This is a genomic window from Solibacillus sp. FSL K6-1554, assembly GCF_038005185.1.
Taxonomy (GTDB): domain Bacteria; phylum Bacillota; class Bacilli; order Bacillales_A; family Planococcaceae; genus Solibacillus; species Solibacillus silvestris.
In genome coordinates, this window is the sequence record NZ_JBBOSS010000001.1 from 2,588,846 (window position 1) to 2,704,188 (window position 115,343).

At 39.5% G+C, this 115,343-nt stretch carries 113 protein-coding genes and 2 other annotated features (2 of these 115 running past the window's edge); of the genes, 17 read left to right on the plus strand and 96 right to left on the minus strand.

The features are described 5' to 3' along the window. Nucleotides 1-168 carry the 5' end (the start) of a stage II sporulation protein P gene (gene spoIIP, locus MHB58_RS12895; RefSeq protein ID WP_014823375.1) on the minus strand. It extends 654 nt beyond the left edge of the window, so 168 of the gene's 822 nt are visible here — the first part of the coding sequence; it begins with the start codon at nt 166-168; the stop codon falls past the left edge of the window. A gap of 84 nt (nt 169-252) precedes the next feature. Further along, nucleotides 253-1,287, minus strand: coding sequence for a GPR endopeptidase (gene gpr, locus MHB58_RS12900; protein WP_008407612.1), 1,035 nt, complete (start codon nt 1,285-1,287; stop codon nt 253-255). 163 nt (nt 1,288-1,450) lie between these two features. Between gpr and rpsT the strand changes: the two genes are divergently transcribed. Beyond that, nucleotides 1,451-1,699 carry a 30S ribosomal protein S20 gene (gene rpsT, locus MHB58_RS12905; protein WP_008407613.1) on the plus strand — a complete coding sequence of 83 codons (249 nt, stop codon included), beginning with the start codon at nt 1,451-1,453 and terminating at the stop codon, nt 1,697-1,699. A 73-nt stretch (nt 1,700-1,772) separates the two neighbouring features. Here rpsT and holA read toward each other — a convergent pair whose 3' ends face one another. Next, nucleotides 1,773-2,783 (minus strand): DNA polymerase III subunit delta, encoded by a 1,011-nt coding sequence (gene holA, locus MHB58_RS12910; protein ID WP_065215631.1) that lies wholly within the window; start codon nt 2,781-2,783, stop codon nt 1,773-1,775. 242 nt (nt 2,784-3,025) lie between these two features. On the opposite strand from holA, the gene MHB58_RS12915 reads away from it, so the two are divergent. Continuing rightward, nucleotides 3,026-3,199: a YqzM family protein gene (locus MHB58_RS12915; protein WP_008407615.1), complete on the plus strand. Its 174-nt coding sequence runs from the start codon at nt 3,026-3,028 to the stop codon at nt 3,197-3,199. A gap of 52 nt (nt 3,200-3,251) precedes the next feature. Here MHB58_RS12915 and MHB58_RS12920 read toward each other — a convergent pair whose 3' ends face one another. From MHB58_RS12920 to MHB58_RS12975, 12 genes are all read right to left on the minus strand, one after another. Further along, nucleotides 3,252-5,570, minus strand: coding sequence for a DNA internalization-related competence protein ComEC/Rec2 (locus tag MHB58_RS12920; RefSeq protein WP_340735375.1), 2,319 nt, complete (start codon nt 5,568-5,570; stop codon nt 3,252-3,254). Continuing rightward, complete coding sequence (locus MHB58_RS12925) at nt 5,539-6,114, minus strand: ComE operon protein 2 (RefSeq protein ID WP_008407617.1); 576 nt, start codon at nt 6,112-6,114, stop codon at nt 5,539-5,541. The genes MHB58_RS12920 and MHB58_RS12925 overlap by 32 nt, the downstream gene beginning before the upstream one ends. A 413-nt stretch (nt 6,115-6,527) precedes the next feature. Next, the gene (locus tag MHB58_RS12930) at nt 6,528-7,175 is read right to left on the minus strand and encodes a helix-hairpin-helix domain-containing protein (RefSeq protein ID WP_065215629.1); all 648 of its coding nucleotides are present in this window, start codon (nt 7,173-7,175) and stop codon (nt 6,528-6,530) included. Nucleotides 7,176-7,298: 123 nt separating this feature from the next. Beyond that, nucleotides 7,299-8,036 carry a class I SAM-dependent DNA methyltransferase gene (locus tag MHB58_RS12935; protein WP_041865717.1) on the minus strand — a complete coding sequence of 246 codons (738 nt, stop codon included), beginning with the start codon at nt 8,034-8,036 and terminating at the stop codon, nt 7,299-7,301. Continuing rightward, entirely contained in the window at nt 8,029-8,382 is a 354-nt protein-coding gene (gene rsfS, locus MHB58_RS12940) for a ribosome silencing factor (RefSeq protein ID WP_008407622.1), read from the minus strand. Before rsfS ends, MHB58_RS12935 begins: the two co-directional genes overlap by 8 nt. A gap of 6 nt (nt 8,383-8,388) precedes the next feature. Then, nucleotides 8,389-8,949 carry a bis(5'-nucleosyl)-tetraphosphatase (symmetrical) YqeK gene (gene yqeK / locus MHB58_RS12945; RefSeq protein ID WP_340735376.1) on the minus strand — a complete coding sequence of 187 codons (561 nt, stop codon included), beginning with the start codon at nt 8,947-8,949 and terminating at the stop codon, nt 8,389-8,391. Next, nucleotides 8,918-9,511: a nicotinate-nucleotide adenylyltransferase gene (locus tag MHB58_RS12950; protein WP_340735377.1), complete on the minus strand. Its 594-nt coding sequence runs from the start codon at nt 9,509-9,511 to the stop codon at nt 8,918-8,920. The genes yqeK and MHB58_RS12950 overlap by 32 nt, the downstream gene beginning before the upstream one ends. A gap of 11 nt (nt 9,512-9,522) precedes the next feature. Beyond that, complete coding sequence (gene yhbY / locus MHB58_RS12955) at nt 9,523-9,828, minus strand: ribosome assembly RNA-binding protein YhbY (RefSeq protein ID WP_008407625.1); 306 nt, start codon at nt 9,826-9,828, stop codon at nt 9,523-9,525. Beyond that, nucleotides 9,815-10,657, minus strand: a complete 843-nt coding sequence (gene aroE / locus MHB58_RS12960; RefSeq protein WP_340735378.1) for a shikimate dehydrogenase — start codon at nt 10,655-10,657, stop codon at nt 9,815-9,817. The genes yhbY and aroE overlap by 14 nt, the downstream gene beginning before the upstream one ends. A gap of 77 nt (nt 10,658-10,734) precedes the next feature. Beyond that, on the minus strand, nt 10,735-11,838 hold the full coding sequence (gene yqeH / locus MHB58_RS12965; RefSeq protein WP_008407627.1) for a ribosome biogenesis GTPase YqeH: 1,104 nt from the start codon (nt 11,836-11,838) through the stop codon (nt 10,735-10,737). Between the two features lie 56 nt (nt 11,839-11,894). Continuing rightward, nucleotides 11,895-12,410: a YqeG family HAD IIIA-type phosphatase gene (locus MHB58_RS12970; RefSeq protein ID WP_008407628.1), complete on the minus strand. Its 516-nt coding sequence runs from the start codon at nt 12,408-12,410 to the stop codon at nt 11,895-11,897. Between the two features lie 34 nt (nt 12,411-12,444). Next, nucleotides 12,445-13,227 carry a phosphatidylserine decarboxylase gene (locus MHB58_RS12975; RefSeq protein WP_008407630.1) on the minus strand — a complete coding sequence of 261 codons (783 nt, stop codon included), beginning with the start codon at nt 13,225-13,227 and terminating at the stop codon, nt 12,445-12,447. Between the two features lie 167 nt (nt 13,228-13,394). On the opposite strand from MHB58_RS12975, the gene pssA reads away from it, so the two are divergent. Both pssA and sigK read left to right on the plus strand, forming a co-directional pair. After that, nucleotides 13,395-13,934: a CDP-diacylglycerol--serine O-phosphatidyltransferase gene (gene pssA / locus MHB58_RS12980; protein WP_008407632.1), complete on the plus strand. Its 540-nt coding sequence runs from the start codon at nt 13,395-13,397 to the stop codon at nt 13,932-13,934. 85 nt (nt 13,935-14,019) lie between these two features. Beyond that, the gene (gene sigK / locus MHB58_RS12985; protein ID WP_008407633.1) at nt 14,020-14,721 is read left to right on the plus strand and encodes an RNA polymerase sporulation sigma factor SigK; all 702 of its coding nucleotides are present in this window, start codon (nt 14,020-14,022) and stop codon (nt 14,719-14,721) included. A gap of 106 nt (nt 14,722-14,827) precedes the next feature. Here the strand turns inward: sigK and mtnN are convergent, their stop codons facing one another. The 14 genes from mtnN to MHB58_RS13055 all read right to left on the minus strand — a co-directional run bounded on the left by mtnN (nt 14,828) and on the right by MHB58_RS13055 (nt 28,156). Beyond that, a complete protein-coding gene (gene mtnN / locus MHB58_RS12990; RefSeq protein WP_008407635.1) occupies nt 14,828-15,520 on the minus strand; it encodes a 5'-methylthioadenosine/S-adenosylhomocysteine nucleosidase in 693 nt (230 codons plus the stop codon). 38 nt (nt 15,521-15,558) lie between these two features. Next, nucleotides 15,559-16,239, minus strand: a complete 681-nt coding sequence (locus MHB58_RS12995; protein WP_340735379.1) for a YrrS family protein — start codon at nt 16,237-16,239, stop codon at nt 15,559-15,561. A gap of 131 nt (nt 16,240-16,370) precedes the next feature. Continuing rightward, nucleotides 16,371-16,856: a transcription elongation factor GreA gene (gene greA / locus MHB58_RS13000; protein ID WP_008407639.1), complete on the minus strand. Its 486-nt coding sequence runs from the start codon at nt 16,854-16,856 to the stop codon at nt 16,371-16,373. 268 nt (nt 16,857-17,124) lie between these two features. Further along, nucleotides 17,125-17,760, minus strand: a complete 636-nt coding sequence (gene udk / locus MHB58_RS13005; protein ID WP_008407640.1) for a uridine kinase — start codon at nt 17,758-17,760, stop codon at nt 17,125-17,127. Beyond that, nucleotides 17,761-19,038, minus strand: a complete 1,278-nt coding sequence (locus MHB58_RS13010; protein ID WP_065215624.1) for a peptidase U32 family protein — start codon at nt 19,036-19,038, stop codon at nt 17,761-17,763. Nucleotides 19,039-19,057: 19 nt separating this feature from the next. Beyond that, the gene (locus tag MHB58_RS13015; protein WP_340735380.1) at nt 19,058-19,990 is read right to left on the minus strand and encodes a peptidase U32 family protein; all 933 of its coding nucleotides are present in this window, start codon (nt 19,988-19,990) and stop codon (nt 19,058-19,060) included. A 5-nt stretch (nt 19,991-19,995) separates the two neighbouring features. Next, nucleotides 19,996-20,628 carry an O-methyltransferase gene (locus MHB58_RS13020; protein WP_014823364.1) on the minus strand — a complete coding sequence of 211 codons (633 nt, stop codon included), beginning with the start codon at nt 20,626-20,628 and terminating at the stop codon, nt 19,996-19,998. Between the two features lie 216 nt (nt 20,629-20,844). Beyond that, complete coding sequence (mltG, locus tag MHB58_RS13025; RefSeq protein ID WP_008407647.1) at nt 20,845-21,963, minus strand: endolytic transglycosylase MltG; 1,119 nt, start codon at nt 21,961-21,963, stop codon at nt 20,845-20,847. Nucleotides 21,964-22,150: 187 nt separating this feature from the next. Then, nucleotides 22,151-22,663 (minus strand): DUF1292 domain-containing protein, encoded by a 513-nt coding sequence (locus MHB58_RS13030; protein WP_008407650.1) that lies wholly within the window; start codon nt 22,661-22,663, stop codon nt 22,151-22,153. A 73-nt stretch (nt 22,664-22,736) separates the two neighbouring features. Continuing rightward, nucleotides 22,737-23,027 (minus strand): DUF1292 domain-containing protein, encoded by a 291-nt coding sequence (locus tag MHB58_RS13035; protein ID WP_014823362.1) that lies wholly within the window; start codon nt 23,025-23,027, stop codon nt 22,737-22,739. Between the two features lie 107 nt (nt 23,028-23,134). Continuing rightward, the gene (gene ruvX / locus MHB58_RS13040; protein WP_340735381.1) at nt 23,135-23,551 is read right to left on the minus strand and encodes a Holliday junction resolvase RuvX; all 417 of its coding nucleotides are present in this window, start codon (nt 23,549-23,551) and stop codon (nt 23,135-23,137) included. Then, a complete protein-coding gene (locus MHB58_RS13045) occupies nt 23,548-23,820 on the minus strand; it encodes an IreB family regulatory phosphoprotein (RefSeq protein WP_014823361.1) in 273 nt (90 codons plus the stop codon). The genes ruvX and MHB58_RS13045 overlap by 4 nt, the downstream gene beginning before the upstream one ends. A gap of 117 nt (nt 23,821-23,937) precedes the next feature. Continuing rightward, nucleotides 23,938-26,610 (minus strand): alanine--tRNA ligase, encoded by a 2,673-nt coding sequence (gene alaS / locus MHB58_RS13050; protein ID WP_340735382.1) that lies wholly within the window; start codon nt 26,608-26,610, stop codon nt 23,938-23,940. Between the two features lie 397 nt (nt 26,611-27,007). Then, nucleotides 27,008-28,156 carry an MFS transporter gene (locus MHB58_RS13055; RefSeq protein WP_008407659.1) on the minus strand — a complete coding sequence of 383 codons (1,149 nt, stop codon included), beginning with the start codon at nt 28,154-28,156 and terminating at the stop codon, nt 27,008-27,010. A gap of 104 nt (nt 28,157-28,260) precedes the next feature. On the opposite strand from MHB58_RS13055, the gene yeiL reads away from it, so the two are divergent. Continuing rightward, nucleotides 28,261-28,929 (plus strand): transcriptional regulator YeiL, encoded by a 669-nt coding sequence (yeiL, locus tag MHB58_RS13060; RefSeq protein WP_008407661.1) that lies wholly within the window; start codon nt 28,261-28,263, stop codon nt 28,927-28,929. A 54-nt stretch (nt 28,930-28,983) separates the two neighbouring features. Here the strand turns inward: yeiL and MHB58_RS13065 are convergent, their stop codons facing one another. Together MHB58_RS13065 and recD2 are read right to left on the minus strand one after the other, a co-directional pair. Further along, nucleotides 28,984-30,195 carry a NupC/NupG family nucleoside CNT transporter gene (locus MHB58_RS13065; RefSeq protein WP_340735383.1) on the minus strand — a complete coding sequence of 404 codons (1,212 nt, stop codon included), beginning with the start codon at nt 30,193-30,195 and terminating at the stop codon, nt 28,984-28,986. Between the two features lie 335 nt (nt 30,196-30,530). Further along, nucleotides 30,531-33,026, minus strand: a complete 2,496-nt coding sequence (gene recD2 / locus MHB58_RS13070; RefSeq protein ID WP_061550155.1) for an SF1B family DNA helicase RecD2 — start codon at nt 33,024-33,026, stop codon at nt 30,531-30,533. Between the two features lie 162 nt (nt 33,027-33,188). Between recD2 and hisA the strand changes: the two genes are divergently transcribed. Continuing rightward, nucleotides 33,189-33,950, plus strand: coding sequence for a phosphoribosylformimino-5-aminoimidazole carboxamide ribotide isomerase (gene hisA, locus MHB58_RS13075; protein ID WP_008407668.1), 762 nt, complete (start codon nt 33,189-33,191; stop codon nt 33,948-33,950). 97 nt (nt 33,951-34,047) lie between these two features. Here hisA and MHB58_RS13080 read toward each other — a convergent pair whose 3' ends face one another. The 9 genes from MHB58_RS13080 to MHB58_RS13120 all read right to left on the minus strand — a co-directional run bounded on the left by MHB58_RS13080 (nt 34,048) and on the right by MHB58_RS13120 (nt 44,484). Next, nucleotides 34,048-34,941 carry a manganese catalase family protein gene (locus MHB58_RS13080; protein ID WP_008407669.1) on the minus strand — a complete coding sequence of 298 codons (894 nt, stop codon included), beginning with the start codon at nt 34,939-34,941 and terminating at the stop codon, nt 34,048-34,050. A 65-nt stretch (nt 34,942-35,006) separates the two neighbouring features. Then, nucleotides 35,007-35,213 carry a YuzF family protein gene (locus tag MHB58_RS13085; protein WP_231918654.1) on the minus strand — a complete coding sequence of 69 codons (207 nt, stop codon included), beginning with the start codon at nt 35,211-35,213 and terminating at the stop codon, nt 35,007-35,009. A 70-nt stretch (nt 35,214-35,283) separates the two neighbouring features. Further along, on the minus strand, nt 35,284-35,730 hold the full coding sequence (dtd, locus tag MHB58_RS13090) for a D-aminoacyl-tRNA deacylase (protein WP_008407671.1): 447 nt from the start codon (nt 35,728-35,730) through the stop codon (nt 35,284-35,286). Between the two features lie 22 nt (nt 35,731-35,752). Further along, nucleotides 35,753-37,948 carry a RelA/SpoT family protein gene (locus tag MHB58_RS13095; RefSeq protein ID WP_008407672.1) on the minus strand — a complete coding sequence of 732 codons (2,196 nt, stop codon included), beginning with the start codon at nt 37,946-37,948 and terminating at the stop codon, nt 35,753-35,755. Nucleotides 37,949-38,145: 197 nt separating this feature from the next. Beyond that, a complete protein-coding gene (locus MHB58_RS13100) occupies nt 38,146-38,658 on the minus strand; it encodes an adenine phosphoribosyltransferase (RefSeq protein ID WP_008407673.1) in 513 nt (170 codons plus the stop codon). Nucleotides 38,659-38,674: 16 nt separating this feature from the next. Continuing rightward, on the minus strand, nt 38,675-40,996 hold the full coding sequence (gene recJ, locus MHB58_RS13105) for a single-stranded-DNA-specific exonuclease RecJ (protein ID WP_340735384.1): 2,322 nt from the start codon (nt 40,994-40,996) through the stop codon (nt 38,675-38,677). Nucleotides 40,997-41,214: 218 nt separating this feature from the next. Then, the gene (locus tag MHB58_RS13110; RefSeq protein WP_340735385.1) at nt 41,215-41,580 is read right to left on the minus strand and encodes a LapA family protein; all 366 of its coding nucleotides are present in this window, start codon (nt 41,578-41,580) and stop codon (nt 41,215-41,217) included. A gap of 106 nt (nt 41,581-41,686) precedes the next feature. Continuing rightward, nucleotides 41,687-43,960: a protein translocase subunit SecDF gene (secDF, locus tag MHB58_RS13115; RefSeq protein ID WP_340735386.1), complete on the minus strand. Its 2,274-nt coding sequence runs from the start codon at nt 43,958-43,960 to the stop codon at nt 41,687-41,689. Between the two features lie 215 nt (nt 43,961-44,175). After that, on the minus strand, nt 44,176-44,484 hold the full coding sequence (locus MHB58_RS13120) for a post-transcriptional regulator (protein ID WP_008407679.1): 309 nt from the start codon (nt 44,482-44,484) through the stop codon (nt 44,176-44,178). Nucleotides 44,485-44,616: 132 nt separating this feature from the next. On the opposite strand from MHB58_RS13120, the gene MHB58_RS13125 reads away from it, so the two are divergent. Continuing rightward, complete coding sequence (locus MHB58_RS13125; protein WP_340735387.1) at nt 44,617-46,086, plus strand: putative polysaccharide biosynthesis protein; 1,470 nt, start codon at nt 44,617-44,619, stop codon at nt 46,084-46,086. On the opposite strand, the gene MHB58_RS13130 is transcribed toward MHB58_RS13125, so the two are convergent. The 8 genes from MHB58_RS13130 to MHB58_RS13165 all read right to left on the minus strand — a co-directional run bounded on the left by MHB58_RS13130 (nt 46,066) and on the right by MHB58_RS13165 (nt 53,229). Then, nucleotides 46,066-46,707 carry a DUF421 domain-containing protein gene (locus MHB58_RS13130; RefSeq protein ID WP_014823350.1) on the minus strand — a complete coding sequence of 214 codons (642 nt, stop codon included), beginning with the start codon at nt 46,705-46,707 and terminating at the stop codon, nt 46,066-46,068. The two genes, MHB58_RS13125 and MHB58_RS13130, sit on opposite strands and share 21 nt — an antisense overlap. A gap of 97 nt (nt 46,708-46,804) precedes the next feature. Next, entirely contained in the window at nt 46,805-47,065 is a 261-nt protein-coding gene (yajC, locus tag MHB58_RS13135; RefSeq protein ID WP_014823349.1) for a preprotein translocase subunit YajC, read from the minus strand. 128 nt (nt 47,066-47,193) lie between these two features. After that, nucleotides 47,194-48,351 carry a tRNA guanosine(34) transglycosylase Tgt gene (tgt, locus tag MHB58_RS13140; RefSeq protein ID WP_014823348.1) on the minus strand — a complete coding sequence of 386 codons (1,158 nt, stop codon included), beginning with the start codon at nt 48,349-48,351 and terminating at the stop codon, nt 47,194-47,196. Nucleotides 48,352-48,467: 116 nt separating this feature from the next. Next, nucleotides 48,468-49,505: a tRNA preQ1(34) S-adenosylmethionine ribosyltransferase-isomerase QueA gene (gene queA, locus MHB58_RS13145; protein WP_340735388.1), complete on the minus strand. Its 1,038-nt coding sequence runs from the start codon at nt 49,503-49,505 to the stop codon at nt 48,468-48,470. Between the two features lie 15 nt (nt 49,506-49,520). Continuing rightward, nucleotides 49,521-50,525 (minus strand): Holliday junction branch migration DNA helicase RuvB, encoded by a 1,005-nt coding sequence (gene ruvB, locus MHB58_RS13150; RefSeq protein ID WP_340735389.1) that lies wholly within the window; start codon nt 50,523-50,525, stop codon nt 49,521-49,523. A gap of 15 nt (nt 50,526-50,540) precedes the next feature. Further along, on the minus strand, nt 50,541-51,161 hold the full coding sequence (gene ruvA, locus MHB58_RS13155) for a Holliday junction branch migration protein RuvA (RefSeq protein WP_008405232.1): 621 nt from the start codon (nt 51,159-51,161) through the stop codon (nt 50,541-50,543). A gap of 152 nt (nt 51,162-51,313) precedes the next feature. Beyond that, nucleotides 51,314-52,096 carry a phosphotransferase gene (locus MHB58_RS13160; RefSeq protein ID WP_008405230.1) on the minus strand — a complete coding sequence of 261 codons (783 nt, stop codon included), beginning with the start codon at nt 52,094-52,096 and terminating at the stop codon, nt 51,314-51,316. A gap of 50 nt (nt 52,097-52,146) precedes the next feature. Further along, nucleotides 52,147-53,229: a LysM peptidoglycan-binding domain-containing protein gene (locus MHB58_RS13165; protein WP_340735390.1), complete on the minus strand. Its 1,083-nt coding sequence runs from the start codon at nt 53,227-53,229 to the stop codon at nt 52,147-52,149. Between the two features lie 124 nt (nt 53,230-53,353). Here MHB58_RS13165 and MHB58_RS13170 point away from each other — a divergent pair, with 124 nt between their 5' ends. Continuing rightward, nucleotides 53,354-53,881, plus strand: coding sequence for a transcription repressor NadR (locus tag MHB58_RS13170; protein ID WP_014823343.1), 528 nt, complete (start codon nt 53,354-53,356; stop codon nt 53,879-53,881). A gap of 57 nt (nt 53,882-53,938) precedes the next feature. Here MHB58_RS13170 and MHB58_RS13175 read toward each other — a convergent pair whose 3' ends face one another. The 24 genes from MHB58_RS13175 to MHB58_RS13290 form a co-directional block, all read right to left on the minus strand. Next, nucleotides 53,939-55,225, minus strand: coding sequence for an FtsW/RodA/SpoVE family cell cycle protein (locus MHB58_RS13175; protein ID WP_008405224.1), 1,287 nt, complete (start codon nt 55,223-55,225; stop codon nt 53,939-53,941). Then, nucleotides 55,215-55,610, minus strand: coding sequence for a helix-turn-helix transcriptional regulator (locus MHB58_RS13180; protein WP_340735391.1), 396 nt, complete (start codon nt 55,608-55,610; stop codon nt 55,215-55,217). Before MHB58_RS13180 ends, MHB58_RS13175 begins: the two co-directional genes overlap by 11 nt. After that, entirely contained in the window at nt 55,603-56,148 is a 546-nt protein-coding gene (locus tag MHB58_RS13185; RefSeq protein ID WP_008405221.1) for a sigma-70 family RNA polymerase sigma factor, read from the minus strand. Before MHB58_RS13185 ends, MHB58_RS13180 begins: the two co-directional genes overlap by 8 nt. Nucleotides 56,149-56,550: 402 nt before the next feature. Beyond that, nucleotides 56,551-56,940: a thiol-disulfide oxidoreductase DCC family protein gene (locus tag MHB58_RS13190; RefSeq protein WP_340735392.1), complete on the minus strand. Its 390-nt coding sequence runs from the start codon at nt 56,938-56,940 to the stop codon at nt 56,551-56,553. Between the two features lie 10 nt (nt 56,941-56,950). Further along, nucleotides 56,951-57,823, minus strand: a complete 873-nt coding sequence (gene pheA, locus MHB58_RS13195; protein ID WP_340735393.1) for a prephenate dehydratase — start codon at nt 57,821-57,823, stop codon at nt 56,951-56,953. Between the two features lie 173 nt (nt 57,824-57,996). Continuing rightward, nucleotides 57,997-58,452, minus strand: a complete 456-nt coding sequence (locus MHB58_RS13200; protein WP_008405215.1) for an ACT domain-containing protein — start codon at nt 58,450-58,452, stop codon at nt 57,997-57,999. 17 nt (nt 58,453-58,469) lie between these two features. Further along, the gene (gene obgE / locus MHB58_RS13205; protein ID WP_008405214.1) at nt 58,470-59,759 is read right to left on the minus strand and encodes a GTPase ObgE; all 1,290 of its coding nucleotides are present in this window, start codon (nt 59,757-59,759) and stop codon (nt 58,470-58,472) included. Nucleotides 59,760-59,771: 12 nt separating this feature from the next. Then, nucleotides 59,772-60,287: a Spo0B domain-containing protein gene (locus MHB58_RS13210; protein ID WP_008405211.1), complete on the minus strand. Its 516-nt coding sequence runs from the start codon at nt 60,285-60,287 to the stop codon at nt 59,772-59,774. 188 nt (nt 60,288-60,475) lie between these two features. Next, the gene (gene rpmA / locus MHB58_RS13215) at nt 60,476-60,772 is read right to left on the minus strand and encodes a 50S ribosomal protein L27 (RefSeq protein WP_008405208.1); all 297 of its coding nucleotides are present in this window, start codon (nt 60,770-60,772) and stop codon (nt 60,476-60,478) included. A gap of 13 nt (nt 60,773-60,785) precedes the next feature. After that, on the minus strand, nt 60,786-61,127 hold the full coding sequence (locus MHB58_RS13220; protein ID WP_008405207.1) for a ribosomal-processing cysteine protease Prp: 342 nt from the start codon (nt 61,125-61,127) through the stop codon (nt 60,786-60,788). 16 nt (nt 61,128-61,143) lie between these two features. After that, entirely contained in the window at nt 61,144-61,452 is a 309-nt protein-coding gene (gene rplU, locus MHB58_RS13225) for a 50S ribosomal protein L21 (RefSeq protein ID WP_008405205.1), read from the minus strand. A 14-nt stretch (nt 61,453-61,466) separates the two neighbouring features. Beyond that, nucleotides 61,467-61,544, minus strand: a sequence feature (ribosomal protein L21 leader region). A 45-nt stretch (nt 61,545-61,589) separates the two neighbouring features. After that, nucleotides 61,590-62,201, minus strand: coding sequence for a site-2 protease family protein (locus MHB58_RS13230; protein ID WP_008405204.1), 612 nt, complete (start codon nt 62,199-62,201; stop codon nt 61,590-61,592). Continuing rightward, a complete protein-coding gene (locus tag MHB58_RS13235) occupies nt 62,202-62,741 on the minus strand; it encodes a membrane protein (protein WP_008405203.1) in 540 nt (179 codons plus the stop codon). It abuts the gene before it with no gap. Between the two features lie 119 nt (nt 62,742-62,860). Beyond that, nucleotides 62,861-63,658, minus strand: coding sequence for a septum site-determining protein MinD (gene minD, locus MHB58_RS13240; RefSeq protein WP_039966703.1), 798 nt, complete (start codon nt 63,656-63,658; stop codon nt 62,861-62,863). Between the two features lie 87 nt (nt 63,659-63,745). After that, the gene (locus MHB58_RS13245) at nt 63,746-64,414 is read right to left on the minus strand and encodes a septum site-determining protein MinC (protein ID WP_014823334.1); all 669 of its coding nucleotides are present in this window, start codon (nt 64,412-64,414) and stop codon (nt 63,746-63,748) included. A gap of 91 nt (nt 64,415-64,505) precedes the next feature. After that, nucleotides 64,506-65,024 (minus strand): rod shape-determining protein MreD, encoded by a 519-nt coding sequence (gene mreD, locus MHB58_RS13250; protein WP_008405199.1) that lies wholly within the window; start codon nt 65,022-65,024, stop codon nt 64,506-64,508. Further along, the gene (mreC, locus tag MHB58_RS13255) at nt 65,024-65,941 is read right to left on the minus strand and encodes a rod shape-determining protein MreC (RefSeq protein ID WP_008405198.1); all 918 of its coding nucleotides are present in this window, start codon (nt 65,939-65,941) and stop codon (nt 65,024-65,026) included. Before mreC ends, mreD begins: the two co-directional genes overlap by 1 nt. A 12-nt stretch (nt 65,942-65,953) precedes the next feature. Next, complete coding sequence (locus tag MHB58_RS13260) at nt 65,954-66,970, minus strand: rod shape-determining protein (RefSeq protein WP_008405197.1); 1,017 nt, start codon at nt 66,968-66,970, stop codon at nt 65,954-65,956. Between the two features lie 527 nt (nt 66,971-67,497). Continuing rightward, nucleotides 67,498-68,196, minus strand: a complete 699-nt coding sequence (gene radC / locus MHB58_RS13265) for a RadC family protein (RefSeq protein WP_008405196.1) — start codon at nt 68,194-68,196, stop codon at nt 67,498-67,500. Between the two features lie 11 nt (nt 68,197-68,207). Further along, the gene (locus tag MHB58_RS13270; protein WP_014823332.1) at nt 68,208-68,801 is read right to left on the minus strand and encodes a Maf family protein; all 594 of its coding nucleotides are present in this window, start codon (nt 68,799-68,801) and stop codon (nt 68,208-68,210) included. Nucleotides 68,802-68,906: 105 nt separating this feature from the next. Next, on the minus strand, nt 68,907-69,503 hold the full coding sequence (locus MHB58_RS13275) for a translation initiation factor 2 (RefSeq protein ID WP_340735903.1): 597 nt from the start codon (nt 69,501-69,503) through the stop codon (nt 68,907-68,909). 240 nt (nt 69,504-69,743) lie between these two features. Further along, nucleotides 69,744-70,991: a bifunctional folylpolyglutamate synthase/dihydrofolate synthase gene (locus tag MHB58_RS13280; RefSeq protein WP_340735394.1), complete on the minus strand. Its 1,248-nt coding sequence runs from the start codon at nt 70,989-70,991 to the stop codon at nt 69,744-69,746. After that, the gene (locus MHB58_RS13285) at nt 70,988-72,259 is read right to left on the minus strand and encodes a bifunctional folylpolyglutamate synthase/dihydrofolate synthase (RefSeq protein WP_340735395.1); all 1,272 of its coding nucleotides are present in this window, start codon (nt 72,257-72,259) and stop codon (nt 70,988-70,990) included. Before MHB58_RS13285 ends, MHB58_RS13280 begins: the two co-directional genes overlap by 4 nt. A 94-nt stretch (nt 72,260-72,353) precedes the next feature. Beyond that, on the minus strand, nt 72,354-74,996 hold the full coding sequence (locus MHB58_RS13290) for a valine--tRNA ligase (protein ID WP_340735396.1): 2,643 nt from the start codon (nt 74,994-74,996) through the stop codon (nt 72,354-72,356). Nucleotides 74,997-75,053: 57 nt separating this feature from the next. Further along, nucleotides 75,054-75,420, minus strand: a binding site (T-box leader). A 117-nt stretch (nt 75,421-75,537) separates the two neighbouring features. Between MHB58_RS13290 and MHB58_RS13295 the strand changes: the two genes are divergently transcribed. Beyond that, the gene (locus tag MHB58_RS13295) at nt 75,538-75,729 is read left to right on the plus strand and encodes a hypothetical protein (RefSeq protein ID WP_014823256.1); all 192 of its coding nucleotides are present in this window, start codon (nt 75,538-75,540) and stop codon (nt 75,727-75,729) included. A 43-nt stretch (nt 75,730-75,772) separates the two neighbouring features. On the opposite strand, the gene MHB58_RS13300 is transcribed toward MHB58_RS13295, so the two are convergent. The 16 genes from MHB58_RS13300 to MHB58_RS13375 all read right to left on the minus strand — a co-directional run bounded on the left by MHB58_RS13300 (nt 75,773) and on the right by MHB58_RS13375 (nt 97,057). Next, entirely contained in the window at nt 75,773-76,381 is a 609-nt protein-coding gene (locus tag MHB58_RS13300; protein WP_340735397.1) for an alanine racemase, read from the minus strand. A 55-nt stretch (nt 76,382-76,436) separates the two neighbouring features. Further along, entirely contained in the window at nt 76,437-77,726 is a 1,290-nt protein-coding gene (gene hemL, locus MHB58_RS13305; RefSeq protein WP_340735398.1) for a glutamate-1-semialdehyde 2,1-aminomutase, read from the minus strand. Between the two features lies 1 nt (nt 77,727). Continuing rightward, nucleotides 77,728-78,708: a porphobilinogen synthase gene (gene hemB / locus MHB58_RS13310; protein ID WP_014823255.1), complete on the minus strand. Its 981-nt coding sequence runs from the start codon at nt 78,706-78,708 to the stop codon at nt 77,728-77,730. Further along, entirely contained in the window at nt 78,705-79,448 is a 744-nt protein-coding gene (locus MHB58_RS13315) for a uroporphyrinogen-III synthase (RefSeq protein ID WP_340735399.1), read from the minus strand. Before MHB58_RS13315 ends, hemB begins: the two co-directional genes overlap by 4 nt. After that, nucleotides 79,438-80,370: a hydroxymethylbilane synthase gene (gene hemC, locus MHB58_RS13320; RefSeq protein WP_014823253.1), complete on the minus strand. Its 933-nt coding sequence runs from the start codon at nt 80,368-80,370 to the stop codon at nt 79,438-79,440. The genes MHB58_RS13315 and hemC overlap by 11 nt, the downstream gene beginning before the upstream one ends. A gap of 23 nt (nt 80,371-80,393) precedes the next feature. Next, entirely contained in the window at nt 80,394-81,221 is an 828-nt protein-coding gene (gene ccsA / locus MHB58_RS13325; RefSeq protein WP_008405182.1) for a cytochrome c biogenesis protein CcsA, read from the minus strand. A gap of 139 nt (nt 81,222-81,360) precedes the next feature. After that, a complete protein-coding gene (gene hemA / locus MHB58_RS13330; RefSeq protein WP_008405180.1) occupies nt 81,361-82,716 on the minus strand; it encodes a glutamyl-tRNA reductase in 1,356 nt (451 codons plus the stop codon). A gap of 346 nt (nt 82,717-83,062) precedes the next feature. After that, nucleotides 83,063-86,023, minus strand: a complete 2,961-nt coding sequence (locus tag MHB58_RS13335) for a vWA domain-containing protein (RefSeq protein ID WP_014823252.1) — start codon at nt 86,021-86,023, stop codon at nt 83,063-83,065. Between the two features lie 12 nt (nt 86,024-86,035). Further along, nucleotides 86,036-87,469 carry an S-layer homology domain-containing protein gene (locus MHB58_RS13340; protein WP_340735400.1) on the minus strand — a complete coding sequence of 478 codons (1,434 nt, stop codon included), beginning with the start codon at nt 87,467-87,469 and terminating at the stop codon, nt 86,036-86,038. Between the two features lie 77 nt (nt 87,470-87,546). Continuing rightward, entirely contained in the window at nt 87,547-89,244 is a 1,698-nt protein-coding gene (locus MHB58_RS13345) for a phosphate ABC transporter ATPase (RefSeq protein WP_340735401.1), read from the minus strand. Nucleotides 89,245-89,384: 140 nt separating this feature from the next. Then, on the minus strand, nt 89,385-89,558 hold the full coding sequence (locus tag MHB58_RS13350; RefSeq protein ID WP_340735402.1) for a YjfB family protein: 174 nt from the start codon (nt 89,556-89,558) through the stop codon (nt 89,385-89,387). 123 nt (nt 89,559-89,681) lie between these two features. Further along, nucleotides 89,682-90,263: a ribosome biogenesis GTP-binding protein YihA/YsxC gene (gene yihA, locus MHB58_RS13355; protein ID WP_340735403.1), complete on the minus strand. Its 582-nt coding sequence runs from the start codon at nt 90,261-90,263 to the stop codon at nt 89,682-89,684. Further along, the gene (gene lon, locus MHB58_RS13360) at nt 90,263-92,605 is read right to left on the minus strand and encodes an endopeptidase La (RefSeq protein ID WP_340735404.1); all 2,343 of its coding nucleotides are present in this window, start codon (nt 92,603-92,605) and stop codon (nt 90,263-90,265) included. Before lon ends, yihA begins: the two co-directional genes overlap by 1 nt. A gap of 258 nt (nt 92,606-92,863) precedes the next feature. After that, nucleotides 92,864-94,135, minus strand: a complete 1,272-nt coding sequence (gene clpX / locus MHB58_RS13365) for an ATP-dependent protease ATP-binding subunit ClpX (protein WP_008405169.1) — start codon at nt 94,133-94,135, stop codon at nt 92,864-92,866. A gap of 533 nt (nt 94,136-94,668) precedes the next feature. Next, nucleotides 94,669-95,958 carry a trigger factor gene (tig, locus tag MHB58_RS13370; RefSeq protein WP_008405167.1) on the minus strand — a complete coding sequence of 430 codons (1,290 nt, stop codon included), beginning with the start codon at nt 95,956-95,958 and terminating at the stop codon, nt 94,669-94,671. Nucleotides 95,959-96,067: 109 nt separating this feature from the next. Then, nucleotides 96,068-97,057 carry a DUF3196 family protein gene (locus tag MHB58_RS13375; protein ID WP_014823249.1) on the minus strand — a complete coding sequence of 330 codons (990 nt, stop codon included), beginning with the start codon at nt 97,055-97,057 and terminating at the stop codon, nt 96,068-96,070. 313 nt (nt 97,058-97,370) lie between these two features. Here MHB58_RS13375 and proC point away from each other — a divergent pair, with 313 nt between their 5' ends. From proC to MHB58_RS13395, 4 genes are all read left to right on the plus strand, one after another. Further along, nucleotides 97,371-98,180 (plus strand): pyrroline-5-carboxylate reductase, encoded by an 810-nt coding sequence (gene proC, locus MHB58_RS13380; protein WP_008405162.1) that lies wholly within the window; start codon nt 97,371-97,373, stop codon nt 98,178-98,180. Between the two features lie 201 nt (nt 98,181-98,381). Continuing rightward, entirely contained in the window at nt 98,382-99,611 is a 1,230-nt protein-coding gene (locus MHB58_RS13385; RefSeq protein WP_008405160.1) for a saccharopine dehydrogenase family protein, read from the plus strand. Nucleotides 99,612-99,643: 32 nt separating this feature from the next. Next, nucleotides 99,644-100,804 carry a carboxynorspermidine decarboxylase gene (nspC, locus tag MHB58_RS13390; RefSeq protein WP_173364541.1) on the plus strand — a complete coding sequence of 387 codons (1,161 nt, stop codon included), beginning with the start codon at nt 99,644-99,646 and terminating at the stop codon, nt 100,802-100,804. Nucleotides 100,805-101,021: 217 nt separating this feature from the next. Then, nucleotides 101,022-102,068 carry an LLM class flavin-dependent oxidoreductase gene (locus MHB58_RS13395; protein ID WP_340735405.1) on the plus strand — a complete coding sequence of 349 codons (1,047 nt, stop codon included), beginning with the start codon at nt 101,022-101,024 and terminating at the stop codon, nt 102,066-102,068. A 63-nt stretch (nt 102,069-102,131) separates the two neighbouring features. Here the strand turns inward: MHB58_RS13395 and MHB58_RS13400 are convergent, their stop codons facing one another. Further along, on the minus strand, nt 102,132-103,595 hold the full coding sequence (locus MHB58_RS13400; protein ID WP_340735406.1) for a protein adenylyltransferase SelO: 1,464 nt from the start codon (nt 103,593-103,595) through the stop codon (nt 102,132-102,134). A 180-nt stretch (nt 103,596-103,775) separates the two neighbouring features. Between MHB58_RS13400 and MHB58_RS13405 the strand changes: the two genes are divergently transcribed. Beyond that, complete coding sequence (locus MHB58_RS13405) at nt 103,776-104,366, plus strand: biotin transporter BioY (protein ID WP_340735407.1); 591 nt, start codon at nt 103,776-103,778, stop codon at nt 104,364-104,366. A 107-nt stretch (nt 104,367-104,473) separates the two neighbouring features. After that, entirely contained in the window at nt 104,474-104,923 is a 450-nt protein-coding gene (locus MHB58_RS13410) for a universal stress protein (protein WP_014823245.1), read from the plus strand. A gap of 42 nt (nt 104,924-104,965) precedes the next feature. On the opposite strand, the gene MHB58_RS13415 is transcribed toward MHB58_RS13410, so the two are convergent. The 3 genes from MHB58_RS13415 to MHB58_RS13425 all read right to left on the minus strand — a co-directional run bounded on the left by MHB58_RS13415 (nt 104,966) and on the right by MHB58_RS13425 (nt 109,905). Continuing rightward, on the minus strand, nt 104,966-108,151 hold the full coding sequence (locus tag MHB58_RS13415; protein ID WP_340735408.1) for a DEAD/DEAH box helicase: 3,186 nt from the start codon (nt 108,149-108,151) through the stop codon (nt 104,966-104,968). 174 nt (nt 108,152-108,325) lie between these two features. Continuing rightward, on the minus strand, nt 108,326-109,369 hold the full coding sequence (locus MHB58_RS13420) for an acyl-CoA dehydrogenase family protein (RefSeq protein ID WP_340735409.1): 1,044 nt from the start codon (nt 109,367-109,369) through the stop codon (nt 108,326-108,328). Nucleotides 109,370-109,389: 20 nt separating this feature from the next. Beyond that, nucleotides 109,390-109,905, minus strand: coding sequence for a DUF4242 domain-containing protein (locus MHB58_RS13425; protein ID WP_008405145.1), 516 nt, complete (start codon nt 109,903-109,905; stop codon nt 109,390-109,392). A 161-nt stretch (nt 109,906-110,066) separates the two neighbouring features. Here MHB58_RS13425 and MHB58_RS13430 point away from each other — a divergent pair, with 161 nt between their 5' ends. Further along, a complete protein-coding gene (locus MHB58_RS13430; RefSeq protein ID WP_008405144.1) occupies nt 110,067-110,495 on the plus strand; it encodes a winged helix-turn-helix transcriptional regulator in 429 nt (142 codons plus the stop codon). A 15-nt stretch (nt 110,496-110,510) separates the two neighbouring features. On the opposite strand, the gene MHB58_RS13435 is transcribed toward MHB58_RS13430, so the two are convergent. From MHB58_RS13435 to MHB58_RS13445, 3 genes are read right to left on the minus strand one after another with little or no spacing between them, the layout of a single operon-like run. After that, nucleotides 110,511-111,272: an ABC transporter permease gene (locus tag MHB58_RS13435; RefSeq protein ID WP_340735410.1), complete on the minus strand. Its 762-nt coding sequence runs from the start codon at nt 111,270-111,272 to the stop codon at nt 110,511-110,513. A gap of 19 nt (nt 111,273-111,291) precedes the next feature. Beyond that, nucleotides 111,292-112,233, minus strand: coding sequence for an ABC transporter substrate-binding protein (locus MHB58_RS13440; protein ID WP_340735411.1), 942 nt, complete (start codon nt 112,231-112,233; stop codon nt 111,292-111,294). Between the two features lie 11 nt (nt 112,234-112,244). Then, a complete protein-coding gene (locus MHB58_RS13445) occupies nt 112,245-113,021 on the minus strand; it encodes an ABC transporter ATP-binding protein (protein WP_340735412.1) in 777 nt (258 codons plus the stop codon). 206 nt (nt 113,022-113,227) lie between these two features. Between MHB58_RS13445 and MHB58_RS13450 the strand changes: the two genes are divergently transcribed. Further along, entirely contained in the window at nt 113,228-113,791 is a 564-nt protein-coding gene (locus MHB58_RS13450) for a GNAT family N-acetyltransferase (protein WP_087615888.1), read from the plus strand. 35 nt (nt 113,792-113,826) lie between these two features. Here MHB58_RS13450 and MHB58_RS13455 read toward each other — a convergent pair whose 3' ends face one another. After that, nucleotides 113,827-115,343, minus strand: the 3' portion of a protein-coding gene (locus MHB58_RS13455; protein ID WP_340735413.1) for a carbon starvation CstA family protein. The gene runs 277 nt beyond the window's last position; only the last 1,517 of its 1,794 coding nucleotides appear in the window; its start codon lies off the right edge, out of view; its stop codon occupies nt 113,827-113,829.

The following is a 115,343-nucleotide window of genomic DNA, read 5'->3' on the forward strand; positions in this document are numbered from 1 at the left end:
TACTGTCACAATTGGCTCTGCCGCCGCATAAACAACGTGGGGACGTTCACTTTTACTTTTTTGTGTAGTCATTTCATTATTTGGAAAAGGGAATTGCCCAATAATGATAGGCAGTGAAAATAAAAATAAGAACAATAATGAGAAGCGTTTTAGTTTCCGCAAACACATCACCCTTTCTCCAATACAATATGGGAGAAGAGTAAAACTTAGAACGTATAACTAGCTTTTATTGTTCAGAAAATAAATTGCCGGTTAATTACCGGCTTTTTGTTTTTCTTCAAGCCATTTAAACAAACCTTCGCCTAGTAAAAATGCATATTGACTCAGCCAGAAGTCAACCTCTTTCGGAGTAACCATCAACCGCTCCGGATGGGTACTGAATACTTCTTCAAATAATTGTCGTCGATCTTCTGTCGGCCATGTTGCCCACTGACCGAAAATCGGCTCAACTTTCGTTAAATCGACTTCCTCGTTTACAGGTGTCCAGCTTGTTACTGAGAGCTTGCCTGAAGGTTTGTCTCTTTCCTGTATTTTAGCCGCAATCGACCTGAATGCTACATCTATTGCATCGGCTATTAAAATAGGTGCTTCCACAACTGTCGGAACTCCGATCGCTGTTACCGGTACGCCGAGCATTTCCTTTGAAATTTCCTTGCGATGGTTGCCGACACCTCCACCTGGATGTATGCCGGTATCTGTCAGTTGGATTGTCCGGCATAAGCGGGCACTTCCGCTTGTTGCAAGCGCATCGACGATAATAACAAGTGCAGGTTTAATTTTTTCTGCCAATGCATGAATATAATCGCTCGTCTCAAATCCTGTCTGCCCTGTAACACCTGGTGCATACAAAATAAACTTCGGGGAATCCAGTTCCGATTGTTTTTTATGCATCGCATCGATTGTATAAGGCCCAATCGCATCTGGGGTAATCGTCTTGTTTCCTAAACCGATTACTAGAATTTTTGAATCCGCCGTAATCTTGACATCCTTGTGCAGATCATGCAGGTAATGGATTAAAGATTCCTGCATTTGCTCAAATCCATGTCGGTCTTCCGAAGTTAATGTAGGGATCGACAACGTTATATACGTCCCTTGCTTTTTACTTATTCTTTCTTCCCCAGTAGCATTTACTTCAACTTTTGTGATTTTGACACGATTTTGTTGGGATTCTTCCATGTGAATGCCACGTTCATGTTCCAATGTTTCCTTTTGTTGTTTCGTTTGATGTTGGACAACTTCTGCTGTTTCATCAATTAAATCTGTTCGATTCCAATCAATTTTTTTCATAATGCACCTCCACAATTCAGTTTGTTCAAACTGTCAAGTAAATATTCTTTGCATTTATGTATTGCAATTCTTTCAATCCTTTGGTAGAATGATTTTTGTTGTATTGACACATGAATAAGTGAGAAAATACTCATCTCGTACCTAAATCTAGGAGGTGAAAGAAATGCCAAACATTAAATCTGCTATCAAACGTGTAAAAGTTAACGAAAAAGCTAACGCTGCTAACGCACAAGCAAAATCTGCTATGCGTACTACAGTTAAAAAAGCTGAGCAAGCGATCGCAACAGGTGCTGAAAACACACAAGAATTAGTAGTTGCTGCTTCTAAAGCATTAGATAAAGCTGCTTCTAAAGGTCTTATTCACAAAAACGCGGCTTCTCGTAAAAAGTCTCGTTTAGCGAAAAAAGCTTAATTGTAAACTTATAAAGCCAACTGTGCATCCGCACAGTTGGCTTTTTTCGTTGTTTTCTAGAATATAATAATTTCTATAGTTTCTTCATTAAAAACAGCTCAAGATGACGCTCACGATTTCCGCCTGTTGTTTTCAACTGGAGGTCTACTTCCGCCAGACTATAGAGTGCTTGCAGTAAACGCTGGTCGGATGGTCGGTTTCTTTGACCTGAAATAATCTGCACTCGGTATGGATGAATTTTAAGCTGCTTTGCAATCTGTTGCTGATGGTACCCCTTTTTTTGCAAATAGAAAATATTAGTCATCGTCCGGATATTATTTGCTAAGAGGCCTACAAGTTTGATTGGTTCTTCTTTTTGTCGTAATAGATCATGATATATTTTGAGCGCTTCTTCTTGATTATGCTCCAAATAGGCATTCAGCATTTTAAATGCATCATGCTCAAGCGTTTTTGCTACTAAATCCTCTACAAGCTCACGTGTAATTTCATGATCCTCACCTAAATACAAGGCCATCTTTTCTATTTCCATCTGAAGCTGGAGCATATTGGGACCAACCATTTCAAGAAGCTTACCGACTGCTTCATCTGTAATTGCTTTCCCATGCTGCTGTGCTTCATTTTTTACCCATACATTCAAGTCGTTGTTTTGAGGTGTTTCCGCTATAAGCACTGTACATTTTTCTTTCATAAGCTTCGTTACTTTTTTACGCTCATCCAACTTTTCGTACGGCGCGATAAATACGGTAATGGCTGTATCAGTAGGATGTTGCAGCCAGCTTTCAAGGCGCTTTAAATCATGGTCAATCTTTTCTTTGCCCTTTTCAGTCGCTTTTAAAAATGATGCATTTTTAGCTATTATTAATTTACGTTCCGAAAAAAACGGAATCGTATCCGCTTCATCAATAACATAATCAATCGGCTGTTCATTTAAGTCAAAGGTCATGATTTCCGCTTCTTCATTTTTTTGAAGAGCCGCCTTCAACTGCTTAATTGTTTCATCTACAAAATAGGATTCTTCTCCTACAAGCAAGTAAACCGGTGCGAAATTCCCCTTTTTAAAATCTTGCCATACTTTTGTTATCATACTGGGAACCTCCTTTACTTTCGTAGTTCTAAGTATACCATTTTTTACGTTATTGAGGATGTCCAGTTTCTTATCTCAATATGCCATGAAAAAAATATCCTTTCTATCTCCTCTCAATTAATTTATGGATATTTATTGAAAATCTCAACGATATACTAAACCAATAAAAGGAATAATTAGCATTTCATATAGCATTTTCAGTTAGAATATTCTATAATTATTGAAGATTAGGAGGGATACTTATGGCAGGACATCAAGATCCAAACTATGTAGCTGAAAACCCATTTGAAGGTCGTGGCCGCGCGATGAAAAGCAATGACTTCCCAGATGCCGGTTACGGTTTCGCCATCGGTGGCGGATTCTTCATAGTATTGTTTATTATTGCAATAATCGTAGAAGCAGCTACACGTCTGTAATTCCTTAGTAGTGGAATGATTTCTTATTAACATGAGAAATCATCCCACTTTTTTATTTCCTGAAAAGAGCATTCGATTTTTCTATATATATTTGATTCTCAGAGATGGAGACTTCTACCGTACCATCTAATCCAGTTGTTGCGTATGGGATATTTTTCGCTTCAAACCGATTAACAACATCAATATGCGGATGATTGTATCTGTTATTTTCTCCTGCCATAAACACGGCAAATTTAGGGTTTGTCACTGTGACAAATTCCTCGATGCTAGATGTTTTACTGCCATGATGCCCCCCTTTTAACAAATCGATATTTCGCAATTTCTCGTCATAAAGCTGAATCAGCTCCTTCTCGCCTTCCTGTTCCAAATCCCCTGTAAACAATGCGCGAAATGCATTATGCTTTACGAAAAGAACGAGGGAATCATTATTTCCTTCATATTCAATTTCCAGTGGCCATAAATATTCAAAAGCAGTTTGTCCGATTTGCCACTTATGACCAGCCATTTTCTCGATCAGTTTTGTATTTGTTTTCTCTAGCTCATACAAAAAATCATTCATAACCGGCTTAGCGATCGAGCCTGGTGTCACATGAACCTCCTTTACAAGGATTTCCCGCAACACCTCTTCAGCCCCCTCTACATGATCGGCATCCGCATGCGACAGCACAAATGTGTCGATTGTTTGCATCCCTCGACCTTTCAAATAGGGAACAACAACTTGACGCCCTACTTCATATACGGTTTTGCGCTCCTTCCATTCTTCCTGTTCAAATCGTAATAAGCCCCCTGCATCGATAACGATCACCGATTTTCTGCGTGGTAACTCAATAACAATGCAGTCCCCTTGACCGACATTGACAAAAGCAATTTTCAGATCACTATGCAAAAGTGGTTGTACATGAAATATAAAGGCAGGCAGTATTAAAGCAATGAAGACCTTTTTTAACGGAGCATGCTGATCGAGCAAATAAAAAGCGAAAAAAACAGAACTATATAAAAGGATCAGCCACATAATTGAAGGTTTACCAGGGTTCCACATTTGAACAATCGGCTGCTGAATATAAAGAATGAAATTTGTCAGCGCTGTACGCAAGGGCTCATAAATATAAAACAGGAAGGAGTCAAGCGGGAATGGCAAAAAAGTCAGTACAAGAGCAAATAAATTGATTGGCAAAATAATAAAGGAAAATAGAGGGACGAAAAAAATATTGGCGATAAAAGAGGAAAGGCTGATTTCATAAAAATGGTGTAGTAACAAAGGGTAAACGAGGATTTGACAAACAAAAGTAATATAAAAAGATTGTACCCAAAAATTAGAATAGCGCGCTAAAATACGGCCGGAATATACTAAGCTGTAAGTAGCCAAATACGATAGCTGAAAGCCGACTTGAAAAACTGCACCAGGCTCCAGTAATACAAACATAATAAAGCTAATTGACAGTGCATCATCCATCGGTATTTTCCAGCGAAAATACTGCGCAAGCATGATTAATTCCACGACGCTGACCGCACGCCAGATAGACGGTGCTCCTCCTGCTAAAACTGCATATAACGGCAATAAAATAAGCAGTAAAATTGTAGCGATTTCTCTACGAATCCTCAAGCGAAGCCACAACTGAAAAAACAGGAATGAGACAAGTGCGACATGCAAACCCGAAATCGCGAATAAATGGGTAATCCCAAGCTTTTGATAGGCGCGATTTAATTGGTCATCGACATTTTCCTGGAAACCAATCAATAGAGCTTGTGCCTCTGCTGCAAGCGACGGCGGGAAAGTTTCGACAATGTGGCGCTTTAACTGAAAGCGCTGTTCAAAAATAGGCTGCATGATGGATTTTTTTTGATGGGAATATTGAAGCTGTTGAATTTCGATGATTCCTCTTGCACTTCTGCTTTGCAAATAGCGGGCCATAGAAAAGCCATAGCGGTGTGCAGGGATTGATGGGGATACTTGCTTCCCGGTTACAATAAAACTTGTACCAGCGAGCTGCTGTGCCTCAAAGCGCTGTTTTTCTTTTTCATTTCTCAATTCATAGGTAACATATACTTTCTCACCCGATTCATTAATCATGAATCCTCGCAGCATCACACCATTTATAATGTACTCATCGGTCCATGTCAACAATGCGGGAAGCTCAACCGGCAATGAAAGCTTATTGGCCTCATAGGAGAAATAACTGTAACTCCCAATCCCAACAATTAAAATAAGCAACAGATGAATGTTTAACAGTCGTTTATAATGACTAAATAATAACAAAAAAGCAAGCAGGAAAAGAAGCCTTCCCGATTCAAATGCAGCAAGTGCACTAATACAAATCGACAAGGCGTAAAAAATCCAGTTATGCCTGAATAAGTTTACCAAATAAAGCATGCATCTTCTCCTCTAATGGGAGCAATTGATCGCGGCTTGCGCCTAACTCACGTAGTTTTTCGAGCATTTCAGCGGTTAGTGCGAACTTTTCATCTTGCAGAAAGTCAATTTTTGCTTCATCAAATGGAATATGTGCAACATGGACGTTAGCTTTTTTGAACAATTCCATTGCATAATTATTATTTTTATAATCTTTTGCATAATACACATTTTTAATTCCGGCCTGAATAATTGTCTTCGTACATGGCAGGCATGGGAAATGTGTGACATAAAGATCCGCACCATTTGCTGGCGTACCATATTTTGCACATTGCAGTAATGCATTTGTTTCGGCATGCACTGTGCGGACACAATGGTTGTCCACAACATAGCAACCTTCTTCGATACAGTGTTCGTCACCTGAAATGGATCCATTATATCCGCCGGCAATGATGCGCTTCTCCCGTACAATTGTCGCACCTACTGCAAGACGGCTGCATGTGCTTCTTAATGCGAGTAAATGACTTTGCGCCATAAAAAATTGATCCCAAGTAATTCGCTCCATATGATAACCCCCAAATGTTTTGTCACCTATCAGTTTAAACGTAGTTCCTGTCATTCGCAATGCAGGTTTGTTCAGAAATTTCACTTTATCCCGCATTAACGGGTAGTAATTTATCTGCCTCGAAAGCATAGCGGCAGAGCAAAACTACCCGTAAAAGCCCGATTGGTTCGGACCAACATGATGTTGGTCACACAAGCGTTGTCACAGGACGTGACGGTTTTAGCTTGTGTTCCTTCTAATCCGCGGGGAAAGAACATCCCCACTGAGTGAAGTTTCACTTTATCCCGCATTAACGGGTAGTAATTTATCTGCCTCGAAAGCATAGCGGCAGAGACAAAACTACCCGTAAAAGCCCGATTGGTTCAACTAACACTCCGCGGGGAAAGAACATCCCCACTGAGTGAAGTTTCACTTTATTTTACATCAATTAAGTCCTTTAACTGTTCAAATGTCTTATCACCGATTCCCGTGACATTTTTTAAGTCCTCAATGATTTGAAAATTCCCTTGGTCGGACCGATGCTGAATAATCGCAGCCGCCTTGGCTGGGCCAATTCCTGGCAGCTGAGTCAATTCCCCTTCAGATGCTTTATTTATATTAATTTTCCCGTTGGAACTTCCACTACCGGAACCGGTTGCCGGACTCGCCTGTATTATCTGTTCCATTACCTCTTCAGGTTCTTCCCCTATTTTCGGTATATAGATTACCATTTCATCGTGAAGCTTTTGAGCATGGTTAATGAGCACCGGATTGGCATCGTCCGTGTATCCTCCTGCCGCTTCAACAGCATCGACAATCCGTTGTTCTTCGGATAATGTGTACACACCCGGATATATTACCGCGCCTTTTACATCCACCACTATTGGCTTAGATTCAGTTTCGATTTCCGTTTCCGGTATTGTGGAAGGTTCATCACTTGCAGCAAGTGTCATTTGGTCAATTGTTTCGATCGTAGCACGGTTAGAGGAATCATCAAAGACTAACAAGTAAATTAAAATCGCTGCAACTACTCCGCCCAGTAGGGCAATTTGCTTTTTATACTTCTCCAGAAATGGCTGCAAAATAAAAAACACCCTTTCATAAAGAAGGTTTTATATATGGAGCTTATCTCCACTATACAAATTCCACTTCTTTATGAAAAGGTATTTCAATCAAAACTGCCGAAACTTACTTTTTCGACTATTTTATTTAACCGCACGAATAAAAATTCGTTCGCTTTCATCAGTCGGTTGTGCTGTCGTCCAGTCTGCCGTCACTTCAACATGAGAAAAACCGATTTCTTTCAGCCATTTCACATATTGCCCATATGCAAATGTGCGCTGATAATGTTCCTCGTCAAAACGTTCATACAGTCCGCTTTCTGTTAATACAAAAAACGTCATCTGATGATACACGGAATGCGGTTCTTCACCCGGTTCAGTATGCCAAACATAAGAAATTTCCCCGTCATCAAACGTAAAAGGACCATCCAGAAAAATATCGTCCATCTTAAATAATGAATGTACATCAAAGAATAGCTGTCCGCCTTCACGAAGACTGTCAAATATCCGCTTCAATGTTTCCATTACATTGTGATGCTCTTTTACATAGTTGATCGAGTCAATCGGAATAATGGCAACATCCAAGTCGCTGAAGCCTTCCAGCTCGTCCATTGACATAGCAAAAAGAGGCATTGTAACTTTCTCAGCATCCATACGGGCACTGGCAATGGATAGCATTTCTTCCGATAAATCAATCCCTGATACAGCGTAACCGGCTTTATGCAACATTAATGCAAGTGTTCCTGTACCACAGCCAATATCGAGCAGATTTTTATAGTTCTGTGCAGGTGCATATGTCTGAATCCATTCCACATATTCCGTGTACGGGATATCGGTCATCAATTCATCATAAACTTCTGCAAAACGCTCATAACTATTCATTGTCCATTTGTGGCGCGTCTAGTTGTGGTGCATCTCCCCATAGGCGCTCTAGGTTGTAATAGGCACGCTCATCTTTATGGAAAATATGTGCAACAACATCACCCATATCGACTAAAATCCAGCGTGCTGTGTCAAAGCCTTCAAGCTTACGTACTGTGTAACCCGCTTCTTCTGCTTTTTCTTTAATTTCACGTGCAATTGCCTGTACTTGGCGCTCTGAGCTACCTTCCGCAATGATGAAATAATCAGCTAAAAGTGAAATCCCCTGCATATTCAATGCAACGATATCCTCTCCTCGCTTGTCATCGATTGCTTTGTACGTAATATTTAATAACGTTTCATTCATGTATGTTTATTCCTCTCTTATTAAGCTGTTGTAGCATTCAATTGAAACAGGGTAAATTGCCTGCTGTGACGAAACTAAAAAACTGAGCGTATGGGTTACACATGCCCGGAATGCATCCTCTAAACTGATGTCTGCCAATGCTCTTAGTTCCTCTACACCGAGAAATTTACGATTTGGTTCAATCATATCTGCTACATAAATAATTTTCTCAAAAGTTGTCATATTCGCACGTCCGGTAGTATGGTAACGAATTGCATTTAAAATGGCTTCATCATTAATTTGGAATTCCGTCTCGACAATCCAGGCACCGACCGGACCATGCAATATCTCTGCATCCCAGTCAAGCAGGCGTGCATCCAACTGCTGCTCGGTTACAACTTGCTTCATCCAGGCAACATCCGCATATTTAGCAATATCATGGAAAATTGCCGCAATCTCTGCTTTTTTGGGATTTTCATCGTATTGCTGAGCTAAACGGATCGCTGTTTCCATTACACCAATCGTATGAATATACCGCTTTTCGGGCATTCGCTCTTTAATCGCTGCCAACATCGTTTGACGTTCCATACAAACCTTCCTTTCGAATATACTGTTCAACTGCAGCAGGCAATAAAAACTGTAAAGGTGCCTCTGTTTGCTGTAATCGATTTCGAATATATGTTGAAGAAAGGTCAATTTGCGGAGCTTCCACCATACACACATCGTAGGTTGATTTTGCTTCACTGCCAGGGCGCTTTACTCCAACAAATGTGACAAGTTCCATTAAGTCATCGATACGGTGCCATGTATGCAAAGAATCGATCATGTCCCCGCCGATAATAAAATAAAACTGTGTTTGTGGTTCTCTTTCGCACAATGCTTTCATTGTATCGAATGTATAGGATACCCCTCCGCGCTCAAGTTCATATGTTTCCACATGAAAATATGGAATGTCCTCGATCGCCAGCTCAACCATCCGCAGACGCTGTGCATTTGTTGCCGAGCGGGACAAATCCTTATGAGGCGGTTTTGCATTCGGCATGAAGCGTACTTCCGACAAACCAAGCGCTGCATACACTTCATTGGCCATCATTAAATGTCCGATATGCGGTGGATTAAAGGTTCCGCCAAAAAGACCGACTTTCTTCATTACACTTCACCTTATTTCGTAGCTACTTTAGGTAATACGATTTTTTTATTGTTGCGTGATTCTTTATATAATACAACTGTCAAACCGATCAGTTGAACTAGCTCTGCACGAGTACCGGCAGCCAGTTCTTCCGCCACGACATTTTTGTCTTCTTCACAGTTGTCTAAAATGCGTACTTTAATAAGTTCGCGTGCTTCCAATACATCGCGTAATTGTGCAATCATTGCATCATTTACGCCACCTTTCCCAACTTGGAAAATTGGATCTAAGTGATGTGCCTCAGCACGTAAAAAACGTTTTTGTTTACCTGTTAACATAATTTCCTCCTAATTGCGCCGTTAAACGGGCAATCATTGCATTTGTATTTGGATAATGACCTAACCAGTGTTCGTAGGCTATCGCACCTTGATGCACGAACATGCCTAACCCATTGATAATTATCGCACCTTTTTGCTCAGCCGCTTGCAAAAATGGCGTCATTAATGGATTATACACAATATCTGCAGCAATTGCGCCTGCCGGGAACTTTTCAAGCGAAAATGGTAATGCAAAGTCGCCTGTTGTCATCCCTGCTGGTGTTGTTTGAATAAAAATTTCAAAATTAGCCAGGCTTCGTTCTGCTTCTTGCATAGAAACAGCTTTGCCGGCATGCATGTCGTCAATGATCCGCTGTGCATTTTCAACTGTTCGGTTGGCAATCGTTATATTTTTATAACCTGTAAGCTGTAGAGCAAATGCAATACCACGGGCTGCTCCACCTGCTCCGATTAGTAAAATCGGTGCGTCCCGCTTCATTGTACCGATCGCATGCTCAAGTGATTTTACAAATCCAGGACCATCAGTATTATAGCCTTTTAATTTACCTTCTGCAGTGCGCACGACCGTGTTGACCGCACCCATTTTTTCCGCAAGTTCGTCGAGCTCATCCAGGAACGGAATGATCGTTTGTTTATGCGGAATCGTTACATTCCAGCCGCCTGTCCCTAACAGTTTGAATGATGCAACAGCTTGTTGTAGATGTTCTGGCTTCACGTGTATCGGAATATACGTTGCATCCACATTTCCCTCTTCATACCATGCATTATGCATTTCTGGAGATTTTGACTGTGCAATCGGATCCCCAATAACCGCAAACCACTTTTTCATCGACATTTCCCTCTTTCCTACTACCATTCATTCACTACAAAGTAACACTTGCTCCTACTGATGAAGAGACCGTTCAGTTAAATCAGTGACGGGCGAATGAATACTTCTACGCCTTTTGGTGCGTGTGCTGCTACGACAACATTGGCATGCTGCACAGTAACCCAGCCTAGCCCTGAGATGACTACATCTGTTTTCGGTTCTTTAATCGAAAACTCGTGACGCACTAATGGCGGTAATTGATCGATATGTTTAGATGTTGGTGGTGCAAGTAACTCACCTTTGTGCTCTTCATATAGTTGATCCGCACGTTCCAGCTTCGTACGGTGAATCGGTAAGTCATTTGCCACATGGACAGTAAATGCCGAACGCTCACCTTGAATAAAATCAAAACGGGCAAGAGCACCGATAAATAGGGTTTGTCCAGCATTTTGCTGGTACACTTTTGGTTTAATTTCTTTTTTCGGCATAATATATTTTAATTCGCTTGAATCGATATGGTGTGCCATTTGGTGATGATTAATAATACCAGGTGTATCATATAAAGATGATCCGTCATCTAGCGGAATGCCAATCATATCAAGCGTAGTTCCCGGGAAATGAGAAGTTGTGATAATTTCTCCTTCACCTGTAGCTTGCTTAATAATCCGGTTGATAAACGTCGATTTGCCGACGTTTGTACAACCTACAACATATACATCTTTGCCATTACGGTATTCTTCAATTGCTTCAACGACTTCCTGCATGCCTAATCCTTTATGTGCCGAAACAAGCTTCACATCAACAGGCTTCAAACCAAGCGCTTTTGCTTCACGTTTTAACCAGTTAATTACTTTCTTTTCTTTTACCGATTTAGGTAAAAGGTCTGCTTTATTTGCTACTAAAAGAACGGGATTATTTCCAACGAATCGGTGTAAACCTGGTAGCCAGCTGCCATTAAAATCGAATATATCCACGATTTTTACGATTAGACCTTGCTGTTGTCCAAGGCCGTTTAAAATACGTAAAAAATCATCATCCGTTAAACTAACAGGTTGGATTTCATTATAGTTTTTTAAACGGAAACAACGTTGACAAATAATCATTTCCTTTTCCAGCGAGGATGCAGGTGCATACCCTAATCCATTTTTATCTTCAGTTTGAATCACTGTTCCACAGCCAATACATTGTGGCATTTCATTCATTCACTATTTCCTCCTAACTACTATTGCACATTCATGCAAAAAAACTTGGGTCGTTTTTAGTCTTCCCAAGGATACTTTCCTTTTCGCTTTAAATCGTTATATACACGACGTTCGACGAAGCGGTTAAATTTTGTAACGAGTCCATCAGAGTCAGCAACAGGACGAACTAAAAACGTATAAAGTTTTTGACGTTTTGCACCCATCACATCTGTTAAAAGCTGATCTCCCAGCATCGCAACTTCATGGCGACGTAGACGCAGCTGAACAAGGGCCGCATAATATGCTGCACCTAATGGTTTTTTTGCACGAAAAATAAACGGTATGCCATGCGGTTCTGCAAACTGGCGCACCCGTGCTTCATGGTTGTTTGAGGCAATGATAATTTTTATGCCTGCTTCACGCATCATTTCAAACCATTGTACAAGCTCTTCCGTTGCATCAGCACGGTCCCATTCAACAAGCGTATTATCTAAATCTGTTATGATCCCTTTAATGCCTAAATCCTTTAATTTTTCCGGTGTAATTTCATATACACTGCGAATAAATTCATCTGGTAATAAAAAGTTGTACAAAGCCGTAACCCCTAACTCAAAATTTATTTATTCATTATACCATAGTAGCAAAGGCTTCTCCCATTTTTATCTTCGCCCCATTTGTTACATTCTCCGTAAATTCAATTGTATTTTGCTCGAATAACATTACGACAGTTGAGCCAAAAGCAAAATAGCCAACTTCTTCGCCTTTTTTCCACTGTGTAGATGTGTTCGTAAGTTCGATTGAATTCACAAATGTCGCTCCTACTTTAATGAATGCTGTATAATGATCTTTTTCATAGTTAATTTCGCTAATCATACGATAATTATGACTGATCGGTTTTTTCCCGTATTGTAAGCCCATCTGGTTAACAGGATAAGACTTTTGCCCAAGTATGTATTGTCGCGTAACAACACCATCAATCGGACTATGAATACGGTGATAATCTGCAGGACTCAAGTAAAAAACAATATATTTGCCATTATTATACCTCTTTGCCTGTGTTTCATTTCCCATTAGATCAATTAAAGAATACGGCTTATTTTTCACAGTAAACATTTCCTGATCTTCAATATTGCCGAAAGCTTCTATTTTCGCATCAACAGGACTCGCAAATATATCCGCGCGAACATCTACCGGACGCACTTCTTCTTTCAACTGACGAACAAAAAAATCATGCAGGCTCGTAAATTCTTTTGGGGATTTTGAAACTTCTTGTATGTTAATTCCGTATATTTGACTATAGCTACGAATAAAATTTTTACTTAAACGGGATTGAGCAATCTGTTGTAAAATTTTCGAAGAGATTTTACCATTTGATAGTTCTATCATATTCCGGTATAATTTTTCCTTCATTCTAGGTCCTCCGGTTTTAATTAAGTATTGATAAAGTGAACGGGATAAAAGTAAATTATATAATGACTGGCCATACAAAGATAGGTCTTAATATGAATTAACTATTACCTTTTTTTAATAGAACAAGTATAATAGAATATAGCCGATGTGCAAGGGAGTGTTTTCCAATGTTTCTTCTTCAAAAAGTCGATTCAACATTTAAAAAAATAAAAGCAAATGCTGCTAATATTATTACAATTACAAATATGTCATTTGGTGGGGCTGCAATTATGGCTACATTGAATGAGTATCATAGCTATAGTGTATTATTAATTTTTATCGCTGCTTTTTTAGATCGGTATGATGGTAAAGTTGCCCGTAAATTTAATCAGGAGTCCGAATTGGGAAAACAGCTTGATTCAATGGCAGACATTATTTCCTTCGGTGTAGCACCTGCCCTTTTAATGTATGAAATGGCATTAATGAATGCAGGATTTACAGGAATGATGATGCCCGTGTTATTCATCGCTGCCGGTGCGTTGCGTTTAGCTCGATTCAATGTAATGGATTCAACAGGCTATTTCGTAGGCCTGCCAATTACAGCGGCAGGTACGTTACTAACTATTTCATATTTCTTTACAAATACGTTATCTGAAACATTTTATTTTATTCTTTTTCCGGTATTAGCATTATTAATGGTAAGTACGTTTACATTGAAAAAAGTGTAAGAGCAAAATATCGCTCTTACACTTTTTTTCATTTCTGCGCAAAATTCATCATATACTGTCGAAAAGATGAAAGGATGTTAATTGCTTGAGCGGTTTTGTGACAGCATTGGTTCAACTTTGGCTTGAGCTTCCCGCATTATTAGGCTATTTAAAAGGGCAGACGTTTTATAAACCGTTATCACGCGAGGAAGAAGAGGAAGTCATCAATCGTTTTATAAAGGGGGATGAAAGCGCACGTGTTGAATTAATTGAGCGAAACATGCGTTTAGTTGCACATGTCGTAAAAAAATTCCATCCTTCACACGATTTGCTTGATGATTATATTTCAATTGGCACGATTGGTCTTATGAAAGCCGTGAGCAGCTTCACACCAGAAAAAAAGACACGTCTCGCCACATATGCCGCCCGATGTATCGAAAATGAAATTCTGATGCATCTTCGTGCACAAAAAAAAGTGCAAAAGGATGTCTCGTTATTTGAGCCGATTGGTATCGATAAAGATGGGCAGTCTCTTCAAATCCGTGATTTACTGCAGCTTGACGAACCTTCAACAATCGAAAAAATTGAACGACAGGAAGATTTTGCCCAACTGTATCGCTATTTAGATACATTAGATCCGCGTGAGCTCGAAATTATTTCCTACCGATATGGGCTCCAAAACTTCGACCCGCATACCCAAAAGGAAATTGCTAAAAGACTCAATATTTCACGCAGCTATGTTTCACGCATTGAAAAACGGGCACTTATTAAGCTTTACCAGCAGTTTAAGCACGGAGAGAAAGAATAAGTCTCCTTTGATTTGAAAGGAAGTTTTCAAACAAACATTAAATTAAAACATGATAAAAAAATGCCCAATCTTTTTTGTGATTGGGCATTTATCGTTTTGATCCGAATTATAATTTTGTAATAGCGTTTAATACGATTTCTGTTGAGTGTTTTGCTGCAACAGGTAAAAACTCATCAAATGACATGCTTGATTCTTGTCCTGCAATGTCTGATAGTGCACGAATGACAACAAACGGTGTATTGAATTGATGGCATACTTGCGCTACAGCCGCTGCTTCCATTTCCACGGCTTTCATTGTAGGGAAATCTTTTCGTACTGCTTCAACACGCTCAGGATTGCTCATAAATACATCGCCTGAACAAATTAGCCCTACACTGTAATTATGCTCTCCCACTTCTTTTACTGCCTGTTTTGCGACTTCCATTAAATTTTCGTCCGATTTATATGCTGCCGGCATCCCAGCCATTTGACCGATCTCATAGCCAAAAGCTGTTACATCTACATCATGGTGACGTACTTCATCCGAAATAACAATATCCCCAACTTTTAATGCTGCATCAAAACCGCCTGCAGATCCTGTATTGATGACAACTTTCGGATTAAACTTTTCCAATAGGATTGTAGTAGACATTGCCGCATTCACTTTACCGATACCGCTTTTTAAAAGTACCACTTCCTTGCCTTCATATGTACCTGTTGTGTATTCACTGTTTGCGATTGTTTCCGTTTTCGTATTTTGTAGTGCGCCTCGTAATAATTCTACTTCCTGCTCCATTGCGCCGATTACTGCTATTGTCATTTATTCATTCCTCCAATTAAACTTGCTCACTAAACGCGTTATTGTGAACCTTCCAATGTTGATAAAACTTCCACTTGAATCGGTTTCCAGCCTTCATTGTCGACCCATTCAATACTTACACGGTATTTCTGTTCTTTATCCATCGATGTGACAACGGCAATTGCATTTTCTGCACTACCGTTATTATTCACCCGCAGCACAATACTGTTTTCCTGCTGTAAATCGATGACACTAAATATTGCTTTAAGTTTTTCTTCGTAATCAATATGCCCTTTTTCATATGTCGATACATGTTCACCAGTTTGTGCCGTCGGATAGGCCGGCCAATTCGGATTTGTAATCACTTCTTTTACTGCCGGATCATCGGAAGGACTTACCATATTATCCGATTCAGAAGTCGGCTGTTCCGTTTCATCCGAAGAGTTTTCTTCCTCTTCTGCTTCTTCCGGGACATTTGCTTCTGTTTCATTATCTTCCGTCTCCTGCCCAGCATCATCTTCCGGAACATCTGTAGCTACTTCCGCCGGTGAATCTGGTTGTTCGGCTTCGTTTTTGGGGCTTGGCTCTTGCGTAATAATAAAAATTAATGTTGCCACAATTAATACAGCGACTACGGCGATTAAGTAATTTAACCTTTTATCCGCTTTCTGAAATTTCGTCTGTTTTGATTTTTGTTCAGCATACTGTTGTCGTGTTTGAAATCGTCTTTTTCGTTCCATTTCAATTCCTCCTATGCAAACCTATTTTAGCATTAGAACATCAAAGGTTGCACGGAAATTAAACACTGAAAAGTCTTCCAGTACTTAACAAAAGAAAAGCAGCTAGCAATTTATGCTAACTGCTCCAATAATTATTTTACTTCTAAAATAATAACTTCCATTTCTCCGCCTGGTGTTGTCAGTTTTACAACATCATCCACATGCTTGCCCATCAATGCTTTAGCAATTGGAGAATCATTTGAAATTTTACCTTCCATCGGATCGGCTTCAGCTGAACCAACAATTGTGTATGATTCTTCGAAGTTTGCACGTTTACCGTTGATCAGTTCATCAAATGTAACTGTTTTACCTAAAGAAATTGTATTTGATGTTTCGTCCTCAGTAATAATAACAGCATTACGCAGCATTTGTTCAATCAAAGAAATACGACCTTCCACAAATCCTTGCTCTTCTTTTGCTGAATCGTATTCAGAGTTCTCAGAAAGGTCACCGAAGCTGCGAGCTACTTTAATGCGCTCTACTACTTCCGGACGCTTTACTGTTTTTAATGTGTTTAATTCATCTTCTAATTTTTGTTTTCCATCAAGTGTCATTGGATATTGTTTTTCGTTTGACATTATTCCCACTCCTTAGTATTAACTTGAAAACGTTTACTTTTTGCGTTTTCTATTTCTATTTCTAAAAAAATACGTATAAATTTAAATGTTATTTTCACGTATTTTGTTCATAAATAACAGAAAACCCGACTACTAGTTTACGGTATGTGTAAATCCCTTCTTTTAGAAGAAGTTTACACCGTAATACGGGCAGCCGAATTTTATGATTAATTATTTATGTTGTTCTATCAATTTAAAATGTAATTATTGTAAATACTACATCATCATATTACAAGTTCGATTCAGTTTCAAGAATTGTTTTTATTTTCGTTACCATTAAGTCAATTGCAACGTTATTTTCCCCACCTTCAGGGATGATTACATCTGCATATCGCTTAGTAGGTTCAATAAACATATTGTGCATTGGACGCACTGCAGTTAAATACTGTTCGATTACCGAATCAGCTGTGCGACCGCGTTCTTTAATATCGCGTTGAATGCGTCGGATAATACGTAAATCAGAGTCCGTATCCACAAATAATTTAATATCCATTAAATCACGAAGACGCTCGTCCTCCAGCACTAAAATTCCTTCAACGATGATTACATCTTTTGGTTCCACATGAATGACTTCATCTGAACGTGTATGCTGTACATAATCATAGACCGGTTTTTCCACTGATTCATAGGCAAGTAAACGATGAATATGCTCAATCAGCAAATTATTGTCAAATGCCAACGGATGATCATAGTTCGTTTCCAGACGCTGTTCAAACGTCATATGGCTTTGGTCTTTATAATAATAATCCTGTTCGATTACAACTACTGAATGTTCACGAAAAACATCATATATAGAACGTGTCACGCTAGTTTTACCTGAGCATGAACCACCGGCAATACCGATTACAACTGGACGGTTTGACATTTAATTATTCTCCTTTCGCATCATATCAAAATGTGATAATGAGCGATCAACTTTAAATTTAACGATTTGTAGCGGGTGGCGGGCAACATCTAGTTCATTGCCGTCTTTATCCCAAAGCTGGCCAACCGTCATTTTGAATGTATCCATATTAGGGCCGAAAAATTCAACCGTATCGCCTGTCTTGAAATAGTTACGTTGTTCCAATGTAACCATTTGAGTGTCGGCATCATAATCCATTACAAAACCAGCAAAATCCCACTTCATTTTATGTGAATGGAAACCAAACATTTGTTGCTTATAGCTTGGCTCACCTTCAAAGAATGACGAAGCAGTTGCACGGTTTGCACAGCGCGCCAATTCTTCCAGCCATTCTTTTTCAAATGTAAAGTTTTCCGGGTCTGCACAGTATGCATCAATTACTTTACGATAAACAGAAATAACTGTAGCGATATAGTGAATCGATTTCATACGGCCTTCCACTTTTAATGAGTCAATACCTAACTCAATCATGTGTGGAATGGATTCGATTAATTTCAGGTCTTTCGGGCTCATTGCAAACGGTGCTTCGCCTTCGTTAAACAATGCCACTTCTTCACCGTCATTATTTTCATATAAGTCATAATCCCAACGGCAAGACTGACAGCAGCCGCCACGGTTTGAATCACGTGCCGTCATATGGTTTGAAAGCGTACAGCGCCCTGAATAAGCGATACACATTGCACCGTGCACGAATGCTTCGATTTCAATGTCTACCTCTTCTTTCATTTTACGCATTTCTTCTCCGCCTACTTCACGTGCCAAAACAACACGCTCCAACCCTTCTTCTTTCCAGTACTTTACCGCTTTCCAGTTAGATAAAGACTGTTGTGTAGAAAGGTGGATTTCTAGAGAAGGTGCACATTTTTTACAAGTTTCAATAATTAACGGGTCTGCAACGATAATTCCTTTTACGCCTGCTCCCTCGATTGCTTGCAAATATTCTTCCAGCCCGTCCATGTTTTCATTATGAGCGAAAATATTCGTTGTTACATATACAACGGCACCGTATTTGTTTGCAAATTCAACGCCTTCCTTCATTTCTTCAATCGTGAAGTTCCCTGCGTTTGAACGTAAACCAAATTCCTGGCCACCGATAAATACAGCGTCGGCACCGTAGTGTACGGCTACTTTTAATTTTTCCAGGCTTCCTGCTGGTGCTAAAAGCTCTGGTTTTTTCGTAATTACTGTTTTCCCGTTAATTGTTTCACGGATTCTTTCATTTTGAATTAATTGTAGCATACTGCGTTCGTTCTCCTTCCTAGTAAACTGTTTCCTTGTAGATGAAGCCAGTATCCAGTGGACGTAACGCTGGCTGAATTGCTTCGATTTGCTCAAATAGTTCAGATTTAATGTCATCGTACGCATCTTCACCTTGCTCAAAATACGTATCAATCGCTTGACGGTAAAGTTTTGTAACTGTCACCGTATAATCAAATGTTTGAAGGACACCATCGATTTTAAATGAATCGATGCCCGCTTCAAATAATTCATTTAACTCCTCGATAATGCACATATCATTCGGTGAGAAAATATGTGTGCCATTCATATCCTCATAGATCGGATATTTATTTTTGCGCTCTTTATCGTGAAGGAACATATTTTTGTTTTCTTTTCGATTTTCAATTTCCATCGCTTCGTCACGGTAAAGGAAATAGTTCCCTAAAAGTGCGCGCTTAGATTGGAACATACAAGTCATGCCATGGACTTGCACTTCGATTTCATGCTTTGTATTTTCTTTAATTTCAATAACTTCATCCACTGAAAGTTCACGTGCCAGTACAGCACGCTTACTTCCGCGTTCACCCCAATAGTTCACTTGGAAGAAGTTTGTTGCTGTCGTTTCCGGATTCCAATGTAACGGAATGGTTACATTGTTTTCACGCACAGCGATAATTACGGCTGGGTCTCCGAATAATAATGCATCTACCCCAATACGCTGCATCTCCACTAAATATTCACCCAACGCATCTAAACGATCGTTGTGGAATAAGGCATTGACTGCTACATAAACCTTCTTACCTGCAGCGTGAATCAGCTTTGTTGCTTCTTCCACTTGTGCTACCGTAAAGTCTCCAGCCAAACGTAAGCCAAATTTTTGTTCACCGATCACAAAAGCATCTGCACCTGCCTCAAGCAGTGCTGTAATATGCTCAATGGATTGTGGTGTTACTAATAATTCTGGTTTTTTCACACTAATCACCTCTTCAAACAAATTAACAAACCATCACCGACAGGGAAAAAGGCACTCGAATAATCAGGATGTGCCATAATCCAGTCTGAAAATGTTTTTAAGTTGCGAATCATCGTTCTTTTTCTTCTAGGTACTTCTTTTATATCTAAATCCGATAGTCCGTGCATATACATATTGTCGATGTATAAAACGCCACCCGGTGGAACGAGTGATGCGTATTTTTCGAAAAACTTCATGTATTGCCCTTTTGCCGCATCAATAAAAACAGCATCAAAAGTAGATGGAAGTGTTCCCATGTCTACTTCTAACGCATCGCCCTCAATTACTTGTATGCGGTTTGCCACCTCTGACCTTGCAATGAATTCCTTGGCATACTGAACCCGCGACACATCACGTTCTATCGTCACAATATGACAATTTGGCAGCGCTTGCGCCATTCGTATAGCAGAATAACCAATTGCCGTACCAATTTCCAAAATCGATTTCGGGTTTTGAATGCGTAAAATTTGATTTAGTGACTCAATCCCGGCAAGCTGCATAATCGGGACATGATTCTGTTCTGCGAAGCGTTCCATTTCCATTAGTAATTCATCACGTTCAGGAATGAAGGAAGCAATATAAGCGTCTGATAATTCCATTCGTCATTCTCCCTTTACCTGGTTGTTTGCGCTCATCTTTCATTCACAAGAAAAAAGACGAAACGAAGATGTTTGCGCCTACAAAATTGTTATATAAGGACAAAAAATCACAATTTATAATAGCATGAAAAGAAAAGGAATGCGAACAATTTACTGAATTCCATCGTAAAACGGAAATTTCAAGCCATTCGATTCCTTTTCATCCATTAAACTCTCTTAGCGTAAGTATTTTTCGATGTTCGATAAATGTTCATCATACGTTTTAGCAAAATGATTTATGCCTTCTTTATCTGCCAGGAAGTATAAATAATCCGTTTGTGAAGGGTTCAGTGCCGCTTCAATTGATGTTTTTCCGGCTCCCGCGATTGGTCCAGGCGGTAATCCAACATTTTGATACGTATTATACGGGTTGTCCACTTCCAAATCTTCATACAGCACGCGGTCTTTATGAGAGCCTAATGCATACAGTACGGTTGGGTCTGTCTGTAAAGGCATATCAATTTCTATACGGTTATAGAATACACTTGCAATCGTTTCACGGTCCGTTTGGGCAGTTGCCTCTTCTTCAAGCAGTGATGCAAATGTCAATAGTTCATGAACAGATGTTTCACGTTCTTCCAATACCGGTGTATACTCGGAAACAATCGTATTCATTGCAGTAAGCATTGTATCGATAATTTCCTCGATTGATGGATCTTCCTCAAAGAATGGATATGTTGCCGGATATAAATAACCTTCTAATGGATGACGAATATTTTCCTTTAAAATGGCCTCTGACAATAAATCAGGATACTCAGTGATCAATTGCTCCACATAAGCGGCATCCGTCACTTTTTTCATGAAGTCCTCTGCTTTGTGAGAAGTATTTTTCTGTACAATATCAGCTACTTGCTCTAGCGTTAACCCTTCTGGCACTGTCATTGTAAATACAGGCTCGCGATACACACGACCTGTCTTTAAGCTTTCAATAATTTCGTCGAGTGTCATGGATTTCGTCAAAGCATAACTGCCTGCTTGGAATTCCGATTCATTTTTAAATTTAGTGTAATATTTAAAAATCTGCGCATTCTTTACAATGCCCTTATCTTCTAAAATAGTTGATATTAATGTAATACCTGACCCCATCGGAATTTCGACTTCAACTTTTTCGTTCGATTCCGGGTCCGTTGGTTTCAATGCCGATGTCACATAGCTATATCCTGCTAAACCGACGATGGCGATAATCAGAAGAGCGACAAGCGCGATGATTCCCACAATTTTACGCACCGTTTTAACTTCTCCTTTACGCTCTTTCATTTTATTGAACATTTCTTGCTTTTTATTTTCGTCCAGCACGGGAGCCCCCCCTTTTTCTCTTTCATAATGATACATAAAAATCTCTTTCGACACAATATCGAGCGACGAAAGGTATGCAAATTCTCACTATTTGCGACGTTTTATAATAGAAAATGTTCGTTTTTGTCTAATTTTGAACAATAAAAAAACCTTACCGCCGTATAAATCGTCAGTAAGGTACTTGAAATTAGTTTTGTGCTAATGAATTTAATACTTGCTCTACCATTTCCCACTCTTCGTCTGTTTCGATAGGCAGCAAGTCCGCTACTTCACCGTTGTCGCCAGCGATATAGGCAGAAGCGAATACTTCTTCAAGAACAGGCTCATCGTCTTCCATAATGGCATAGAATAAGTAATTTTTGCCGTTGCTTTCGAAGCGGTGCAAAATTTGGCACATAACTTCTTCATCATCGTCATTCGTGATCGTGAAGTAATTTGTCTGATCTGCGCCAAACTCCGCTAACACCGTATTCATAACCTCTTCGACCATCGCCCATTCGTCATCTGTTTCGATATCCGAAAAGCCGCTCATTTCGCCATTTTCGTCAAGTACATAGCGAAGTGCAGAAATACCGGCTTCTTCATCACCGATTAATGAGAATAACACATAAGAATGCTCTTCTGAATCAAATGTAAAAACAACGCGGCATTGTTGCTCCCCGCCGTCTTCTTTTTGCAATATAAAAATATTTTCTTCCATACTATTTCCTCCCAATGAATGAATAAAACAGAGTAGGCTCAACACCCACTCTGTTTTTATCGTGTCAAATGAATTATTCTTCTTCGCCTAATTCGTCTTCGATTTGGTTTAATACTTCTTCGATTAAATCCCATTCTGCTTCTGTTTCAATCGGCGTTAATTCGCCATCTTCACCGTTTTCAGCAGGAACAAATGCAGAGGCAAAGATTTCAACTGCGCCGTCTTCATCTTCTTCTGCACCTACTAGAGAATATAATACGTATGATTTACCGAACTCTTCTGAATCGAAAGTGTGTAAAATTTCGCAAAGTTGTTCGTTGCCGTTTTCATCGACTACTGTAATGTGATTTTGTTGTTCTGACATGATCGTCACCTCTTCATAATATTTAGGCATTGGTGCCTGTTGCTGCTCAATTCATTATACATAAAGCCTTTTCGGATAAGTACAAAAATGCCTCATATAAAGCAACTTTAGTTTTTACTATCTAAATAACCTTGTAAAATCATGACAGCAGCCATTTTATCAATAACTTGCTTTCGCTTTTTACGGCTTACATCTGCTTCGATCAGCATTCGCTCAGCAGCCATTGTTGTCATACGCTCGTCCCAAAGTTTAACAGGAAAACCAAATGTATCTTCCAGCAACTTTTTATAGCTTTCGGAAGCTTCCCCGCGGGGACCGATTGTATTATTCATGTTTTTTGGGTAGCCTACAACAAATTCTGTTACATTGTGTTCCTTTACAAGCTCATTAATACGTTCAATACCAAATTCGCCTGCCGCTTCATCGATTTTTATCGTTTCGATTCCTTGCGCTGTCCACCTTAGCGCATCGCTAATTGCAACGCCGACTGTTTTCGAGCCGACGTCTAAACCCATAATTCTCATTTATCCGCCTCAGTATTCTTTCTAATATAAAATCTAACGAGTTCCTCTAAAATCTCGTCACGTTCAAGCTTGCGGATTAAATTACGTGCGTCCTGGTGGCGAGGGATGTATGCCGGGTCGCCAGATAATAAATACCCCACAATTTGATTTGTTGGATTATACCCTTTTTCCTCTAAAGCCGTATACACCTTCAGCATCACTTGCTTTACTTCTTGTTCCATGGATTCTTCTGGAAAACTGAATTTCATTGTTTTATCGAAAGAACTCAAGACCAGCACCTCGCTTTCAGCAATAGGGAGATGGAGCACTATCTCCCATCTCCATTTATATCATTATAACTTATTCCTGCAAGCACTTCAAATATGCCAGTAGTAAAATTTAGATGTTTAGAAAGATTTTACATGTTCGTAAACAGCATTCAACGCATCTTCCAATTTAGAAGCATCTTTCGCACCGGCCATCGCCATATCCGGACGACCGCCGCCTTTACCGCCGCAAGCTTCAGCAACTTGCTTCACAATGTTTCCAGCGTGATAGTTTCCACCAACGATATCCTTCGTTACACCCGCGCATAACATGACTTTATCGCCATCGACTGCTCCAAGAACAATTACAGCTGATTCCATTTTTTCTTTTAAATCATCCATCATCTGGCGTAATTGATTATTGTCTTTTGCTTCTACACGAGTTGCAAGTACTGTTACATCACCAATTTTTTGTGCAGCATCTAATACTGCGCCAGCTTGTGCATTTGCGATTTTTTGTGACAATGAATCATTTTCGCGTTGCAGTTCTTTGTAATCTGCTTGAAGTGTTGCAACACGAGTTGCCACGTCTTTTGCATTCGATTTTAAAAGGCCTGCTGCTTCATTTAAAATTGCTTCTTCTTCTTTAATCGCTTCATATGCCGCTTTTCCTGTAACAGCCTCAATTCGGCGTGTACCTGCACCGATTCCGCTTTCGGATACGATTTTGAAAATGCCGATTTCAGATGAACGACTTACATGCAGTCCACCGCAAAGTTCGATCGAATAATCCGAAACAGCTACAACACGGACAACATCCCCATACTTCTCACCGAACAGTGCCATTGCACCCATTGCTTTTGCAGAATCAATATCCATTTCCTGAATCACGACTTCGATATCTTCCCAAATTTTTTCGTTCACTGCACGTTCAACTTGTGCAAGCTCTTCTTTTGTTGCAGCACCAAAGTGAGAGAAGTCAAAGCGCAAACGATCTGGTCCTACATAAGAACCTGCTTGTGCTACATGGTCACCTAATACATCTTTTAATGCACGGTGCATTAAGTGTGTTGCAGTATGGTTTTTAAGGATTAATTTACGTTTTGATTCTTCAACTTTTGCAGTAGCGATATCGCCGACATTCATTTCACCCGATTCCACTACAACTGTGTGTAATGGCTGGCCGTTTGGTGCTTTTTGAACATCTTTTACAATGGCCGTGAATCCGTCTGCTTCAATGATACCTGTATCGGCAATTTGTCCACCCATTTCAGCATAGAACGGTGTTTCAGATAGAATAACCAACGCTTCTTCACCTTCGGAAGCTGTTGAAGTTTCTTGACCGTTAACAACAATTGCAGCAACTTTTGCAGAAGCTTCCAATGCATCATAAATAAATGTAGATTGCTGTGTTAAATTCGACAGAACTTCGTTTTGCACTTGCATTGAATCAACGTCAGCACGTGCATTACGCGCACGTTCACGCTGTTGTTCCATAGAAGCTTCAAAACCTTCTTGGTCAACTGTCATGCCAACTTCTTCTGCGTACTCTTCCGTTAATTCAATCGGGAAACCGAATGTATCATACAAACGGAATGCATCAGCACCCGGGATAACTGTTTCACCTTTAGCTTTTTGGCTTTCTGCAACTTCGTTGAAAATTGCTAATCCGCCATCAAGTGTTTCATGGAAACGCACTTCTTCATTTTTAATCACACGTTGAATAAATGCTTCTTTTTCTTTTACTTGCGGATAAAAATCATGCATAATCTCTCCGACAGTCGGCACTAATTCAAACATAAACGGTTTTTCGATGCCGATTTTTTTCGCATATCGAACAGCACGACGTAATAGACGACGCAATACATAGCCGCGGCCTTCATTTGATGGTAATGCACCATCCCCAATAGCAAATGCTACTGTACGGATATGGTCGGCAATTACTTTAAATGGTGTATTCACATCTTCAGTCGATCCGAAAATTTCTTTTAAATCCACTTCATGCGGACGTTTGTAACTACGGTTTGCGAACGTTTCTGTTTTTTCAATGATTGGCATGAAAAGATCTGTATCAAAGTTTGTTGGTACATTTTGTACAACAGAAACGATACGCTCAAGACCCATACCTGTATCGATGTTTTGCTTTGGAAGTGGCGTATAAGTGCCGTCCGGATTATGGTTGAATTGAGAAAATACTAGGTTCCAAATTTCAAGATAGCGCTCGTTTTCCCCGCCTGTGTACATTTCTTCTTCCGGTGCACCAACGCCGTACTCTTCACCGCGGTCATAGAAAATTTCAGAGTTTGGACCTGATGGACCTTCCCCGATATCCCAAAAGTTGCCTTCCAATCGGATTAAGCGCTCTTTCGGAATTCCGATTTCATTATGCCATACGTCATAAGCTTCCTGATCCTCCGGGTGGATAGTTACCGATAACTTTTCAGGATCGAAGCCCATCCATTTTGGATCCGTTAAAAACTCCCAAGCGTAATGAATTGACTCTTTTTTAAAGTAATCCCCAATAGAGAAGTTCCCTAACATTTCAAAGAATGTGTGGTGGCGCGCTGTTTTCCCTACGTTTTCGATGTCGTTCGTACGAATCGATTTTTGTGCGTTTGTAATGCGCGGGTTATCTGGAATGATACGTCCGTCAAAATACGGCTTTAATGTTGCCACACCTGAGTTGATCCATAAAAGCGATGGGTCATTAATTGGCACTAATGGTGCTGATGGTTCAATATGATGCCCTTTTTCTTTAAAGAAATTCAAATAAAGACGACGAATTTCAGAACCTGTCATAGTTTTTGTTGTCATGATTTTTTCCTCCTAAAATTTATTGAAGTCGATGAATTGTGGTACAGATTAATTACACCTTCACGCATATAAGCGCTTCATTTACCGGAAATTTTTATGTTCCGCAAAATGAAAACAAAAAAAGCCTCCATCCCGGTAAAGGGACGAAGACTATTATCTCGTGGTACCACCCTAATTTATAACGCGCATGCATTATATCTCAAGTGCTTGTAACGTAAGCAAACGGCAGTGGTTAGCTGCACTCTGGAGTAGCTTTCAGTATTTATTCGGGGAGATTTTTTCAGCCGGGAAATCTCTTTCTGTTCACGAAGTCCATACGTACTTGTTCCATCATCGTTTTCATTTTATTATGCTCTTCATTATAAAAAATAGACATCGTGCTGTCAATCGGCATTCCTTAATAATTAAAACGTTTTTTCGTCAGTAAAATTAAAAGGATTGCAGGCACTGTACATATAATCATTCCTAAGAACGCCAAACCTGGCTCAATTTCATAAAGTGCACCACCTAAAAGTGTAAGAATCGCTGCACTTAAACTCATTGCAAGTGCAGAATAAATCCCCTGTGCATTTGGAATTTGCTCTTGCGGTAAAGCTTTGGAAATATAGCGGATAAAGGCATAATGCGCCATCGCAAATGACAGAGCGTGTAGTGCCTGAGATAAGATAAACATCGGCATATTCGGAAATGCGTAAACTAGTATCCAACGAACACTCGAGCCAATTGCAGCAACGAGCATTAACGAAGAAGGCTTCCACTTTGTCAAAAATGTATCTGCCTTATAAAAATAAAGGATTTCAAATATTACTGCGACATTTAAAATCATTCCGATATAAAACGGATTGACATTCAGCTCCTGTAAATAAATATAGCCGTAGTTATAGTACGATGCGTGTGCCCCCTGAAGCAAAATAACAACAAACAATACGATGATGAAGCTTTTTACTTTAAATAGCCCTTTCATTGAGAGCGTTTTTCCATTTTCTTTTACCGGCACTAAACTTAACACTTGAGGTGCAGGCATAAATTGAATGATGAGTAATGCGGCCAATCCTACAATCATCATCCATAAAATCATTTGCTCCCCGTACATCCCGCTAATCATACTAATGATCAATACAGCGACAACAAACCCGAAAGATCCAAATGAACGTGCTTTTCCATAATGGATGGATCCATGTTGCATTAATGTGGAAGCACTGCTCTCAACAGCCGGTAGTAATGCCGGGTAAAAGGCGCTGAACAGCAATGTCATTAAAAACAGGCCGCCAAATGAATTAATCGGTATGTATAGCAGTGTCACAACTAATGAACTTGCAGTAAAAAAGATCAGCACATTTTTGTTGCTCATCACTTTTGAAACAAACGGAAAAATAAACATCGTCGAAAGTGCCCTTGCAACCAGCCCAAAACCCATTATTATGCTCGCTTCCGAAACCGTAAGCTCTTTATCATTAATAAGCCAACCCGTCCAATATGGCAGGAAAATCCCCCACGTAATAAAGAACATAAAGAAATTTTTCGCGAGCCAACGCTGATTATTCATAATCTTCATCCTTTTTTCTAATTTATTAAGTTGAATATTAACATGAGAAATACTACAATAATGTGAGAAATCTCATATTTTATTGGAAGGAGTTGCTCTATAATTTGAGAAAGTTACCAATAGATGAAAGTCTCCCCTATATCGAACAATACCCGATTTCCCAATATTTTTCGTTTGACATTGTCCCATATATCAATGTGTACGAATTCGACAAAGGGGAATTTATTTTCCATGAGCACTCTTTCCCCGACTATTTATATTACATGGTCGAAGGGAAAGCTAAATTATATATTACCCATAAAAACGGGAAAATTTCGCTCATCGATTTTATTACAGCCCCAACGTTTATGGGGGAAATGGAGCTCCTAAACGCCGAACGCTATTCAAAAGGCATTCAAACTTTGTCAAAGTCGGTATGTTTTGCGATTGCGATTCAGGAAGTGAAGGAAAAATTATTGACAGATCCTGTTTTCCTAAAAATGCTCTGTCTATTTTTAAGTCATAAAGCAACAACAGCAACAACAAAATATACGCAAAACCAGGCCTATCCTTTGGAAAACCGGTTAGCTTCATTCATTTTACTATCGTCGGATCAACAATTCTATAAAGAAAAACATACTGAAGTCTGTGATTACTTAGGTGTATCATATCGCCACCTGCTTTTTGTCCTTGCACAATTCAGCGAGGCAGGCTATATTACGAAGCAAAATCGCGGGTATATCCTGACAAATCGTTCCGAACTAGAAAAACTGGCAGCAGAAATTTCGTACTAAAAAAGACTGCGCTAAAAATAATTTTTAGCACAGTCTCTTGAATACTGAATGATATTAAATAAACATACCAGCAATTGCAGCTGATAATAATGATGCCAATGTTCCTGCAGCAACCGCTTTAATCGCAAGCTGTGCAATCATTGGACGTTTATCCGGTGCCATACCACCTAAACCACCGATTAAAATACCCATTGAACTTAAGTTTGCAAAACCACAAAGCGCAAACGAAATAATGATGGCTGTTTTGTCCGATAGCTCGCCGATAACCGGACCGAAGTTAGAGAAGGCAACAAATTCATTTAAAATTAATTTTTGACCGATAAACGAACCTGCACGTACTGCTTCATCCCAAGGTACACCGATTAAAAATGCTAGTGGAGCAAATACATAACCTAAAATACCTTCAAGTGTTACATTTTCAAAACCGAACCATCCTGTGATACCGCCTAAAATACCGTTTAATAAGGCAATTAATGCGATGAAACTTAATAGCATTGCTCCAACATTTACTGCTAATTTCAAACCGTCAGAAGCACCAACAGCCGCTGCATCAATAACGTTTGTCGCTTCAGAATTACGCTCTAATTTAAAGTCATCTTCATTTACTTCTTCTGTTTCAGGAATCATTAACTTTGCCATTACCAATCCTGCTGGTGCAGCCATGAAACTTGCTGCCAATAAGTATTCAAGCGGAACACCTAATAAAGAATATCCGATTAATACTGAACCTGAAACCGATGCAAGTCCACCTGTCATAACCGCGAACATTTGTGATCTTGTCATTTTATTTAAAAATGGACGAATAACAAGCGGGGCTTCAGTTTGTCCAACGAAAATATTAGCAGCAGCATTCACTGATTCTGCTTTTGTCGTACCTAATACTTTTGATAAGAAACCACCGATAATCTTAATGACAAATTGCATAATCCCTAAGTAATAAAGGACAGAGATTAAAGATGAGAAGAAAATAATAATTGTTAATACGCTCATCGCGAATACAAATCCGACATTATCCGGATCTGCTAAACCGCCAAATACAAAGACAATCCCTTCATTGGCATAACTAACCAGCTTCTGTACACCATCAGAAAGTTGCATAAGCTTCTCACGGCCAAAAGACCACTTTAATACGATAAATGCAAAAATCAATTGGACAATTAATCCTGAAATAATAATTCTCCATTGAATTGCTTTACGGTTACTAGATAACCCGATGGCAATCGCTACGACTCCCAGAATACCTATGATTCCCCATACGAAATCCATGTATGTGCACCTTCTCCTTTAGTTTTGAAAACCTTTTCATTTTGTAATAACTGACATCCAACTTCGGACGTCATATAAGTTTTTTTTCATACTAACATACCCATAGAAATAATATTAATTAATAGTTTCTTTTAAAAGTTCTGATTTTTCAGCAAAAAGTTATCATTTTTTTAGTATGTCCCGTTTTGTTTCAAACTTTTATTATATTTTAAAAACATTTTCCCTGTACACGTGAACATAAACTCATCATTTTTTAAAATTTATCCTAGATAGTACTTTTCCATAAATAAAAAAACTAGCCATTCCCATTCAATGATGAACGGAAATGGCTAGTACTATTCTTCGTTGAAATCATACGGCGATATATTTGCCATACCAATTAATGGGTGAATATATGGTGCTGTTTCTGCCGTTAAGTGATTTGGCAGGGATTCCCCGATCTTATGTGAAGCCGAAACATTCAAGAGACCGAGCTGCTCTGATGAAGGAATTTGTTTCACTTCACTTACAGACGCCTTTTTCTCTTCCAACTCCGGTGTCGCTTCCATCTTTTCTTCAGCAACAAATTCTGAATTTAAACGTGCCTTCAATGTTGTTAAGCGTGTTAAATCATCTGTTTTTGCTAAACCGCTCGCCAGTACATCCGGCTCACCACATAATATTAAAAAGTTTTTAGCACGTGTAATACCCGTATACAGTAAATTTCTTCGAAGCATTTTCGAATAGCCGCGAACAATCGGCATAATGACCGTTTGAAATTCAGAGCCTTGCGATTTATGGATCGAACAGCAATAGGCCAATGTAATCTGATTTAAATCAGCACGCTGATATGTTACTTCGATCCCATCATAGCTGACGATAAGCAAATCCTGCTTTTCCACTGTTTCCTTTGCACGGATGATGGAAATTACTTCTCCCATATCCCCGTTGAATACATTATTATCCGGCTGATTCACTAGCTGCAGCACTTTGTCCCCTATACGATAAATCGTATCACCAAAAACAAGTTCTTTTCTCGTCCCATCATTCGGATTGACAAGCTGCTGGATTTCTTTATTTAAATTATCGATGCCTGCAGGTCCTTTGTACATTGGCGCCAATACTTGAATATCTCGAATTGCCTGTCCCTTCGCAAGTGCACCTTTTACAATCTGTGTGACAACACTCGTTACTTGTGCGGCTCCAGCTTGTATAAACGAGCGGTCCGTTGTTTTTGCAGTCAACGTATCCGGAACTTTGCCTTTTTTGATTTGGTGGGCCATCTCGATAATTGTAGAACCTTCCGCTTGACGGTATATATCTGTTAATTCGACAGTCGGAATTTGTTTGGATGCAAGCAAATCCTTTAAGACTTGCCCTGGACCGACAGGCGGTAACTGATCTTGATCCCCTACAAAAACGACTTGAACATCTTCATGCAATGCTTTTAACAGTTGATGTGCCAGCCATGTATCAACCATCGACATCTCATCGATAATAATGAGACGACCTACGACTTCACGCTCTGTTTCTTCATCCTTTTCCTGACCATTAAAGCCTAACAGCCTGTGTATTGTCATAGCAGGTAAGCCAGTCGATTCCGCCAGTCTTTTCGCTGCACGTCCTGTTGGGGCTGCAAGGACAATGGGAAACGGTTCCTCTTTTTCAGCATATGTTTTTGGATTTAATGATAACCCGTGAAGTTCCGCATATACTTCCACCAAACCTCGTACAACGGTTGTTTTTCCCGTGCCGGGTCCTCCTGTTAAAATCATGACGGCAGAATTGATTGCCGTTTCAATCGCCTGTGCCTGTGTTGGCGCATACGTCACATCATATTGTTCTTCAATATCGCCAATTGCTTTTCGGATTTCATCTTTCGTAAAACTTTCAGCTGTTTTGTTTTTTTCTTTCAGTTCATTGATCTTACTTGCAATACCCACTTCACTAAAATAGAGTGACGGTAAGTACATGCGTGTTTCCTCGCCGCAAATTTTCGATTCCTCACGCATATCGATTGCCGCTTTCGAAATCGCTTCATACGGGATTTCGATGCGCTGACTTTGTTCAAGCATATCTTTAACCATTGGAAGTACCATTTCCGCATCCAAATAAACATGTCCTTCTGATAATGCGGCATTTGTCAGTACATGGAAAATGGCAGCCTTTATTCGATCCGGGTGATTTCCCGTAATACCCAGCTTCGCACCAAGTTCATCGGCACGTATAAAACCGACCCCTTCCACTTCCTCGATTAAACGGTAAGGGTTTTCTGTCAGTAACTGAATTGTTTCTTCCCGATAAGCCTGGTAAATTTTCATCCCAAGCTGTGGCCCAAAGCCCCAATCATTCAGCCGCACCATCACCCGTTCCAGTCCAAGGTTTTCCTCGATCGTTTGGCGAATATGTAATTTTTTTTCAGCAGATAACCGGGGAACAGCATCGAGTGCTGACGGATCTTCCAGTATTTTCGTAAGAGCATCCATACCGAGCTTTTCTACAATTGTCTCTGCCGTTTTTCTGCCCACACCTGAAAATAGATCACTTGATAAATAATGGACGATTCCTTGCTCGGTTGTCGGCACTTCTTTTTCAAATGTATCAATTTGAAATTGCATCCCGTATTTCGGATGACTTTTTAACTGCCCTGTAAAGCGGTATTGTTCATCATTGACTAATTGCGGGAAGTAGCCAACAATGATGATTTCTTTTTCGTCATACTGAATGTTTGTTTCTTGAATTTTGACACGAACAATGGAGTACATATTCGTTGCATTATGAAAAATTGTTACAATCGGTCGACCTAAAATAAAGAGCTTATTTACGTCAAACAAATTTAGATTTTCCGCCATTTCCATGCCACGCTTTCTAATAAATTGTAAGCCCATTTTATCATACCGATTAAAGCATGTCCTACAATAATGCAAAGAAGCCATTACGTCTGATTTTTCTATTAATTTAGTACGCTAAAATGTTATGATGATAATAGAATGTTAGAGAAAGTAGTGACGAACATGAATTTTAGACCTTGTATTGACTTACACGATGGAAAAGTAAAGCAAATTGTCGGAAGTACACTTGGCTACGAAAATAAAGAAGTGGTTGAAAATTTCACTTCTGACCAAGGCGCCTCGTATTACGCTTCATTATTTCTGCAAAACAAACTGACGGGCGGACATGTCATCATGCTTGGTCCCGGCAATGAAGAAGCGGCAATTTCTGCTTTACAAACTTACCCGAACGGTCTTCAAATAGGTGGCGGTATTACGGCCGACAATGCACAAAAATATATTGATGCTGGTGCTTCACATGTAATTGTGACATCATATATTTTCCATGACGGCCAGCTTGATATGGACCGGCTGGAACAATTAGTAAAAAAAATCGGTAAAGAAAAACTTGTCCTGGATCTGAGCTGTCGGAAACGTGAGGGTAAATGGTATGTTGTCACTGACAAATGGACAAAATTCAGCGACTTTGAAGTTAATGCGCAGTCAATTAAAGTAATCGAAGAATATTGTGACGAGCTGCTCATCCACGCGGTTGATGTAGAGGGAAAACGCAGTGGCATGCAGGAGGATTTAGTACGTGACTTGGCTGAATGGACATCGATTCCGACAACGTATGCTGGCGGTGTGCGTTCAATTGACGATTTGAAAAAGTTCGAATCACTTTCAAATGGAAAATTGCATGTTACAATCGGCAGCGCCCTTTCTATTTTCGGCGGTGACCTCGACTTCCAAACAGTAGTGAACTATTGCGAAGGTATTGAATAGCCTAAAAAGATAAAGATTTTTCAATGAATACGGTAAGAAACGGATATTTTAAACAGCGAACACCCATCTTTCTCTCAGAGAAAAATGGGTGTTTGTATTACATATTGAACATAAGACGTTTCGCGATCATCTGGAACTCTTCCGGACCGATACCCGGTGCAAACTCTTCCGGCAATTCATCTAAATCCGGCATTTTTGCACCTTTTGGCGTGCCCTCTTCAACAATGAGTGGTGCATTCGTTGTCGGATGTGTCCCTTTCCATATTTTATTAATATCCTGGTAATCCCCTACGTAATTCCACGTAAACAACACATTTCCATAACCACGTTCTTCGTATTTTCTTGCATGGTCAAATACATGATTGTCAAGGCTAGGGATTGGAAGCATCCGAGTTACATCCACACCTGTCGCCATTTCCAGTGCTTTTGCATAGGCAACTACATGTGTCCCGCCACGCACCAGTAAATAGCCGATCATTTCACGGGCTGTCGGATGATCCGTCATCTCATATACCCGCATTTTATGTGTCCGCGCGCCACACTCCAAGAAGAAATTATGCAGTAAATCGAGCACTAAATTCCCGCTCGTAAACACATATTCCCCATTCCATGGCTTACCCATCGAATCAACAGGTAAAGCTGTCTGTGCAGAAGCGATAAAGCTTTGCGTATTGCGCATATTTTTAGCGTTCATCATCGGTGCCAGATTCGGGTTTCCGGAAAACGTCGTATCTTTGCTTAGTAAATTGATTGTCGTCGCTACGAGCTCCACATGTCCAAACTCTTCTGCTGTAATACTCGCAACTAAATCGTAAAATGGTTTTAATTTCTTTTTACCACGGAAATTGAATGACTGATACATATAGTTATTCAAAGTCGACATTTCGCCAAACTTACCGCCTAGTAATTCCTGTACTGCACTTGCAGCATTTGCGTCTCCATATTCAACCTGTGGTAAATCAATAAGTAATCGATTGACGCGTTGAAACAATAAAGCACCCCCTAATTGTCATTGTAAGCTTATGACGATTATGGAGTGCGTAGACCTCATTCATTTTATTTTTTTAAAAACGGCATGATCGAGACTATTTTATCGATACGAATATAGAACGGTGTCTGGCAAACATCAAGCACAATATAGTCCGGACAGATTGCTGCCAATATCCCTTGCTGAACACGATTCCCTTCTTGCTGAACGGCAACCATTTGCCCTAAATAATTTTGGATCGCTTCTAGCCAGTACGCGTTCGGATATGCGTTCATTTGAACCAAAAAATCACTCCTTTGTATGCATACTGTACAATATGCGAAAAAGGAGTGATCCGTTCATCGATTATTTACCTTTAGACTCAATCGTGATTGTTACAGGACCATCATTAATAAGCGCGACATCCATCATTGCACCAAAAATACCTGTTTCAACATGTAAACCATTTGCCTTTAATTGTTCGTTAAATGCTTCCCATAACGGCTTTGCTTGTTCCGGTCTTGCCGCTTCAACAAAACTTGGTCGCTTCCCTTTTCGAGTATCGGCATATAGTGTAAATTGGGAGATTGATAAAATGTCGCCGCCTGCTTCAGCAATGGAACGATTCATCTTGCCGTCCTCATCTTCCCAAATACGCAAGTCGGTAATTTTTTTCGCTACATATGCGATATCCTCTTCTGTATCACTATGTGTAATGCCCACTAGCAGTACATAGCCTTTTTGAATAGCACCTGTTACTTGTCCATCGACTGTAACAGATGCCTGTTTTGAACGTTGTAATATTACGCGCATCTTTTCCCCTACTATCTATTGATTAATTAATTACACGCTGAACCGAATAAATATCCGGTAGCTGTTTAATTTTTTCGACAACACGATGTAGTCCTGAAATATTGGTGATGGCAATCGTTAAATGAATCGTGGCAATTTTTTCACGATCCGCACGGCCTGTAACTGCCAATATATTGGTTTTCGCTTCACTGACAGCATGCATAACATCATTTAAAATTCCTGGACGGTCGAATGCAGAAATCTCGATATCTACTGGGTAGTCTTTCCGGATTTGTGTGCCGTCATTTTCCCATTCCACTTCAATTAGACGCTCCAGGTTTCCATCATCTTGGATGTTCGGACAATCTGCACGGTGTACTGAAACACCACGACCTTTCGTAATAAAGCCGACAATATCATCACCTGGTACCGGAGTACAGCAACGTGATAAACGAATTAATAAATTATCGATTCCTTTAACTATAACACCTGATTCCGTCCGTTTTTTCGGTGTCGGGTTATTCATGCTTTTAACGATTTTTTCGAGCGCTTCTTCCTGTTCACGCTCTTTGCGCATTTTTTCTGCCAGACGATTGACGATCTGCTGAGCCGTTATTCCGCCTACGCCTACAGCTGCATATAAATCATCTTCATGTGTATAGTTGAATTTTTCAATAACCCGTTTAATATTTTCAGTTGTTAAGACTTCCTTCATATCAAACTCCTGAGCCTTAATTTCTTTTTCAACGAGTTCTTTCCCTTTAACAACACTCTCTTCACGCACATGCTTTTTGAAAAATTGCTTAATTTTGTTTTTCGCCTGCGAACTTTGGGCAATCTTGATCCAGTCTCGGCTCGGGCCGAATGATTGTTTCGATGTTAAAACTTCTACAATATCCCCAGTTTTTAAAGGCGTATCAAGCGGTACCATTTTACCGTTTACTTTTGCACCAATTGTTTTATTCCCGACTTCCGAGTGAACGCGGTAAGCAAAGTCGATCGGCACAGAACCGGACGGAAGCTCAATAACGTCCCCTTTTGGCGAGAATACATATACCATGTCCGAGAATAAATCGAATTTCAGCGATTCCATAAATTCTGCTGCATTCGACGATTCATTTTGGAACTCCAGAATTTCACGGAACCAAGTCAGCTTTTGATCAATTGTTTCAGCATTTTGTTCAACGGTTTTGCCTTCTTTATAAGCCCAGTGTGCGGCGATACCAAACTCCGCTATTTTATGCATTTCCTTCGTACGGATCTGCACCTCAAGCGGATCCCCATATGGTCCGATGACAGTTGTATGTAGGGATTGGTAAAGATTTTGCTTTGGCATCGCAATATAATCTTTAAAACGTCCCGGCATTGGCTTCCATAATGTATGGATAATCCCGATTACCGCGTAGCAATCTTTAATACTATCGACTAAAATACGTACAGCCAGTAAATCATAAATTTCATTAAACTGCTTTTTTTGAAGGACCATTTTGCGATATATGCTGTATAAATGTTTCGGACGCCCAAAGATATCCGCTTCAATTTCCACTTCTTTCAGCTGGGAATTGATTTCGTCCATCACGTTATCCAAATAAGCTTCCCGTTCATCACGCTTTTTCTTCATCAAGCTGACGATCCGGTAGTACTGCTGCGGATTTAAATAGCGTAATGCCGTATCCTCCAGCTCCCACTTCACTTTCGAAATTCCTAATCTGTGTGCTAATGGTGCGAAAATTTCAAGTGTTTCCTGTGAAATGCGGCGTTGTTTTTCAGCAGGCAAGTGCTTTAATGTCCGCATATTGTGTAGACGGTCTGCCAGCTTAATTAAAATCACCCGGATATCCTGAGCCATTGCGACGAACATTTTTCGGTGGTTTTCAGCCTGCTGCTCTTCTTTTGACATGTATTTAATTTTCCCAAGCTTCGTTACCCCGTCCACAAGCTTGGCTACTTCTTCACTAAACTCGTTTACTAGATCTTCGCGTGTCACTTCCGTGTCTTCCACGACATCATGCAAAAATCCTGCTGCCACTGTTTCAGGATCCATCTGCAGCTCAGCCAAAATACCCGCCACTTGTACCGGGTGAATAATATATGGTTCTCCTGAGCTGCGGAATTGCTCTTTATGTGCTTCTTTCGCTACCTCATATGCTTTAACAACAAAGGTAACATGTTCTTCGTTCATATAAGATTTGACGAGCTCGAAAACATCTTCGGGCGCCAATATTTGTTCTTTCGCCATTATGAGTCCACCTGTTCTTTCTATTTTCGCTTTAAGTATAAGTTCAATTGTATAAAAGATATCTACTAAATGTAAAGGCACGTGGGCATTTAGTTTTGCAGAAAGTCGAAATTTGTAGAATTATTGAACAGCTTCTAGTATAGAACTCATTGAAAAAAAAACTATCCCGCAAAGTTTTTGCAGGATAGTTCAGTGAATTAATATTGAATTAAAGTTTTAATTGGAATATTGTTGATTTTGTTACGGCCATTCAATTCTGTAAGTTCGATAATGAATGCTGCACCTACTACTTCGCCGCCTAATTGTTCGATTAAGCGAACTGTTGCTTCAACTGTACCGCCTGTTGCAAGCAAATCATCACAGATTAAAACTTTTTGACCAGGCTTCACAGCATCTTTATGCATTGTTAATGTGTCTGTACCATATTCCAATCCATAATCTGCAGAGATGACTTCACGTGGAAGTTTTCCTGGTTTACGAACTGGTGCGAAACCGATTTCCAATGCATAGGCTACAGGACAACCAATAATAAATCCGCGTGCTTCCGGACCTACGATGATTTCAGCGCCAACTTCCTTCGCATATTTTACAATTTCATCAGTCGCATATTTATATGCAGGACCATTATCCATGATTGTTGTAATATCTTTAAAGCTGATGCCCTCTTTCGGCCAATTTTCAACTGTTGTTACGTATTGTTTTAAATCCATTCTTCCTATGTCCTCCTCAAGAACTCAATCGTTCATTAAACCATTGCTTGAGTTCGCTGTATGTGGCATATACCAGCTTTTGCTCAAGTTCGATTTGTTGTGAACGCAATTTATATGACGTTGCTTCGGATAATGCTTTTTTCGGTGCATTTTCGTTTACTGTCGTCAAACCATTCTCTATTGTAACAAATCCTAGCTCAAAAAACACTTTTGTCATAAATTTAATTACTTCTATATTTAGTCCGATATGTTCGGATAATTGTCGAATATGTTCTTTCAAGTTAAAAGCCGGACGTTTTTTCAGGAATCCATAATACCATTTAAAGTGTTCCCTTGTCGGCATACCATTAAAATACGCTGATTGGTCTGTATATAAATGTGCATAGATTCGTTCAATTTGAACGTCTTGCAGTAATTTTTCCAATGCGGCTACATTTTCCGGCAAATCGAGCAATACGATATTTTTGTGCAGTTTATCGGTTTCCGTTTCAATTGTGAAATTAATAATTTCTTTCGGAATTTCCTGTTCAAAGTGAAGTTTTGTCTGTTGGGAAAAAGCAATAAAATCAGTTTTTTCCACATGAATTTTAGCAAGCCAGTTTGCAGTCTTGCTTTTCCCACGGTAATCGTACAGCTGCCATTCATTAACCCGAACATCCTGAATCATGAATTGCGGTTTTTTATTCCCCTGCCATTCATTGATTTGCAAATCACCAACCAATGATAATGCAACACCATATGAAATTTCATCATGTAAAAAACCTTTATTGAACCCAATTGCATCAAGAGTACGATACGGATCTTCCAATTCCATTTTCAGATGATTTTCACCGGAACCGATTTTGCGCATCGATTTTACTTTTACATCCTGAATCCCAAAAACCGGCTTCGGAAATTCTGTACCAAATGGAGCCAATTGTCGCAGTTCTTCAATCGCCTCAACGGTAATTTCACTTAGCTCTATCGGAACATCAATTTGCATGTTTTGCACAAGCTGCTCTTCTGTTAAACAAAGTTTGGCCTGTTCGTTTAACCGGGTACGTAATGATGCCACATGTTCAATCGGTAACGTCATCCCAGCTGCCATTGGATGGCCGCCGAAATGTGGTAAAATATCACGGTTTTTTGCCAACTCATTGAACAGATGGAAGCCTTCAATACTTCTTGCAGAACCCTTTGCAATCCCTTTTTCATGATTAAGGGAAAGAACGATTGTCGGACGGTAATATTTTTCGACTAATCGCGATGCAACGATTCCGACAACACCTGGATTCCAGCCTTCCCCTGCTACGACTAGAACAAGGGAATCTTTTAATGAAGCATCATCTTCAATCATAGCCATTGCTTCATTTGTAATGTCTTCCACAATTTTTTTCCGTTCAGTATTTTTATCATTCAATTGGGTAGCCAGTGTATTTGCCTGAAGCGGGTCTTCGCTCATTAAAAAGTGTACTCCCGGTTCGGCACTGCCTAGTCGTCCGATTGCATTCAGGCGGGGGCCAAAATAAAAGCCAACAGTTTCTTCATTGATGTCTTTCTTGTTTGCCCCTGATGCATCGCAAATGGCCTTTACCCAAGGATTTGGAGACTGCTTTAACGCCTGTAGACCGCGCTGTACTAAATAGCGATTTTCGCCAACGAGCGGCACTAAATCGGCAATCGTCCCCACTGCCACATATTCAAATAGATGATCAGGCAACTCGCCGTACAATGCATGTGCCAATTTAAAGGCTACCCCTACCCCTGCGAGTTCTCCAAACGGATAATGACCTTCTGGCACACGCGGATGGATGATGACGTTGGCATCCGGTAAAATATTACCCGCTTCATGGTGATCGGTAATAATCACATCCATACCAAGCTCTCTTGCCATTTTTACTTGTTCAATCCCGCTTATCCCATTATCGACCGTAATAATTAAATTTACGCCATCTTCATAAGCTTTTTTGAAAAGTTCTTCATTCGGTCCATATCCATGAATAAACCGATCCGGAATGACAAAACTGACATCTGCCCCCAGATCAAGTAAAGCATTTAGCAGCACAGTTGTACTTGTAATACCGTCCGCGTCGTAATCACCATATACCAGAATCTTTTCTCCATTATCCAATGCCTGTTCAATGCGCATAACTGCGTCTTCCATTCCAGCCATTAAATATGGATCATGATACTGGGTTTCATCAATTTTCAGTAATGGTTTTGCCTCTTCTATCGATGCGCAACCACGTGCAATTAAAATTTTTGCTGCAATCGTTGAAATATTCAGCTGTTCACTGAATTGTTTTACTAGCTGCTCATCTTGCTTTGTTATTGTCCATACTTTTTGTGACTGTATCATATATATTCACTTCCTCACGCAGTTCATTATAACGGAAATCTATCATGTTTCCCAAAGTTTCTTCTGATATTACCAGAAATATTGATACGGAAATTTAATAAGTCTGCTAGTTAAAATGACCATACGTTTTCTTAAATGAATCTATTAAACAATAAAAAAGCTATTTGGAACGATGTTCACGTTTCAAATAGCTTCTAAAAATCAGCATCACATATTATCTACTCTTTCTGAATTTTATCGCCGCCCGAAATTTCTTCGGTTATAAATTTGGAAGCACCCTGTTCCCGAAGCTCATTTTTCAGTCGGATAATCTCTGCATCTTTTTCATTAATCAGTACTTGTGCTGCTTCAAGATCTTTTCGAACTGCTTTCATCTGCCTTTTCCCTCCGTACATACGGAATGCCGAAAAACAAAAACTGATGATAAAACCGATTAATACCGACCCTAAAATAACTAATATCAAAGGCCAGCGTGCTTCTCCAAAGACATAATTAACCTGTACGCTATCCACATTAACTGTAGCAAAAATGGCAATAATAAGAGCAAAAATAAGTCCAACTACCAATGTCCATTGAATTTTCATAATGAACCTCCTCTCACGTCTTACTTTAAAAATTTATTCCTTTTTTTCAGTGAGGGTAAACAAAAACCGCATAATTTGCCCGAAAGCAATTACGCGGTTCATATATTTATACTTGTGGCTCGTCTGAACCCCATTGTTTTTTCTCTTTTTTCACAACAGAAGTACCTTTCTTGTCCATTTCACGGCATTTCAGTGAATACCAAACTTGTGCCGCGATACAGATTGAAGAGTAAATCCCTGTAACTAACCCGATTAACAGAGCAATCGAGAAGTTTTGAATTGATGGAGCACCTAGGAAAATAAGTGCAATAACTACAATAATAACCGTCAATACTGTATTTACAGAACGTCCCATCGTTTGACGAAGTGATTTGTTGACAATCAATGCCAGCTCTTCTTTCGTCGTAATTTCTTCGTGACGGTCAATATTTTCACGGATCCGGTCAAACGTGACAATTGTATCGTTAATCGAATAACCGACAATTGTTAATACCGCAGCGATAAACGTAATATCTACCTCTAGACGCAGCATACTGAAAATAACAATAATGAAGAATACATCATGCAGTAAAGAAACAATCGCCCCTAGACCCATACGCCATTCAAAGCGGACTGCTACATAGATAATGATACCAAGTGCCGCCAGTGCCAATGCATACATCGCATTTTTCGCCAGTTCTTTTCCGACAGTAGCCGATACTGTACTTAAGCTTGGTTCATGTCCGTATTTTTCATTTACCTGCTCTTTAAAATCAAGTACTTGCTGTTGAGAGAAGTCATCTTTATACCGCATTACGGCGATTGTTTGATTATCGCCTGAAATAACAACATCCTCGTTTGCAAAACCGATTTCGTCCAGATAATCCTTCACTTCTTCTTGAACCAGCGCTGTATCAGATTTAATCTCTACACGCGTACCACTTGAGAAATCGATTCCTAAATTCAGTTTGAATATACCAAGAACAACAATCCCTGCAACTAAAATGATTGTAGATATCGCATAGAATTTTTTACGGTTTCCAACGAAGTCCAATTTATCAAATTTCGTTGTTAAATCCAATGAAGTAATTCCTTCATCAATTGAATGCTGTTTTGATCTGCTAATTCCGAACCATGCCGGATTATTGAAGTAACCGCTGTTTACAAGAAGACCCTGCAATACGCGGGAACCCCATACAGCTGTTACAAACGATAGTAAAATCGAAATAATTAATGTCGTTGCAAACCCTTTAACTGAACTTGTCCCGTAGTAGAACAATACGGCAGCAGCAAGTAAAGTTGTCAATTGCGCATCAATGATTGCTGATAGTGATTGTTTTGAACCTAATTTATATGCGTCTTTTACTGAATGGCCAACACGCAGTTCTTCACGAATACGCTCAGCTGTTAAAATATTTGCATCAACGGCCATCCCGATCCCTAATACGATCGCGGCGATACCCGGTAATGTTAATACAGCATTAATACCATTAAAGACGATTAACACTAAATATGTGAATACCGATAATGTAATAATAGAAATAAACCCTGGTAAACGATAGTAAAACAGCATGAACAGGAAGATTAAAAGTACGCCGACTACTCCTGCGAATACTGTATCATTTAAAGCATCTTCACCGAATTGTGCCCCAACCGATGTTGAATAAATCTCCGTTAACTTAACAGGTAATGAACCTGCATTAAGTATAGATGCAAAGTTTTTCGTTTCATCTACTGTGAAGTTACCAGAAATCATAACATCTGTTGTATTTAATACTTGAGTAACAGAGGCTGCAGAAACAAATTTTTGCTCTTCGGGTGGCTTTTTGCTTTCTTCAGCGTAAGAATCTACGCCTTCTTCAAAGTCCAGCCAAACAACTAATAAGTTATTCGGTGCGCCCATGCTCATGACTTTTTGCGTCACTTCTGCGAATTTCGCCGCATCTTTCAATGTTAAAGTTACAATTGGCTGGTTTTGCTGATCAAATGAAGGCGATGCGCCACCTTCCTTTAAATCTGTCCCATCGAGTAAAATATTATCATTTACATCACGGAAAGTTAAATTCGCTGTACTCGATAATAGCTCTCGAGCAGAATCCTGATCAGCTAAACCTGCAAGCTGTACACGAATACGGTCTTCCCCTTCAATTTGAATGCTTGGCTCACTAACCCCGAATTCATTAATACGATTATCTAATGCCGTAGTCGTATCTGCCAATACATCTTGGGTAATCTTTTGTCCATCAACAAGTGATTCCACTTCATAAAGTACTTCAAATCCACCTTGAAGGTCCAATCCAAGTTTTACATCGTTTAAAACCTTCTCTACCGTTGTGCCCATCCCTGTAAATAGCAATGCTACGACAAGAACGAACGTAATGATACGGTTTGCTAATTTCATTAAAAAATCCTCCTCAATATCACACGAAACGCGGTGTGATGTAAAACGTAAAAATTACCATCCACAAACTATGTATTCATTTCAATAATTTTCTGAATCACTTTTCAAAAATAACAATCCGATAGTTTGAAAAGCACAACACTCTCATTATGAAACAGCTTATGGAAACTGTCAAATTATTACTAGATAATTTATTATATTATTCTTATTTTTCCCTACTCTTTAAGCGGATGGAACAAACCTTGCAGCTCTTCATTGGAAAGCTTTAAGTTCAATTCATTGCGCTTAAAATCCTTTATTTGCATATAGCTTAACACTTCCGAAGCAGTTGCACCGAAAATGCCGGCTGTCAGCTCATGCAATCGCATATTTTGCACATCTCTTTTGCGCCACACCTTATCAATGCAATATTTCCATAAATCTTGTTCTGTTATCGAATCATATCCATAGTAATGAAATTCCTCGATTTTGTTCGTCAATATAAGCTGTACCTTCTCGTAAAGGCCGAAAAATGGAATTTGCATGTCGATCACTCCTGAACTTAGGTTTTAACTGCGATTACTACTGCATACTTTATTGTATATGAATGAAATTAAATTGAGAAGGGAGAAAGTAGAAGTTATTTGGGCTCATTTCTAAAAGGAACATTATTTTTAATGTTTGTCATATTTATTTCAAAATGTCTCGGGTTTATGTACAGAATGCAGTTTATGCGTATTGCCGGGGAGGAAGCGGTCGGACTCTATATGACGGCTTACCCGACATTTATATTTTTCATCTCGCTAATTCAATTAGGTATTCCGATTGCCATCTCTAAGCTGATTGCCGAATACCACGCGAAACGGAAAACGGAACATGTCACATCGGTAATGAAAACTGCAATCAAAATTTCGGCTATATCAATTATTTTATTTAGCCCATTCATTTATTTTGCTATTCCGTATATCGCAAAAGTGCTTTTACATAATGAAAACCTTATTTTCACTCTTTATATTAGCCTTTTCACAATTCCGATCGTTATCTTTTCAAGCTTAATAAAAGCATATTTACAAGGTTTAGCGAAAATTGCACCAACTGCGTGGGCACAGCTTCTTGAGCAGCTTGTACGAATTGGTCTCATTGTCGTATTATTGCCGTACTTCATTTCAGAGTCGCCTGCATTGACGGCAGCAGCCGCTATGGGAATAACAGCGATTGGTGAAGTTTTTTCATTACTGTTTTTAGCGATCTTTTATAAACGCTCGAGTAGAATGTTCAAAAAGGGTTCAACAGGCACTTCCTTTACAAAGCCGATTTTTAATATTGCACTGCCTTCAGCGGGCAGTAAATTGTTTGGTACCTTTACATGGTTTTTGGAACCAATCATTTTCTTAAAAGCACTGACGGTTTCAGGATTGGCTGCAGGCGCGGCAACTACATTGTACGGGATCATCTCAGGTGTGCATATACCATTACTCTTGTTTCCGGCTTTCATTCCTGCTGCATTGGCAATTGTACTCATTCCTGCCGTTAGTAGCGCACTAGCCAGCAATAATTACCCGTTGCTGAATAAACGCATTACACATTCATTACGACTATCTTCTTTAATTGGCTGTATGGCCGCTACAGTGTTTTTCATACACGGCGATGAGTTGACTATGGTACTGTTCCATCTTGAGGAAAATCGTGGCTATATGAAAATATTGGCTCCTATTTTTTATTTTTATTATATACAGAGTCCGCTTCATTCCATCTTACAAGCACTAGATGAAGCACAGGCTGCCATGATGAATTCCATCTATGGAGGAATAGGGAAACTATTTTTACTGTTTTTCCTTGCCTCACAACCCGCCATTCAGGAAAAAGGCGCGATTATCGCTATAGGCTTTGGCGTATTGATTACGTCCTTCTTACACATCGCTTCTATTAGACAGCAGAAAAAGATTAATGTAGGTTTCCGCTTCTTCGTTCTGCCATATGGTATTTTCATCCTTACTTGTTTTGTACAGCCGATCATTGCTGCCGGAATGCCGCTTATCTTAAGCGTTGCAATTACGATTGGGTTTGTCTTGCTGTTACTGTTCATTACAAAACAAATCCGTTTTAACGATTTCCATTATCTTCGTTCAATATTTTCGCGCTCGTAATTGGACAAACCACTTTCCGTCTTCATAACTGCAGTAGAATATATCGCGTATATTGGGATAACCGTTTACCAATAATTCATGAACGAGCCATTTTTCATCTTTACCAATAATTTTTAAATGTCTTTTATCAACATAGCCATCCAAAATGAGTGGTAAAATAAATCCGCCCTGATCTTTTTGGTAAATCGATAGCTTTCCGGATTGCTCCAAAAAAGCGTAGGCAACATCCTGCACAGAGCATACTCCCTGTTCACGTAATTGCTGGAGTAAATCGTCGAGATTGTAGCGCTGCTTTTTCATTTCCGCTTCACAAATATATCCGTCGCGGATAACAAGCGACGGATCGCCTTCAATGAAGTCGCGCAGTTTTTTATTTTTTAATATGAGCCAGGAGTTTAAGTATTGAATCAGAAACAATAAAATAATAGGCAAAATGGCTTTAAAGAACTGCCTGTCATAATCGTCCAAGGCAATTGCAGCTACTTCAGCCATCAATACGAATATTGCCAAATCCACAATACTGAGCTCACCAACTTCACGCTTGCCCATAAGGCGGAAAACAACTAGTAAAATAACATATAAAACAATTGTTCGAAATATAATTAATGTATAATCTTCCAATTGATTCACCTCTCATACAATAGCTTGTTCGAAATTGCATGAAAAATACAAAAAAGCTTGTGGAAAATTAAACTCCACAAGCTTTTTTATGTAACGTTTAAACCGATTCTACACGGCCAATTGCTTGGCGTTCGAATTTTAAACGTGTATTTCCGTCAACTATTAAATAGACAGTCGTATCTTCAATTGCATCTACTTCTCCGTGTAAGCCACCTACAGTAACTACTTTATCACCACGTTTTAAGCTGTTTTGCATTGTAGCAGTTGCTTTTTGACGTTTTTGTGCCGGACGAATTAAAATGAACCACATCGCAACGAACATTACGATAATCGGTAAAAATTGTACTAAACCTTCCATTTTCAAATTGCCCCCTTTCTCTATCTCTTTCTCACTTACCTAGTATAGTATAGAATTGCAGGTTTTTGCGCAAAAAACTCTTTTTTTTCTCAAAAAATTATATGGAATTTCGAATTTCGAACATATTTTTAGAAATTTTTAGCATTCGGTTTATTGTAACCGTACTTCTCAAAGAACTCTTCTTTGAAATCGCCTAAACGGTCTTCGCGGATTGCCTGGCGTACATCTTCCATTAATTTAATAAGGAAGCGTAAGTTATGGTATGACGTTAAACGTAAACCGAACGTTTCTTCTGTACGCAATAAATGACGCACATACGCGCGTGTATAGTTTTTACATGTGTAGCAATCGCAATTTTCATCGATTGGCGTAAAGTCTTTTGCATATTTCGCATTTTTGATGACCATACGTCCTTCAGATGTCATCAATGTACCGTTACGTGCAATACGTGTTGGTAATACACAGTCGAACATATCGATGCCGCGCATTGCTCCATCGATTAAAGAGTCCGGTGAACCGACACCCATTAAATAGCGTGGTTTATCTGCCGGCATCATTGGAGCAGTAAATTCCAATACTTTATTCATAATATCTTTCGGCTCACCAACTGATAAACCGCCGATTGCATAACCAGGGAAATCGAGCTCTACTAATGCTTCAGCCGATTTACGGCGCAGCTCTTCATATTCCCCGCCTTGAATAATACCGAACAGCCCTTGCTCTTCCGGGCGTTGATGTGCTTCTTTACAGCGTTTTGCCCAACGTGTTGTGCGGTCAACAGATGCTTCCATGTATTCGTATGTTGCCGGGAAAGGCGGACATTCATCAAATGCCATCATAATATCAGAACCTAAGTCGTTTTGGATTTCCATCGCTTTTTCCGGTGATAAAAACAGCTTGTCGCCATTTAGATGGTTTCGGAAATAAACGCCTTCTTCTTCGATTTTACGGAACTTAGATAATGAGAACACTTGGAAACCGCCTGAATCAGTTAGAATTGGACGATCCCAGTTCATAAATTTATGCAGTCCACCTGCTTCTTTCACGATATCATTCCCCGGGCGCAACCATAGGTGATATGTGTTAGACAGAATAATACCAGCATTCATTTCTTTTAATTCTTCAGGGCTCATTGCTTTTACTGTCGCTTGTGTACCAACTGGCATAAATGTTGGTGTTTCAAAGGAACCGTGTGGTGTATGGACAATACCTAAACGCGCACCTGTCTGTGCACATGTTTTAATCAATTCATAACGAATTGGTGGTTGTTTTGTTGTTTCAGTCATATAAAAAAATCCTCTCGTTTCTAAAGTAAATACAGTACTTCGAATGAAAACACCTACTAAGTTTAGTAGGTGTTGCACAAATTATTATTGTATATAGGTTTTTGTTTAATTGCAAATTACTTAGCCGGACGGATAAACATGGCATCGCCAAAGCTGAAGAAACGGTATTTTTCTTTAACGGCTTGTTCATAAGCGTTCATAATTGTTTCTTTCGAAGCGAGTGCGCTGACAAGCATCACTAATGTTGACTTCGGTAAATGGAAGTTTGTAATCAGGCCGTCGATTGCTTTATATTCATAGCCCGGATAAATGAAAATATTTGTCCAACCATGAGAAGCGACAATTTTACCGTCATTTTTCGATGCAACTGTTTCAAGAGTACGGGTTGAAGTTGTCCCTACCGAAATAACTTTGCCTCCAGCTTGTTTGACACGTTCAATTACAGCCGCTGCCTCTTCTGACACACTGTAAAATTCAGAGTGCATATCATGGTCCTCAATCGAATCCACACTGACAGGTCGGAATGTACCAAGTCCCACATGCAGTGTAATAAATACGACTTCAACACCCTTTGCTTTAATTGCTTCAAGTAATGGCTGTGTAAAATGAAGGCCAGCTGTTGGTGCTGCTGCAGAACCACGCTCTTTCGCATAAACCGTTTGATAACGATCTTGGTCTTCCAACTTTTCACGAATATATGGCGGTAATGGCATTTCACCCAGTTGGTCTAAAATTTCATAAAAAATCCCGTCATATGTGAATTTAAAAGTACGGCCACCGTGATCCAGTTCACCTGTGCAAGTCGCAGTCAACAACCCATCACCAAATGTAACGACTGTGCCTGTTTTAACACGTTTTGCAGGTTTTACTAACGTCTCCCACTCATCGTCATTTGTCTGTTTTAACAGCAACAATTCAATGTTCGCGCCAGTATCTGCTTTGACACCCATTAAGCGTGCAGGTAATACACGCGTATCATTTAGTACAAGGCAATCCCCTGCATTTAACTCATCTAAAATATGACCGAATGTGTGATGCTCGACTTCCAATGAGTTCGGATTTACTACCATTAAACGACTCGCTGTACGATCCAATAATGGTATTTGGGCAATTAATTCCTCTGGTAAATAAAAATCAAAATCTTCTACTTTCACGTTCAAAACTTCCTTCTATTCTTTTTGTGTCTGCGGATAACCGAAATGGTCGTAACAAAGATTTGTCGCGATTCGGCCACGTGGTGTTCGTTGAATAAATCCGATTTGCAATAAATATGGTTCATATACATCTTCAATCGTAATACGCTCTTCTCCGATCGATGCCGCTAACGCATCCAATCCGACAGGACCTCCGCCAAATCGTTCAATCATTGACTGCATCAATTTATGATCGATATGATCAAGTCCTCGTGGATCAACTTGCAGCAGTTCGAGTGCCTGTTCCGCCAAACTTGTGGAAACAATGCCATCTGCCAATACTTGTGCATAGTCACGGACACGTTTTAACAATCGATTTGCGATACGAGGTGTCCCTCGGGATCTGCGGGCAATTTCAAATGCCGCATGCTTATCCAGCACAACACCAAACAATTCACCGGAACGGATAACAATTTCGGCTAATGACTGCTCATCATAATATTCCAGTCGCGATAAAACACCAAAACGGTCACGAAGCGGTGCAGATAAAGCACCTGCTCTCGTTGTTGCACCAACGAGTGTAAATGGCGGCAACTCCAATCGGATCGAACGGGCTTCAGGACCTTTTCCGACTACGATATCCAGACAGAAATCTTCCATCGCAGAATAAAGCACTTCTTCAATCGCTCTTGGCAGGCGATGGATTTCATCGATAAAAAGCACATCCCCTGCTTCAAGAGAGCTTAAAATCGCTGCTAAATCACCAGGTCGCTCAATCGCAGGACCGCTTGTCATCTTTACATTTACATCCATCTCGTTCGCTATGACAATCGCTAACGTCGTCTTCCCTAAACCAGGTGGACCATAAAGGAGAACATGGTCAAGACTTTCCTGACGTAGCTTAGCGGCTTCGATAAATATTTTCAGGTTTTCTTTCACTTTATCTTGGCCTATGTATTGCGCTAAACGTTGCGGTCTTAAAGAAAGCTCAAACTGCTGCTCGGCATCTGTTGCTTCACCAGAAAGTACACGGTCTGACATGCTTCTCACTCCTTTTTATTTCAATTTCAACAACAGCTTCAATGCCTGTTTAATATAGGCGTCTGTCGTCGTTAACTTATCATCTTCACTTAATTGCGGTCTGATTTTGTCTAATTCCTTTTCTGAATAGCCTAATGCGACAAGTGCCAGCATCGCTTCCTGCAATTCATGTTCATTCGGATTCACTCCAAACAATGGCAGCTCATTTTCTGCACTTGGTAACTCGACGTGATCAAGTAGCATGTCCAGCTTCCCTTTTAGATCGAGAATCATTTGACGCGCTGTTTTTTTCCCGACGCCCGGGAAACGGATTAAAAATGCTTCATCTTCCATTTCAATTGCCTGAATGACTGAAGTCGGATTACCGCTCGCTAAAATAGCAAGCGCGCCTTTTGGACCAATGCCTGATACTTGAATTAGCTTTTTAAATAATTCACGCTGCTCCAAACTATTGAACCCGTATAAATTTTGGGCATCTTCACGCACTTGCAAGGATACATATATTTGCTGTTCGCTTGCAGATGTACGGAATGCAAATGGATTTGGCGTATACAGCATCCAGCCAATGCCTTGTTGCTCTAATACAATATACTCGGGTGTAACCCTTGTAACCTGTCCTTTTAAATAATCATACATCGTTTTATCCCTCACATTTCTCGCTCTATTATAGCATAAGAGTTGTGAATTACCGAACGTATGTTGGTTCAAAAAGAAAAGACCGTCCTTTAAGACAGCCTTTAATAGTTTATCATATTCTTCTCCATCTAACATCGATTATAAACTGCCAATTACTTTTGCAATGTATCGATCTGTCTTGCAAAAGAATCGTAATTTTTCATCCAGTCATAAACAATCGATTGAATAAACGGATAGCAGGAAAGCTTTTGACGGTCGCTGAGTTTCAGATAAAACAGACATTCCCTTAATATTTCATTCGGGAAAAACAGATAATGAAGCTTTTCCTGCGCTTTATGCAAATAATGGTGGTCATTTACAAGCGGTTGTATTTCATACTGAACATGCGGCAATACGCGATGAAGCCATAAAATAATTTCATCTGAGGCTTCCCCTAAAGAAGCTAAATCAAAATCAATAAGTTTCACGTCTTCACCACGTAGCATCACATTATGATGAACAACATCCCCATGTAAAATCGTTTGCTTTTCACTCGGAACTGTTATTTGAGCCATTAAACCTAAGGCATAGGAAGCATGGTTGACTAAAATATCATAATTGCTTTTTAATAAACGTCTTAGTTCTCTTTCATGATGGATAAAACGCTCAAATCTCCTCTTCCACTTCTCCTCTAATCGATATGTGGACAAGATGCCTGTTTCCGCCCAAGGAATGACTTCACATGTTTCATGCAGTTTTTCGATTGCATGCAGGGAAAGCTGCTGATGTTCAAACCGTTTATACTCCGCACTTTTCCCTTCAAACCAAAACTGCTTTAATATATGCGGCTCTTCATTTTCTACAAGTGGAATATGATATGGAAATTGTATATTTTCAAGCTCTCGATGAATCGCTTTAACTTTCTGCGCCACAAAACCATTCTCGTAGTACTTCATAAAAAAGGACCCTTTATGTGTATCCCACTTCCAGCAATTCTCTTTAATTACTATTGACATGACTTAGGCGGATGTGGCATTTGGTGCATTTGGGGCATCGTATTTGCTGGATATGGCATCATGTGCTGCATTGAATTTTCTTGATATGGCATCATGTGTGGGTAACAAGGGTTTGGTTGACGCATCATGTGGTCAATTTCTTCATAATACTGGTGCACTAGGTGATCTTTATCATGGCAATGATCTTTCTTTAATGAAGACTCATCATTAAAAATCGGCTGCATTTGCATTTGCATCGGCATCGACATCGGCATTGGCTCCATGTACATATTTGGTTGCATTTGCATCGGGGATTCCATTGCCATTTGGTTACATTTTGAACATCCATGCATTTGAGGCATCGGCATTGGATGCATGTGCATTGGCATTGATTGCATGTGCATCGGAGATTCCATTGCCATTTGATGACATTTTGAACATACTGGCATTTGTGGCATCGGCATTGGCATTGGCATTGGCATGTGGTGACATGTTGGACACACAGGCATTTGCGGCATCGGCATTGGCATTGGCATCGGCTGAATATAGTGTGGTTGTTCGATAAAAATCGGTTGCTGTGGTTGCTGCGGAGGTTGTTGAATAACCGGTTGCTGTGGCAATGGCATTGGTTGCGGTGCTGTCACCGTATTTTCAAATGTCGGCTGAACATGTACATGTGTTTGCCAGTTTGGCATTGGCATTGGCATTGGCATTGGCATTGGCATCGGCTGTGGTGCCGGTGGCTGGAAATAAATATCCCCTTGCCAAATCGGCTTTTGCGGCTGTGGCATAGGCATAGGGGCCGGTGTTGGTACAGGCACTGGTGCCGGCTTAACGATATGCTCTTTCTTCGGTGCTGGAGCTGGTGCAGGCATTTGTACCGGCTGCTCTTTAACAGATTTCGGCTGTTCCTTCACAGGTTGCCGCATTTCTTTTTTCGCTGTCGTGTCCGGTAAATAAATTTCCATCCCCGGAACAATATAATCAGGGTTTGCTAAATGGGCATTTAATCGCTTTAATTCATCAAAGCCAACCGCGTATTGCTTCGCGATTTTCCACAAAGTGTCTCCCTTTTGAACAATATGAACGCGCACTTCTTTCCTCCTTTTCTCGTAATAGCATATGCACAAATTGTGCTATTGCCACAATGTTCACGCTTAGCAAGCGGTAAATATGATAAGATGAAAAGGAACTGGTATGCTAATTGAGGTGAATATATTGAAAAAATTATTAGGTGAAGAACGGCGTTTGGAACTGCTTGCATTGTTAAAAACGGCTGAACAGCCAATGACAGGTACAGATTTGGCGAAGCGTACAAATGTTTCAAGACAAGTCATCGTCAATGATATGAATTTATTGAAAGCACGAAATGAACCGATTGTAGCAACAAGCCAAGGGTATATTTATATGCACAATGTCCAGCAAACACGCCTTCAACGAAAAATTGTATGTATGCACAATCCAAATGAGGCAAAAGAAGAACTTTTCATATTGGTCGACTGTGGGGTTATGGTCGAAAGCGTTATAGTCGAGCATCCGGTATACGGAGAAATTACCGCTTCGATTATGGTATCAAACCGCTTGGAAGTGGAGCATTTTGTAAAACGCGTCCAAGAAACTAATGCCCTTTATCTTTCTGCATTAACGGACGGTACACACTTACATGTCATTAGCTCGACTTCTGAAGAAAGCTTGAATCTGGCAGAAGAGAAATTACGTCAGCGCGGGTTTTTAATTGAAAACTAAGATAAAACAGCTTATTCAAAAGACACCCTGTCACATGAATAAGCTGTTTTTTTATGATTAGTTCTGCTGCGCTCCACTCCCTATGAATGTTTTCCGGCGATACACGCTTAGTGCAGTCCCAATGACAAACGAGTTTATTAGAAGAGATGTAAAACCGTAACTTATAAAAGGAAGCGATAATCCGATAATCGGCAACCAACCAAGAATCATTGCCACAGAATATCCAAACTGCATGCAATAAAAAGATACTGCTCCGATTACAAGCATTTTGCCATATGAACGGGTTAATTGTTTTGCTTCCCAAAGTATACGAATTGCGATGGCGAATAATACCGTTACGACAGCAATTCCTGCAATGTAACCAAATTCCTGGATAAGCTGTACTAAAGCAAAATCTGTATGCCCTTCCGGAATATATCGGATCGTCTCTGCCCCAAACCACCCAGCTTCATTTAATGCATTTTTGATTGCCAGATAAATATAGCCTTCCTGTGTGGCATAGCTTTCCGGATTCAGAAAAGCATAGATACGTACAAGCTGGTAATGGTGCAGCTGCGGAGTCATCAGAAACACCGCACTAGCGATTAAGCCAATCACTGTTATACTTGTCAAAATTTTCGATTTTAGCGAGTAGTCACTTAAGTAAAACAAAATAGTAACGACCCCCGCATAAATAAGGGCTGCTGTCAGGTTTGGCGCACGTAAAATAAACCATAACGGCAAAACAAATAAGATGATTAACTGCCAACTTTTAAATTTCTTCTGTGTAAAAAAGCCTGCCCAAGCAATGAGCAGCAATGGTAAAACGGTCCAAACCTGAATCTGTATCGGCCCTACCATTAAATAGCTTTGCCCGGAAACCATAGCTGTCGGAAAATAATTTAATATCATTAACAAAATAAGGGCACCCAAATATATAGCTAGACTGAAACGCTCCAGCTTCCGATAATCGATATACATCAGTGCTGCTATCAATAGGACGGCACAAAGAAGGTGCAGCCATTTGTTTCGAATAAAATAATTAGTCATGTCTGCCCCAAAAATAACGGTACTATCAAATGTTAAAATCGGGATAAAGCTGGCCCCTAATAGAATAGCAACTAAACTAATCAGCAGCCAATCGACTTTGGGCCGGTGAATCTTGTCCATCGATTTTCCGAGTGCGGATGGTGAGCCCATTTCATCAATTGCTTTTCGTTCCGCTTCATCGGGTGTATACCCTTTTTTTAACCAGGCATTTTTCGAATGTTCTATATGGTGCTTTAATTCATCATATACATGTACCTGAGCTTCTTTTGAACGAATAAAGGCTGTTACTTTATTTAAAAAACGTTCACTCTGCATGCATACGCACCCCCAATAGACGCTCCTTCAATGTCAGTTTGATTTGTCCCTCTTGCTGTAATTGTTTTTTTCCGGTCTTCGTTAACTCATACCGCTTAACGCCGTCCGTCCAATTTGCGAGCACAAACCCATTCCTTTCCTGTTCATGAAGAATTGAATAGATGATTCCCTCATTATCGATTACATCCTGTATTCCCCTTACATGCAGTAATTGCGTAATTTCAATACCGGACTTTGCTTCAATTAAAAGTGATAAAATTACCCTTTTCAACTCATCGATGTTTAACTGTCGTTGGACATTTTCTTTATGCTGCTCTGTGAACTTTGTGTTGGAAAATGCGGTGCGATCCATCGCTTTTTTTAAATTTTTTAAACGATCATCCATTTTCTTCACGCTCCAGATGTTTTTTTAATAGCTGCTTTCCTTTTCTAAGCCTTGTTTTTACCGTGTTTTCACTAATTTGCAGTACTTCGGCCATTTCCTTCATCGTCTGATCTTCGTAATAGCACAAGTAAATAACTTCACGATATTTGACCGGCAGTGCCATGACCGCCTTGACTAAGTTATTATCTTCCTGCTGCTGTATGACTTCTTGTTCAACGGACATACCGCTTTCTACTTTCATAAAAACTTCATCATCTTTTGCTTCGACATTTTTGGCATACCAGCTTTTCAAATAATCTTTTGAATGATTAATTGCAATGCGCCAAAGCCATGTTTTTAACGATGAACCATATTGAAAAGAAGGGAGTGCCTTGTAGCATTTCACGAAAATTTCCTGCGTCAGATCCTCGGCAACCGAATGATTATGTACATATTGCATAACAAGCTTTAATATCTCTTCCCCGTACTGTTGCATTAATTCATCTATAATCATTTCATTTGATAAATTAGCGGTATCATTTATTAAATAACTTTCCACCTAAATACCTCCTTTCATCAATTAGACGAGCCTCGTTTTAGGAAAGTTTGATTTTCATAAGGAAAATTCTAATATAATTACAGAACTTCTAATAAAAATTTTTATCTTCTAATAAATTGTCGATTTTCTAAAATATCGTTTCGATGTTCTAATAATGGTTTGCTTTTTTCTAATATCGCAGCTGGATATTCAAATATCCTTATGACATTTTCAAATATCCCACAGCAATGTTCTAATATAAATGTCATGTATATTCTTTTCAACCCTACACTATTAAAATTTAATAAACTCATTGTATTTCCTAATAAAAGCCACATTTCTTCTAATAACCGCACCCCACTGTTCTCATAAAAATCCGAACAAAAAAAGCACTCCGCATGAAGCAGAGTGCACCTGTACATTTTATAAAAATCGTTTTCGCTGTTCCGGTGACGGTAGCATACATTCCTGTTTTTTTCCGAACCATTTGTAGCGATTTTTGGCAATCCAGCGATACACAAGATCACGAACGGGTTTTGGTACAACCACAAATACGTAAAACAGCTTCCACAAACCTGATAAGTTTCGTGTAATTTTAAGTGCGGCCGTCGATTCCGTAAAATGCTGGTCGTCTTCTATAAACACAATACTATCTGTGTTTTCCGGTACATCATACTCTTTTAACAATACCCTTCCAACCTCACTTTGCAGCGACGCAAACTGAAACAATGCTTTCGGGTCACGTTTAATAATAAACTGGACACTTGCATCACAGAAATTGCACTCTCCATCAAATAATAGGATTCGCTTCATGCTCTTCACCTCACTCTGGTGTGACGTATGTATAATATGTACCGAGTGACTTCACTTTGCAGCCTAGTGCAATCAGTTCTTCCACTGCACCTTTCATCATCGGTTCCTCTTCATCTGCTAGTATATCAGTAATGAAGAAATAATTCCCCAGTCCTGTTTTAAGTGGTCGTGATTCAATCTTACTCAAGTTCAGTTTACGCCATGCAAATACCGAAAGTACTTGATGAAGCGCACCAGATACATCTGTCGGTAATGTAAGCATAAACGTAGTTTTCGGTTGTGCCTGCAACGGTACTAAACCATGCTTTATATTTTGCTTCGATAAAACGAAGAAGCGCGTATGATTAAAATGGAAATCATGGATATTGTGTTCGAATATATGTAAATTATATTTTTCAGCGGCAGAAAAGTTCGCAACGGCAGCAATACAGCGGTCTTCAGTTTGGGATACAAGCTCTGCTGCGGCAGCAGTTGAAGAATACGATGTCTGTCTTACCCCTCCATGATTATAATATAAATATTTATGGCACTGTGCTAAAGCATGCGGATGTGAATAAATCTCCTCGATTGCCTCTTTATTTTCCGCAAACTTTTTATTCACTAATAAATGCTGCTGAATTTTCGACATCACTTCAGCTGTAACGAAAAGCTCGGATTCATGGTACAAGTAGTCAATTGTTAGCGGAACAGAACCTTCCAGTGCATTTTCCACCGGGACTACCGCCAGCTCAACTTTCCCTTCCGATACCGCTTCAATGCATTCCGGAATCGACTTGTACGGAATATGCCAATCATGCGGAAATAGTCCCTTTGTTGCTAAATATGTAAATGATGCTTCCGGACCTAGGTAAGCAATTCTTTTTTCCCAATTTTTTTCTGACATCAATAAGCACCTCGATCATAAGTTCTAAATTTTCTGGAAATTCATCCTATAAGAAAAGCTGTCCAAAATGCCCTAAAACACATTGGACAGCAATTTTATTTATTATATCCTGATGTATTTGCACCGGAACATCTCACTTTTTCTGTTAAACAACATTGCTCTTCAAAGGAAAGTTAAAATGCGCCAGAACTGATTACTTCAGCAGATTCGATAAATTCAAGTTGATTTAAGCTGCGAATAAGTTCATCCAGCTCATAAGACATGCTTGTAACATCTAAAGAAAGCGTCACATTGGCACGTCCTTGAATCGGAATTGTCTGATGAATCGTCAGAACATTGCAATGTGCATCAGATACAGTTTCGAGTAATTTGGCAAGTGTACCTTTTCGATCTTGTAATTGAATGAAAACTGTTAAAATACGCTCTTGCACAATCGAATGGAAAGGAAAAACTGCATCACGATATTTATAAAATGCGCTTCGAGATAAATCCACTTCTTTTACCGCATCCCATATAGATGAAACAGATCCTTTTTGCAATAATTGTTTTGCTTCCAATGTTTTTTGCATCGCATCTGTCAGGACATCTTCACGCACTAAATAATATCGCTGATTTGCTACGTTTTTCATCGTCATCCCCCACTTAATTAGTCGACAAAGTCAAATTCGAATTCCATTAAACGTACAGTATCACCGTTTTGGGCACCGCGTTTACGTAACTCTTCATCGACACCCATCGCACGTAATTGGCGAGCAAAGCGTCGAATACCGTCTTCACGGCTGAAGTCCGTCATTTTGAATAGGCGTTCGATTGTGTATCCTGAAAGAACATATGCACCATCGTCATCACGTGAAATTTCGAAGTCGCCGCCTTGGCCTTCATGCTTGTACATTACGACTGCATCTGATTCTTCTTCAAGTACATCGTGTAATAAGAACTCCGGTGTCACTTCTAAAAGATCCGCAATTTCAAATAGTAATGGCTTTAACCCTTGACGAGAAACCGCTGAAACCGGGAAGACCTTTACATCTTCTCCCACTTTCTTTTTAAACTCTTTCAAGTTTTCTTCCGCATTCGGCATATCCATTTTGTTTGCAACGACAATTTGAGGACGCTCAAGTAATCGTAAGTTATATTGTTCAAGCTCGTTGTTAATTGTTACATAATCATCATAAGGTTCGCGGCCTTCCATACCGGACATATCGATTACGTGTACGATTACACGTGTACGCTCAATGTGACGCAGGAACTGCATTCCTAATCCGACACCTTGGTGCGCACCCTCGATAAGACCAGGTAAATCTGCCATTGCGAATGAACGGCCATCATCAGTTTCCACCATGCCTAAGTTCGGTACGATTGTCGTAAAGTGATAAGCGCCGATTTTAGGTTTTGCAGAAGAAACAACAGAAAGTAATGTTGATTTACCAACAGAAGGGAAACCAACTAATCCAACATCCGCCAATACTTTCAATTCTAAAATTACTTCCAGCTCTTGACCTGGTTCGCCTTTTTCGGCTAATTCTGGTGCTGGGTTAGAAGGTGTCGCAAAACGGCAGTTACCACGTCCGCCACGGCCTGCTTTAGCAATTACAGCTTGTTGACCATGTTCAACTAAATCGGCAATGACTGTTTTTGTTTCAGCATTCATCACAACTGTTCCTGGTGGCACTTTTACGATTAAATCTTCTGCACGACGACCGTGCATCCCTTTACTCATTCCGTGCTCTCCACGTTCAGCTTTGAAGTGACGTTTGTAACGGAAATCCATTAGCGTACGTAACCCTTCTTCTACTTCAAATATAACGTTACCGCCTCGTGCTCCGTCTCCACCTGCAGGACCACCATTTGGTACATATTTTTCACGACGGAAGGCAACCATTCCATCCCCGCCGTCTCCACCTTTAACATAAATCTTTACGTGATCGACAAACATTTCTTTCACTCCTCATATGTGAAGAACATATTTCCAACTTGTATTCGTTTGTTCATATGTTTCCACATTAAAAATATTCTGTTCTATTGAAAATGGCGACTGTTCCCATTTTCCCTTTAAATGAAATGAAATATTCCATTTCTCTTCATATGTTTCGATGTTTAACAGTAATTGATGCTCTTCATATGGATCAAGCTTGTCGTAAACATGAATAATTGTGTTTTCCAAGTATTGAACAATCGCTTCATCGTACTTGCTTTGTATTGGTGCGTTTACATTACTTGTCATGCTTAGTTGTAAAGCCGGATAACGCCAACTCAGGGTATGAAGCCATTCCACTGTTTCCGTTAATTGAAGTCGATTGATGTTCGAAAGCATTTTACAATGTTCAGACTGGTCAAAAATTACCTTTTTCGCCTCGTCCACTCGTCCTAAATCTAAGTTCATCTGGATTAAATGAAGCTGATTCAAATAGTCGTGATTCGCAAAGCGTAATGCTTCACTTACAGTTAATTTTGAAACGGTCATTTTACACACTCCGTATTACAGTATTATTAGTATAACAAGTTTTTCATCAATTTTCCTTCCATACTTCATACTCATGCCATATTCAATACTTAAGAAAATTTCAACCATCCATTTATAAAGGCATCTCTTCATTTTTGTGCAAAACTTAAAAAAGGACTGCAATAAATGCAGTCCTTTCATTGCAAGAATTATGCTTCTTGAGCTGTAGGGTATACAGATACTTTTTTCTTGTCGCGACCATAGCGTTCAAATTTAACAACGCCGTCAACTTTTGCGAATAATGTATCGTCACCACCGCGGCCTACGTTTGTACCTGGGTAAATTTTTGTACCGCGTTGACGGTAAAGAATTGAACCACCAGTAACAAATTGACCATCAGCGCGTTTAGCACCAAGGCGTTTAGACTCAGAGTCACGTCCGTTTTTAGTAGAACCTACACCTTTTTTAGATGCGAAGAATTGAAGATCTAAAGTTAATAATAACATTCTGTTCCACCTCCTAGATCATTTTATATTTCAATTCGATATATTCTGAATAGCTCGCAGTCATTGTGTAGAACTGTGTCACCATTGTGTTCAGAATAACTTGTAATTTAGCGTCTGTTTCATCATTCAGTTCAGCTTGTGGAACAGTTACTTTTAAGTAACCGCCTTCAGCACCTTGTTCGATTTCAGGAGTAATTCCTGTAATTTGCGGGATTGCATTCACTGCACCAAAGGCAACAGCAGAAGCACCAGCACAAACTAAATCTCGACCATAGATATCCGATAGAGCATGTCCTGAAATTTCAAATCCATACGATTTACGATTTTCATCACTATAAATAGTTACTGTAATCATATCCATCACCTACTTATTAAGCGTTGATAGCTTCAACTACTAATTTTGTGTAAGGTTGACGGTGACCTTGCTTACGACGGTAGTTCTTTTTCGCTTTAAGTTTGAAAACAGTAATTTTCTTTTGCTTACCTTCTTTAACAACTTTAGCTGTTACAGTAGCGCCAGCAACTGTTGGAGCTCCAACTTTAACTGTTTCTCCACCTACGAATAAAACTTTGTCAAAAGTAACGATTTCGTCAGCAGCCACACCTAGTTTTTCAACATAGATTTCTTGACCTGCTTCAACTTTGATTTGTTTACCACCAGTTTCGATAATTGCGTACATTAAAATGCACCTCCTCTTAGACTCAGACTCGCCCGGAATTGCAGGTGACCTATAAAGGTACTTAAACCTGTTCAGCGCGGTTGCAGTAGCACGGGTGCTACAAACAATAACATTAAAATACTACCACATCAGAATTATCAAGTCAACCGCTTCATAACTATTTTCTCAAAAGCAGAACGGTATTTTCGATATTTCCAATCTCCAATTACTTTGCTCCATAAAAAGAGGCTTATAATTGCTAAAGACAATGTCTGCGGCAATAAATATAATAGTACGATAATTGTTACCGTAAGTAAATAAAAAGAAGCCGTTAAATAAAATTCGAAAATTTTAGAAAACGGCCGCCATTTCAAAATGCTGTAACATAGTATTCTTCCACCATCCAGAGGCCAAATGGGGATGAGGTTAATAGCTAGAATAAAGAACTGAACTTCTATTAATCTCGCACTGAGCATATCGGGCAGGAATAAACTGATAAAAATCCCGAGACATGTTGCAACCGGTCCTCCAATAGCGATAATGATCAGTTGCTGATAGGATAACTGCAATTCATCCTTAATCGTCATCTCCCCGCCGTAAGGAACGATTTTACATTGCGTTATCTTGGCTCCGACAAGCTTTGCAGCGATAAAATGACCTAATTCATGAAATAATAACGAAACAATAATAACACTGTATAAAGCAATATCACCATATAATACGATTGATAAGAGCAGTAACAAAAATAATGGATGAATCGTAATTTTCATCTAAATCGGCTGTTCCTTTAGCCAGCGAATCGTTTCTTCCATATTTAAAATTTCCCCGTTACGTTCAATCTGAATATAGAGTTCCCCGCTTTTTTTCGTAGCGACAACTGCACCTTTTGTTACCGTTGTATAAGGCAATACATAGAAGTCGTCCACAAAACCAAACGTAACCGTATCCCCTGTATCATAAACAACCGAGACCGTTTTCCCGTTATATTTTGTATGGCCCGTAAACACAATCATCCCATCATACAATGCATTTAATACGAACGGTTCATCATACACGAGTAAATATCCGTCATTAAAACGATCAATTGTCTCAAAGAGCTGTAATTGACTAATCGATACATCTGCACTAACAGGGAGCTGCTGGTCTTCATTAGACAACATATTCACCACCGCTTTTCGCATCATGACTAAATCATCCGAACTATAGACAACCGAATGAATGACACGTTTTGTAGCGATATCCCCATAATAATTACAGCTATAAATAACAACAAAGACAATACTCGCGATGAGCCACTGCCATTTTTTCAAGCTCACCATCCCTCTTTTTGCACTAGTATATGTCAGGAACAACAATACAATTCAGGAAAGCCTGTACATAGAAAAAAAGCTGTATAGAATAGTAGATTACATTCCATACAGCTTACTTCTTATTTAAATAATGCTTTTATTTTTGCAAAAACGCCTTTTGGCTGATCATCTTCCAAGGACATTAACGGCACAGAGTCCCCTAATATACGGCGTGCGATATTACGGTATCCCAATGATGCTTTGTTATTCGGATTCATGACAATTGGTTCACCTTTATTGGATGAACTGATAACATCTTCACTATCGACAATGATTCCCAATAAATCAATCGATAAATGCGTTGTTACTTCTGTAATATCCATCGCATCTCCGTTGTTCATCAAGCTCTTACGGATTCGGTTAATAATAAGCTTAGGCGGTTCGATTGGTTCCTGTTCCAGCAATCCGATAATACGATCCGCATCTCTTACTGCTGAAATTTCAGGTGTTGTCACAACAATGGCACGATCTGCACCAGCGACCGCATTGCGATAGCCTTGCTCAATACCGGCCGGACAATCAATTAAAATATAGTCAAACTCACGCTTCAACTCATCGATCAAAGCTTTCATCTGTTCAGGGTTAATCGCGTTCTTGTCTGTATTTTGGGCAGCAGGCATCAAGTATAGACGTTCATCTACACGTTTGTCCTTTACTAATGCCTGATGCGTTTTGCAGCGGCCCTCAATGACGTCCACTAAATCATAAATGATCCGATTTTCCAAACCTAATATAACGTCTAAATTACGCAGTCCGATATCCGTATCGACTAGACAAACTTTCTTACCTTGAAGTGCCAATGCCGTTCCTAGGTTTGCAGTCGTAGTAGTTTTTCCTACTCCACCTTTTCCTGAAGTTATAACGATTGCTTCTCCCACATTAGCGGCCCCTTCCTTATATAAGGTAGCTTTTTGAGCTCCAGTTTCATCAGTATTCTTAGAGAATAATAATTCTTCATCACTCATTTAGCTTCCTCCTTTGAATGTTGATAAATTCGGTCGTACATTTCTTATTTCCTGGATTCTATCATATGCTATTACATTATTTTCTCCAAGATAGGCAAAAATCTGATCGGTATTGTCTAATATATATTGCGACTCGTTCGTCATTACTTCCACATAATTCCCAATCAATATATGTGTTGGTTCAAAATGTGACGCGGATACAATTGCTTGTTCATTGCCATCCATGCCTGCATGCACAATGCCTTTTAACTTACCCGCAATATGTACATTACCCCCTGCCTCAATACGTCCGTTTGGATTGACATCACCTAACACAAGAATATCGCCAGTAACACGAATCGTTTGTCCGGAACGCACAATTCCTACATATGTTTCAAAGCGACTAGTCTCAAGCAGTTTATGGCTTTCTTCTAATGTAATAACATCACTTTGAATTTTCTTCACACATAGCTTTTGCTGCCTTTCCACAATTTCAGTAAGCTGGTCTTTTTGTTCTTGTGTACAGTAACGTTTACCTAAGTGTAATTGTACATCTATTTTACCATCAAGATGGCCGTCTGTAACTTTTTTTCCAAGTTCTTCTACCAACTCTGTAAAAGAACATTGGTCATCCAAACGAAGTACTAACCCATCTTTTGTTCCTTTAATATGGATAAGTTGTTTTTTCATAGCTTTTTCAAGTCACCTCGCGCTACATAATAACGAAAAGAAAACAACCGGATTATGGATCCGCTTTGTTTCTTTTCGTTTTTTTAAAATGCTATTGTGCCCGTTGAAATACACGTGCGTTAAGACAATATTTAAACGCCCATGCAAGCATTATCAAAAATAATAGATTACCAATTGTTGTCGGAACTAACCGATTCACTAGGAACGGCTGAAGCGCCATCGTTGTAAATTGGAGCATATAGAAAAATTCATATACAACAAATTCGAAAACAATCATCAGCAATAATGCCAAAATCGTAGAAAATACTAGATGTGGATGAACACGTTTTACACACCATGCCGCTATATAACAGATAGCAGGATATAAAACCGTATAAAGACCAATAATATTAATATAAAACACATCAAAACAAAGTCCAAAAATAAGACCATAAATCATGGCTTTTTTTCGGCTGTAATAAATGGACAGAAAAATTAAATATAAAATTAAAAAACGCGGAATCAAATAATAGATTCCTTCACCCAACTGCAATGGGGAGAATACGGCAAACTCCGATTCAAGTAAAAACAGCAAGACAGCAACGAAGCCAATTAAAAATCGAGCGAGCATTACTTATCCCCCTCATTTTCATCGGCCGGTCCATTTACTAAATCTTCATTTGTACTGCCGCCATCAGAACCATCTACCGAAATTGTTTTGCGCTTAGCAATAATAACATGCTCGATCATTGAAAAATCTGCTGCTGGTTTGACATAGGCCATTTTCGTTAAACCGAAGTCATCAGTTGTCACTTCTGTAATCTCACCGATTAAGATACCTTTCGGGAAGATTCCCCCTAGTCCGGAAGACAATACTTTACCGCCTTCTTTAAGTTCCACTTTAGAATCGATACGCTTTAATAGTAATTCGTTACGCTCAACGTCATAACCTTCTACTAAACCATGAATTTCCTTATTCTTTTCATCATGTACAACCGCTGACACACGATAGTTTTCATTATTCGTATAAAGCAGTTCCACTTCTGAAGTATAAGGTGTTGCGATGACTATTTTACCAACTAGCCCTCGAGAAGTCATAACAGCCATGTTTTTTTCAACTCCATGTGCTGTCCCTTTGTTTAAAATAATTTTTTCTTCCCACTGATCAGGGTTTCTCGCGATGACCGTCGCCTGAATTGGGTCGAAATCACGCAAACTTTCCTCGATTGATGCGAGTTCACGCAATGAAGAATTTTCGGCCTTTAAAGTACTCACTTCTGCCTTTAGCACGGCAAAGTCTTCTAGACGCATTTTTAAGCGCTGGTTCTCTTCATACGTATTTAACAGCGAATCAATATTGCTAAAAATACCTGTTATGTAATTAGCCGGCTTTGCGACAAGGGATTGTGCAAAGCCAACTGTATCTTTAATAATTTTCTCGGGTAATGTTGCGTTATGACGATCACGTAAAGAGAAACCAATCAATGCCACTAGAAAAATCACGCTTACTAATAGGACAATTAACTTTTTATTAGAAAAATGTGGCACTGCCAGTCCTCCTTACTTCAGTTGTTGTGCGCGAATTAAAGCGATGTTGTCCAATGCTTTACCCGTTCCGATTGCAACACAATCCAGCGGATCTTCAGCAATAAATACAGGCATTTTTGTTTCATCACTGATTACTTTATCTAAATTACGTAATAATGCGCCACCGCCTGTTAAAACAATACCACGCTCCATTACGTCTGCAGATAATTCAGGTGGTGTTTGTTCCAATGTTTTCTTAACACCATCTAAAATAACAACAATCGCTTCATGTAAAGATTTTGAAATTTCATCTGATGTAATTTCAATTGTTTTTGGTAAACCCGTTAACAAGTCGCGTCCGCGAATTTCCATCGTTTCAGCAGGTCCTTCAGCAAGTGCTGTACCGATTTCTACTTTGATGCTTTCTGCTGTACGCTCACCAATTGTTAAGTTATATGTTTTACGGATGTAGGCGATAATGGATTGATCCATTGCATCACCACCGACACGTACTGATTCACTTGTTACAATACCGCCTAGAGAAATAACAGCTACTTCTGTTGTACCTCCACCGATATCAACTACCATCGAACCTGTTGGCTCCCATACCGGCAAGTTTGCCCCGATTGCTGCAGCAAATGGTTCTTCAATTGTAAATGCTTCTTTTGCACCCGCTTGACGACTTGCATCAATAACAGCACGTTGCTCAACCGAAGTAATACCATACGGCACACAAATCATGACATTCGGTTTCTTCCAGTTAGAACCCGATGCTTTCATTGCTTCTTTTAAATAATATTGGATCATTGCTGTTGTAATTTCGAAATCAGCAATAACGCCATCTTTCATCGGGCGGATTGCCACGATTGAACCCGGTGTACGACCGATCATATTTTTTGCGTCGTTTCCGACTGCTACAATATCGCCAGTTTTTGTATTTTTCGCTACTACTGATGGTTCACGTAATACAATTCCTTTACCTTTTACAAATACTAATGTATTAGCTGTGCCAAGATCAATCCCGACATCTTTATTCCCTAATCCAAACAAATTAAGTACTCCCTTTCTTATTAAAACGATTTCTAATTTATGATGCTAGCAAAATCATACGCTCTATTATAACGAATTACATCAAAAAATTATAGTGTTACAAGCACCGAATCGCGACTTTTGTCGAATGTTTTTTTCTACAACACTACTTTACTATTGTATTTCTATTTCCGTTACGAAACAAATAAAATTAATATGTAAGATTTAACAAAATCGCCACATGCTTATGACGAATATAACAAATAAAAGTTGCAATTGCGAAAATTGTCGACGAATTTTTAAATCCGTAATAATTGTTATCGCAATGTAATAATTTGAAACTTCTATCAGTGGGGGTTTTCTACCTCCCAGAATTAGAGGGAACACAATCTAAAACCGTCCCATCCTGTGACAGCACTTAGGGATCCATTGGGTTTTTACAGTATTCTGATTTCGTCTTACTACCTGTTAATTCGTGATTAAATAACTGCAAAATAAAAAGACAAACGCTTTAATACGTTTGTCCAGTTGCTTAGGATTCCTTAGAATTAGAAATATCCCTTTTCTTTCATGCTTATAAACTGATGATCACCGATGATAACATGGTCGAGCAAGTCGACCCCGACTATTTTACCTGCTTCATAAAGTCTTGTTGTGACATCAATATCTTCCGGACTTGGTGTCGGGATGCCGCTTGGATGGTTGTGGGAACAGATTATAGAAGCAGCGGAACGTTTTACAGCTTCGCGGAATATTTCCCGAGGGTGGACGATGCTGGCATTCAAGCTGCCAACAAAGATTGTTTGCTTATGAAGCACCTGATTTTTTACGTTGAGAAAGAGACAGACAAAATGTTCCTGCTGTAAGGACGTCATATCCTGCATTAAAAAGGTGGCTGCATCTTCCGGAGATCGAATAGTAAAGCGTTCTTCTAAATCTCTCGACGCAAGTCGTCTTCCCAGTTCAATCGCAGCGAGCAGTAAAACCGCTTTTGCTTCTCCAATTCCTTTTATCTCTGTTATTTCTTCCAGTGTTGCATGCTTTAAATTATGCAATTTTTCGAAGTTAATCAGTACCCGGTTAGCTACGGTCAACACAGACTCTCTTTTTGTCCCGGTCCCGAGCAAGATGGCGATCAGTTCCTGATTTGACAGACTCTTTGCTCCTTGGCGGATGAGGCGTTCACGCGGGCGGTCTGATTCATGAACATCATGGATTTTCATATTCAATAACGGTTGGACCGTCATTTACATCACTCCTAAAATGGTAGTTTTAGTAGTTGTAATGTAAGCATTTTTTGAACTAATGTAGCAATCGGTAAACCGACGACATTATTGTAGTCCCCTTCAATACGGTCAACGAGCATGGCGCCACTCGTTTGAATTCCGTATCCGCCTGCTTTATCGAATGGATCTCCTGTCTGAACATAGGCCTTGATCAATTGCGGAGAAATTTCTTTAAATAGTACGGATGTTACTTCTACAAAAGTATGCTCTGTTCCGTCAGCCAAAATAAGGGCTACAGCAGTCATTACTTCATGGCGATTCCCGGCAAGCTTTGTTAGATGCTCTATGGCTTCTTCCTCCGAAACAGGCTTGTGCAGTATTTGATTATTAAACACAACAATTGTATCCGCTCCGATAATACATTTCCCCTGACATTTCTTGGCCACATCACGTGCTTTCAACAATGCCACTTCTGTCACATATTCACGAGCCGTATCGACTGTTACGCTTGTTTCAACAACATCGCTCGTCACAATGGTAAACGGGATATTCAGCATTTGAAGCAGTTCCTTTCTCCTTGGTGAAGCAGAAGCTAATATTAGTTGTTCATTTGTAGTAAAATTCATTTCCAATCCTCCTACCCACTATAGTAACCGAGAAAAGGAAATTTGGACAACAGCCAACTCTAGTTGCAAATATACAAAAACAAGATTTCTGTATGTTTACATTGATTAAAATGTTACTTTCAAGCAATCCAAACTCTCAAAATAATTTATAAACATATGCAGACGAACAACATTCGGATTCGTGGAAAGCTTAGAAACTTCCGTCATAAGTGCCGTCCAGTCTTTTGGCACTTGTTGTTTGTCAATTGCTTCTTTATCTTCCAATGAGAACATTTTCGAATCTTTCAATGTGACCGGCAGCTGAAATTCTGCAGGATTAGGACAGCTGCTCATAATCGTAATTTTTTTATAAAATCCGGTCGGTACAATCGTTAATGCTGTTTCCACTTTTTCTGTGTCCAGTCGGGACCAGACAAAATACTGCTCGTCCACTTTAACAACTGCTGCCTTATTTAGCGTAGGATAAGTGCCTAAAAATTGTGCTGCACTATCAAAATTTGAAAAAACACCATGCTGCAACGCAAAATACTGTTGCTGTACTTGCTGCTCCTCGGGTGTTTGAACTGTCGGGATTGTTTCTGCAGCTTCTTCGGTTGTCGTCGGTAGTTGCAGAATAAAAACAAATAGTATGACGCCAGCAAGCCCTGTAATACTTCCAATGAACATTGCTTGAAAAATGGCATTATTCCTTAAAGCTTTCATCGTTGCCACAGCTCCATCTCTTTTTCATACAATAATAGCAAAATAGCGATAAAAAAAGAGGAGACTGCTGTCGCCTCCCTCTAAAAAGTTTTCGCTATTATTCCTCATTATTTGCAATTGAAGTCCGTTTGGTTCTATTAATTTGCTTTGCAAATCAGTTTGGACGCTTTCCACGGGCACTCGTGACCTTGGAGTCACAGGCATCGTGCTTTTCCTGTAGGAACCGTTTCTCCAGCTGCATCAGTGCATATTTCGTCGAATTTCACTTAGTAAATAAAGTGAGCCGGTTACAATTCGAACCGTGTCACCTTTTACTAAACCTTGTAAAAATTCGTTTACATCATCTATTATTTGTTTTTCCTTCGCTTGACTAAGTTCGTAAAGAGTCATTGCCTGCATTGCACGTTCATTATGAATATTGGCGAAATAAAAAGCATCACCAACTTCTTCCAATAACTGCAGAATTGTTTTGATATCCTTGTCCGCCAGTAGCCCGATAATAAATTCAATTCGCTTATTTGGAAAATTCTCTTTAACCGTATCAACCAATGACTGAATGCTTGCAGGATTATGCGCTCCGTCAAAATAAAGATTGGGGCGAATTTGTTCAAAGCGCCCGGCAAGTGTTGCATTGTTCACACCATTGCGGATTTTTTGAACATCTAGCAGCAGTTCGAATTTCTTTATAACTTCCAGAAATGCAGTAATGGCCAATACCATATTATGCCCTTGATGTTTCCCCAATAGCTGACGCTGTAAATCGGAAATAGTAATTTGCTGTAATGGGTACTCATACGTTTCTGTCCCATCAAGTTTTGTAACGAAAAAATCCTTTCCAAACTTGGATAATAGCACATTTTTTTGAATGGCTTCTTTTTCGAAAACTTCCGTAACCTCTTCTGTCATATCCCCAACGACAGCAGGACGGTTTTCTTTCAATATACCGGCTTTATGATACGCGATACTCGTTAATGTATTGCCCAAAAAATTCGTATGTTCCAAAGCAATACTCGGTACTACCGAAACAATCGGTGTCACAACATTTGTACTGTCTTCTCTGCCGCCCATGCCTGCTTCGATTAATACTAAGTCCGGACTTTGCTCAGCAAAATATAAAAGCGCAACTGCCGTCAACAGTTCAAAGTCTGTTAGTTTTCCGCTAAGCCCCGCTTTCGCCAATTGCTGAAACATCCGATCCATCTGTTCATTCGTGATTGGACGGCCATCAACCTGTATTTGGTCATGAACATCCACAATGCAAGGTGACATGAATTTCCCGACCGATAACCCGTATTCCCGTGCCATCCCTTCAATGAAAGCCAATGTTGAACCTTTTCCGTTCGTTCCCGCTAGATGAACGACATTCAGTTGTTTTTGTGGCTCACCTAACTTACGGAGCGCGAATTCAATTGCCTCCAAACCCGGCTTGATCGCTTGTTCACTTTCCACTTGCCAACGCTCTTTATATACTTCCAGTAATGGAATCATGAAATCCACTCTCTTTCTATAAACAGACTGCGCACTTCAGCGATAAAATACAAAGAGCCGGTAATAACGAGCAGCTCGTCTTCAGCCAAATGATCCATTTCTTTTTCAATTAGCACCTGCCAGTTTGAATGCATAAACTTTTTTGAATGTGTACTTTGTTCAAATAACTGCTTCGCTGTTGCTGCTCGCGGCAGATCAATTTGTGTGAAGTGCATTTCAGATGCGACATCATCCATTAACTTTATACTTACTGCATGATCCTTGTCCTGTAATGCAGCATAGACAAACTTCACTTTATGCTTCGGCGCGGTATCTTTCAAAGTTTTAATGAGGGCAGTCGTCCCTTCCGAATTATGGGCACCGTCTAAAATGACATTGTGGCGTACCCGTTCAAAACGCCCTTCCCACTTTGCATGCTGCAAGGCCAGTTTTACTTTTTGTGCATCAAACGATGAAAGGAATAAATCGGCTGCCGTAATGGCAAGCGCGGCATTCGCCTTTTGATGTTCCCCTGCCATCGCAAGTTCAATCTTGTCAATGCTGATATTGCCTCTGTAGTCAAAAAAAGCACCTTTTTGATTCTCTACATAAAAGTGTTCGCTTATCGTATAAATCGGTGCATGCTGTTGTGCTGCGGTTTGTTGAATTACCGCTAGCGCTTCCAGATTTTCTACTCCGACAACGACCGGCTTACCTTGCTTAATAATTCCGGCTTTTTCTGCGGCAATTTCCGCATACGTTTCCCCTAGCATATCTGTATGTTCAAGCGATATCGTAGTAATAACACTCACTTCCGGGGTCACAACATTTGTCGAGTCCAAACGTCCGCCAATCCCGGTTTCAAGCAAAGCGATATCCAATGATCGCTCCGAAAAGTATTTTAGGGCAAGTAATGTCATGAACTCAAAAAAGCTTGGAAACTTTCCGTCCAATTTATTTCCAACAACTTCCGCAATCTCGTTTGCAATACGTAAAAAGTCCTCATCGGAAATTTGCTGTTTATTGATCGTCACCCGTTCATTCGCACGCTCTAAATGCGGAGATATGAAGGCACCGACCGTTAAGCCATGCTCGATTAAAATCTCACGCGTTGCATTCAATGTTGAACCTTTTCCATTGGAACCTGCAAAATGAATGAATTTCGTTTTTTGTTCCGGATTGCCAAGTGCATCCAGGATAATCTTCGCCGACTGTAATGGTTCGCCTTTATATTGGCTTGCTTTTAACTTAAAAATAAAATTTGTGCACTGCTCCATCGATTGAAACATTATGTTCTCTCCCTAATACGGCTAATATGTAATATATTTTATTATAGCTGAATTAAAAGAAAGAGGTACCATTATACGGTACCTCTCTTTGGCATTACATGTTTTTCAGTTCTGCAATGCGTTTTTCAACTGTTGCGTATTTTGCTTCATAATCCGCCAGTTTTTCGCGCTCTGTTGCTACTAATGCTTCCGGTGCTTTTGAAACGAATCGTTCATTTGATAACTTTCCAGAAACTAATTTTACTTCTTTAGCCCATTTGTCGAGTTCTTTTTCAAGACGTGCGATTTCTTCTTCAATATTGATTAAGCCTGCAAGTGGCATGAAGATTTCTGCGCCTGAAACTACTGCTGACATTGCTTGTGCTGGTGCTTCAAGATTCGCCCCGATTGTTAAGCCATCCGGGTTACAGAATTTTTCAATATAGCCTTTGTTCACTTCAAGCACTGCCGATGTTTGTTCGTCTTTTGCTGAAATCGTCATCGGTACTTTTTTGCTCATTGGTGTATTCACTTCTGCACGAATATTACGTACTGAACGGATAATATCCATTAACAGCTGCATATCGCCTGCTTCTGCCGTAAAGTTGAATGCTGGGTTTACAGTCGGCCATGCAGCTACCGTAATAGACTCACCTTCATGTGGCAAGTGCTGCCAAATTTCTTCTGTTACGAATGGCATGAATGGGTGCAGTAAACGCATCGTATTGTCTAAAACGTACGCAAGAACTGAACGTGTCGTTAATTTAGCTGCTTCATCTTCACCATACAACGGCAATTTCGCCATTTCGATATACCACGAACAGAAGTCATCCCAGATAAAGTTGTAAAGTTCACGGCCTACTTCACCGAACTCGTATTTATCAGATAAAGTTGTTACACGGTCAATCGTTTCGTTCAAGCGTGAAAGAATCCATTTATCCGCTGTAGAAAGGTTACCTGTTAAATCGATTTGTTCAAATGTTAGGCCTTCCATGTTCATCAATGCAAAACGAGAAGCATTCCAGATTTTATTTACGAAGTTCCATGTAGATTCTACTTTTTCTGTAGAGTAACGTAAATCTTGACCTGGAGATGAACCTGTTGCAAGGAAGTAACGCAATGAATCCGCACCATATTGGTCGATTACATCCATCGGGTCAACCCCGTTCCCAAGAGATTTAGACATTTTGCGTCCTTCAGCATCACGAACTAAACCATGGATTAAAACGTCTTTAAATGGACGCTCGCCTGTAAATTCTTTCCCTTGGAAAATCATGCGGCTTACCCAGAAGAAGATGATATCATAGCCCGTTACCAACGTATTTGTCGGGTAGTAGCGCTTGAACATTTCAGATTCTTCATTTGGCCAATCCATTGTAGAAAACGGCCATAAAGCAGATGAGAACCACGTATCAAGAACATCTTCGTCCTGTGTCCAATTCTCAGCATCTTCAGGTGCTTCTTTTCCTACATAAAGCTCGCCTGTTTCTTTGTTGTACCAAGCTGGAATTTGATGACCCCACCATAATTGACGTGAAATACACCAGTCATGGATATTTTCCATCCAGCGGTTATATGTGTTTTCAAAACGATTTGGTACGAAGTTTACTTTTTCATTTTCATCTGCTTGCATTTTTAATGCTTCTTTAGCTAGTGGAGCCATTTTTACGAACCACTGCTTAGAAAGGTATGGTTCTACAACAGCATTCGTACGCTCTGAGTGGCCTACTTGGTGTACATGTGGCTCGATTTCTATTAATACGCCTGCCTCTTGCAAATCCGCAACAATTTGCTTACGGCATTCGAAACGATCCATACCCGCATATTTACCAGCTAAGTCATTCATTGTACCATCTTCGTTCATTACTAAAATACGTTCTAAGTTATGACGATTACCAACTTCAAAGTCGTTCGGGTCATGTGCCGGTGTCATTTTTACAACACCTGTACCGAATTCCATATCTACATAGTCATCTGCTACAATTGGAATTTCACGACCTACGATAGGTAAAATGACAGTTTTCCCTACTAAGTGTGCATAGCGCTCATCTTCCGGGTGTACAGCTACACCAGAGTCACCTAGCATTGTTTCCGGACGAGTTGTTGCAACGCGTAATTTACCTGAACCATCAGCAAGCGGGTATTCCATATGATAGAATGCGCCTTCTACTTCTTTGTGAATTACTTCGATGTCTGAAAGGGCTGTTTTGGCAGCTGGGTCCCAGTTAATAATACGCTCACCACGGTAAATGTAGCCTTTTTCGTATAATTTAACGAATACTTCTTTTACAGCATCCGATAAACCATCGTCGAGTGTGAAACGCTCTTTTGAATAGTCTAAGCCTAAACCTAATTTCGACCATTGTGCACGGATGTGAGAAGCGTATTCCTCTTTCCATTCCCATGTTTTTTCAAGGAACTTTTCACGGCCAAGATCATAGCGGGTAATACCTTCACCGCGCAATTTTTCTTCTACTTTCGCCTGTGTCGCAATACCCGCATGGTCCATACCCGGTAACCATAGTGCGTCATATCCTTGCATGCGTTTCATACGAATTAAAATATCTTGCAATGTTGTATCCCAAGCGTGGCCAAGGTGCAGCTTACCTGTTACGTTTGGCGGTGGGATAACGATAGAGTATGGTTCCTTATCGCTTGTTGGATCTGCTTCGAAAAATTTGCCTTTTAACCACCATTCATAGCGGCCGGCTTCAGTTTGCTGCGGATCGTATTTTGTTGGCATTGTAATTTCCGTCATGATGAATCTCTCCTTTGTCACCTTATTATTGGACATAAAAAAACTCCCTTCGTCTTAAAAAAGGACGAGGGAGTTAATTCGCGGTACCACCTTTATTTCCGAGCGGCTTAATTCAATCGTTCGCATTCTTCGTCTCCACTCGGCAATCCTCACGAACTATTTGTTCATTGTCGTTGCTTCGCTTCGTCGTTCCTTGACTGGCAAATGCATCTTTTCAGCATTTCCCCGTCATGCGCTCGCATAATTTCCCTTAAGCTTTTCGGCACTTCATTCGATAACGGTGTTTAACCGGATCCTAGCTACTGTTGGTTCACTAAGTCAGCTCCTAGGCTACCTTCTGCATGGTTGATGGAGAAACTTTTCAGCTACCGTTTCCTCTCTTGCCATCGATCTCATACGTACTCTTCCTAATCTTCGCTTCAATTATATAGTTGCACTTTATTTTAAGCTGTTTTTAATGAAATATCAAGCACGAATGGCGAATATACTTTAACACGTTATCCGTTCTCTTCACATATACTATGCAAAAGGAGTCTGGACATTGCGAAAAAACTACAATCCATATTTATTGCCTCCATGGCTGAGAAAATTCCGTTTCTTTATGCGCCATTGTATTTTGCCGATTACGATTTTTCAGGCGATCCGAACGGTCTTGCTTCCGACAACGGGTGATATATTATTGCTGGCCCTTCTAATTTTATTTACTTACTTATTGCTCACAGATTTCATTTAACAAAAAAATGTTCCGTAAGCTTCAATTCTTACGGAACATTTATTTATTTTTTTATTTGTATTTGTACACGGCTATACGCATCGGCCAACTGTTCCAGGAAGTCAAGCTCATGTGGAACGGTTTGGGCCAGCTGCGTTGATTCTACCTCTACTTCTGCTTCTACTTCTTTTTCCGCTTGAAGTCGGGGTTGTACTTCTTCTACAGGCTTTTGCTCCAAAACGATTTCTTCAACTGGTGCGGGCTTCTCAACTCCAGCTATTGCTTGTACTTTCTTTTCCACATCACAATGGACAGCCCAGCTGCATGAGCAGTAGCCATTATTTGGTTCTACTTTTATGTCATTTATGCGAAGTGAGACAGATTCAATATCATCGTTTGGAAAATCTACTGAAAAAGGCAGGGCATATTCGAAATAACCATGATCTTTTTCAATATCCATATGCTCGATATAGATACCTTCCTCCGTTTCATCCTCGCGTGCTACATGATCAAATTGAATATTTCCTTTTACTACATAAATTCCTCTTACTACGACGGAATCTTCATTAATTTCTTCATGCCATTTCGGTTCTACTACTATTTTAGAATTCTCTTGAACATTTCCTAATTGCTTTGGAAATGTAAATGTCTCTTTCATTTCCCACTGTTGCATAAAAAATCCCCTCCCTACGCTTACATTATGCATAGAAAGGGAATTTATGATTTAATTATCGTGCTAATTTTCCAAAGACATTATGGAATGCCTGAACTGTTTTTGCGATTTGTTCTTCCGTATGCGCTGTTGAAATAAATAGTCCTTCAAATTGTGAAGGCGGCAAGAAAATTCCTTCTTCAGCCATCAGTTTAAAGTATTCAGCAAATAGCTCTAAATCCGAACTTTTTGCCGAATCAAAATCAATTACATCTTCGTTTGTAAAGAAGAAACCAATCATCGACCCTGCGCGATTCACTGTATGTGGAATATTGTATTTCGTCGCTGCTGCACGGAAACCTTCTTCCAACTGGTCTCCTAGCTTGCGGAAGTATTCATAAGAGTCTTTGTTTAAGCGGCTTAATGTTTCATAGCCGGCTGTCATAGCAAGTGGATTACCTGATAATGTGCCTGCTTGATAAATCGGGCCTGCCGGAGCGATTTTTTCCATAATTTCACGCTTTCCGCCAAATGCACCAACCGGTAAACCTCCGCCGATTACTTTCCCTAAACAAGTAAGGTCAGGTGTAATTCCGTAATATTCCTGGGCACAGCCATAGTCTACACGGAAGCCTGTCATTACTTCATCGAAAATTAAAACCGTTCCATTTTCTTCTGTCAGCTTACGCAACCCTTCCAGGAAACCTGGCTGTGGCGGAACAACACCCATATTGCCTGCAACCGGTTCTAAAATAACTGCCGCCAAATCAGCGCCGAATTTTTCGAATACTAATTTTGCTGATTCCAAGTCATTGTATGCAACCGTTAGTGTATTTTTGGCAATATCAGCCGGAACACCAGGTGAGTCAGGTAAACCAAGCGTCGCAACACCCGAACCCGCTTTTATAAGCAGCGAATCCCCATGACCGTGATATGAACCTTCAAATTTTAAAATTTTATCGCGTCCTGTAAATCCACGCGCTAAGCGAAGTGCAGACATTGTTGCTTCTGTTCCTGATGATACGAAACGAATCATTTCCATTGACGGCAAACGGTCCATTACAAGTTTCGCCAATTTGTTTTCGGAAACAGTTGGTGCACCAAATGATGCGCCTTTAGCTGCCTGATCCTGAATAGCCGAAACAACTTCCGGGTGTGCATGTCCTAAAATTAACGGACCCCACGATAGGACATAGTCAATATATTCATTGCCATCGATATCTTTAATAACTGCACCTTTGCCTGAATCCATAAATATCGGATCCAAGTTTACTGATTTAAATGCACGTACAGGAGAGTTTACTCCTCCTGGCATTAAATCAACCGCTTCTGTGAATGCTGCTTTTGACTTTTCATAACTACGCATATTATTTTTCCTCCAACCAACGACAGACGTCTTTTGCATGATAAGTAATGATTAAATCCGAACCTGCACGTTTCATACCTAATAATGTTTCTAGTACAACTGCTTTTTCATCAATCCAGCCATTTTGTGCAGCTGCTTTTACCATTGAATATTCGCCTGAAACATTATATGCCACAACAGGCAGCGGGAAGCTGTTTTTCACATCACGGATAATATCCAAATATGCTAATGCCGGTTTCACGATTAGGAAATCTGCACCTTCTTCAACGTCGGAAGTTGCTTCACGAATCGCTTCCATTCGATTGGAAGGATCCATTTGATACGTTTTACGGTCACCGAATTGTGGTGCCCCTTCCGCTGCTTCACGGAATGGTCCGTAATAGCTTGAAGCGTATTTCACCGCATACGACATAATCGGAATATGCTGGAAGCCTGCTGCATCCAAACCTGCACGAATTGCCGTTACAAAGCCGTCCATCATGTTTGACGGAGCAATAATATCAGCACCGGCTTTTGCTTGAGAAACTGCTGTACGTGCCAACACATCAAGTGATGGATCATTTAAAACTTGTTCGCCTTCAATGACACCACAATGACCGTGGTCCGTAAATTCACATAAGCAAGTATCTGCTACGACTAGAAGCTCTGGATGACGCTCTTTAATTAAGCGCGTCGCCTTCTGTACAATCCCATGATCATGGAAAGCACCAGTGCCGACTGCATCCTTTTCTTCAGGAATTCCGAACAGTAATACCGCACGAATGCCTAGATCTACAATTTCATCCATTTCAGCAGCCAAATTATCTAATGATAACTGGAACACGCCCGGCATTGAACTTACAGGGTTTTTAATATTTTCACCTTCAATAATAAACAACGGATAAATAAGGTCTTCTTTTTGTAGGTATGTTTCTTTTACGAGTGCACGCATCGCTGCATTTTGACGTAAGCGACGGTGACGTTGGAAATATAGTTCTGTCATTTTGTCTGTTCCTCCAGGATGAGCTGTTCAATTACAGCTTGCATCGTATAGATTTTCGGTTGCACCATTGGCTGTACCCCATGCTTTTCAAGGGCCGCTGTTGTTACATGACCAATCGATGCAAATTTCACATTTTGCCAAGCTACATGCGGCACAATATGCTCAGCATAAATATCAACCGCAGAAGGGCTGGCGAATATTACAATCGGTTGTTTTTCGGTCAGCAGGCACTGTGTTAACTGCGCAAAATATATACTGCACGGACGTGTTTCATAAACGGTCCATTCATCTGCTCCGGTACCTTTGTGTATCGTTTTTTTCGCCTTCGATCCGCGTATAAATAGTGCACGTTCCCCTGGCATCATTGAAAATTCCTTCACAAATACATCAGCACTGTAAACAGTTGGCATAAAATGAATTTTATAGCCGTGCCCCTTTAATAAAGCAGCTGTCTTTTCACCGACAGCTGCAATTTTCATTGTTGCAGGAATCGTCTGTTCATGCCGTATACATTTATCGACAAAGCTTTTCACCGCATTTTGACTCGTAAAAATGAGCCAATGATAGGCCTGTAATTCCTGAAGATAGAATTTATCTTCCTTAGAAATCTTTTCTACTGTTTCGATTAATGGATAATTATAAACTTTCCCGTGATGTTGCTCAATCAATTGCTCTACAGTTCTTACAACAGCCGACCCTGTAATAATCAATGTTTTTCCTAAGAGTGCATTACTCGGCATCTAACTCAGCCTTTACTTTTTGAATTAAGTCAAAGGCACCTTGCTCTGTTAATTTTGCGGCAACTGCTTTACCAACCGCATCCGCATCTGTACCTGTCAACGTTTCTTTATACGTTACAGAAGCATCCGGTGCTGCCACTAGACCAGTTAAAGTAATTGTGTCACCTTCTACTGTTGCATAGCCAGCAATCGGGACTTGGCAGCCGCCATCCATTGCAGCTAAGAATGAACGCTCGGCATGTGCTGTAGCCCATGTAGTGGCGTCTGTTAATTTTGTCAGTTGTTCAAGCAGCTCCGTATCATCCGCACGGCATTCAATACCTAATGAACCCTGTGCAACTGCCGGAAGGCAAATATCTGTATCTAAATATTCCGTAACGACTTCATCGCTCCAGCCAAGTCGTTTCAAGCCTGCTGCAGCTAAAATAATCGCATCGAAATCTTCAGTTTCCAGTTTTTTTAGACGTGTATCGACATTTCCGCGAATCCACTTAATTTCAAGATCTGGACGTGCTTGTAATAATTGTGCGCTACGACGTAATGAACTCGTTCCAACGATTGCCCCTTTTGGCAGATCAGCAAATTTCACATGACCATTTGAAATAAAGGCATCGCGCGCATCTTCTCGTGGAGGGATACAGCCAATGATCAACCCTTCCGGCAATACGGCAGGCATATCTTTCATCGAGTGCACGGCAAAATCGATTTCTTTATCATATAGAGCTTGCTCGATTTCTTTAACGAATAGTCCTTTACCGCCAACTTTAGAAAGCTGTACATCTAAAATGCGGTCGCCTTTTGTTACAATTTCCTTAACTTCAAAATCAAATGGTACGCCAGCCTCTTTTAGCTCATTAATAAACCAGTTTGTTTGTGTTAATGCTAATTTACTTTTTCGGGATCCTACAATAATTTTTCTCACGTTACTCCGACCTTTCTATTCTGCTAAACCCACAGATGGAAATTTGATAATTTGCTGCCGAGGAAGAAATTAATGACTACGAGTAAAAATAAATAAACATGCACTTTAGCATATACCATGCCAATTAATTTTCCTCTCTGATGCAGCAAGAAAATAATTAAGTAAACTATCGATACGATAAACGAACCTAATATTTTCACATCGAAAATTGAAACATTCTCTAATGTTAAAAATGCCCATTCTAATCCTAAAATTAAACTTATTAATAGCAATGGAATACCAATAATGGTTGATAAATTAATCCATTTCACCATTTGCTGTAAACTTGGCAAACGTGACCATAAATTAGTAAGCTTTTTTCGTTTTAATATGCGATATAAAATTAAATATAGCAGCGAGAAGACAAACGCAACAGAAAAAGCTGCGTATGACACAATCGCAAAACTAATATGGATTAGCAGCATTTCAGAAACTAATGAATCACCGACAATCTGATCGTTCGTTTGCGGCGCAAATAAATGGATTGTCATAAATACAAAGCTCAATACATTAATAAAAAACACTGGTAAATCTACTCGTACAATGCAATGAAGGACGATAGAAAGTGTCGTTAAGAGCCATGCATAAAAGAATACTCCTTCATACAACGATAAAATCGGAAATCTCTTCGTTTCAATGATAAATAAGACGATAAATAAAGTTTGTAACACCCAAACAATAGAAACAAACCAAAAAGCTACACGTCTGAATTTTATATTTTTATAAAGATAGTCTGTGAAATATAGTACGATACAGAGCCCATAGAGAATGATCATGAGCTCATATAATCTTGTCATTACCATTTCTGTCATATGCACCCTTCTCCTGATGGAAACTTACTAAAAAAGCGCTTTCGCTATCTATAATTTTACCATATAGATACGAAAACGCTTATGTTTTATTTGAATAAAGTGCTTCAATAAGGCTCAATGTCTATTGGCTATTGTTCAATTAATAAGATAACCCTGGTTTTAAGGTTACCTCTTTTGCTGTTTCACTTCTTTTCACTTCCGGGCGTAATTGCTGAACTTCATGCTGCACTTCATCTTCAATACCGAAGATTTGCTGGAACAATGCAAGCTGTGCTTCCGCATTTTTCTCGTTTGCAAGTTCTTTTGCTTGTAGAATCGGCGTTTTCAATAGCTGGTTAATAATCGATTTTGTATGCTTGTTTAAAATTTTGCGTTCGCGCTCTGTTAAATTCGGCATTTTGTTTTCGATACTCAACATTGTTTCTTCTTGAATAGATGCCGCTTTTTTGCGTAAGGCAGAAATAACAGGAACAACACCAAGTGTATTAAACCAATCTTTAAATTGAATAATTTCCTCTTGAATCATCGCTGTAATTTCATTTGCCGCACGTTCACGTTCAGCCAAGTTTGCTTGTACAATTCCTTGAAGGTCATCAATATCGTACAGGAATACATTGGACACATCGCCAATACGCGGATCTAAATCACGCGGTACCGCAATATCGACCATAAATAAAGGATCGCCTTTACGGAATTTCGCTACATCTTTCATTAAGTCATAATCGATGACATAATCTGTTGCCCCAGTTGAACTGATTAAAATATCAGCTTCCAGCAGCGTACATTGAAGTTCATTCATTGCTTTCGCATCTCCATCAAATTTCGATGCCAAGTTTTGGGCTTTTTCAAATGTACGGTTAATAACCGTTACTTTTCCTACACCATTTCCGTATAGGTTTTGAATTGCAAGTTCGCCCATTTTACCGGCACCTAAAATGGCTACATGCTTATCTTTCAAGGAACCAAAGATTTTTTTGGCAAGCTCTACGGCAGCATAAGAAACAGAAACAGCATTTTCCCCAATCGCTGTTTCACTATGGGCACGTTTTGCAAATGTTACTGCCTGTTTAAATAGTTGGTTGTAAACTGTACCAGTTGTACCAATTTCCTGACCTTGTAAAAAACTTTTCTTTACTTGTCCTAAAATTTGCGTTTCTCCAAGCACCATTGAATCAATACCAGCCGTTACACGGAATAAATGGTTCAATGAATCATCTTCTTCACGGATGAATAAGTGATCCTCAAACTGTTCCATCGGTATGTTAAACCAGTTCGCCAAAAATTGTTTAATATAATAGCGACCAGTGTGTAATTGATCAACAACCGCATAAATTTCTGTACGGTTACAAGTAGAGATGATTACATTTTCCAATATGCTTTTTTGCTTTTGTAGCGCTTCCATAGCATTCGGAAGATCCGATTCGATAAACGAGAGCTTTTCACGAATTTCTACTGGCGCTGTTTTATAATTCAGGCCTACTACTAATGTATGCATGAATCCCCACACCTCACACGTTCTAATTCATAGATTTTATTGTAACATAATTGCAGCATGATTCTAGTTTAGTTTGTGAACATGACATGAAAGTATATACTAAACCTACTTAATTAAATCCAAAAACAACTTTTAAATTGTCAGCGGATAACTGAACCTTTGTATATATACCCTAACTTCAGAAAAATACATCTTGTCCCAAAGAGAGCAAGATGAAGTCCATTCCAAAATGAATCGGGAATTGTTAAATTAGAATTATTCTAATGTAAGTTTAACAAAGTTCGACACAGATTTCAATCATTCAAACTAAAAAAGAAGCTCACTTTATAAGTGAGCCTCTATTTTGTCACATATTATGAATTTTAGTCCCAATAATATTGCCGGTTGCATCAATTGCCTGGAATTCAACCTCTACATATAAATCAAATTCCGGGAACTCATAAAGGTTCGGTCGATGCATATAACGAGAAGAACCTCGTGCAGGCAAGTCGTATTTAACATCCCCACTCGGTGAAATGAAGACAACGCGAACACCTTTTACATTGTCACATCCTGTATTTACATCTGCCAGGATTGTTACTTTTGATGTTTCGATACGAACATCGGTATTGTTAAAGATTGTATCCCCTACTAGACAACTATTATTCATAACAGGTGTTTTACATAAAATTGTCGTAATGATTGCTTGCAAAGAGCCGTGCAAGTTTTCAATCGATGTAATATTTTGATATGTGCCATTTGTTTCGGACGAAATATCTTTCAGTAGTTTCTCATTTACCGTTGTATATGACCCAACAGAGACAGTGTGAATTGCAATTCCTTTTAGTTTTGCATCTCTCAGCACCTGTTCGAGTCCATTGCTGTTCGAATAACCGTCAGTAACTAGTACAATAGCTTTGCTCGTATACTGGTTTGTCGTGAAATTACCGATTGCTGTTTCAAGGGCTTTCACAATATTTGTCGATCGGTTTTCATTTTTATACGTTAACAAACTATCGATACTTGAAACAATATCCGCTTTGTCTGTTGCTTCGTGATTTGGACGATTATTAAAGCGATATACATGACTAGGGTTTGCCCCGATTTGTTTAATCGTTTGCTTCACTTTATTCGCTGTATAATTTTTCGCATCGCGTGCTTTCATCGAACCAGAGTGGTCTACAACAAACATAACTTCCGATTCAACGGAACATAAATTGTTTTCATAACGCGGGTTGGCAAAGATTTGTTCAGAGACCGTTGTATTTTTCAGGCTTTGAACGACCTTATCGTAACGTGGATCCAAATCGATCAACCGCGCCTTTACTTGCGCTTTACCGTATAAAATATCATCAAAGTAAACTACCGCGGATCCGCGGCTGCCTGTGCCGTTATTATAGTCTTTCGTATTTGTATCGAATGATACGACACGTGTTTTGCCGTTGAAAGTTACTTCCACCGTGCCTTTATAATCGGTAATAATAACCCCGCCTGGTGCGACAAGGTTGACGATTACTTTTGTATATCGGTCCATGCCTTCCGGACGCTGCTGCAGCTCTTTACCTGCAAGCAAAACCTTAATTTTTGCAACGGCACCTTCGAGCTTCCCGATTATATCCGCATAATCTTTTCGCAGTAAGTTTTTGTCGATTTGGCCTAAACGATCATACATCGCCTTAATGACCTCTACCGATTCTTCATGTGCTAATGTTACCTGGTCTGCAATCGGTAAAAATTTGTCTGTCAAATAAATAATGACCGCATGGAGCATTGAATCGAATGCTTCCGTATCTTCTTCACTCATGACACCTTGCAAATCATATGTCGCGCGTCCCTCATTGTTGACCGTGTACATTACTTTAGCACTGCCGAGACCGCCCCAAGAAGATTCCTCTTTTGGTCCTTCAATCATATAGTCAAGAATTTGTTCAAACAGCCAAACCGATATAATTTGACCTTCCAGCTTCAAATCTGCATTCCCGTATTGAATTTCCTTGGAAGTAACCTGGCCTTGTGTCAGTTTTCCGTCAGCAGTTGTATAGCTTTCCCATTTAGACCCTGTCATCACTTTTAAGTCCGGATCGTAGTTTGAGATTGTTATAACCCCGTTTTGTGTAAATGGTACTGTCGTTGTCCCTACAACACCTTGAGGTAATGCCGGTAAAGGTCTAACGCCAGGGTCAACCGTTCCGCCATTCCACTCTGTCTGTTCAGGATCGAACACTTCATAAGAAATACGAAGTTCTGCTTTTGGCACATAGCGCACAGACGCTTCAATCACCTGATTTTTGTATGTGTAATACTTTTCTGATGGATTAATCATCTCAAAGCGAATTGTATCCACTACTGACTTCGTTAAAGCTGGTGCCGTTACATATACGCTAAGCTGTGGTCCATCGGTATAGACCGTTGTGGATTGACCGCTTGTACTTGTATTCGTTTCGGAAACTTTTGCCCCTGCTTTTGAAGTTACTTTAAATGCCAATGATTCATCATATGAAATGTCATTGCCGTAGCTATCTCGCAGATCAATTGTGATTAATGTGGAATCAACACCGTTTGCTGTAAGTTCCTCGTTTTCTACATTTATTTTTTTAACTGCTTTATAAACATCCGGACGTGTCGTTTTATCATCCGTATTTTCACCTGGTGTTGTCGGTATTGTCACAGTGCCGTTTTTACTCTCAACAAAGTTTACCGGTAATGTAATTTTATTATTATCTTTGCCAGCAGGTGTACTTGCCAGACCTTCAATTGCCAGTTTCCCTTGCTGATTGATTCGGTACATGAAGACTGCCATATCACCGCGATTAATATTGCGTGTCGGCTTATAGTCCTCGTATGTTTGCTTTCCTGTTGTACCTGTCGTAATTTCGTTCATATACAAATATCTGACCGCCTGAATCTCGGATAAATCAAGACCATTTACCGCCGCATAAAGCCGCGCAAAATGTCCGCGTGAAATATTGGCATTGCGTTTCGATTTATTATTTACACCATATAACGGAATATTCAAGTCGCCATAATATTCATAGAGCATATCTTTATCATTTGTACTGAAATGATAGTTTTTGTCCATCTTCGCCAAAAACTGCAGCATTTGCCATTCCATTACGAGTGTTCCGGACTGGAATTTGTTTCCTTTGTACAACTGCAAATAATCATTATCTATTGTCCATTTGGCTGCTTTATACTTCGAATTTTTTTTCGATATATCCGAAATTTGCTTACTTGCAGCTTCCGTTTCCGTAGCACCGAACGGAAATACTACGGAGAATACTAGAAGACAACATAGCAGCATGGCCATTAGTTTCTTTGTTTTACTCATGTTTGCAACCCCTTAGTTAAAAAACAGAATATTGTCTCGGTAATTTTCTTTTAAATCTGTTTCTAAATAACGTAAAAATCGTTCAATGATTGCAGAAGATTGTGCACGTGTTAATGTAGCTTTCGGATTGAAATACCCTTCACTTCCTGACATTAACCCTAACTGCGTTGCGACATAAATCGCATCGCGTGCATAATCCGTAATTTTGTAATCATCTTTATAGTCTGTAGTATAGCCAGGCTCAGGTGCTTTACCTTCCAGCCCAAGTGCGCGTACTAAAATTGTCGCTGCCTGCTGACGTGTTAAAAAACCGTCCGGATCGAATGTTGTTGGTGTTTTCCCTTTAATAACGCCTTTATCAACCGTTGCCACTAAGTAATTGTAATCTTTTACTGTACGTTTCACGTCTTTAAAAATAGATGGCTGTGTCTTTTTGCGGTTCGTTTCTTCCAATACACGCAGATCGATTGCTTTACCAATGGCAATTGCAAAATCATAGCGCTGAACAGGTGTATTGGGTGAGTAGAAGTTCGATTGATCATCTAATATGCCCAGTGAATAAAGTTTCTCAATTTGCACGCGTGCCCAGTTCGAAGATAAATCTCGGAATTTTGGAATTTTCAGCATTTCAAGCTTTGGCATATAGTCGATGTTGCTTGCGACTGTTCCTTCACTAGCAGGCAAGTCGTATTCATATTCCGATAATGAATCAGCAGAGCTAATCGTTTTATAGTTACCGTTAAAACTAGATAACGATGCATCATTTTCGTTATATTCCAATGTTCGCGACTTGGATGTTGATACTTTGTTTTTCACTGTACCAATCGTTCCATCATCAAACTCAATCTCGAAATCCGTAATTTGTGTTTCAGTAGCCCCCCAGAAGTTTTCATATCCTTCATTGCGGCTATCTACATGTACTGTAATTGTTTTTGTAACGGCATCTTTGCTACGTCCTGTCGTTTCGGTATATGTTTTACGTGCAATCGCATTTCCTGAATAATAGTCGGATGCCGGACGCTTGTCTGTAATCGTACTTTTAGAAAGCTGGTAATCGGCCAATGTATAGGTTCTGTCACCAACCGTAATTTTTTCAGTAAATTTTGTAACTTCACCCGTTGCCGAACTTTGCCCAACTTGGTCATAGTTTGTGACATCGTATGTATACGTAAAATTCCGTGTTAGCTTTTCCCCATTTGGCCCTGCCAACGTAAACTTATATGTTTCGGTTAACTTGCCTTTAGATTCCCTCGTTGATATCGTTATATTTTTATTTGTCCCTGTAAATTTAATCGGCTTTCCTGTTAAGAAAAAGTATTCTTCATACTCATATTCGTTTTTTATGCCGCCTGTTAGATCAATAGATTGTGCGGAACTTGATGAAGGGAGCAGCATCAGAAAAAATGAGCATGCCACTAGGAAGGTGAAGCAAAGTTTCTTTCTCACAAATTTGTCCCTCATTTCTTTATGATTCACTTATTATGAAATGGCATGCGAGAAACCGGTCCCGCATGCCTTTTTAATTAGTTTACTAATAATACATAAACTTCCGATGTTGAACGTGCAATCGCTGTAACATGATCTGCTTTTTTAATATCAGATATGTCGATTACTTCCCCATCTTTAATAACCATTGCTTTTGATAGGTCGAGCGAAAGTGAACCGAATCGGTAACTCCAGTGACCATCTTTGTTCCACTGGCTGGTGTTAACAACCGATATCTTTTTCGTATTGAAATTAATCGAACTTACACGGCCAGTTAATGTTAACGTAGCCAGTTTTTCATTTGGCACAAAATGAATGCCCTCAATATGACCATCATTTACAAAGAAGTATCCGTAATATGGATTTGGTGAATTTGTGTAATTATCATACAAATCGAGATCCAGTTCCGGAATGACTTTAAATTGCTTTGTTCCATCCAGTTCTGAGGCGATTGTTGAATTACTGTAAGCAAATGATGCAATGGAATTATCCGTATTCCAGAAATGATTATCGAAACGTTGTAAGTCTGATAACTCCACTTCATATGCATCTAAGTCCGCCACATTAATTCGACCAAAGTAAAGTTTGTATTTTGATAGATTCGGTGCTAAATAACCATCATTTGTTATATTGACGATATGGGCATAATCACTCTTAATCGCCCCATCTGTTAATACAAATGCCGTTGTCGATATTGGATTTTGCGCTAAATCAAGGGCAATAAGTCCTTCAGGTTCAACTAAACGGCCATTGCGAATCAAGATTGAACCGTTATGATAATTTAATTTTAATGAATTTTTAAGTTGCAGTGTGTTCACACCAAGATTGACACTTGTAATAGGTTGATAGAATGTACGCTCATTTTTAGCTAATACGATAATTTTATCGATTACTTCTTTGCTGAACTGAGTTTTTGTTACAAAATAAAGCTCGCTATTATTATATTTTTTTAATTGGCTTTTTGAGATTTTTTTATTTCCTACGTAAATGCTTGTACTGTTCGTAAAATTAAATGTTGCTTGTGTTTTCGTTTTTACTGTTCCAAAGCGCCAGTTTAGTAAAGGATGCGCATTTTTAACATTTAGCGTATTTTTGTTTGTATTAACTGTATTTAAATCTGCTTTATATAATTCCGCTACCATATTTGCTGTGCTCATAATTGTAATTTCAGCTATACGGGAAGTATTGGCTGTTGCAAATTTTAGACGGACACGGTCTCCAACATAAAGTGTGCTTAAATCTACAGATGAGTTTCCTTTGAAAACTTCCGTATTGTTTGTCACTGAATAATTTTTAGTTGAGGAACCGTCGACCTTTACACGTAGCTGCAAACCGTTCGGATCAATTTGTGTGACAACACCGGTTACTTGTTTGCTGTTTTCGACGATTGAACCGCCTTCTACATTTGTAGAGCCACGCATTTCCGTAATTTTGCCCAAGTTTACTTTTATCGTGACACTCATGCCTGCTTTAAATCCATCAATCGTTGTCAGCGTACTATTAATATAGTATTTACTAGTATTGGCAAGGTTAAATGTTGCAGTTTTGCCTGCACTATTTTTTAATATGACACTTTTTAATGTTCGTGTGACATTTCCCTTCTTATCTTCTGTTTCATTATAATTCGCTTTCATAAATGTATATGTATTCGATGCTGCTTCAGCTTTTTGCACTGTTGGTAAGATCGCTAAAGCAATTGTAATTGCTATCAATACGGTAATGAGTTTTTTAAGCAATTTTCCTGCCTCCTTCTTTCAGTAACTATTTCAATTCATAGTAAACGCCCGGAATATTTGTAGTTAATACCAAATATTGTTACAAGGCCTATTTTAGTGTAACAAAATTGCCGACTATTGGCATTGATTGTCGAAATTATTTATACGTAAATATCGATTGTTTTACCTAATATGGGGTGTGATGCATTGATCACTTCGACTATTTGTTTCGCATTATCTTGCTTAAAATCCATCGCTTTTTTCGTCATGGTCAATGAAACATTTTGTATCAATTCGTTATGTTTCACCGACATCGCTAATGCAGCAATATCCAAATGTACACCTCCTATTTACCTTTATCGGCAAAATACTATGAATATCAAGTAGTTATTATAATTTACGAGAGTAAATTGGCCAAAATAAAAAACAACCCCGAAAGAATTTCGAGGTTGCATTGTTTACATGCGTGATTCAATTTCTGCCCAAGCCTGTTCTAGACCAAGACCCTTTTCAGAAGAAAACACGATTAATGGATCTTGCTTTTCCATTTGTAGTGTTTCCCGGACAATCTTTTTATGCTTATCCCATTTCCCCTTCGGAATTTTATCTGCCTTAGTTGCGACAACTATTACCGGGATATTATAATGCTTTAAAAAATCATACATCATGCAGTCATCTGAAGTCGGGTTATGGCGAATATCAACAATTAAGATAACCGCTCTTAACTGCTCACGACCCATAAAGTACTGCTCAATCATTCTTCCCCATGCTGCACGTTCTGATTTTGAAACTTTTGCATAGCCGTATCCTGGTACGTCAACATAATAAAGCTGTTCTTCAATTTTATAGAAGTTCAGTTGTTGTGTTTTACCAGGTTTTGACGAAATACGTGCCATTGCTTTACGGCCAATCATACGATTGATAAACGAAGATTTGCCGACATTTGAACGACCCGCTAAAGCGAATTCAGGTAGCCCGTCTTCCGGGAACTGTTCTGGTCGGACAAAACTGCCGATCATTTCTACGTTATGGACTTTCATTACTTATTAAAACCTCCATCTAGTGCGAGCGCAAGAACTTCTTCCGCTTGTGAAACTAGTTTAAATGTGAGTTGCTCACGAATTGTTTCAGGAATATCATCAATATCACGTTCATTGTCTTGCGGAATGATAATCGTCGTTAATCCTGCACGGTGGGCACTTAGTGATTTCTCTTTTAAGCCGCCGATTGGCAATACACGACCCCGTAATGTTACTTCTCCAGTCATTCCAATTTCGCGTTTAATTGCTTTTCCAGTTATTGCGGACACTATAGCAGTCGTAATTGTAATACCTGCTGATGGACCATCTTTTGGTACAGCGCCTTCCGGAACGTGGACATGAATATCGTGCTGATCGAAATAATCAGCATCTACTCCTAAATCATTTGTTAATGTGCGGACGAATGAAAGCGCAATTTGTGCAGATTCCTTCATTACATCGCCAAGCTTCCCTGTTAAAATTAATTTACCTTTACCAGGTGTTAATGAAACCTCGATTTGTAATGTATCACCACCGACTGTTGTATAGGCAAGTCCAGTAGCGACACCTACTTGGTTTTCCAATTCAGCTTGTCCATAGCGGAAGCGGTGTTTCCCAAGCATATCCACTAGTACTTTGGAGCTGACCGTTACTTTTTTCTTTTCACCAGATACGATTTTTTTCGCAGCTTTACGGCAAACAGTCGCAACTTGACGTTCCAACCCACGAACACCAGCTTCACGTGTATAGTAACGAATTAAATCCGTAATCGCTTCGTCTTTCATTGCCATTTGTGTCTTCTTCAAACCATGTTCCTTCATCTGTTTCGGAATCAAATGGTTCTTAGTAATTTCTACTTTTTCGAATTCTGTATAACCTGCAATATTAATGATTTCCATACGATCCAATAATGGTGCAGGAATTGTACTTAAATCATTTGCTGTTGCAATAAATAGGACATCTTGCAAATTGTACGGCTCTTCAATGAAGTGGTCACTGAATGTATTATTTTGTTCGGGATCCAATACTTCCAGCATGGCAGCAGATGGGTCTCCACGGAAGTCATTTGACATTTTATCGATTTCATCAAGTAAGAATACAGGATTTGTCGTGCCTGCTTTTTTCATCCCTTGAATGATACGTCCCGGCATTGCGCCGACATACGTACGACGGTGACCACGAATTTCAGATTCATCACGCACACCGCCAAGTGATACACGGACAAATTTACGGTCAAGGCTTTCCGCAATGGAACGCGCTAAACTCGTTTTACCTACGCCCGGAGGTCCGGCTAAACATAAAATCGGACCGCGCAATGAATTCATTAATTGACGTACTGATAAATATTCTAAAACGCGCTCTTTCACTTTTTCTAAGCCATCATGATCGCGATTTAAAATTTCTTCTGCATAGGCAATATCAATACGGTCTTCCGTTTTTTCCGTCCAAGGAATCGATACAAGCCATTCCAGATAGTTGCGGATGACACCACTCTCTGCACTTGCTGCAGGCAACTTTTCGTAGCGGTCAAGTTCTTTTAACGCTACTTTTTGTGTAGACTCCGGCATTCCGGCACTATCGATTTTTTTGCGAAGTTCGGCAATTTCACCCGTTTTTCCTTCGCGATCACCAAGCTCTGTTTGGATTGCTTTCATTTGCTCACGCAGATAATACTCTTTCTGTGTACGCTCCATCGCTTGTTTCACTTTTGTACTGATTTTTTTCTCGAGATTTAGAATCTCCTGCTCGTCATGCAAACGAATCATCAAGTGATCTAAACGCTTTTTAATGTTCGTAATATCGAGCACTTCTTGCTTTTCGTTAATTTTGAAAGGTAAATGAGAAGCAATAACATCTGCTAATCGACCCGGTTCTTCAATATCAAGCACCAATTCGATTGTTTCTGTCGTAATTTTGTTTGAAGATTTTGCATATTTTTCGAAATACGATAACACAGTACGCATTAAAGCTTCCGTTTCTGCATCTTTGTGCAGCTCATCTTCAAATAGTTCCAAATCTGCAGTTGTAAATTTCCCGGAATCTTCATAGCTGACCATTTCCGCACGGTTTAAACCTTCAACCAGAATACGTAATGTTCCATTTGGAAGCTTCAGCATTTGTTTTACCTTCGCTAATGTCCCCATTTTATAAAGATCTGCTTTTCCCGGTGAATCAACACGCAAATCTTTTTGTGTTACTAAAAAGATTGTGCTATCTTCAAGCATCGCATGTTCTAGTGCAGCAATAGAACGTTCTCGACCCACATCAATATGTAAAACCATCGTTGGGTATACAAGAAGTCCTCTTAACGGTAAAACTGGCATATTAGTTAATTTTTTCGTCACGCGGGTATTCACCTCCATCCAAATCTTTAAAAAAACCCGCAATATAAGTATGTGTTAGTTCCTTGTCAATTACGCCTAAGCGTTACTGTGTCCAGATTTTTCCGAGTTTAGGTACTCAAAATACTACAGAAAACCATTTTTAACGCTTCAAAACCTGTGACATCCTGCTAAAATATCCGAAACCTTATGTATATGCTTTTTGTAAGAAAAAGCTGACTTTGGACTTGCTTGAGAAGTCTAAGTCAGCTACATAGTTGGAATCCATTCAGCTATTAATTAAGCTGAAGTTTTTTTGTTGTCGTCTTTTTTCAATTCAGACCCATCATCCAAAATTAACTTTGGATCTGCTTTGTCACGAATTGTTTCAGCTGTGATGATACATTTTTTAATATCTTCACGTGATGGTAATTCAAACATTACATCAAGCATTGTCGCTTCAATAATTGAACGTAGACCACGGGCACCGGTTTTGCGTTCAATTGCCAATTTAGCAATTTCGACAAGTGCATCGTCTTCAAATTCCAGTTCAACATCATCAAGCTCCAACATTTTTTGGTATTGTTTTGCTAAAGCGTTTTTAGGCTCAGTTAAAATTTGTACTAATGCATCTACATTTAACTGCTCTAATGTAGCCAATACCGGTAAACGTCCGATAAATTCAGGAATTAAACCGAATTTCAACAAGTCTTCAGGAATTAACTGTGACATGATTGAAGCATCTTCATCGATTCCTTTATTTTGTGTTGAAGCAAAGCCAATTACTTTTTCGCCTTGACGACGTTTAATAATTGTTTCGATTCCATCAAATGCTCCACCTACGATAAACAGGATATTCGATGTATCGATTTGAAGGAACTCCTGGTGTGGATGCTTACGTCCGCCTTGTGGGGGAACACTTGCAACTGTACCTTCTAAAATTTTCAGTAATGCTTGTTGTACACCTTCGCCTGATACGTCACGTGTAATTGAAGGATTTTCGGATTTACGAGCAACCTTGTCAATCTCATCAATATAAATGATACCCTTTTCTGCACGTTCTATATCATAATCTGCAGCCTGGATTAGCTTTAAAAGAATATTTTCAACGTCCTCACCAACATAACCTGCTTCAGTTAAGCTTGTCGCGTCAGCAATTGCGAATGGTACATTTAAAATACGCGCCAACGTTTGAGCAAGTAAAGTTTTACCGCTACCAGTTGGTCCGATTAATACGATATTCGATTTCGACAATTCAACATCGTCAATTTTTGAATTCGAATTAATACGTTTATAGTGATTATATACAGCAACTGCCAATGCTTTTTTTGCACGTTCTTGTCCGATTACATATTCACCTAAAATATTTAAAATCTCTTTAGGTTTTGGAATTTCATTGAACTCGATTTCCTCTTCGATCCCTAACTCTTCCACTACGATCTCCGAGCATAGTTCGATACACTCATCGCAAATATATACGCCTGGTCCTGCAACCAGTTTACGAACTTGTTCTTGTGGTTTACCACAAAAAGAGCATTTTAAATTGCCTTTTTCATCATTAAATTTAAACAATTTGGTTCACCCCTATTCAAGCAACAATCTTACAAGATTCTAGTTGTTTTATCAAATAAATTGATTGCGCGTTGTTACTAGCTTATTTTATGTCCTATTAAACTTTGCTGGCTGTTCAATAGTTAATGAAATTATCCCGCATTAACGGGTAGTAAGACTCCCGCCTTTCGACTAAAGTACAGCGAAAAGGAAAGGCGGGAAATCAACTACCCGTAAAAGCCCGTTTGGTTCAACTAACAATCAGTGGGAGATAAAGAACCCCCACTGATTTAAGTTTCACTTTATATTGTAACTTTTTATCATTAAATATTCAAATGAACCAACTATTATATGTATGTATTCAAAGGTAGAAAACAAGGCACGGGAATACCGTACCTTGTCAAAATCTCATTTTATTCAATCCGTACTAGTTTTATCTTTATGTTAGACGGTAGCCCAGGAGTAAACCAGTACTTGTCGGCACTGATTCATGCTTCACCATGGTCATGAATCAGCACAGGATTGAATTCAAATCGATTATTCAAAACAAATAATTAGTTAGAAATTTTAGCGTTTTCAACTAGGAATTCAACTGTTTTTTGAGTGCGGATATCGTTCTCAAGAACTTGAGTTCCACCTAAAGCAGTTAAAATTTGATCGTTTGACATACCGAATTGAGCAGCCATTTTTTCTACTTCTGTATTGATATCTTCTTCAGATACTTCAATGTTTTCAGCTTGACCAATTGCTTCTAAAACTAAAGATACACGTACACGGTTTACAGCTTCTTCAGCCATTTGAGTGCGTAATGCTTCTTCGTTTTGACCTGAGAATTGGTAGTAAAGGTCTAAGTTCATACCTTGCATTTGTAAACGTTGGCCGAACTCTTGAACCATGCGGTCAACTTCAGTGTTGATCATTCCTTGTGGAATTTCAACTTCTGCATTAGCAGCCGCTTTTTCAACTAACTCGTCGCGTAAAGAAGCTTCTACATCTGCTTCTTTGTTAGCTAAAGTAGTTTCTTTTAATTTAGTGCGTAATGCTTCTACAGTTTCAACTTCTGGATCGATTTCTTTAGCGAACTCATCCGTTAAGTCTGGTAATACTTTTGTTTTAACTTCTTTAACTGTTACAACGAATTTCGCTTCTTTGCCAGCTAATTCAGCAGCATGGTATTCTTCTGGGAAAGTAACTACTACATCTTTCGTTTCACCAGTTTTAGCACCTACTAATTGCTCTTCGAAACCTGGAATGAAAGAACCAGAACCGATTTCTAATGCGTAGTCTTCACCTTTACCGCCTTCGAATGCTTCTTCACCAACAAAACCTTCGAAATCGATTACAGCTGTGTCGCCTTCAACGATTGCTTCATCTTCTTTAATTTCTAATTCAGCTTTTTTAGCTAATTGAGCGTCGATTAAAGATTGAACTTCTTCGTCTGTTACTTCAGCAGATTGTTTTGTTACTTCTAAACCTTTATATTCACCTAATTTTGGTTCTGGTTTCACAGTTACTGTTGCAGTGTATGTGAAGTCAGTACCTTTAGCGAAATTCTCAGTACCCGCGATTTCTGGGTAGTCAACTGGCTCAATACCAGCTTCGTCTAAAGCAACTGGGTATGAAGAATTGATAACGATTTCTAGAGCATCTTGGTAAAGAGCTTCTACACCGTACATTTTTTCAAATACGTTACGAGGCATTTTTCCTTTACGGAAACCTGGTACGTTAATTTGTTTTACTACTTTTTTGAAAGCTTGGTCTAAAGCTTTATCAACTTCTGCAGCTTCTACAGTAACCGTTAATAAACCTTCGTTACCTTCTTGTTTTTCCCATTTTACTGACATATATATTACCTCCAAAGTTAACATTCGTTTGAATAAACAAACTCGTCATATATATTGTTTGACAACCATTTTAGTATAACATAGATGCTCAATGTTTCAACTTTTTTCACTACTCTTGCAAATCCGACATTTTTTCTATGTTTTGTAAAAAAGTAACTATTCCACCATTCATTTCACTCTCTTCACCGAACATTAATTTCACATAATGGATATAGCCTGCAGCAACTTCTTCACTGGAAAATCCGGCCCATTCAAACGGGTAAAGTACGATTGCATGTTTGTCGATTAAGTGCAAAGCAAACTCTAAAGTAGACGGCTCCTGTGCCAGTTGTTCCGTTATAAATCCCGTAATTTCAGTATATTGAGGCAGCTTCGTCGGCAACGGAAAATTCACCGGGTTTAATTCTTTGGACTGACCTAGTTTTGTTACAGTGACTGTCATATTGATTTCTTGTTCAACAAGCAGTATGAGCAGTAAGCTTTTTATAAAGGGTTGGATTGTTTCGTTTTCAATGAGTGCTTTCAATTCACCGGAATAGGGACGGATATTCTTTTCCGTAAGTTCATGAATCAGCATCATTTGCTGTTGTGCTGACATTACAGAAAATTCTGTTGCCGTAAATTCTTCAGGTTCGTTATCTTCAATAATTGTTGCTTGAAAATGGGATTCCTGGTTTTCCGCAATATGGGCATTCAAATTTTTTAAGCGTTCGAATTTTTCCGCTTCATATTCAGGGATTAATTGTTCGTCAAACAATGATTCAATGATTTTTTCAACTTGTTTAAATTGACGTAATTGCATGCAGATCGTTAAGTACAGTTCCATCACTTCAAAGTACATGTTTGGACCTATCGCAAGCAATTCCTCACAAACTTGTTTTGCTCGTTCGTAATTTTTTTCTTCATATAATGAGTATGCAAATATACTAAGTGATACTTCATCTCCCTCACCTAGTAACAAAGCTTGCTCAAATAGTTCATTTGCTTCTTTATACTGGTTATTTTCTGCCAAATATTTTGCTTCATTAAATAAACGATCCATCATCCCCGGAAATAAAATTACTTTTCCATGATCTTTATTTTTTTTATTTTCTTTCATCTAATCACTCCATCGGCGACAAAGTAATGCAGTTGCACTCTTCGTCCATTGCATTTATTTTAACGTTGTTTATTCATTCCAACAATAATTATATGAATGCATGATTTAATCTGAAATCGCGACCCTTTTCATTCAATATTCCCGTTCTTAATTGTAATTAACCTAATTTATTGTTAATAGCAACAAAAGGACGGTTATTGTGTGTATGAAAAAAGTCGTTCTGTTTGCATTGAACGGCCAGTGCGGTATACTAAGCGCTATGTACATTTTACGTAAAAGATATAATTAAATTAATTGAAAGAAGGATTTATAGATGAAATTTGGATTTATCGGACTTGGAAACATGGCTGGCGCGATTATTCACGGCATGATTACAAGCCAGCAATTTAATGCTGCCGATGTATACGGGATGAATCGGAGTCGTGAAAAAACCGAAGACCTTGTAAATAAATACGGCATTCAGGCAGCCGATACAATTGAACAGATAATGGAACAAGTAGACGTAATTGTCATCGCTGTAAAACCTCAAATGTTCGAAGATGTTTTACCTACAATAAAAAAACATCTAACGAATAAACACATCGTCATTTCAATCGCCGCCGGAAAATCACTCGATTATTTACATGAGGAACTTGGAAGCGAAACATCTATTTTCCGGGTTATGCCGAATATTAACGCAACAATCGGGGCATCGACAAGTTGTTATTCAACTCAGAAAGCTAGTGCAGGTCAAAAAGCAATCATTGAGAAGCTTTTTGCTACTGTCGGAACAATTGTCGAGCTTCCTGAAAACCTATTTTCAATCTTTACAACAATTGGTTGTGCTTCTCCTGCCTTTACTTACCTCTATATCGACTCATTGGCCCGTGCAGCAGTTCGTGAAGGGATGCCCAAAGATATGGCACTTCAAATTGCGGCAAGCTCTGTATTAGGCAGTGCGCAAATGGTATTACAGTCCGATTCTCACCCATGGGCATTAATCGATCAAGTATGTTCACCTGGAGGAACGACAATTCAAGGTGTCACTTCCCTTCAAGTTAATCACTTTGAAAGTACAATCTACGAAGCCGTTGATGCAGTAACGAATCGTGATACATTTTTACAAAAACAAACAGTTAAATAGATATGCCTGCCCAGTGGATATAACTTCTCACTGGGCTTTTTCTTTTTTATAAAGTAATGATAATAAATTATTTTTTTATTTTCTCTTAATTCTACAAAAAAAATATGAGAACATAATTGCTAACTACCGTACTATTCTATATAATCAATCTTGTTTCAAAAATGAAACCAAAAAATTATAGATTTGGAGCGTGACAAGAAATTGGGTAAAGCATTGATTATTGGAGCTGGCGGTGTAGCTAGCGTTGTCGTACATAAATGTGTACAAAACTCAGAAGTATTCGAAGAGATTATGATCGCAAGTCGAACAAAATCAAAATGTGATGCTTTAAAAGAAAAATTAGATGGTGGAAAAACGATTATTCACACAGCACAGGTGGATGCGGATAACACTGAGGAACTAATTGACCTAATCAATGGATTTAATCCAGATGTGGTGATCAATGTAGCTTTACCATATCAAGACTTAACTATTATGGATGCATGTTTGGCAACGAAGACTCACTATGTAGATACAGCGAACTACGAGCCTTTAGATACTGCTAAATTCGAATATAAATGGCAATGGGCGTATAAAGAGCGTTTTGAAGAAGCAGGTATTACTGCGCTTCTAGGTTCAGGTTTTGACCCAGGTGTAACAGGCGTATTCACAGCGCATGCACAAAAGCATCATTTCGATGAAATTCATTATATCGATATCGTTGATGCAAACGGTGGAGACCACGGACTTCCATTCGCAACAAACTTCAACCCTGAAATCAACATTCGCGAAATTACTGCGAACGGTCGTTTCTGGAAAGATGGCGAGTGGGTTGAAACGGAGCCTTTAGAATATAAAACAGTTTATAACTTACCGGAAATCGGTGAAAAAGATTGCTACCTTCTATACCATGAAGAACTGGAATCTTTAGCGAAAAACATTAAAGGTTTAAAACAAATCCGCTTCTGGATGACGTTTGGCGAAAAATACTTAACACATTTAAACGTTCTTGAAAATGTAGGTATGACTTCAATCGAGCCAATCGAATTCCAAGGACAAATGATTCAGCCAATCCAGTTTTTAAAAGCTGTTTTACCAGACCCAGCTACATTAGGTCCACTTACAAAAGGTAAAACAAACATCGGCTGTATCGTTCGCGGTATGAAAGACGGTAAAGAAAAAACTTACTATGTATACAATGTATGTGATCATCAAGAATGCTACAGAGAAGTTGGCTCACAGGCGATTTCTTACACAACTGGTGTACCGGCAATGATCGGCGCTATGCTTGTAATGAACGGCGAATGGCAAAAACCAGGTGTATGGAATGTAGAAGACTTCAATCCGGACCCATTCATGGATGCATTAAATAAATGGGGATTACCATGGCACGAAACAGAAAACCCTGAATTAATCGACTTGGAATTCACTTCTGCTGGAGAAAAAGCATAATGGCAGAAATTAAAAACACGAAAAAATCTGTGATGGCAGCTGCTCTTGAAAAAGAAACAGGCATTGACTGGTCAAAAGCACCATCTCCTGCCTTCGTAGTGGACGAGCGATTACTTGAGCGCAATTTAAAACTGTTAAAATCCGTACAAGATCGTACGAATTGCGATATTTTACTTGCACTTAAAGGGTTTTCTATGTGGTCAACATTTCCGATGGCGCGCAATTATTTAGCGGGGATTACATCTTCTTCACTATTTGAAGCACGTCTTGGCTTTGAAGAATTCGGCAAGGAAGTACACGCGTATGCCCCTGCTTATGCAGAGCATGAAATCGATGAATATTTAACTTATGTCGACCATATTGTATTTAACTCATTTGATCAGTTAAATAAATACAAAGACAAAGTGTTAAATCACGAGAAAAATATTTCAATCGGTTTACGTGTAAATCCAGGATATTCAGAAGTGGAAACACCTTTGTATGACCCTTGCTATATTAATTCGCGTTTAGGTATTCCGGTGGAGTCATTCCGTCCGGATGAACTTGACGGTGTAGAAGGTATTCACTTCCATGCAATGTGTGAGCAGGGTGCTGAAGTTCTAGAGCGTATTTTAGTACACTTTGAAGAGAAATATGGTGAATACTTGCATCAAATGAAGTGGATCAACTTTGGCGGCGGACACCATATTACGAAGCCAGGTTATGATGTCGAGCTATTAGTCAGCTTAATCAACCGCATTCAGGAAACATATGGCGTAAAAGTGATTTTAGAGCCAGGTGAAGCAATTGCGCTTAATACAGGATATTTAGTGGCGACTGTGCTTGATATCGTACAAAACGGTATGGAGCTTGCGATTGTCGACTCTTCAGCTACTTGCCATATGCCGGATACACTTGAAATGCCTTATCGCGCACATATTATCGGTTCGGGTCAGCCAAACGAGAAAGCCTACACTTATCGTTTAGGTGGGATGACTTGCTTAGCAGGCGATATTATTGGAGACTATTCTTTCGATGAGCCGCTACAAGCAGGCGACAAACTTGTCTTTACGGATATGGCCCATTATACAATGGTAAAAACGCATATGTTCAACGGTGTAAATTTACCAAGTATTTGCACTTACAATGAACAAGATGGTGTGAAAGTAATTCGTACTTTCCAATACGAAGACTACCGTAACCGTTTATCTTAATTAACAATAAAGGGTAACAAAAACATCCATTTCCCCAGTGAGGAAATGGATGTTTTTCTGATTTCAAGAGTACCGTAACCGTTAGAAGTGCTCCGACATTAGTTAATGTATACTTCCACTATTTTGAATGACTTGTTGCACCAAGCTAATTAATATAGATATCACAGAGTATATGATAAACTTACTTTTAGTAACTTACTAAAGGAGTCTATTAAAAATGAAGAAATTTGAATTCGGCATCTATTCCCTCGCTGATATTGGCACTGATCCTTTAACAGGAAAAGCCCCTTCTCCTTCGCAACGATTAGAGGAAATTTTACAGTTGGCGGACTTAACTGAAAATTTAGGGCTGGATGTGTTCGGTGTCGGCGAGCATCACCGTCTTGATTATGTCGTATCTGCTCCGCCTGTTGTTTTGTCTGCGATTTCTCAACGGACAAAACATATTAAACTGACGAGCACAACAACCGTTTTAAGTACGGTGGATCCTGTTCGGCTTTTTGAAGATTTTGCAACGCTTGATTTACTAAGCAACGGCCGAGCCGAAATTTTAGCAGGTCGTGGTGCATTCATCGAATCTTTCCCGCTTTTCGGCTATTCAACAAATGATTATGACGCATTATTTGAGGAAAACTTACTGTTACTTCAACAATTAAATTCACAGGAATGCGTGACATGGAGCGGTCAATTCCGCCCAGCTTTAAATAATGCGGAAATAGCACCTAGGCCCTTTAATCAGGAAATTCCTATTTGGGTTGGTGTTGGCGGCACACCGGAAAGTGCCGTTCGAGCAGGTCGTGTCGGAGTTGGGATGGCACTTGCAATATTAGGCGGTCCCCTTGATCGGTTCCAGCCACTGGTGAATCTTTACCGAAAATCCGGACAGCAGCATCCTGAAAAATTAAATGTTGGAGTTACCGGTCACCTTTTCATTGCTGAAACAACTGAACAGGCGCTGGAGCAATTTTACCCTTACTATAAAAACTATTGGCAGTATGTTAATCAGCAACGCGGCAGTTTCAGCTTCCAGTTATCTTTTGAACAATTCATCGAAATTACCGGACCGAACATGGCATTATTCGTTGGAAGCCCTGAAGAGGTTGCGGAAAAAATTATTAAACAATATGAATTCTTCGGGCATAGCCGGTTTTTGGCGCAGCCGGATATTGGCGGTCAACCATTTGAACTTGTTAAAAACAGTATGAACTTATTTGCCAACGAAGTCGTTCCAATTGTTAGAAACCACATTGAACTGAAATCATAAAACTTTTCTATAGTTAGTGAAAACGAGCACGGCAACAACTTTTTGTTGTACCGTGCTCGTTTTTTAAGTTCCACAATAACTTACAAACGGTGGTTCTTCGTCTGTCGGTGGCTGAGTATATTTTTTGTACTGCTTCGGCACAGTAAACGGGCTTGTCAGTACTTGGAGCATTTCAGCAAACATTGAAGGGTCGCCTTCTGCAAACTGATCGATTGCCTGTTCCACAAAATGATTTCTTGGAATAACGGTCGGATTAACGGACTGCATTACCTGCATTGTTTCATCAATCGTCGTGTCTTGTTGTTCAATCCGTTCAAACCATGTTTTTTCCCACTGTTTAAAGGCGTCTGACTGGAACAAATCATTATCCGGTCGCTTACCTTCCGACAATGCACGAAATGTGTTTGTATAGTCTGCTTCATGTTCTTCCATTAAATTCAGCAGATCATCTATCAGCTTTTCATCCTGATCATCAATCGAAAGTAGACCTAATTTTTCCCGCATTTCACTATAATAATAAGCTTCATAAATAGAAGGGAATTTCCCTAGAATAGTTTGTGCAAATTGAACTGCTTCCTCTTCGTTTTCATGAAGCAGCGGGAGCAGACTTTCAGCGAAACGCGTTAAGTTCCATGATGCGATCGGCGGCTGATTGCGGTAGGCGTAACGCCCTTGACGATCAATCGAACTGAATACAGTTGCCACGTCATACGTATCCATAAACGCACATGGCCCGTAATCAATTGTTTCACCGCTGATTGTCATATTATCAGTATTCATTACACCATGAATAAAGCCGACACTCTGCCACTTCGCAATAAGGGAAGCTTGTCTATCAATTACCGCTTCGAGCAGGGCAAGATAGCGGTTTTCTGATTGCATCAGCTCAGGATAATGGCGCTCAATTGCATAATCAGCCAAAGCTTTTAAGTCGTCCGCCTCTCCAAATGCAGCCGCATACTGAAACGTCCCGACACGTAAGTGACTTGCAGCAATCCGTGTTAGAACAGCGCCTTCCAAAGCTGTTTCACGATAGATGATATCGCCAGTTGCCGTAACAGCTAAACTACGTGTTGTTGGTATTGAAAGTGCATGCATTGCCTCACTGATGATAAATTCACGTAACATTGGACCAAGCGCAGCACGTCCATCGCCTCCACGAGAATATGGTGTAAGACCCGATCCTTTCAACTGAAGATCAAATCGTTTCCCATTTTCCGTGAGGTGTTCTCCGATTAATAACGCTCTTCCATCACCTAACATATTAAAATGCCCGAATTGATGTCCTGCATAGGCCTGTGCAATTTGTGCTGCGCCATCAGGCATTTCTTGTCCTGCCAAAATAGCGGCACCATGCTCTTTTAATTCCCGAGCATCTAACCCGAGCTTCTCAGCTAATGTACGATTGAAGATGACGATTGAAGGTGATGTCACTTCATTAGCTGTTACATGGGAATAAAAAGTTTGCGGCAACTCCAAGTAACTGTTATTAAAACGAAAACCAAAATTCTGCTTTTTATCTGTCATTGTTTTCGCCTCATTCCTTTCAAAGATGCATTTATTATAAACTTTTTTATAAAAGTTAACCAAAATTACGCCCGGTTAGTATGTTAACCTATTAAAAATAAAAGTTGACACAAAACAAAACTCAATTTATATTTATGTTAACCAAAACAATATAGAAGTTAACAACAAGGGGAGTAATATATGGAGACTGTTCACAAAACACAAAGCTTTAAAACGATCGACTTAATTTACAGTGCACTTTTTGCGACACTTATTATGATTGGGGCAAATATCACATCATTTGTACCCTTTCTAACGGTCGGTGGTGTACCGATAACATTACAGGCGTTTTTTGCCATCCTAGCAGGTTTAGTACTTGGATCAAAAAAAGGAGCCATTGCTTGTGCGGTGTATATGTTTATCGGTCTAGCAGGGGCACCGGTGTTCTCTAAATTCACAGGCGGATTTTCGGCGATTCTACTTCCGACTTTCGGCTTCATCGTAACATTTATTATAAGTGCATATATTGCCGGTAAAATTGCCGAAAAGTTTCAAACACGACTTGCCTATATTATTGGTGCACTTATAGCAATGGCGGTTAACTATATTATAGGAACAACATGGATGTATTTTGCCTATACATTATGGGCATCCGCTCCAGAAGGTTTTACGTTTAAAATGGCATGGCTTTGGATGATTCCGCCAATGCCAAAAGATATTATTCTTTCAATTTTCGCCGGATTCTTTGCTTATCGTATTCAAAAAATCCTGAAAATCCTGCCTACTAAATAAATAATTGATTGCAATAGAATTCCTCATCTCATGTTCTCGGCGTCATCATTATACCGAGATTCATATATTTGGTATACTTTATTCAATAGATGAAGGAGGAATTTCATATGGCAAATCATTATCAAAATATTGTTGTTGCAGTAGATGGTTCAGAAATAAGCGAACTCGCTTTTAAAAAATCGATTGATATAGCAAAACGAAATATTGGCTCGACTTTACATATTATCCATGTAATCGATACGAGCTTCTCCACATCTTTTGATATGCTTTATGATAATATGGTTGAATTGGTTCGCAAACATGGCGAAGTTTTACTGGACCGCTATGAATTGGAAGCAAAAGAAGCAGGCATTCCTGCGATCAATAAGATTTTAACAAAAGGCACGCCCAAAACAATTTTAGCAAGAAAGCTTTCAGAGCATGCACCTGCAGATATTATCATATGTGGTGCAACCGGCTCGAATGCGGTCGAGCAGATGTTCATGGGCTCCACTACGGAAGCAATCGTTCGGCATGCAACATGCGATGTTTTAATTGTACGGACACCCGTAAAATAAAAAAAGGTTATGAGGAGCGCAAAAATGGCCCTCATAACCTTTTTAGATCATTAAAATTTCCCGGATATCCTGTTCGGTTAACGTTCCCTTCGACGATTCATCGCCGTCCAATATATCCGAAATAAGCATTTTCTTCTTCTGCTGTAGTTCACTCATTTTTTCCTCGATTGTACCATTTGCAATGAGTTTAATCACTTGTACAACTTCCTTTTGCCCCATACGATGGGCACGGTCGGCCGCTTGTTCCTCTACTGCCGGATTCCACCATAAATCATATAAAATGACGGTATCTGCGCCTGTTAAATTCAGTCCTGTGCCGCCTGCTTTCAAAGAAATCAAAAACATATCCCGCTCGCCATCATTAAAAGAGTTGCATAGTGCAATACGCTCTTCTGAAGGGGTTTGTCCATCAAGATAAAAATATTGTTCCCCGCGCTTGGAAAGTTCTGTCGCAATCATTTTCAGCATTTGCGTAAACTGTGAAAATATTAATACCCGGCGGCCAGATACCTTCGATTGTTCCAATAGTCGGAACAGCTGTTCAAACTTGGCGGAACTCCCTTTATACCCTTCGACAAACAGTGCCGGATGACAGCAGATTTGACGCAGTCTCGTAATTCCGGCCAAAATACGAATTCGGTTTTTATGGAACGTTTCTTTATCCAGATGCTTCATTGTATCGACACGCAGTTTTGCCAAATAGGCTGCATATAACGCTTTTTGCTCCGGTAACAGTTCGGCTTTTTCAATCATTTCCTCTTTTTGAGGCAATTCACCCAGTACATGTTCTTTCATTCGGCGAAGGAGAAACGGCCGTACTCTGCGTGCAATATCTTTCCGCTGCATATGGCGGAACTCCTCTAGCTCGCGGAACAGCTGCGGAAAGATGACACGGTATATCGACCATAATTCCGATAATGAGTTTTCAATCGGTGTTCCTGTTAAACCAAAGCGATTTGTCGCACTGATTCTTTTTACTGTTCTAGCCGTCTGTGTAACCGGATTTTTAAATGCCTGCGCTTCATCAAAAAATACCGTATGGAAATGCTGACGTTCATAAAATGCACTATCTTTACGTAATAACGGATAGGTCGTAATGATAACATCATGTTCTTCCATTGTACGAAGCAAATGAAGCCGCTCGGATACTTCCCCATCAATGACAATTGCTTCGACTTCAGGGGCAAATTGCATGAACTCATACAGCCAATTGTATGAAAGCGAGGATGGACAGACGATCAGAACCGGCTGTTTATTTGCACGGATGATCGGCAATTCAGCTACGATAAAAGCAATACTTTGTACTGTTTTACCAAGTCCCATATCATCTGCAAGCACACCACCGAATCCATAATTCGAAAGCAATTTTAACCAGTTAAAACCATGTTTCTGGTAATCCCGAAGAATCGGTTCCAAGCTTTCCGGAACTTCAAATTTCAATGTTTCAGGATGTAATAACTGCCCTGTAAACTGTTTAAACGATTTTTCCGCTTCAAATATTTCACTTTGTTCAAACTGCTCCAAAAACGGTAGACTATCCAATATTGGCATATTAAACGTTAATTCATATTCATCATCCTGAGCCGGAATTGCTCTAAGAAAGCGCTGAATTTCTTCAATTTCCTTAGTCTCCAGCGAAAGCAATGCCCCATCTTGCAAACGATAATATTTTTGCTTCACTTTGATGGCCGCTAAAATTTCTTTAATTTGCTTATTCGTAACCCCATCCATTTCAAATTTAAATTCAAGCCAATTTGTCCGTTCCTTTTGAACGTTCACCCGGATTTTCGGAAAGTTATTTTCTTTTGCTATCCGCAGTTTGACAGAATTTGTTGCATAAATTTTAGCGAGTTTTGTGAGTTTCGGAAGCTGGTGATATAAAAACTCGTATTCAAGCTCTTCATTTTGCATATAGTAGCCGCCATCCGTTTTTGTAAAACCGCTTCCATCCATCAACGCTAAAACCGCCGCTTCCTTTTCGATATCACGGATGATGAACACATCGTCAGAAAGCTGTTCATCCAATGGTTGAATGACAAATTGCCCGTATTGAAATTCCACCCCTGCAAGGAAGCGGTTTTTCACACGGTCTAAATAAATGTTTGCGACTAATGGCGTTTCCATCTGTTTTGCTGAAAGCTCTGGAGCCATTTCAACAATACCTATTTTTTTCAATTTAGGTATCACCTGTTCCCGGAAGTAATCCCAGTGTGAATGCTCAATCGTTAATAAGGTTTGTTGCTGAAGCATCTGCTTTAATTCGAAAAGCTGTTTCATACTATCTTCACTCATTTGCGTCATTTCCCCATCAAATAGCACTACCCGGTAATTAGGAAGCAAGCAAGCTCGTTTAATTCCTTCTATATAAAGCTGATAATCTTTCCCCTTTGCTTTAATGAAAAAACGAAGTGCTGTAGGTTGTGTTTGTAGCTTTACATCGCTATAGCTTTCATTTTGATACAATAACGAAACATTTTCCGTATTCGATATCAATGTAGCTAGAAGAAACCAAGATGAGGGTGGAATGATCAGCAGATGCTGCTCCTGATTTTGTACAGGCGTGTCACTATAAAGTGTATCATCTTCTACAATTTTAATTAGGAGCTGTAAAATGGCATCATGCTGTTCCTCAAAGCAGAACTGTTCAAAATTATAGGTGATATTTTGAGATATCCGATATGGCTTTTTATTTTTTATATGTGATAAAAATTCGCGAATTGATAAAATCTGTTCTCCATTAATCTGGAGTTGTATACTAAAAAACGGGTCTTGTTCTGAAAGTTGAACAGGCGTTAATAAAAACTGCACTTCTAATATTTCCCGTTTTTCAAAATGACTTTGCTGTCTTGTTGTTTGTATTGTCTCCTGTTTAAAAATAGAAAGAAAGCTGTTTTCAGAAATTAAATTTCCAACGTTTTCATCAACTTGCATCGATTGAGCTTTATTTTTATTGTTATTAAAAATAGCGATAAGTACTGCCGCAACATGTTGACAGCTTTTACTGAAATTACCCAATGTCGGACAGCTGCAAGTTGTATTAAATTGACCTGTTCCCTCTTTTTCTACCCGGACAACGAATTGTTCCGTACTGTTTACAACCGCTTCCCCATACACATCTGTATATTGCAGGAAATTAACTTTCCCTGTTTGATAAAAAGTTTGTCCTTTTTTAAAAGAAACGGTTCCGCATAGATTTTTTATTTGTTTTTCTGAAATTTTTATATCCATGCCGATCCCCCTTTTTCTATTTAATCCATTTTCTCATGTCCCCCATTGAATTACTAGCTTGAAGCGAATATGAAAAAACCAGAAAAAGATTTAACGATATGAGGTGAGTAGCGGTGTTGGAGTTAAAAGAGGAATATATGAAAAGGGGGCTAATTGGTTAGCCCCCTTTTAAACTCAAGCAAAAGATGATTTAATTTTTTCCAGATGTCGGACTGTTGGCGTCAAGTTGGCAAAGAAGTATGCTTCACGCAATTTGCGGGATGGAACACTTCCCGCAACATAGCCGGCTGCTCCATTGTGAATCATATTCGCCTGTACTGCAGCTAATGTATCGTGCACTGCTTGGAGACGTGTGTTTACAATTCCCTTCAATGTCAAATTTGCTGCCAAGTTGTTCAACTCTGCATTTATTCTTTCATATTGGTCTCGCAGTTCGTTTGCCTGGACTTTTAAGTATTCATTGCAACCGTTTTGCTTCGCTTTTACTTTTTCAATACCTTCGACTGCAGCGGCAATTACACCTGCACCAAGCGGAACTTGATAATAAATAAACGTTGGGCGGATAATATCGCAAAATGCTTTTGCATCCTCGGAAATGACTAAGTCTTTTGAAATTACGACATGATCAAATTTACAGGAATATGTCGCGCTGCCATTCACTCCAAGGAAACCAAGTCGTTCATTCATTTCAAGACCTTCGATATCAGTTGGTACAAGCACCAAAACTTCACGACTATCGACTGTCGCAACTGCACCAAAATAATGACGGTTCCCCAAGTTGGATACAGCTGGCAACGTTCCATTAATGACATAGCCTTCTTCTGTCTCTTCTGCCTTCAGATGGAGTTTTTCTAATCCGGAATAGTACTTCATCGCATTTGATAATCCTGTTGCACCAAGCTTTACGCCGCTTTCCAGTTCCGGTAATATCGTTTGCTTTAAATACTTATTGTCACTATTACGTAAATAAGTTAATGCGGCTAAATGGCACCAAACACAAAACGCTGTTGTCATACAAACCTTTGCCGTTTCACGAACAACTGCTGCCTCATCCTGTAATAGCGTCGATTGCTCCTTATTTGCCGATTGAAAGAAACCAGCCTCACTTAGCGCTAAAATATAATCTTCTGCATAATGTGCCTGCTCATCGACCTTCTTCACTACGGGCTTCAGTTTTTCATCGATGATTCGTTGTAACAATTCTTTGTTCAATGCCATTGTCCCCGCATCCTTTCCTTTTAGTCTGCCAATTCCGTTAATGATGTGATCGGTGTTTGTACTGCTTCTCGTGCACGTTTTACAGCCGCTTCGTCTGGTGCATCATAGAAACATAAACATTTTGTCATATCTTCACATACATACGTACGAGAGAATTTTACATCTGGAACTTCTTCGTATTTTACCGAATTTTTCTTTTTACGCTCTAAATATTTTTCCATCGTAATTTCTGCAGGAATTTCCCATTCTACTAAGTAGTTTACTTGCTCGCCGCCCGCTTTTACTTCATCAAGTTCTTTACCGATTAAACGGACTTCCTTTACTAGATCAATTGCAACACCTTGAGTTTGTAACGCTGTTTTTGCCGCTTCCTCATCTGCTGCTTCAATAATGAAATAACCACGTGAAAAGTCTTTCGCCACTTGTACTTCGATAACTCCAACACCTTCTGTACCATGCACTTTTTCGACTAATGCCGAAAATGCTTCTTTTGAAGAAACCTCATTAATTGTTGATTCTACTAAATATAAACTCATTGTATTTTCCTCCTAATAGTAAATGTTAAATTATTCTATATTCAAATAGGCGTTCTTTAGAGCGCACTATGAATACCCATTTCAATAGTTCTTATAGGTTAAAAAAATTAACTCGCATTGCATAAAATTAATGTTTATACTTGTATCAAGGAGGCGAAAACATGAAAACACGTTATGACTTACCCTGTAACATTGCACAAACATTAAATATTTTGGGAGATCGTTGGACGCTTCTCATTATTCACGAACTGCTTATCGGCGAAACCAACTTTAATGATATTAAGCTCAAGCTTCCAGGTTTATCAGCGAATATTCTGTCAAATAGGTTAAAAGAATTGGAAGAAGCACAGATCGTTCAAAGCGAGCTATATTCCGCCCATCCCCCACGCTACCGTTATACATTAACCGAAAAAGGGACAGCCCTTGAGCATGTATTCAACTCCATGATTATATGGGGTGCTGATCATCTGGAAACCTGTTATAAAGAAATCGTCGGGCCTGATGAACAGCGTGTAGAAGTCGGTTATTATTCTACTGAAACAGGCAAACGCGTCGACACGATTCATATACGGCCATTAAAAACTGTCTAAACTCATTAGGCAGTTTTATTTGGCCCCTCCCCAAATGCGGTTTACCCAACTTTCAAAATAATGAATGCCTTTGTCGAGTAAAAGACCAAGTACCCCAATTACAACAATGCATGCCATAACTAAATCTAGACTTAAGGAATTTCGTGCATCTACAATTAAAAATCCTAAACCCGATTGCGCTCCGACCATTTCCCCCGCGACGAGGAAAATCCACGCTGAACCTAATGCCATATGCAGCCCATTGGCGATCATTGGAAATGATGCCGGCAATATAATTTTCCGCATTGTCTCAAAAGTGCTCATTTCAAAATTTGATGCGATTCGTAAATACGTTTTATCAACTTTTTTTACCGATGATACCGTTGACAATAACACCGGGAAAAAGGCAGCGATAAAAATAATAACGATCGCCGGCATATTGCCAATGCCGAACCATAGAACGATAAACGGTGACCACGCAATCGGCGAAACCGGTCGCAATACTTGAACTACCGGGTCGAGCACTTTCCAGACTGCCGGTAACCTTCCTAAAATAAGCCCTAACAAAATTGCTGCAACGACAGCGATCAGATAACCTGTGAAAAATCGAAATAAACTAATTTGTATATGTGCAAACAGCGAACCATCGGAAATGATCGCCAGTAATGCTTCCCCCACTTTTAAAGGCGGAGGGAAAAGTGCCGACTGGTGCCCACCTATCATAATTGCAGCTTGCCATACGAGAAGTAATAATAGAAAGCCAAGTGTAATCGGGGACAATTTCTTCACTATCGCCATAATATCCCTCCATCCTCTACTAATTTACAAAGCTAGCATCAACAAAATCTTCATAGGAAGGAGGGTTTTCGGATAATCCCATCTCCAGTAATGCATCACGTAAAATCTTATAGCTGTCTTGTTCAATGCGTAAATTATCGTAGGAAATCCAATCTAATGAAATATCCAATACATTTTTTTCAACTGTTAAATATTGCCCAACGACTTCATGCATATGATCGTCTTTCCCTTGTGCAAGCTCTCCGCCTGCTACATAGTCATCGACAAATTTCCCTGCCAATTCTTTATTATCTTTAATAAACTGACCGCGCAATACTAAGCCGCAATCAATTGAATCTTGCCAAATTTCTTCTGACTGATAAAGCACTTTTCCGTTTTCCAATGCAACAGAAATCGCACCAAACGGCTCCGCTACTACATAACCAGCAATACGCCCTTCCGCTAAAGCAGCAGGCATTTCCGCTGGCGGCAATTCGATAACATCCACTTCATCGTAAGCAATGCCATGCTTTTTCAGCATTTCATACAACAAAATATTGTGTGTTGAAAACCGGCTTGGAATTGCAAAAGATTTTCCTTTCAGTTCTTCCACGGATTTTATATCCTTACCTCCGATTAATACATTGCCATCACGATGACCAAGTGCGACTGCTTTTAGGTCAATGCCTTTTTCCTTTGCATTCATCGCTAATTGGATTAATACAGATGCCCCATCAATTGCACCAGTATTCAGTGCATCCATCAGCTCAGGCCAAGAACCGAATTTCACTAGCTCTAAATTATAATCTTCATATTTTGCATCATTTTGCATATATAACGGAACCGCGTGCGTAATCGGTAAATACCCGATTTTAATCGTTGGCTTTTCACCGTCACCTGTAGTACTTCCTGTTTCGTTCGTCCCGCACGCCGTCAACAATACGACGAACAGCAGTGTCATCATTAACGCTACTTTTTTCATCTACTATCCTCCTAAATGTTAAATTCGATTGCTGCTTTATCATGAGTAAATTGGAATTCATTAAAAATAATTTCGCGGTAATGTTGAAAATCTGCATCAGCACGATTGCGGTCCTTTGGCAACTTCAGTACAACTTCTTTATGAATTTCACCTGGATTAGGCTTCATAATAAGAATGCGATCTGCTAAATAAATTGCTTCATCAATATCGTGAGTTACTAATACAATTGTCATTTTCTCGCGTTGCTGGATTTGTTTTAATTCATCCTGTAAATAATAGCGTGTAAATGTATCAAGCGCTCCAAACGGTTCATCCATTAAAATAACTTCCGGTTGAATGGCCAGCGCACGGGCAATTGCGACCCGTTGCTGCATACCGCCTGAAAGTTCGCTAGGCAGTGCATTAGCACGGTCTTCCAAACCGACCATCTGTAAATAATGGGCCGCTCTTTTTGTAATGTCAGCATTCGATAAATTCGAATTTTCAATACCGAGCTCCACATTTTTCCGAACAGAGCGCCATGGCAACAGCCCGTAATTTTGCATAAGCATAATACAGCGCTTACTAGGTTTTGTAACGGCAGTCCCATCAAGCAGGATCTGTCCTTGATCAATCGTTTCAAAGCCACCGATGCAATTTAGCAATGTACTTTTACCACAACCGCTTTTCCCAAGAATGGCAATGACTTCACCATGATTTATATTAAAAGAAACATCTTTTAAAACTGTCGGACCTTTTTCTCCATACGACTTTGAAACTTCTTTAATTTCAATCTTAACTGTCGACAACTAGTTTTCACCCCAATACCGATTATTCAACTTGGTTTTATATTATATGAGTTATATTATTATACTTACTTAAATAAAACAACCTTATTTTTTAATTTATTTTTATTTTCTAAAAAATAATCGGATATTTTTTGAATATAATGTAAAATGAAACAATGTACCATACGCAGGTTTGGCACGTTTCATCGGAAAGTGAGGTTATATGAATGAAAAAAGTAACATTAATTCCACAAGCACTTCGTTATGCACCAGAAATTCATCGTTTATCGCAGGCGCCCGAAGTAAAGAATGCACTCGGACTTCCGACACAATCTGTGGAAGATACGGAAAACTTTATTATTAATACTATAATGGAGGAATCAGAAGGGAAAACTATTTCCCGTTTAATTTTGAATGAAGAGGACCAATTGATCGGAATTACAACATTGATGTTTATCGATCAGTCCAATAAACAATGCCATATCGGAAGCTGGATTGCAGTGGATTATTGGGGCCAAGGCTATAATCTGGCTTCCAAAATCGAACTTTTGAAAATAGCATTTGAATATTTACATCTTGAAGTAGTATTTGCCGGTGCACGTACAGTCAATTTGCGTTCTCAAAAAGCGCAGGAAAAACTTCCTTTCATATCTTTAAATGTCGAACAGCAATTTCCTGAAGAACATTTGCTGCTGGAAAAGAGGCAAAAGCAGCCGTGTATTTTAAACGCTGTTTTTAAGGACAATTTTCTAAACTATTTATACTCAACACAAAAAGAACGGAAAATTTAGAGGTTACTCTAATTTTCCGTTCTTTTTTAATTGTTTTAGTTAGCAGTAGCTTGTTTTGTAAAACGTGGATGTGCCCATAGTTCACGCCATTTTATGACTGATGTAATAACAATGATCAATCCTAGTGTCAGCATAATAATCGATAAAATACCGTTTAAAATATTGTAGCCACCAGCCATATCGTTCCAGTAAACATTTTTCACCATCCAGAATCCTGCTACGTTTACCGTAATATATAAATATACTAACGGAATAAAGCAAGTTAAAGCATAAATACGCTTATCCGCTACTTTTAATACGAATGTTACACCGCATACTAGACCAATGGAGGCCATTAACTGGTTGGACACACCGAATAATGCCCATACAGAAGCAATATCCCCTGAATTTAATAAGTATCCCCACATGATACAGGCCAATGCACTTGCCCCAATTGCGCCTGGGAGCCAATCCGTCTTTTTAAGCGGCTTATAAACATTTCCTAAAAAGTCTTGAATTAAGTAACGAGCTGTACGTGTACCTGCGTCAATTGCAGTTAAAATAAATACAGCTTCAAACATAATAACAAATTGATAGAAATAAGCGGTTAAATGGCTAAACCATTCTACCCCAGAGAAAATGGATGCCATACCGACTGCAAGTGTCACTGCACCACCAGTACGCCCCTCCAGATCCATACCAATTGCTTCTGACAGCACCGGTAAATCGACAACCGTCATTCCCAATTTTGCGAATGCTTCAGGTGATGAGTTAATCGCAAAGTAATCTGCCGGATGCAGTACAGTTGCAGCGATCAGTGCCATTACTCCAACGACACATTCTACGAGCATAGCACCAAAACCAACTACGCGAATATCATCCCAACGGTTTAACATTTTCGGCGTAGTACCTGATCCTACAAATGCATGGAAACCGGAAATAGCTCCACAAGCAATTGTAATCGAAACGAATGGCCATACAGGACCTGCAACGATCGGACCGCCTCCTAGGAAGTCAGGAATAAACGCAGGGAATTGAATTGTAGGGTTAATAATAAACACCCCAATGATTAAAGCAATAAATACCCCTATCTTCATGAAACTGCTCAAATAATCACGTGGTGCAAGTAAGAACCAAACTGGCAATGCAGCCGCAAAGAACGCATAAATCGGCAATAGAATCGATAAAGTTTCACGATCTAATGTTAATACATCGCCTAGCCAAGTACCTTGAATAGACGGTCCGTAGAAAACGGCCCCAACGAGAAGGATGACCCCAAGTATTGTTGAAATCTTTAAGTTTCCTGTGAATTTATTGATCAGACCCATGAGCATCGCAATCGGAATCGTTGCTGCAACTGCAAATGTTCCCCAAGGGTTTTCTGCTAAAGCTCCTAAAATAACCATTGATAAACCGGCCATTGTAATTGTAATGATGAACAGCATCGCTAATCCTGTACAAAAACCAGCGACAGGCCCAAGCTCTTCACGCATAACTTCCGATAATGACTTGCCGCCTTTTGTCATCGAAGCAAATAATACAACTGCATCGTGTACGGCACCCCCAATAACAG

Coding starts and splice junctions, on each gene's coding strand:
- gpr (WP_008407612.1), bottom strand. CDS start 1,287: ATGAAAAAAATTGATTGGAATCGAACAGATTTAATTGATGAAACAGCA.
- rpsT (WP_008407613.1), top strand. CDS start 1,451: ATGCCAAACATTAAATCTGCTATCAAACGTGTAAAAGTTAACGAAAAA.
- holA (WP_065215631.1), bottom strand. CDS start 2,783: ATGATAACAAAAGTATGGCAAGATTTTAAAAAGGGGAATTTCGCACCG.
- MHB58_RS12915 (WP_008407615.1), top strand. CDS start 3,026: ATGGCAGGACATCAAGATCCAAACTATGTAGCTGAAAACCCATTTGAA.
- MHB58_RS12920 (WP_340735375.1), bottom strand. CDS start 5,570: ATGCTTTATTTGGTAAACTTATTCAGGCATAACTGGATTTTTTACGCC.
- MHB58_RS12925 (WP_008407617.1), bottom strand. CDS start 6,114: ATGGAGCGAATTACTTGGGATCAATTTTTTATGGCGCAAAGTCATTTA.
- MHB58_RS12935 (WP_041865717.1), bottom strand. CDS start 8,036: ATGAATAGTTATGAGCGTTTTGCAGAAGTTTATGATGAATTGATGACC.
- rsfS (WP_008407622.1), bottom strand. CDS start 8,382: ATGAATGAAACGTTATTAAATATTACGTACAAAGCAATCGATGACAAG.
- yqeK (WP_340735376.1), bottom strand. CDS start 8,949: ATGGAACGTCAAACGATGTTGGCAGCGATTAAAGAGCGAATGCCCGAA.
- MHB58_RS12950 (WP_340735377.1), bottom strand. CDS start 9,511: ATGAAGAAAGTCGGTCTTTTTGGCGGAACCTTTAATCCACCGCATATC.
- yhbY (WP_008407625.1), bottom strand. CDS start 9,828: ATGTTAACAGGTAAACAAAAACGTTTTTTACGTGCTGAGGCACATCAC.
- aroE (WP_340735378.1), bottom strand. CDS start 10,657: ATGAAAAAGTGGTTTGCGGTTATTGGGGATCCGATTGCACAGTCAAAA.
- yqeH (WP_008407627.1), bottom strand. CDS start 11,838: ATGAATGAAATGCCACAATGTATTGGCTGTGGAACAGTGATTCAAACT.
- MHB58_RS12975 (WP_008407630.1), bottom strand. CDS start 13,227: ATGAAGGAAAAATTATACCGGAATATGATAGAACTATCAAATGGTAAA.
- pssA (WP_008407632.1), top strand. CDS start 13,395: ATGTTTCTTCTTCAAAAAGTCGATTCAACATTTAAAAAAATAAAAGCA.
- mtnN (WP_008407635.1), bottom strand. CDS start 15,520: ATGACAATAGCAGTAATCGGCGCAATGGAGCAGGAAGTAGAATTATTA.
- MHB58_RS12995 (WP_340735379.1), bottom strand. CDS start 16,239: ATGGAACGAAAAAGACGATTTCAAACACGACAACAGTATGCTGAACAA.
- greA (WP_008407639.1), bottom strand. CDS start 16,856: ATGTCAAACGAAAAACAATATCCAATGACACTTGATGGAAAACAAAAA.
- udk (WP_008407640.1), bottom strand. CDS start 17,760: ATGTCAAACCGTCCAGTTGTAATCGGTATTGCCGGTGGTTCATGCTCA.
- MHB58_RS13010 (WP_065215624.1), bottom strand. CDS start 19,038: ATGCTACAATTAATTCAAAATGAAAGAATCCGTGAAACAATTAACGGG.
- MHB58_RS13020 (WP_014823364.1), bottom strand. CDS start 20,628: ATGGAATTATCAGACGCTTATATTGCTTCCTTCATTCCTGAACGTGAT.
- MHB58_RS13030 (WP_008407650.1), bottom strand. CDS start 22,663: ATGGAAGAAAATATTTTTATATTGCAAAAAGAAGACGGCGGGGAGCAA.
- MHB58_RS13035 (WP_014823362.1), bottom strand. CDS start 23,027: ATGTCAGAACAACAAAATCACATTACAGTAGTCGATGAAAACGGCAAC.
- ruvX (WP_340735381.1), bottom strand. CDS start 23,551: ATGAGAATTATGGGTTTAGACGTCGGCTCGAAAACAGTCGGCGTTGCA.
- alaS (WP_340735382.1), bottom strand. CDS start 26,610: ATGACAACAAAAACTATGACAGGTTCTGAAATTCGTCGTCTTTATTTG.
- MHB58_RS13055 (WP_008407659.1), bottom strand. CDS start 28,156: ATGAATAATCAGCGTTGGCTCGCGAAAAATTTCTTTATGTTCTTTATT.
- MHB58_RS13065 (WP_340735383.1), bottom strand. CDS start 30,195: ATGGATTTCGTATGGGGAATCATAGGTATTCTGGGAGTCGTAGCGATT.
- recD2 (WP_061550155.1), bottom strand. CDS start 33,026: ATGGCGGAAAATCTAAATTTGTTTGACGTAAATAAGCTCTTTATTTTA.
- hisA (WP_008407668.1), top strand. CDS start 33,189: ATGAATTTTAGACCTTGTATTGACTTACACGATGGAAAAGTAAAGCAA.
- MHB58_RS13085 (WP_231918654.1), bottom strand. CDS start 35,213: ATGAACGCATATCCGAACGCGTACTGGCTAGAAGCGATCCAAAATTAT.
- dtd (WP_008407671.1), bottom strand. CDS start 35,730: ATGCGCGTAATATTACAACGTTCAAAACAGGCATCTGTTACAGTCGAT.
- MHB58_RS13095 (WP_008407672.1), bottom strand. CDS start 37,948: ATGGCGAAAGAACAAATATTGGCGCCCGAAGATGTTTTCGAGCTCGTC.
- MHB58_RS13100 (WP_008407673.1), bottom strand. CDS start 38,658: ATGGATTTAAAACAATACGTAACAACAGTTGAAAATTGGCCGAAAGAG.
- recJ (WP_340735384.1), bottom strand. CDS start 40,996: ATGATACAGTCACAAAAAGTATGGACAATAACAAAGCAAGATGAGCAG.
- MHB58_RS13110 (WP_340735385.1), bottom strand. CDS start 41,580: ATGAAAATTCAATGGACATTGGTAGTTGGACTTATTTTTGCTCTTATT.
- secDF (WP_340735386.1), bottom strand. CDS start 43,960: ATGAAATTAGCAAACCGTATCATTACGTTCGTTCTTGTCGTAGCATTG.
- MHB58_RS13120 (WP_008407679.1), bottom strand. CDS start 44,484: ATGCAAATTCCATTTTTCGGCCTTTACGAGAAGGTACAGCTTATATTG.
- MHB58_RS13125 (WP_340735387.1), top strand. CDS start 44,617: ATGTTTGTCATATTTATTTCAAAATGTCTCGGGTTTATGTACAGAATG.
- yajC (WP_014823349.1), bottom strand. CDS start 47,065: ATGGAAGGTTTAGTACAATTTTTACCGATTATCGTAATGTTCGTTGCG.
- tgt (WP_014823348.1), bottom strand. CDS start 48,351: ATGACTGAAACAACAAAACAACCACCAATTCGTTATGAATTGATTAAA.
- ruvB (WP_340735389.1), bottom strand. CDS start 50,525: ATGTCAGACCGTGTACTTTCTGGTGAAGCAACAGATGCCGAGCAGCAG.
- ruvA (WP_008405232.1), bottom strand. CDS start 51,161: ATGTATGATTATTTAAAAGGACAGGTTACAAGGGTTACACCCGAGTAT.
- MHB58_RS13160 (WP_008405230.1), bottom strand. CDS start 52,096: ATGAAGTACTACGAGAATGGTTTTGTGGCGCAGAAAGTTAAAGCGATT.
- MHB58_RS13175 (WP_008405224.1), bottom strand. CDS start 55,225: ATGCAGAGTGAACGTTTTTTAAATAAAGTAACAGCCTTTATTCGTTCA.
- MHB58_RS13180 (WP_340735391.1), bottom strand. CDS start 55,610: ATGGATGATCGTTTAAAAAATTTAAAAAAAGCGATGGATCGCACCGCA.
- MHB58_RS13190 (WP_340735392.1), bottom strand. CDS start 56,940: ATGAAGCGAATCCTATTATTTGATGGAGAGTGCAATTTCTGTGATGCA.
- pheA (WP_340735393.1), bottom strand. CDS start 57,823: ATGTCAGAAAAAAATTGGGAAAAAAGAATTGCTTACCTAGGTCCGGAA.
- MHB58_RS13200 (WP_008405215.1), bottom strand. CDS start 58,452: ATGAAAAACGTAGCAAATCAGCGATATTATTTAGTGCGTGAAGATGTC.
- obgE (WP_008405214.1), bottom strand. CDS start 59,759: ATGTTTGTCGATCACGTAAAGATTTATGTTAAAGGTGGAGACGGCGGG.
- MHB58_RS13210 (WP_008405211.1), bottom strand. CDS start 60,287: ATGACCGTTTCAAAATTAACTGTAAGTGAAGCATTACGCTTTGCGAAT.
- rpmA (WP_008405208.1), bottom strand. CDS start 60,772: ATGTTATTATTAACTTTAGATCTTCAATTCTTCGCATCTAAAAAAGGT.
- MHB58_RS13220 (WP_008405207.1), bottom strand. CDS start 61,127: ATGATTACAGTAACTATTTATAGTGATGAAAATCGTAAATCGTATGGA.
- rplU (WP_008405205.1), bottom strand. CDS start 61,452: ATGTACGCAATTATCGAAACTGGTGGTAAACAAATCAAAGTTGAAGCA.
- MHB58_RS13230 (WP_008405204.1), bottom strand. CDS start 62,201: ATGAAAATTACGATTCATCCATTATTTTTGTTACTGCTCTTATCAATC.
- MHB58_RS13245 (WP_014823334.1), bottom strand. CDS start 64,414: ATGAAAAAACAACTTATCCATATTAAAGGAACAAAAGATGGGTTAGTA.
- mreD (WP_008405199.1), bottom strand. CDS start 65,024: ATGCTCGCTCGATTTTTAATTGGCTTCGTTGCTGTCTTGCTGTTTTTA.
- radC (WP_008405196.1), bottom strand. CDS start 68,196: ATGACGGTCCAACCGTTATTGAATATGAAAATCCATGATGTTCATGAA.
- MHB58_RS13270 (WP_014823332.1), bottom strand. CDS start 68,801: ATGAATTTTACTACAAATGAACAACTAATATTAGCTTCTGCTTCACCA.
- MHB58_RS13275 (WP_340735903.1), bottom strand. CDS start 69,503: ATGAAAGCTTTAAGGAATAATGCCATTTTTCAAGCAATGTTCATTGGA.
- MHB58_RS13280 (WP_340735394.1), bottom strand. CDS start 70,991: ATGATTCCATTACTGGAAGTATATAAAGAGCGTTGGCAAGTGGAAAGT.
- MHB58_RS13285 (WP_340735395.1), bottom strand. CDS start 72,259: ATGTTTCAATCGATGGAGCAGTGCACAAATTTTATTTTTAAGTTAAAA.
- MHB58_RS13290 (WP_340735396.1), bottom strand. CDS start 74,996: ATGACGGAAATTACAATGCCAACAAAATACGATCCGCAGCAAACTGAA.
- MHB58_RS13300 (WP_340735397.1), bottom strand. CDS start 76,381: ATGCAACAGTGGGAAATGAAAGAGACATTTACATTTCCAAAGCAATTA.
- hemL (WP_340735398.1), bottom strand. CDS start 77,726: ATGCGTAGTTATGAAAAGTCAAAAGCAGCATTCACAGAAGCGGTTGAT.
- hemB (WP_014823255.1), bottom strand. CDS start 78,708: ATGACAGAACTATATTTCCAACGTCACCGTCGCTTACGTCAAAATGCA.
- MHB58_RS13315 (WP_340735399.1), bottom strand. CDS start 79,448: ATGCCGAGTAATGCACTCTTAGGAAAAACATTGATTATTACAGGGTCG.
- ccsA (WP_008405182.1), bottom strand. CDS start 81,221: ATGACAGAAATGGTAATGACAAGATTATATGAGCTCATGATCATTCTC.
- hemA (WP_008405180.1), bottom strand. CDS start 82,716: ATGCATACATTAGTAGTAGGCCTGAATTATAAAACAGCGCCAGTAGAA.
- MHB58_RS13335 (WP_014823252.1), bottom strand. CDS start 86,023: ATGAGTAAAACAAAGAAACTAATGGCCATGCTGCTATGTTGTCTTCTA.
- yihA (WP_340735403.1), bottom strand. CDS start 90,263: ATGAAAGTCCATAACGTAGAAATGATCGGCAGTTTTGTCCGACCAGAA.
- lon (WP_340735404.1), bottom strand. CDS start 92,605: ATGGAGGTGAATACCCGCGTGACGAAAAAATTAACTAATATGCCAGTT.
- tig (WP_008405167.1), bottom strand. CDS start 95,958: ATGTCAGTAAAATGGGAAAAACAAGAAGGTAACGAAGGTTTATTAACG.
- MHB58_RS13375 (WP_014823249.1), bottom strand. CDS start 97,057: ATGAAAGAAAATAAAAAAAATAAAGATCATGGAAAAGTAATTTTATTT.
- proC (WP_008405162.1), top strand. CDS start 97,371: ATGAAATTTGGATTTATCGGACTTGGAAACATGGCTGGCGCGATTATT.
- nspC (WP_173364541.1), top strand. CDS start 99,644: ATGGCAGCTGCTCTTGAAAAAGAAACAGGCATTGACTGGTCAAAAGCA.
- MHB58_RS13395 (WP_340735405.1), top strand. CDS start 101,022: ATGAAGAAATTTGAATTCGGCATCTATTCCCTCGCTGATATTGGCACT.
- MHB58_RS13400 (WP_340735406.1), bottom strand. CDS start 103,595: ATGACAGATAAAAAGCAGAATTTTGGTTTTCGTTTTAATAACAGTTAC.
- MHB58_RS13405 (WP_340735407.1), top strand. CDS start 103,776: ATGGAGACTGTTCACAAAACACAAAGCTTTAAAACGATCGACTTAATT.
- MHB58_RS13410 (WP_014823245.1), top strand. CDS start 104,474: ATGGCAAATCATTATCAAAATATTGTTGTTGCAGTAGATGGTTCAGAA.
- MHB58_RS13415 (WP_340735408.1), bottom strand. CDS start 108,151: ATGGATATAAAAATTTCAGAAAAACAAATAAAAAATCTATGCGGAACC.
- MHB58_RS13420 (WP_340735409.1), bottom strand. CDS start 109,369: ATGGCATTGAACAAAGAATTGTTACAACGAATCATCGATGAAAAACTG.
- MHB58_RS13425 (WP_008405145.1), bottom strand. CDS start 109,905: ATGAGTTTATATTTAGTAGAATCAACAATTAATGAGGTTTCTTCAAAA.
- MHB58_RS13430 (WP_008405144.1), top strand. CDS start 110,067: ATGAAAACACGTTATGACTTACCCTGTAACATTGCACAAACATTAAAT.
- MHB58_RS13435 (WP_340735410.1), bottom strand. CDS start 111,272: ATGGCGATAGTGAAGAAATTGTCCCCGATTACACTTGGCTTTCTATTA.
- MHB58_RS13440 (WP_340735411.1), bottom strand. CDS start 112,233: ATGAAAAAAGTAGCGTTAATGATGACACTGCTGTTCGTCGTATTGTTG.
- MHB58_RS13450 (WP_087615888.1), top strand. CDS start 113,228: ATGAAAAAAGTAACATTAATTCCACAAGCACTTCGTTATGCACCAGAA.